This window comes from Agrobacterium sp. CCNWLW155 (assembly GCF_036888815.1).
Taxonomy (GTDB): domain Bacteria; phylum Pseudomonadota; class Alphaproteobacteria; order Rhizobiales; family Rhizobiaceae; genus Agrobacterium; species Agrobacterium radiobacter.
Window position 1 is genome coordinate 171,212 of sequence record NZ_JBAKFW010000006.1, and the last position, 115,343, is coordinate 286,554.

The window sequence follows — 115,343 nt, forward strand, 5'->3', positions numbered from 1 at the left end:
GAAAATGCGCATCCATCCGAGATCGAGCGGCCGGTCAGACATTAAATTTCCTTATATCAGTCATCGAAAAATACCTGCTTCACAGGCAAAAACAATGTGGTGTTCAATAAACTGGACTAATAAAAGGGGAGCCGCAATGAAAACCGTTTCTCATCTGCACCGCATCGCCGCCGGTCTCATTCTGTCGGTGGCGGCATTCTCCACCCCGCTACAGGCGGCCGATGACGCCACCTGCAAGACCATTCGCCTCAGCGATCCCGGCTGGACCGACATTACCGCCACCAACGGCGTCGCTTCCGTCCTGCTCGATGCGCTGGGTTATGAAGGCGACGTCAAGACACTGTCGGTGCCGATCGGCTATCAGGCCATGAAAAATGGCGAAATCGATGTCTTTCTCGGCAACTGGATGCCGGCCCAGAAGTCCTTCGTCGACGATCTGAACGCGTCGAAAGCGGCCGAGGTAATGACGAAGAACCTTGAGGGCGCCAAGTTCACGCTGGCGGTGCCTTCCTATATGGCGGAAAAGGGCGTGAAGGATTTTGCCGATCTCGCCAACCATGCCGATGAGTTCGAAAGCAAGATTTATGGCATCGAGCCGGGCGCGCCGGCCAACCAGAATATTCAGAAGATCATCGACGCCAATGATTTCGGCCTGAAAGGCTGGCAGCTCGTCGAATCCGGCGAACAGGCAATGCTGGCGCAGGTGGAACGGGCGGGCAGGGACAAGAAGGCCGTGGTCTTCCTCGCTTGGGCGCCGCATCCGATGAATGAGAAGATCGATATCGCTTACCTCTCCGGCGGCGATGCCTATTTCGGCCCGAATTTCGGCGGCGCGGAAGTCTATACACTGGCCCGCACCGGCTGGTCGCAGCAATGCCCGAATGCGGCGACGCTGTTCAAGAACCTGAAGTTCGATATCGGCATGGAAAACAGCCTGATGGGCTCCATTCTCGGTGGCGAGGATTCAAAGGCGGCGGCGACGGCCTGGCTGAAGGCCAATCCCAAGGCGCTGGATGGCTGGCTGCAGGGTGTCACTACGCTCGATGGCAAGCCGGGTGCGGACGCCGTCAAGGGCAAGCTTGGTCTCTAAGCCGGAAAGTCGAAATGCCGCGTCCCAATATCCTGATCCTGATGGCCGACCAGTTCAACGGGACGTTTTTTCCCGATGGCCCGGCAGATTTTCTGCACGCACCACATCTGAAAGCACTGGCGGAGCGGTCTGTCCGCTTCGCCAACACTTATACGGCAAGCCCGCTCTGCGCGCCGGCCCGCGCTTCTTTCATGTCCGGGCAGTTGCCCAGCCGGACGCGGGTCTATGACAATGCTGCCGAATTCGCCTCCGATATTCCGACCTATGCACACCATCTGCGGGCGGCCGGTTATTACACCGGCCTTTCAGGAAAGATGCATTTCGTCGGACCCGACCAGCTGCATGGCTTCGAAGAGCGCCTGACGACGGATATCTATCCGGCGGATTTCGGCTGGACGCCTGATTATACCAAGCCCGGCGAACGCATCGACTGGTGGTATCACAATCTCGGTTCGGTCACCGGCGCAGGCGTCGCCGAAATCACCAACCAGATGGAATATGATGATGAGGTGGCCTACCACGCCACCCGCAAGCTCTACGACTTGTCACGCCGCCTCGATGATCGGCCGTGGTGCCTGACAGTCAGCTTCACCCATCCGCACGACCCCTATGTGGCGCGGCGCAAATTCTGGGACCTCTACGAAGACTGCCCAGAGCTTGATCCGCAGACACCGGCGATTGCCTTCGACGAGCAGGACCCACATTCGAAACGGTTGCTGGAAGCCTGCGATCACGAAGTTTTCGATATTTCACCGGAGCAGATACGCCGGGCACGGCGCGGTTATTTCGCCAATATCTCCTATATTGACGAGAAGATCGGCGAAATTCTCGAGGTGCTGAAGGCGACGCGGATGGAGGAGGACACGATCATTCTCTTCCTGTCCGACCATGGCGATATGCTGGGCGAGCGCGGGCTGTGGTTCAAGATGTGTTTCTTCGAAGGTTCCGCCCGCGTGCCCTTGATGGTGGCCGCACCCGGCTGGCAGCCGGCTTTGATCGACACGCCAGTCTCCACACTCGATGTCACGCCGACGCTCTGCGGTCTGGCGGGGCTCGATATCACCTCGCTCAAACGCTGGACGGATGGCGAGGATCTGGCGGCGCTGGCAGCGGGGACTGGCGAGCGCGGCCCGGTGCCGATGGAATATGCCGCCGAAGGCTCGATAGCACCGCTCGTTGCCCTTCGCGACGGCCGCTACAAGCTGTCGGTCTGCGAGGCCGATCCGCCGTTGCTCTATGATATCGAGGCGGACCCCGAGGAACGCACGAACCTTGCCGGCGATCCTGCTTTCAGCGCTGTCCTCTCATCGCTTTCCGCTGAAATCGACAGCCGCTGGCAGCTCCCGGTTTTCGATGCTGCGGTGCGGGAAAGCCAGGCGCGTCGCTGGGTGGTGTACAAGGCGCTGCGCAACGGCGCTTATTACCCGTGGGATTACCAGCCTTTGCAGAAGGCCTCCGAGCGCTATATGCGCAACCACATGGACCTCAACGTGCTGGAGGAAAACCAGCGGTATCCGCGCGGGGAATGAAGCGGGCGGGGCGGATCGCGCCGCATTTTTAGGTTTGTCGCCAATGGAAAGGACCTGCTTTTCATCGCTGCGACACGAGAAGCCGGAGCTTGATCCAGTTCAGTGCCGCAAGTTTGAAGCGATCGTAGAATGAACGCGCGAAACGTACATAGCGCATGATCCATGCGAGCCAGGGATAGGTGAGGAGCTTTTCCCGGCCGGCGTGATAAATGCGCTCGACGATCAGGAATGTCGCGAGATGGGCAAGGACCGTCAGAACCAGCCCCGCCTTGACGGCGCCATGGGCAATGAGGACGAGACCGATGATCTTCATGGGTTCGGCGATGGCGAAGGGCACCGCAAGGCAAAGGAGAATGGCAAGACGCGGCAATCGCGCGATCCGGCTTTCCAGTCGCTTGATGAATGTCAGCCCGGATATGGCCCTGATGACGGGCCGGTAAAGCGGACGGAAAATGCCGTCGAGGATCAGGGTGAAAACGATGATCGCCCGAAGCGGAAAGACGAGGATCGTCCGGATTATGCTCTTCACCTCGGCGGGTCTCCAAATAGGGCGTAAGACGCATCCTTAATCGCCTGAAAAATGTCAAAACCAAGTCGCATTTTCTGTCAGTTCTGCCGAACGCTCGCATACATGCCGGTGGTGCGGAATTCGCTCGGGTTGGTGCCGTAGAGCCTGCGGAAGACCTTGGAAAAATAATTCGGATCCTCGAAGCCGCAAAGCACGGATACCTCCTTGATGGGAAGGTTGGCCGCCGAGGTGAGAAGCTTGGCCGCCCGGCGCAGGCGTCGTTGCAGCACAAATTCCGCAGGCGGCATGCCCTCGCTTGCCGTGAAGATGCGGGAGAAATGCGCGCGGCTCAAGCCCGCCACATCAGCAAGGTCGCTGACGGACAGCCGTTCGCCAAGGTGACTGTCTATGTAGCTCAGCACCTGCTGCATCGTGCGATATTCGCCGCCGAAGGAAGGGTGCGAACCGAAGACATCATCATAAAGCGTCATCGCCGCCTCGTAAGCGACGGCCGAGGCAGCGCCTGGTGTCTCCGCGCCATTGACGAGTCTTGAGCAGCATTCGGCGAGCTGGTCCACCGTCTCGGACTTGAGTTTGAAGACGGGGCCGGTGACAGAGAGGATATTGCGGTGAATGCGCAAAGCTTCCTCGCCATTCATGGAAATCCAGAAGAATTCCCATTCCTTGCCCTCTTCCAGCCAGTAGCGGTGATTGTGGGGAATGAGCAGCAGCAGGGTTTCGCCCGGCCTCACCACATAGTGGCGGTTTTCGTAACGGAGGTTGCCCTGTCCGGCGATGCAATATTGCAGCACGGTAAAAGGCGTCTGGCCGCGTTTGCGCCCGTCCCAGTCGTAATTGCCGCTGCGGCGGATTTCATAACCGCTGCTGGTCGGCATGGTGTGCAGCGTCTGGCGGCCGCGCGGCAGCGAGACGGTTCGCATGCAGGGCCCCTGATCGATCAAATCCTGCAGCACAAAATTACCCATGAAAGCATAATCCTTCTCTGGTTCTATCGAACTTTATACGCATAATCCCGATCCGAGGAGACAGCCAGCGGGATATTGTTGCTGAAAAATTTGGGAGGAAGGCCGGTTTTCCGGGATTCTCACGGGTATTTTCCTGCAGCGCCATTTCATGATCCTTCGGCCCGTTTCACCCGTTCGATTTGCAACAGAGGTGGCGTTATGAGTTTCAAAATCGCTATTATTGGCGCAGGCAGCGTCGGTTTCACGAAAAAACTGTTCACCGATCTCCTGTGCGTACCGGAGTTTCGCGACATCGAAGTCGCGCTGACGGATATCAGCCAGCACAATCTGGATATGATCAGGGCGATCCTCGACAAGGTCGTTGAGGCCAATGGTTTTCCCGTAAAGGTGACAGCGCATACGGACCGCCGCCGGGCGCTGGAGGGCGCGAAATATATCATCAGCTGCGTGCGGGTCGGTGGGCTCGAAGCCTATGCCGACGACATCCGCATTCCGCTGAAATACGGCATCGACCAGTGTGTGGGCGATACCATCTGCGCCGGCGGCATTCTCTATGGTCAGCGCAACATTCCGGTCATTCTCGATTTCTGCAAGGATATACGCGAAGTCGCAGCACCGGGTGCGAAATTCCTGAACTACGCCAACCCCATGGCCATGAATACCTGGGCGGCCATCGAATACGGCAAGGTGGATACGGTCGGCCTCTGCCACGGCGTGCAGCATGGCGCGGAACAGATCGCCGAAATCCTCGGTGCGAAATCCCCCTCCGAACTCGATTACATCTGCTCGGGCATCAACCACCAGACATGGTTCATCGATCTGAGGCTTAACGGCCGCAAGATCGGCAAGGATGAGCTGGTCGCGGCCTTCGAAGCGCATCCGGTCTTTTCGCAGCAGGAGAAGCTGCGCATCGACGTGCTGAAGCGTTTCGGCGTCTATTCGACCGAAAGCAACGGCCATCTCTCCGAATATCTGCCGTGGTATCGCAAGCGCCCGGATGAAATCTCCCGCTGGATAGACATGTCCGACTGGATTCACGGCGAAACCGGCGGTTATCTGCGTCACTCCACCGAGACGCGCAACTGGTTCGAAACGGAGTTTCCGCAGTTCCTCGCCTCAGCCGCCAAGCCGATCGATCCGGCCAAGCGCTCCAATGAACACGCAAGCCATATTCTGGAAGCGCTGGAGACGGGACGGGTCTATCGCGGCCATTTCAACGTCAAGAACAATGGCGTCATCAGCAATCTGCCGGCGGATGCCATCATCGAATCGCCCGGCTTTGTCGACCGTTTCGGCATCAACATGGTCTCGGGCGTAACATTGCCGGAAGCCTGTGCAGCCACCTGCATGGCCTCCATCAATGTGCAGCGCATGTCTGTCCATGCGGCGGTGAGCGGCGATATCGATCTTTTGAAGCTCGCCGTGCTGCATGACCCGCTGGTGGGCGCCGTCGCCACGCCGGAGGAGGTCTGGCAGATGGTGGACGAGATGGTTGTCGCGCAAGCGCGCTGGCTGCCGCAATATGCCGATGCCGTACCGGCGGCGAAGGAGCGGCTTGCGACATCGAGCGTCAAGACCCGCGACTGGGCCGGCGCCGCACGCCGCAACGTGCGTTCCATCGAGGAATTGCGCGCCGAGAAATCGGCGCTGAAAAAGGCTGTTTGAGGAAAAGACATGGGAACAGGTCTGGCGGCGGAAGGGAGTCCGCCGCCACGACCGGAACGATCACAGAGGGTGGGCGGTCGAAGAGCTGCCATTTGGGAGGAATGACGATGTTACTTCAACGCAAGATCGGTATCATCTCGGCACTGGGGCTCAGTGTTTCGATGATCGCACTCAATGCGAATGCCTTCGAGACCACCACGCCGCCCGAGCCGCCGCAATTTCCGGCCGAAGGCAAGATCAATTACGTGGCGCGCGACTCGATCCTCGAATTCAAGGCGCTGCCTGACTACAGCGAGCCGGACTGGGTCAGCGAGAAATTCGAAAAGACCGGCAAGCTGCCGCCGCTGAAGGAACGCCTGCCGGAAGAACCACTCGTCTACAAGACCGGCAACATGCCTGACGGTATGGGCGTTTATGGCGATACCATGCGCCATGTGGTCGGCGGCCGGCCGGAGGGCTGGAACTATATTGCCGGCCAGAGCCAGGGCTGGGGCGGCATCGATATCGCCCTTTCCGAATGCCTGACGCGTACCGCGCCGCTTTTCCAGGTGGATGCCAAGGATACCGAGCCGCTGCCCAATCTGGCGAAAAGCTGGGAATGGTCTGAAGACGGCCACAAGCTGACGATGCATCTCGTCAAGGGGGCCAAATGGTCGGACGGTGAACCCTTCAACGCCGATGATGTGATATTCTATTGGGAAGATGCCGTCATCGACCCCAATGTTTCACCGCTTGGCGGCGGCGCCTCGCCGGAGGCTTTCGGTGAGGGAACGACGCTGAAGAAGGTCGATGATTACACCGTCCAATGGACCTTCAAGGCTGCCTTTCCCAAGCAATATCTCTACACCATGGCCTATCCGAGCTTCTGCCCCGGGCCGTCGCATATTCTGAAGCCCCAGCATCCGAAATATTCAAAGAACACCTATAACCAGTTCAAGAACGCTTTCCCGCCTGAGTATATGAACATGCCGGTCATGGGCGCATGGGTGCCTGTGTCATATCGGCCGGACGATCTCATCGTGCTGCGGCGCAACCCCTATTACTGGAAGGTCGATGAAAAGGGCCAGCAGCTGCCCTATCTCAACGAGGTCCACTACAAGCTTTCCACCTGGGCGGACCGCGATGTGCAGGCCGTTGCGGGCTCGGGCGATTTCTCCAATCTTGAACAGCCGGAGAATTTCGTCGCATCACTGAAACGCGCCGCAGATCCCAATGCGCCGGCCCGCCTTGCCTTTGGGCCGCGCCTCATCGGCTATAATCTGCAGATGAACTTTTCCGCCAATGGCTGGGGCAATCCGGATGAGCGCGGACAGGCCATTCGTGAGCTGAACCGCAATGAGGTATTTCGCCAGGCGGTCACTTCCGCTCTCGATCGAAAGGCGATCGGCGACTCGCTTGTGAAGGGGCCTTTCACGGCGATCTATCCGGGCGGCATTTCGTCTGGCACCAGCTTCTATGATCGCGCCTCCACGGTCTATTACCCCTTCAACCTCGAAGCCGCCAAGGCCTCGCTCGCCTCAATCGGCCTGAAGGACACCGATGGCGATGGGTTCCTGAATTTCCCCAAGGAAACGCTCGGCGGCCGCAATGTCGAGATTACCCTTCTCGTCAATAACGGCTACGCGACGGACAAGAGCCTTGCGGAAGGTCTCGTTGGCCAGATGGCGAAACTCGGCCTGCGCGTCGTCATCAACAGCCTCGATTCCAACCAGCGCGATGCCGCCCATTATGGCGGGCAGTTCGACTGGCTGGTGCGCCGCAACTCCACCGAGCTTTCCTCCGTGGTGCAGAATACCGAGCAGCTGGCACCCGTCGGCCCCCGCACAAGCTGGAACCACCGCTCGCCCGAGGGCAAGGAACTCGATCTGATGCCGTTCGAGAAAGAGATGGCCGATCTGGTACGCAAGTTCATCTCCTCGCAGGACAATGCCGAGCGGGCGGAACTGATGAAGCAATATCAGAAGGTCTACACGCAGAACCTCTATACGATTGGCCTCACCGAATATCCCGGCGCGCTCATCGTCAACAAGCGGTTCTCCAACGTGCCGCAGGGTACGCCGATCTTCATGTTCAACTGGGCCGAAGATTCCATCATCCGTGAACGGCTGTGGGTCGCGGCCGACAAGCAGGGCAAATACGAACTCTTCCCGCAGCAGCTTCCCGGCAAGCCGGGTGAGGGCGGCCCGATCAACTAAAGCATTTCCAGAAAAACCGGACCCCGGTTTCCGTCCGGAAATGCGAATACCTTGAAGTACTCCTCCCGGAGCACACCCGGTACCGGTCGCGCGTGAAGCGCGGCCGGAGACACACGGCCCATCCAAACGGAGGAAGACCGTTCGATGCTGAGATTCCTGATGATACGCATAGGCTCCGCCGTTCCGGTGCTGCTGATCCTGAGTGTGGTGACATTCGCCATCATTCAGGCGCCGCCCGGCGATTATGCAGACTACATCCGCTCGCAGCTGATGAACCAGGGCGGGGCTTCCTTCGAACAGGCGGAAGCGCAGGCGCAGGCCTATCGTATCGAACACGGCCTCGATAAGCCGCTCGTGATGCAATATTTCAACTGGATCGGCGGTATCATCACCCGTGGCGATTTCGGCTACAGTTTCTACTACAACAAGCCGGTCGCCGATGTGGTTGGCGAACGCCTGCCGCGCACCATTGCGCTGGCGCTGGTCTGCCACATCTTCGCATCTGTTCTCGGCATCGCCTTCGGAATCTGGGCCGCTACGCGGCAATATTCCTGGGTCGACAACCTGCTCTCCACCATCGCCTTTCTCGGCATGACCATCCCGCGCTTCCTGATGGCGCTGATCCTTGTCTATCTGATGGTGTTTCATTTCGATGTGTCTGAGATCGGCAGCTTCTTCTCGCCGCAATATGGCGGTGCGCCGTGGTCGTGGGGCAAATTTGTCGATCTGGTCAGCCATGTCTGGCCGGTGGTCGCCATCGCCGTCTTCGGCGGCCTCGCCTACAACATGCGGGTGATGCGCGGCAATCTGCTCGATACGCTGAATGCGCAATATGTGGAAACGGCGCGCGCAAAGGGTCTTTCGGAAGGCGCGGTCATCATGCGCCATGCCGTGCCGAATGCGGTGCACCCGCTCGTCATGTATCAGGGCGTTGTGCTGCCCTATATGCTGAGCGGCGAAATCGAGACCGCCATCATCTTCGCATTGCCGACCGTCGGTCCGGCCATTGTCGGCTCCATGGCGGTGGGGGATGTCTACGTCACCGCGACCTTCATGATGGTGCTCGCCGCCACGCTGATCGTCGGCAACATCATCGCCGACATGCTGCTCGCCATGCTCGACCCGCGCGTTCGCGAATTCGGGAGGGCTTGAGATGGTGGCCGTTGACAACATGAAGACCGAAACCACCGCCACCCCCAAGCCCGAACGCGGCACGCAGGGCAACGAGTCCTATCTCGCCCTGGTATGGCGGCGTCTAAGGCGGTCCTTCACCGGCATGCTGGGGCTGGTGCTGGTCGTGCTCTTGATCCTGATCGCAATTTTCGCCGATTTCTTCGCGCCGATGAACCCGCTGGAAACCAATGCCAGCTTCTCGCCGCCGCAGGTGGTGCGTTTTTCTGACAAGGACGGCAATATCAGTCCTTTCCCCCGGGTTTATGCGACTGCCGAGACCGAAGAACTCGATCCGGTGACGTTCCAGCCTATCGTCGGGCCGGACTACGACAATCCCGTCTATCTCGGCTTCTTCGTCGAAGGCGCGGAATACAGGCTTTTGGGCCTCATCCCGATGAGCCGTCACTTCTTCGGCTCGACCGACGGCCAGCCGGTGCATTTTCTCGGAACCGACAAGTTCGGGCGCGATGTGCTGTCGCGCGCCATATATGGTTCGCGCATCTCGCTCGCGATTGCGCTTAGCGTCGTTGCCATCGTCACCGTCATCGGCACCAGTGTCGGCTTGATATCAGGGTATTTCGGCGGGCCGCTGGATGCCTGGGTGCAGCGCTTCGTGGAGGTGGTGCTCGCCTTTCCGCAATTGCCGCTTTATCTCGCGCTGACATCGCTCATTCCCGTCACCGCACCGACCACCGTTTTCCTCGTCTTCGTGGTTGGCGTCATGTCGGCGCTCGGCTGGGCGCAGATGTCACGCGAGGTGCGCGGCAAGACGCTGGCGCTGGCGCGTATCGATTATGTCCGGGCGGCGATTGCCGTCGGGGCCACCGACCGGCGCATCATTTTCCAGCACATTCTGCCGAATGTGATGAGCCACGTGATCGTCGCCGTCACCCTGCATATTCCGAGCGTCGTGCTGCTCGAATCCTTCCTCGGTTTCCTCGGTTTTGCGGTGAAACCGCCGCTCATCTCCTGGGGGCTGATGCTGCAGGATACCGCGACCTATTCCGTCATCGGTTCCTATCCATGGATCCTCGCGCCGGTCGGGTTCGTGCTGGTCACCGTCTTTGCCTTCAACGCGCTGGGCGACGGCCTGCGTGACGCCGTCGATCCCTATTGAGAGGAGCGTGACATGGTAGCTGCCCAGAACAACGCCTACGCCCCCGCCATCCGCCTCGATGCCGATGACCGCAAGGACAATGCCATTATCGATGCCCGCAACATTGCCGTGACCTTCAAGGTGGAGCACGGAACGGTGGAGGCGGTGAAAGATATTTCCTTCCAGCTCTATCGCGGCGAGACGATCGCAATCGTCGGCGAGTCCGGTTCGGGGAAATCCGTCACGGCTCGCACCGTTATGGGCCTTCTGACGAAGCGGGCAACGATTTCGAAATCGGCGGTGGTGCGCTTCAACGGCGAGGACATCCTGAAATTCTCATCACGCCAGCGCCGGGCGCTGCGTGGCAATCGCATTTCGATGATCTTTCAGGAGCCGATGAGTTCATTGAACCCGATCTATACGATCGGCAGCCAGATCGTCGAGGCGATCCGGGTGCACTCAAAACTCAGCCGCAAGGAAGCGGAGGCAAGGGCGCTCGATCTTCTGCGGCAGGTGCAGATACCGGAACCGGAAGCGCGGCTGAAACAATATCCGCACCAGCTTTCCGGCGGCCAGCGGCAGCGTGTGATGATCGCCATGGCGCTCTCCAACGATCCTGATGTGCTGATTGCTGATGAACCCACCACCGCGCTCGATGTGACGGTGCAGGCGCAGATTCTCAACCTTATCCGCGATCTGCAGAAAAAACGCGGCATGGCCGTGGTGCTCATTACCCATGACCTGACGATCGTGAAGCAGTTTTCCGACTACGTTTACGTCATGCAGCATGGCGAGATGCGCGAACATAACACCACCGAACAGCTGTTTGCAGCACCGCAGCACCCCTACACGAAAAGGCTGCTCGCTTCCGAACCGCAGGGAACGGCAAAGCCGCTGCCGGAGAATTCCGGCGTGCTGCTCACGGCAAGCGGCGTGCGTGTCTCCTTCATGATGCGTTATGGCGGACTGTTCAAACCGGAACTGAAGGAACTGATCGCCGTCGACAGCCTGGGGCTCACCCTCAATCGGCACGAGACTCTGGGCCTCGTCGGCGAATCCGGTTCCGGCAAGACGACCTTCGGCCAATCCCTGCTGCGGCTGAACGAACCGGTGGGCGGCGAGGTGATCTTTGATGGGGAGAGGGTCGATGGCCGCTCCCGCGCTGAGATGCGGCCCCTGCGTTCGCGCATGCAGATCGTGTTTCAGGACCCCTTCGCGTCGCTCAATCCGCGCATGACCATCGGCCAGATCATCGAGGAAGGGCTGATCATCAACGGCCTTGGCCGGACCAAGACAGAAAGGCTGGACCGGGTGCGTGATGCGCTGGAGGTGGCCGGCATGCCCGGTAACATCCTCTCACGTTTCCCACATGAGTTCTCAGGCGGCCAGCGCCAGCGCATCGCCATTGCGCGCGCCGTGGCGCTGGAGCCGGAATTCATCCTGCTCGATGAGCCGACCTCGGCGCTCGATCTTTCCGTGCAGGCGCAGATCATCGATCTGCTGCGCAAGCTGCAGGACGAGCGGGGTCTGAGCTACCTGTTCATCTCCCACGACCTGAAAGTGGTTCGCGCGCTCTGCCACCGCGTCATCGTCATGCAGCGCGGGCAGATCGTTGAGCAAGGTCCTGTCGAGGATGTGCTGACAAACCCAAACACAGAATATACTCAGCGGCTTGTACGGGCCGCCTTCGAAATCGCTTGAATTCCAATGCCGGAGGTAGACATGGCAAGAGATCCCAAGATCACATTTATCGGCGCAGGCTCCACGGTGTTCATGAAGAACATCGTCGGCGACGTGCTGCAGCGTCCGGCCCTTTCGGGCGCCACCATCGCACTCATGGATATCAACCGTGAAAGGCTGGAAGAAAGCGCCATCGTCGTCAACAAGCTGATTTCGACGCTGGGGGCAAAGGCGAAGGCCGAGACCTATACCGACCAGAAAAAGGCGCTTGCCGGCGCGGATTTCGTCGTCGTCGCTTTTCAGATAGGCGGGTACGAGCCCTGCACGGTCACCGATTTCGAGGTGCCGCGCAAATATGGCCTGCGCCAGACCATTGCCGATACGCTCGGCGTCGGCGGCATCATGCGCGGTCTTCGCACCGTGCCGCATCTGTGGAAGATCTGCGAGGACATGCTGGCCGTCTGCCCGAACGCGATCATGCTGCAATATGTGAACCCCATGGCGATCAATACCTGGGCGATTGCCGAGAAGTACCCGACGATCCGGCAGGTGGGTCTTTGCCATTCGGTTCAGGGCACGGCCATGGAACTCGCCCATGATCTCGATATCCCATACGAGGAAATCCGTTACCGTTCGGCCGGCATCAATCACATGGCGTTTTTCCTCGAATTCGAACATCGCCAGCCGGATGGCAGCTACAGGAGCCTTTATCCCGATCTCGTGCGCGCCTATCGCGAAGGCCGTGCGCCAAAGCCCGGCTGGAACCCGCGCTGCCCAAACAAGGTGCGTTACGAGATGCTGACGCGGCTCGGTTATTTCGTTACCGAAAGTTCCGAGCATTTTGCCGAATATACGCCCTATTTCATCAAGGAAGGACGCGAAGACCTGATCGAGAAATTCGGCATCCCGCTTGATGAATATCCGAAGCGCTGCATCGAGCAGATCGAGCGCTGGAAAGGGCAGGCGGCGGCCTATCGTTCGGCCGAGAAGATCGAGGTCAAACAATCGAAGGAATATGCTTCCTCCATCATCAACTCGGTCTGGACCGGCGAGCCTTCTGTCATCTACGGCAACCAGCGCAACAATGGCTGCATCACCTCGCTGCCATCTGATTGCGCGGCGGAAGTGCCCTGTCTGGTCGATCATAACGGCATACAGCCGACCTTCATCGGCGAATTGCCGCCGCAACTGACAGCGCTGATGCGCACCAACATCAATGTGCAGGAACTGACGGTTCGGGCGCTGATGAGCGAAAATCGCGAGCATATCTTCCATGCCGCGATGATGGACCCGCATACCGCAGCCGAACTCGACCTCGACCAGATATGGTCGCTGGTGGACGATCTGCTGCTGGCCCATCGCGACTGGCTGCCGGAATGGACGCAGGTGGAAGTGAAGCGGGCGCGGGCGGTTTAAGGTTGGCCCTGTCTTTGCCCGGAAGTCCGAAGGCGGCTGTGAGAAACGCACTTGCCTTCGGGACTTCCGGCAGTGGCCCTAAAACCTCTCCGTCGTCATCCTCGGGTCAAACCCGTTGATGACGACGAGTGTGGTGTCAGCAACCTCTGGACAGTCGCGACGACAGCAGCAGAACGTTTGACGAGCGCAATTTGCACCCTCCCAGCTTCCTGCCCGAAACATCCTTGGGCCCATTTGACTTGTGTCAAGGCCACGAAACACCACGACACCTAAACAGCCCTTGACCCGATCTGTTCTCGCTTGGCTAGGAGAAATGTCGGGTGCGAATTCTAAACGCGATGGTGGCTGGCTTCTTCGGTTTTTACGTATTACGGTTGAAACCTGAAGGGTTCATGGGGAAGACGGATGTCTAAAAAAGGCTTGCTCATTGGTCTGGTGGTTCTGGCTGTTGCCGTTGCCGCTTACTTTGCCTGGTCGAAGCTGAAGGGGGAGGGGCTGCCTTCCGGTTTCGCGTCCAGCAACGGTCGGATCGAGGCGGTCGAGATCGACATTTCCACCAAGACCGCCGGTCGCCTTCAGGACATCATGGTGCGCGAAGGCGATTTCGTGAAGGCCGGACAGGTGCTGGCGCAGATGGACACCGCCCAGCTGGAAGCGCGGAAGCGTCAGGCGGAAGCACAGTTTCGCCGTGCGAAAATAGCAATCGATACGGCCAACAGCCTTGTCGCACAGCGGGAGGCGGAGAAGACCTCGGCGCTGGCGATCGTGGAACAGCGCAAGGCCCAGCTTGATTCCGCCTCCAAGACCTATGCGCGCTCGAAGCAGCTGCTGACGGGCAATGCCGTTTCGCAGCAGATCGTCGACGACGGTGAAGCCGCCGAGCTGTCCGCCCGCGCCACACTCGCCTCCGCGCAGGCCTCGCTTGCCGCCTCCGATGCGGCAATCAACGCGGCCAAAGCGCAGATCGTTGATGCCGAGGCGGCTGTCGATGCGGCGCAGGCCGATATTGAAAGCATTGAGACTGACATAGCCGATGCGACGCTGAAATCGCCCCGCGACGGCCGCGTGCAATATAGGATCGCCCAGCCCGGAGAAGTGCTGTCCGCCGGTGGACGGGTTCTCAACCTCGTCGATCTCGGAGACGTCTACATGACCTTCTTCCTGCCGACGGCAGAGGCTGGCCGCACGTCCATGGGCTCCGATGTGCGCCTGATACTGGATGCGGCACCGCAATACACCATCCCGGCGAAAGTTTCCTTTGTGGCCGATGTCGCGCAGTTCACGCCGAAGACGGTTGAAACCGAAGAGGAACGCCAGAAGCTCACCTTCCGGGTGCGGGCGCAAATTCCGCAGGAACTGCTGCAGAAATATATCCAGTATGTCAAAACCGGACTGCCCGGCATGGCCTATGTACGGCTTGATCCGCAGGCCGCCTGGCCGGAAAACCTCGAACGCAATCTCGTCAAGTGACGGTGGCCACCATGGTCGCGCCTCCCGCAACGAATGACAGGAACGCACCGGTCGCGCGATTGACCGATGTGCGGCTGACCTTCGGAAGCACCATTGCGCTGGCCGATATATCGGTCGAGATTCCCGCAGGGAGGATGGTAGGGCTCATCGGGCCTGACGGCGTCGGCAAGTCGAGCCTGTTGTCGCTCGTCTCCGGCGCGCGGGCCATCCAGAAGGGCAAGGTGGAGGTTCTGGGTGGCGACATGTCCGATCCGCGCCACCGTGAGGATACCTGCCCGCGTATCGCCTATATGCCGCAGGGTCTTGGTAAGAACCTTTACCCCACCCTGTCCGTCTTCGAGAATATCGACTTTTTCGGCAGGCTGTTCGGACAGGGCAGCAGGGAGCGGCAGGCGCGCATTGCCGAATTGCTGAAGAGCACCGGCCTCGAACCATTCGCCGATCGCCCCGCGATGAAGCTTTCCGGCGGCATGAAGCAGAAACTCGGGCTCTGCTGCGCGCTGATCCACGATCCGGACCTGCTTATCCTCGATGAGCCGACCACAGGCGTTGACCCGCTGTCGCGCCGGCAGTTCTGGGAATTGATCGATTCCATCCGGGCCGGGCGTCCGGGCATGAGCGTCATCGTCGCCACGGCCTATATGGAAGAGGCCGCCGGTTTCGACTGGCTGGTCGCCATGGATGGCGGCAAAATACTGGCTACCGGTTCGCCCGCCGAACTTCTCGAGCGCACGTCGGCACCCAATCTCGATGCAGCCTTCATCGCGCTTCTTCCCGAAGAAAAGCGCAAGGGTTACCACGAGGTCCATATCGCGCCGCGCAAGGTGACGGGTGAGGGCGATTACGCCATCGAGGCGTCGCATCTCAGCATGCGCTTCGGTGATTTCACCGCCGTCGACAATGTCAGCTTCAAGATTCCGCGCGGCGAGATTTTCGGCTTTCTCGGTTCGAACGGCTGCGGAAAATCCACCACCATGAAGATGCTGACCGGGCTTCTGGCGGCCAGCGAAGGCGAGGCCAAGCTCTTCGGGCACAAGGTGGATGCGAGCGACATGGCGATCCGCCACCGCGTCGGTTACATGAGCCAGGCCTTCTCGCTTTATTCAGAACTGACGGTGCGGCAGAACCTCGATCTTCACGCCCGCCTGTTCAAGCTGCCGGAAGACACCATTCAGCCGCGTATCGCCGAAATGGCGGAGCGATTCGATCTCGGCGCGGTCATGGAAACCCTGCCGGACGACCTGCCGCTCGGCATCCGGCAGAGGCTGTCGCTGGCGGTGGCGATGATCCATTCGCCTGACATTCTCATCCTCGATGAGCCGACCTCCGGTGTCGACCCGGTGGCGCGCGACGGGTTCTGGCAAATCCTTGCCGATCTCTCGCGCGACGACAATGTCACCATCTTCATCTCCACCCATTTCATGAACGAGGCGGAGCGCTGCGACCGTATTTCGCTGATGCATGCCGGCAAGGTGCTGATCAGCGATACGCCTGATGCGATTACCAAAAGCCGCAATGCCGCAACGCTTGAAGAGGCTTTCGTCGCCTATCTCGAGGATGCCTCGGGTGTGAAAAAAGTGAAACCCGTTGCACCGTCCGCTCCGGCAGCTGAGGTGCCCACGACACAACATGCCGCCCCCGTCCGCAAGAGGTTTTTCGATTTCAGGCGCATGTTCAGCTATACCCGCCGTGAGGCGCTGGAATTGCAGCGTGATCCCATTCGCGGAACGCTGGCGGTGCTCGGCAGCGTTATCCTGATGTTTGTCATCGGATACGGCATCAATCTCGATGTCGAGGACCTGACCTTTGCGGTGCTGGACCGCGACGATTCCACCATCAGCCGTGACTACGTGCTCGATATTGCCGGCTCCCGTTATTTCATCGAAAAGGAACCGATCCGCGACTATGCCGATATGGATCGGCGCATGCGTGATGGGGAACTCAGCCTTGCCATTGAAATTCCCCCCGGCTTTGGCCGGGATGTCTTGCGCGGCAAGACGGTGGAGGTGGGCGCCTGGATCGACGGCGCCATGCCGCAGCGCGCCGAGACGGTGCGCGGTTACGTGCAGGGTATGCACCAGACATGGCTTGCGCGGAAGGCCGCCGAGATTTACGGCAGCGCCGCCACGCAGAACAGCTTCAGCATCGAGACGCGCTATCGTTACAATCCTGATGTCAAAAGCCTCGTCGCCATGGTGCCGGCGGTCATTCCGCTGCTGCTCATGCTTATTCCCGCCATGCTGGCGGCGCTCAGCGTCGTCAGGGAAAAGGAGCTTGGCTCCGTCGTCAATCTCTATGTGACGCCGACCACGCGGCTGGAATTCCTGATCGGCAAGCAGCTTCCCTATGTCGCCCTCGGCATGCTCAATTTCCTGCTTCTGACGGCATTTGCGGTCTTCGTCTTCCAGGTGCCTTTCACCGGAAGTTATCTCGCCTATGCGGCGGGAGCGCTGCTCTACGTCATCATCGCCACCTCCATTGGCCTTCTCATGTCATCCTTCATGAAGAGCCAGATCGCAGCGATTTTCGGCACGGCCCTGCTGACGCTCATTCCGGCCACGCAATATTCGGGCATGATCGATCCCGTCTCCTCGCTGCAGGGCGCCGGCGCCTTTATCGGTAACATCTATCCGGCCACCTATTTCATGACCATTTCGCGCGGGACCTTTTCGAAGGGGCTTGATTTCGCCGGGCTTTCCGGCTCGTTCCTGCCGCTCATCATAGCCATTCCGCTGCTGCTTAGTGCCGGTGCCGCACTTTTGAGGAAACAGGCGTCATGAGGCTGTTTTCGTCCAACATCTTCCAGCTCGGCATCAAGGAACTGCGTGGCCTTGCGCGTGACGGCATGCTGCTGCTCCTGATTGTCTATGCCTTCACGCTGCAGATCTACACCGGCTCCAGCGCGCTGCCGGAAACGCTGAACAATGCCGCCATCGCCATTGTCGATGAGGATCAGTCACCGCTTTCCGGCCGCATCAGTACGGCGTTTTATCCACCCTATTTCGCACCGCCGAAGCAGATTTCCATCGCGGAAATGGACAAGCGCATGGATGCCGGGCTCGATACTTTCGCGCTCAACATCCCTCCGGATTTCCAGCGCCGGCTGATGGCGGGTCAGCAGCCGGCCATCCAGCTCAATATCGACGCCACCCGCATGAGCCAGGCCTTCAGCGGCGGCGGTTATGTGCAGAGCATCGTGACCAGCGAAGTTCAGGAATATGTCAACCGTTATCGCGGTGCGACTGCGGTGCCGGTGGACCTCACCCTGCGCTCCCGTTTCAACCCGGAGCTGGACAAGTCCTGGTTCGGCTCGATCAACAATATCATCACCGCCATCACCATGCTGTCGATCGTGCTGACGGGGGCGGCGCTCATTCGCGAGCGGGAGCACGGCACGGTCGAGCATCTGCTGGTCATGCCGGTCACGCCGCTGGAAATCATGCTCAGCAAGGTCTGGTCCATGGGCCTCGTCGTGCTGGTGGCCTCGGCATTTTCCCTGTTCGTGGTCGTCAGGGGGCTGCTCGCCATTCCGATCGAAGGCTCGCTTTCGCTTTTCCTGCTCGGAACGGCATTGCAACTCTTCGCCATGACCTCAATGGGCATATTCCTCGCGACCGTCGCCGGTTCCATGCCGCAATTCGGCATGTTGCTGATCCTGTTCCTGCTGCCGCTGCAGGTGCTCTCGGGCGCCATGACGCCGCGTGAAAGCATGCCTGATATCATCCAGTACATCATGCTTCTTGCGCCAAACACCCATTTTGTCATTCTGGCGCAATCGGTGCTTTTCAGAGGGGCGGGGCTGGATGTGGTCTGGCCGCAATTGCTGGCGCTGCTGGCCATCGGCTCCGCGCTCTTCGTTTTTGCGCTTCGCCGTTTCAGGCGGTTCCTGCGCTGACGACAGCCGGATTTTCCGCTTGTTCTGCCCATTTCCACGCAAGTTGAATTAATTGTGTTCGGTAACGGTATGTTCGCCTTCCGTGAATATGCCTATGAGGACGGCTGGGTAAGCGGGCTTTGTTCAGGAGTAGCAAAATGAATATTGCAGCACGTCTTTCACTGGCAGCCATGATCGCTCTGGCGGCAACACCATCCCTCGCGTCGGAAGATATGACGTCGGAGACGAGCGAAGCGATATTCGGTTTTGGCGGCGCCATGACGAAAGAAGACATGCTGAAAAGTGCAGCCCTCTTTCCGGTGGAATATGAGCGCAACGCCATTCTGGGCGGCGGCTACCAGTTTTATCCCTACCATATCGGCAACGTGAAACTCGGCGGCGAAATCGGCGCCGCTGCCAGATTTGGCAAGGGCTTTACGGGTGAAGTCTGGGTGGGTTCGGTTGCGCGTTACGAGCAGATCAGGCTCGGAGAGCGGCTGTTCATCACGCCAAGCTTTACCGCCGGCCTCAGCCTTGTCACGGATGCGCAGCGGGGCCGCGAGCGCGAACAGGAAATCAAGGACGACGGCAATGCCAATGTCCTGTTTTATCTGGGGCCGGAAATCAACGTGTCCTTCAGCGAGGATTCCTCGACGGAATTCTTCTGGCGTCTTCACCACCGTTCCGGCGGTGGCAAAACATTGGGCAATATGAAAGGCGCCACAAACGCCAACGTCTTCGGCGTCCGCTACAAGTTCTGAGCGGCAGGGATGGTCCCACGCCCGGTGAACTGTCTGAATTTCAGTCACGTTTCTTTTTCGCCGCAAACCGTCATGGGGAACCCGTGCATGCAGTGCATGGGTGGATTGCCTTATTCTGCCTGTTAATGCGTCACCGAAAAGCGCATATAGAGGACATCAAAGGACGCCGGGACGAAAACGTTACTGACGTCACCTAAACCTCAGAAAGGGTAATGTCATGAACGTAGCACGCAGCTTCAACAATTGGCGCAAATATCGTCAGACCATCAACGAACTCGGCCGTATGAGCAGCCGTGAACTGCACGATCTCGGTATCGATCGCAGCCAGATCACCAGCGTCGCCCGCGCCGCCGTCGGTAAGTAATCATAACGATATTGCCGCTATTGAATGCCCAAACGCCCGCTTTGCGGGCGTTTTTGTTTTGGGGGCCTCTCCTCCGTCATCCTCGGGCTTGACCCGAGGATCCATTGCTTTCCACGGGTCAGGATCCTCGGGTCAAGCCCGAGGATGACGTTGAGTATGTGCAAAGCGATGTCATTCCACGCCTGAGGACGACTGAAGCGAACCAATCGCCAGGAATTTTCGACGATGAATATTGCCATGCACAAAACGCATGTCTGCGCTGCAACCTTGTGCCTGTCAAACGCGCAGAAAAATGGTATCTTCAAATCATCGAAACGGATGTACCTCCTCCCACATCCTTTCGGTAATGCGGGCGATCCTACTCCTCCTCCCAAAGGATTGCCTCGGGGACAGCGGTTTTCCTCCTCCCATATCGCTGTTCATCTTTTCAAAAAGCCTGCCGCACCTCCTCCCGCGGCAGGCTTTTTTGTTTTCGGAAACTTCCCTTTATTTTCAGGATTATCTCAGTCGAAAGCCATCATGCCGATGGGCGTTACGGCATGGGTGCCTGCGCGTCTGGCAAGGGCATAAGCAAGGCACTGCTCCACGGCATCCTGCGGCACGGGCTTGGCGATCACGCCGGCGCCTATGCCGAGATTGACGACGACTTCGGGGTTCGCCGTCATGAAGATCACCACCACGCCATGGTCTTCGGAAAGCCGCCGCCCGATCTCCGGGCCGGTCTGTCCGTCGGCAAGATTGACGTCGACGAAGGCGATATCGGCGCGGCTGCCAAGCGCCACGGCCTCTTCCAGCCGGTTGGCGATGCCGATGACATCAGCATCTTCTTCCGCCTGCAAAATGGAATCCTCTATATCCATGGCGATGAGGAATTCGTCTTCCACGATCAACACACGCGGCTGTTCCGTGCGGAAACCCGGTTCGTTCTGCAAGACGTCTGCCAACATATGCCTGTCTCCATTCTGTGTGCTTCAGAGCACCGGACCGAAAAGTGCAGCGCGGTTTTCGGGCCTTCGATGCGTCAACTATGCCTGGAGCGGGAAGGGCCGGTTCCGTTTTATCTCCCGCCGCTCCAGCGCGGTCGGCAAGCAAACACTTGTCGGCGTAACTCGTTCCAAAGTGAGATAAACATAGTGAATGGAGTGTAAACGGCGCGCCTTTTCGGCTATCACCTCTAGGAAGCGAAGCAGTTGATTCGGTTCGGTTTTCATCCGGGGAAGGGGTCGGAGAACGTCGCCGTGGAGCATCTTTCGCCCCCTGGAACGCCGGTCTTTCGCCATTATGGGGCGATAGGCCTGCATGAAAATTCAAAGCGTTACAGCCTCTTTCCCGCTCGGGGAGGAAGCGCTGGGACCTTGCCGATCATTCGCGTGCCGCGGTCAAAAAACGGCGCGGGACCCTATGAGTTTAGAAAGAGAATAAGACGATGACCCAGTCTCCGCGCGCCACCATTGCCCGCAACACGCCCAATATCGCCGTCGTCGGCGTCGGTGGCGGTGGCGGCAACGCGATCAACAACATGATTGCCGAGGGCATCGGCGGCGTTGATTTCATCGCCGCCAATACGGATGCTCAGGCGCTGAAGAAAACCGATGCGCCGCGTCTCGTGCAGCTCAGCTCCGAACTGACCGGCGGGCTTGGAGCGGGCGCTGATCCGGAGGTCGGCCGGCAGGCGGCGATCGATTCCCTCGACGAGATCATGGATCACCTGAGCGGTTACGACATGTGTTTCATCACCGCGGGCATGGGCGGCGGCACCGGCACGGGTGCTGCCCCCGTCATCGCCGAAGCCTGCCGGGCGAAAAATATCCTGACCGTCGGTGTCGTCACGCTTCCCTTCAGCTTCGAGGGCGCGCGCCGCATGCGGGCTGCGGAATATGGCTTTGCCAACCTGCTCAACACGGCCGATACCGTCATCGTCATTCCCAACCAGAACCTGCTGCGCATCGCCGATGCCGGCACCACCTTCGAGAATGCGCTGAAGACGGCCGACAAGGTCCTGTCGCTTGGCGTGCGCTGCATCACCGATCTCATCCTGCGCGAAGGCCTCGTCAATCTCGATTTCGCCGACGTGCGCTATGTCATGAAGAATGGCGGCCGGGCGCTGATGGGCACGGCGCAGGCCAAGGGTCCGAAACGCGCCTCGGAAGCGGCGGCCGCAGCCATCGCGAATCCGCTGCTCGGCGAACCCTCGCTGAAGGAGGCGCGTGGCGCGCTGGTATCCATCTCGGGCGGCAACGATCTGACGCTTTATGAAATCGACGAGGCGATGACGCTGGTGCGCGAAGCTGTGAGCGAAGAGACCGACGTGGTTATGGGCGCTTCCTTCGACCCCACGCTTGATGGTGCCTTCAAGATTTCCGTCGTGGCCACCGGCCTGCGCAACTAACGTCTTGTTAGAGGGGCGGCATTGCTGGGCGTTTCTTCTCCCCGCCGGGGAGAAGGGACAAGCCGCGTATTCTTGGCTCCCTAGAGAAATCGTCTTTCCTTAAGCGGGGTAATAACGCCCACGCCACAAACCGAACGATTAAAAGCCGTCGCGGGCAATTTTCGCGACGGCTTTTTGTTGTTTTTGAACAATTATTCCGCCATTCGAAGAGGCGACGGCGCTGCGCGGCGTTGATTGCGAAAAAATATAATAGTACTCTTTATGTCGACAAGAGGGATTTGATGATGACGGATATAATTGCTTCTGCCGAGCGCAAGCGCGGCTCCGGCGTGAAGATGGTCTATGATCTGCTGCGCGACGAGATTCTCGATCTGGTTCTGCCGCCGGGCAGTCCCATCGACGAGGTGCAGCTTGCCGAGCGGTTCAAGATGTCACGCACGCCCATCCGCGAGGCACTGGTGCGGCTTTCGGGCGAGGGGCTGATCGATACGCTGCCGAACCGCTCCACCATGGTGTCGAATATCGATTTCCTCAACATGCATACCTATTTCGATGCGCTTGTGTTGATGTACCGGGTAACGACCCAGCTTGCCGCGCAATATCACCGTCCGGAAGATCTGGCCGGAATCCGCGCCCACAACGCGGAATTCGCCATTGCGGTCGAGGAGCAGGATGCGCTGGCGATGATTTCCACCAATGCCGCCCTTCACCTTTCCATCGCCGAAGCCGGGCGCAACCCCTATTTCACCAGCCTGTTCAAGCGGCTTTTGGATGAGGGACGGCGCATCCTCAGGCTTTATTACCAGTCCTATGATGATCGTCTGCCCAAGCGTTTCGTCGATGATCATGAAGAGATGATCGCGGCGATTGCCGCTCGCGATATCGCTCTTTCCGAAAGGCTGGCGCGGGAGCACGCCGAACAGATCGTGCGGCAGGTGCAGAAACTGCTGGTGCGAAACGAGCGGCTGGAAATAAATCTGTAGCTTGTCGATTTCTTGTCGACAAATAAAATACAAGATAGTAATGTCCCTGTCGAAAGGGTGGCGCGGACGTGCGTCCATTCCCGAAAAACATGTCCCTTAGGAGCTAGTAATGACGGCCAGCATTTTTTCCGGCGTGATTCCCGCCTTGATGACCCCCTGCAAGGATGATCGCACCCCTGATTTCGATGCGCTTGTTCGCAAGGGCAAGGAACTGATCGCCGATGGCATGTCGGCCGTGGTTTATTGCGGTTCCATGGGCGACTGGCCGCTCCTGACGGATGAGCAGCGCATGGAAGGCGTGGAGCGCCTGGTGAAGGCTGGCATTCCGGTCATCGTCGGCACCGGCGCGGTCAACACGGCGTCTGCCGTTGCCCATGCTGCCCACGCCCAGAAGGTTGGCGCCAAGGGTCTGATGGTTATTCCGCGCGTCCTGTCGCGCGGTTCGGTCATCTCTGCCCAGAAGGCGCATTTCAAGGCCATCCTCGCGGCGGCTCCTGAAATCCCGGCCGTCATCTACAACAGCCCCTATTATGGCTTCGCCACCCGTGCCGATCTCTTCTTCGCGCTACGCGCCGAGCACAAGAACCTCGTCGGCTTCAAGGAATTCGGGGGCCCGGCGGATATGCGTTACGCTGCTGAAAACATCACCAGCCGTGATGACGACGTCACTCTTATGATCGGCGTCGATACCGCCGTTTTCCACGGCTTCGTCAATTGCGGTGCAACCGGCGCCATCACCGGCATCGGCAACGTGCTGCCGAAGGAAGTCATTCACCTCTGCAAGCTGTCGCAGGCCGCCGCCAAGGGTGATGCGGATGCCCGCGCCCGTGCGCTGGAACTGGAACAGGCGCTCGCCGTTCTCTCGTCCTTCGATGAAGGCCCGGATCTGGTTCTCTATTTCAAGCACATGATGGTGCTGAAGGGCGACAAGGAATACACGCTGCACTTCAACGAAACCGATGCCCTGACGGACAGCCAGCGCGGTTATGTCGAAGCGCAGTTCAAGCTGTTCAACAGCTGGTATGCCGACTGGAGCAAGCTTCCGGGTGCCGTGCAGGCCTGCAAGGCTGCCTAAGCAGCCGCTGATGTGAAAACAAAAGGCCCGCAAATGCGGGCCTTTTTTGCATGTCAGGAGGTTTGATGTCTCCCCTCCGTCATGCTGGACTTGACCCGGCATCCAGCCACGGCGCGTCTGCGCCGTGAGGAATGAGTCTTTCGTGATCAAAGACTTGATCGCATTGGACCCCGGATCAGGTCCGGGGTGACGGGGCGGGGGATGCTGTGCAGTTGCAAAAAAACGCTGAGTGACTTTGTCATTGCGAGAAGGCCCGCGTTCGCGAGCCTTCTTGTTTCCGCTTTGCGGTCAGGAGACCGCGTCCAGTCCCTTCTCCAGCAGTTGGTCGAGCCCGGCCACTTCTGCAGCGGTCAGCGTAATACCTTCATTTTCCGATTTGGCACGGGCGGCAAAACGGCGGCCGGAGGGCAGGCGGGCGCCCTGGCCGATGATGGCGTCAAACAGCACTTCCGCGCGCTGGAAGGGGTCTCCCGGCCGCCCCTTGGCAAAGGCCTCCGGGGAAAAGGCGACGATCAGTTCCCCATGGAAGGGCGCAAGCGTGGTGGTGCCGAGATAGTCCAGCACTTCGGGACTGGTGAGGTCGCCGATCATGATGCCGGCGAGAAGCTCGATCATGGTGCCGATGGCAGAACCCTTGTGGCCGCCAAAGGGCAGCATGGCGCCGGCAAGGGCCGCCTCCGGGTCCGTCGTCGGATTGCCGTCTGCATCGACCGCCCAGCCTTCGGGTAAAGGTTTTCCCGCGCGCCGGTGCAGTTCTATCTCGCCGCGGGCGGCAACGGATGTCGCGAAATCAAAGACGTAAGGCGAGGTGTCCTTGCGCGGCCAGCCGAAAGCGAAGGGGTTGGTGCCGAGCAGCGGTTTGGTTCCTCCCGTCGGCGCGACGGTGGAATAGCTCGGGCACATCACCAGTCCGGCCAGCCCGTTCGAGGTCAGTCCCTCCACCTCGGGCCAGAGCGCCGAAAAATGGGTGCAGTCATTGATGACGAGTGCGGCGACGCCCAAACGTTCCGCGCGTTCCACCAGAACCGGCAGGCCAAGCTCGAAGGCAGGATTGGCGAAGCCGCCATTGGCATTGACCTTCACGATCGCCGTACCGTCCTCCTCGGCCACATCAGGTGTGGCATCGGGCTTCACCTTGCCGGCCTTGACGGTGCGCAATGCGCCTTCAATGCGGTAAATGCCATGGGACTTGCAGGCGTCGCGCTCACCGGCGGTGATGACGCGCGCCAGCGCTCCCGACTGCACGGCATTTAAGCCAGCCCTGCGGAAAATCGCCTCCACCCGTTGAAATAGTTCGTCGATGGTCAAGGTGGTGGTGTCGCTCATCATAATCCTCCGATATCGGCTCGCACATTTTGAATACATAAAGTATACAATGGCTGGGGTAATGCAACGTGTCTTTTCGGTGCGGCTGTGTCAGAGCGGGAATCCACTTTATCGGACACAAAGATTCCTTAGGCCCTCATTCCTGTGCTTGTCACAGGAATCCAGCAGACGCGCGTCTGCGCGTCGGAAAGACTCTATTTAGCCCAAAGACTTGGGCTGGCTGGATCCCTGTGCCAAGCACAGGGATGAGGGGCCTTTGATGTTTCCGCTCACCTTGTCGGCTCCTCGCGCCAGCTTTCGAAACTAATCCATTGAACCTCATCAGTTCGCACGTGCACAAAATTCTTTTTGTATACTCATTGTATTTTTATGTTGATTTATCGCTTTCTTGGGGAAATAGTGACCTCGCCTTCAAGGGCAGACCAATTCTGGGAGCAAATCAAGAATGAAAAAATCGGTCATTTTCGCCGGCCTGCTGGCCGCCACTTCCGCTATCACCCCGGCCAAGGCCGACAAGCTTGACGACATTATTTCGTCCGGCACGCTGCGTTGCGCCGTTGTGCTCGACTTCCCGCCGATGGGCGCGCGTGATGACGCCAACAATCCGATCGGCTTTGACGTCGATTATTGCAACGATCTCGCCAAGGCGCTTGGCGTCACGGCTGAAATCGTCGAAACGCCGTTTCCCGAGCGTATTCCGGCGCTGATGTCCGGCCGCGTCGACGTTGGCGTTGCGTCCACCTCCGATACGCTGGAGCGTGCCAAGACAGTCGGCATGACCGTGCCTTACTTCGCCTTCGAAATGGCCGTTACCGCCAACGACAAGTCGGGCATCAAGTCGTTCGAAGACATGAAGGGCAAGACCGTTGGCGCAACCGCCGGCACGTTCGAAGCCATCGCGCTCGAAAAGTCGGTCAAGGAATGGGGCACCGGTGAATTCCGCCCGTACCAGACGCAGGCAGACGTGTTCCTCGCACTCAGCCAGGGCCAGATCGACGCCACCGTTTCCACCTCGACGGTTGCCCAGTCCAACGTGAAGGGCGGCAAGTTCGCCGGCATCTCCGTGGTCGGCAAGGCGCCTTACGACATCGACTATGTCGCGCTCTTCACCAACCGCGATGAATACGGCCTCATCAACTACCTGAACCTCTTCATCAACCAGCAGGTTCGCACCGGCCGTTACGCCGAACTCTATGAAAAATGGGTTGGCGGCGAAGTTCCTTCGCTCACCGTCAACGGCGTTTATCGCTGATCAGGACTTTTCGTAAACGGCGCGGTCGAAATGATCGCGCCGTTGATCGTTTCTGAAAAGGCGGGACACTTAATGTTCAACTATACATTCCACTGGAATCAGGCGCTGAAGGCTCTGCCGCAGCTTCTGGACGGTGCGGTGGTGACGCTGCAGATCGCCATTCTGTCGATGGTGATCGGTCTGACCTTCGCCATCGCGCTGACGCTGTTCCGGCTCTCCGGCAACCGTATCCTTGGCGCTTTCGCCTCCGTCTGGGTGGAAGTCGCCCGCAACACGCCGGCGCTGTTCCAGATTTACATGGCCCATTTCGGCCTTGGCAATTTCGGCATTCATCTGAGCCCCTATACGGCGCTTCTGGTCGGTATCGCCTTCAACAATGCCGGTTATCTCGCGGAGAATTTCCGTGGCGCGCTGAAAGCCATTCCCGATACGCAGACCCGTTCCGGCCGTTCGCTCGGCATGACGTCGATGCAGACCTTCCGTCTGATCATCATGCCGCAGATGCTGCGCGTCGCGTTTCTGCCTGCCACCAACCAGATGGTCTGGGCAATCCTCATGACCTCGCTCGGTGTCACCGTCGGCATGAATACGGATCTCGCCGGCGTCACACAGGCCTTGAACGCCCGTTCGTTCCGCACCTTTGAATTCTTCGCGCTCGCCGCGGTCATCTATTACGTGATCGCCAAGATCGTCACGCTTGCCGCCCGATTACTGGCCGCGCGTCTGTTCCGTTATTGAGAGAGGTGAGCCATGTTTGAAACCGCTCTCACCTGGAGTGATCTCGCCTTCCTGGCCAAGGGTGCCGGCATGACGCTTGCCGTCACCGCCGTCGCCGTCACGGCAGGCACCATCATGGGGATCATCTTCGGCATCATCCGCTTCCAGTTCGGCCCCTATTGGTCGCTGCCGCTGACCTTCATTCTGGATATTTTCCGTTCCGTGCCGCTGCTTATCCAGCTGGTGCTCGGCAATGCCTTCCAGTCGATCGCCAAGCTCGGCTGGCCGCCATTCACCACCTCCTGCGTGGTGCTGTCGCTTTATACGGCGGCCTATTGCACAGAGATCGTGCGCGGCGGCATCGGTGCGGTGCCGTCGAATACGCGGCGTGCCTGCCGGTCGCTCGGCATGACGTGGTCGCAGGACATGCGCTACATCGTGCTGCCGCTTGCCACCCGCGTGTCGCTGCCCTCCTGGATCGGCTTGACGCTCGGCGTCATGAAGGATTCGGCGCTGGTGCTGTGGCTCGGCCTCATCGAGCTTCTGCGCGCCTCGCAGATCCTCGTCACCCGCCTGCAGGAACCGCTGACCATCCTGATGATCTGCGGCGCCATCTACTTCCTTATCAGCTTCCCCATCGCCCGTTTCGGCGGGTATCTCGAAAGACGGTGGTCCCCCAATGATTGAGATCGAAAACGTCCGCAAATCCTTCGGCCCGCTGGAGGTTCTGAAAGGGATCAACCTTACCGTCAACAAGGGCGAGGTCGTCACCATCATCGGCGGCTCCGGTTCCGGCAAGTCGACGCTGCTCACCTGCATCAACGGCCTCGAGCCGATCGACAGCGGCAAGATCGTCATCGACGGCACCGAGGTGCACGCCAAGTCGACCGACCTCAACAAGCTGCGCCGCAAGGTTGGCATCGTCTTCCAGCAATGGAACGCCTTTCCGCATCTGACCGTGCTTGAAAACGTCATGCTGGCGCCGCGCAAGGTGCTCGGTATTTCCAAGGCGAAGGCTGAGGAAATCGCGGTCAAGCAATTGACCCATGTCGGCCTTGCCGAAAAGCTGAAGGTCTATCCGAACCGCATGTCCGGCGGCCAGCAGCAGCGTATGGCGATTGCCCGCGCGCTTGCCATGTCGCCGGAATATATGCTGTTCGACGAGGTCACCTCTGCGCTTGACCCGATGCTGGTGGGCGAGGTGCTCGATACGCTGAAGATGCTGGCGGATGAAGGCATGACGATGATCTGCGTCACCCACGAAATGGCCTTCGCCCGCGATGTCTCGAACCGCGTCGCCTTCTTCCATCAGGGCGTGATGGCGGAAATCGGCACACCGGACCAGCTGTTCGGCGCGCCGCAGCATGCTGAAACCCAGAAGTTCCTGGCGAGCGTGCGGTAATGCCTGCACATGATGTCATCGTCATTGGGGCCGGCGTCGTCGGCCTCTCGGCGGCAATCGCGGCGCAGGGCCGCGGTCTTTCGGTCACGGTCATCGACCGTGAGGGACCAGCAGCGGGCGCTTCAGCCGGCAATGCCGGCGCCTTTGCCTTCACCGATATCCTGCCACTTGCATCGCCCGGCATTCTCTGGAAAGCGCCGAAATGGCTGCTCGATCCGCTCGGTCCACTCAGCGTGCCGCCCTCCTATGCGCTGAAGATCGCGCCGTGGATGTTCCGGTTCTGGCGGGCCTGTGCGGCATCGAAGGTGGAACATTCCACCGCCGCCCAGACGGCGCTGATGGATCTGTCGAAGGTCGAGCTGGAGCCATTCCTGAAAAAGACCGAGACAACAGCCATGCTGCGCAAAGAGGGCAACCTCCAGGTCTATGAAAGCGATGCGGAGTTCGAAAGTTCGCTTCCCGGCTGGAAGGCGCGTGAGCGCCACGGTATCGAGTTCCGGCATCTCAATGCCGAACAGATGGCCGAGATACAGCCCGGCATCGCGTCGCGTTTCACCTGCGGCACGTTCACGCCGGGATGGTATTCCATCGCCGACCCGAAGCTCTACACGCTGGCGCTGGCCGAACATTTCCGCGCCATAGGCGGGCGCATCGAACGCCTCGATATCGCGTCGCTCAGGCCGCTTGAAGATGGTGTCGAGGTGGTGAGCCATGACGGTCGTACCCGCAAGGCCGCCAAGGTGGTGCTGGCTGCGGGCGCCTTTTCGCATCGCATCGCCCGTTCACTCGGGGAAAAAATTCCGCTGGAAACGGAACGGGGGTATAATACCACATTGCCGTCCGGGGCTTTCGATCTGCGCACGCAGGTGACCTTCGGCGGTCATGGTTTCGTCGTCACGCGGCTTTCTTCCGGCATCCGCGTCGGCGGTGCGGTCGAGCTGGGCGGGCTTGAGCTTCCGGCCAATTTCGCCCGTTCCGAGGCGCTTCTGGCCAAGGCGAAAACTTTCTTGCCGGGCCTGAAAACCGAGGGCGGCAAGCAATGGATGGGTTTTCGCCCGTCGCTGCCGGACAGCCTGCCGGCCATCGGCGAAGCGCGGCACACGGCACGGGTGGTTTATGCTTTCGGCCACGGGCATCTGGGGCTGACGCAATCGGCGGGCACGGCCCGCATCGTCGCCGATCTTCTGACGGGGCAAAAACCCGCCATCGATACAAGGGCATTTTCGCCGCAACGTTTCTGACGGAGATTTCCAATGTCTTCTGCCGTTTCGACAACAGCCGTTCCTGAAGCCCGCAGCATCCTGGCCGGTGCGGCCGAAGGCCCCGTGATCGCCACGACAGAAGCGTTGAGTTTCTGGGGTGGTGTCGATCCCGCCACCGGCAGGGTGATCGATGTGCATCACCCGCTGCACGGCATCTGTCTCACCGGCGGCGTGCTGTTCATGCCGACCAGCCGCGGCTCGTGCACGGGGTCGGGCGTGTTGCTCGATCTCATCCTCACCGGCCGCGCGCCGTCCGCACTGGTTTTCTGCGAGGCGGAAGATGTGCTGACGCTGGGCGCACTTGTGGCGGCGGAAATGTTCGACAGGGCGCTGCCGGTCATCCGCCTCGACGCCGAAAATTTCGCCCGCTTTTCCCGGGCCGCCCATGTCCGCATTGATGGAAACAGCATCGAGGCCGATGGCCTGTCGCTTGCCATCGCGACTCCGGCGATTGCCCATCTCGACCTTGAGGATGAGGACCGGGCGATGCTCGAGGGTCGGGATGGCATCGCCGTGCGCCAGGCCATGCGCATCATCGTCGCCATGGCGGCCCAGCAGGGGGCGTCTGCGCTCATCGATATCACGCAGGGTCACATTGACGGCTGTATCTATGCCAGCCCCGCCAACCTCACCTTCGCGGAAAAGATGGCTGATATGGGCGGCAGGGTGCGGGTGCCGACGACCATGAACGCCATTTCGGTGGACAAGGCGCACTGGCGGGCGCAGGGCGTGCCTGATGATTTCGGCGATCCGGCCGCGAGACTGGCGGATGCCTATGTGCGCATGGGCTGTCGACCCACTTTCACCTGTTCGCCTTACCTGCTCGACAGCGCGCCGAGTGCCGGCGAATCGATCGCCTGGGCCGAATCGAACGCGGTGATCTTCGCCAATACGGTGCTCGGCGCACGCACTGCCAAACATCCTGACTTTCTCGATCTCTGCATTGCACTGACGGGCAGGGCGCCATTGTCAGGCGTTTATCTCGAAGAAAACCGTCGTCCGCAGCGTATTGTCGACGTGGCTTTGCCTGAGGGCATCAACGACGCCTTCTGGCCGCTCGTCGGTTATCTCGCCGGTAAGGCAGCGCCGGATTGTATTCCGCTGCTGCGCGGCCTCGGCTCTGCAAAGCCGTCTCGGGATGATTTGAAGGCGCTCTGCGCTGCTTTTGGCACCACCTCCGCAGCACCCATGCTGCATATCGAGGGTGTAACGCCGGAAGCCGGGTTGACCCCGATTGACACGGCTGACACCGTCACCATCTCGCTTGCCGATATGGCCGCCGGCTGGTCGCTTCTCAACGAAGGACCGGAAGAGGTGCAGCTTGTCGCCATCGGCAGTCCGCATGCCTCGCTGGAGGAGTGCCACGCTCTTGCGGCTGAATTTGCCGGCCGCAGGCGCCATGCGGATGTCGCCGTCATCGTCACTGCCGGTCAGCAGGTCATCGATGCGGCCGGGCAGGACGGCACGCTGCAAAGCCTGCATGGCAGCGGCGTGCAGGTGCTGCCTGATCTCTGCTGGTGCTCCATTTCCGAGCCGGTCTTCCCAACGAAGACCCGCGCCCTGATGACCAATTCCGGCAAATACGCCCATTACGGGCCCGGCCTCAGCGGCCGCGCGGTGCGCTTCGGCAGCCTTGCCGATTGCGTTGAAAGCGCGCTGACCGGCCGAGCTGATTCCCGTCTTCCCGCCTGGCTTTCCTAGAGCGCGTTCAGACGCGCTCTCGATCTTTCGTTTTCCGCATTTTCCGGACGTAAAACCGCTACGCACTTTTACTGGAAATGCTCTTGAGGAGAATTCAATGCGCAGTATCAAGACCGTTCACGTCATCTCCGCCCATGCGGAAGGCGAGGTGGGGGATGTGATCGTCGGCGGCGTAAAGCCGCCACCGGGTGAGACGATCTGGGAACAGAGCCGTTTCATCGCCCGCGATGAGACCCTGCGCAATTTTGTGCTCAACGAGCCGCGCGGCGGCGTGTTCCGCCACGTCAACCTGCTGGTGCCGCCGAAACATCCTGACGCGGACGCCGCCTTCATCATCATGGAGCCGGAAGACACGCCGCCCATGTCCGGCTCCAACTCCATCTGCGTCTCCACCGTGCTTCTGGATGGCGGCATCGTGCCGATGCAGGAACCGGAAACCCATATGCTTCTGGAAGCCCCCGGCGGGCTGGTAAAAGTGCGTGCCGAATGCCGCAACGGCAAGGCCGAACGCATTTTCGTGCAGAACCTCCCGAGCTTTGCCGCGAAACTCGATGCCGAACTCGAGGTTGAGGGCCTCGGTATGCTGAAGGTGGATACCGCTTATGGCGGCGACAGCTTCGTTATCGTCGATGCCGAGGCTATGGGTTTCAGACTGAAGCCGGAAGAGGCGCATGACATTGCCCGCCTCGGCGTGCGCATCACCAATGCCGCCAACAAGGCTTTGGGCTTCGACCATCCCGAAAACCCGGACTGGCGGCATTTTTCATTCTGCCTGTTCGCGGGCAAGGTGGAGCGCACGGCGGAGGGTCTGCGGGCAGGGGCGGCAGTCGCCATCCAGCCGGGCAAGGTCGATCGTTCGCCGACCGGCACGGCGCTTTCGGCCCGCATGGCGGTGCTGCATGCGCGCGGCGAAATGAAGGAAGGCGAAACGCTGACGGCGGTGTCGCTGATCGGTTCCACCTTCACCGGCCGTATTCTTGGGACCACCAAGGTCGGCGACCGTCCGGCCATCCTGCCGGAAATCTCCGGCCGCGGCTGGATTACCGGCATCCACCAGCACATGCTTGATCCCTCTGATCCATGGCCGGAGGGGTATCGGCTGACGGATACCTGGGGCGCGCGGTAAGGGCGATACACCGCGCTTCCCTCATCCCTGTGCTTGTCACAGGGATCCAGTCAGCCCAAGTCCTTGGGCTGAAAAATCCCTTTCGCCGCGCAGACGCACGTCGGCTGGGTTCCTGTGACAAGCACAGGAGTGAGGGAAGAGAGTGGATTAGCCGCCCGCCCGCTTCGTCGTCTCCCGCACGATCAGCTCGAACCCGACATCCACCCGTGCACCCTCGGGAATGGCAGCGTCCTTTTCTGCCTCCAATATCGAAAGCAGCAATTCGCCCGCCTTGCGGCCGATCATCTGGGCGTCGACCCTGATCGTAGAAATCGCCGGATAACATTGCCTGCCGATATCGAAATCGCCAAAACCGAGGATGGAAATGCGTTCGGGCACATGAATGCCGCGGCGATGACATTCCATCAGTGCGCCGACGGCGGAAATATCCGAGACGGCGAAGATGGCCTCGACATCCGGGGCCTTGGCCAGCAGCGAGCCGAGCGTCTTTGCCCCGTGGTCATAGGAGACCGGCGCACTGCCTTCGCGGATGATAAGGTCGTCGGCAATGCCGGCTTCGCGCAGCGCCGCGCCAAAACCGAGAAGGCGGGTTTCGCCGCGCCAGTCCTTCACGTCGCCATCGGCTCTTGAGCCGAGCGCGCCGATTCTTTTAAATCCAAGTGATATCAGATGTTTGGCGGCGGTTCTTCCCACTTCGTAATTGGAAAAACCGACAGCATGATCGATCGGATGTTCGGGAACGTCCCAGATTTCCACGATGGGGATACCGGCGCGCATCAAGACTTCGCTTGCCATCTTGGTATGCACCGTGCCGGCGACGACAATGGCGTCGGGGCGGCGCTCCATCATGGTGCGGATGACGCGCTCTTCCTCCTGCAGATCGTACATGGTGTAACCGATCAGCAACTGGTAGTCGGCCGCGCGCAGCGCATTGGCGAGCCCTTGAGCGCTATCGGCGAAGTTGGAGTTGGTGAGCGTCGGCAGGATGGCGGTGATGAAATTGGTACGGCGGGAGGAAAGCGATCCGGCGATTCGATCCGGCACATAACCGAGCTTCTCGATGGCCTTCATCACCTTCTGGCGTGTCTCTTCAGACACCAGCGCAGGATCGGCCAGCACCCGCGAAACGGTCATCTTGGAGACGCCCGCAAGTTTCGAGACGTCGCTCATGGTAGCTTTTTTTGACGTGACTAACGCTGCGGCCAAGGGCGTGCGCTCCACCAAAGCATGTCTCCCTAAATTCGAACCGGTTCAGGACAAGACATACACGAAGATATCAAGGGAAAGCACGCCGCATGATTGCATATCGGTGCGGCGTGCACCGGATTTATGCGACGCGGCTATAGACCAGATGGTAAAAGCGGCCGTCGCACATGCTCATCATCTCATCCGTCAGCACACGGCCTTCCAGCCGCACGGGAGAAACCAGTGCTTCTTCCACCGCCTCCATCGACGGATAGTCGATTTCCTGCACCATGATGATCGAGGCCGCATCCGGGTCGGTGCGCTCGGTGCGCATCACCCGCACGGCCTGCGCGTTCGGCATGCGCTTCCAGACCGGCAGCAATTTCTCCTCCACGATACGGAAAAACTCCTCCTCCCGACCGGGGTGAATCCTGCCTTCGAAAATTGCCGAGCGTGTGTACATGTTTCCTCCCGAATGAATGCCGACCGAAACAGTTCTGTAGATCGGACTTGCAATGATACCGATAACATGCATTATTAGTCCTGCCAAGAACGTGAAGCGGTGTCGAGCAGAGGAAAATCGATAACCAGCCGAACTTGTTGAATTTCATAGGGAATTCATCTGGTTTTGTGCTTTCGCGGTTTCTTGGGAGGAGTTTTTAGTCAATCGCGTTAAAATGTTATCGAGAACATTTTCCGGTTTGCGCAAGGCCGCTGTTCCACTTTGGGCAGCCACTATAGGGTTGGAGGAGAAACCATGAGCATATCCAGATTTCTGAAGAACATGACCGTTGCAGTCGGTGTTGTCGCAGCTTCGCTTGCTGCCACCACGTCCGCCCATGCCGTCTCGCTCAGCGAGATCACGGCGCGTGGCAAGGTCAAGATCGGCGTTCTCACCGGTGCACCGCCGATGGGCATGGTGGACGAGAAGGGCAATCCTTCCGGTTATGACGTTGATGTCGCCAATCTGATCGGCTCTTACCTGTCGCTGCCGGTGGAACTGGTGCCGCTGACACCGCCGGCGCGTATCCCGGCACTTCAGACCGGCAAGGTCGATTTCCTTGTCGCGACGCTTGCGCCGACCGGCGAACGCGCCAAGACCGTCATGTTCACGCAGCCCTACAGCGCGTTCAACATGGACATCATCTCCGGCAAGGACCAGAAGTTCGAAAATCTCGACAGCCTCAAGGGCAAGCGCGTTTCGGTCAATCGCGGTTCCTCGCAGGAAACCGCGCTGCGCAAGGCTAATGTCGAAGGTCTTGAAATCGTTGTCTATGAGGACGATTCCACCAGCGCCCAGGCTCTGCTTGCTGGTCAGGTAGATGCCGTGGCCCTGCCGTCCACGGTTGGCGAAGCGATCATCAAGCAGCGTCCGGAAGCCGGTCTGCAGGTTGGTTTCACCTTCTTCCAGCAGGGCAATTCCATGGCGACGAAGATCGAGGATTTCGAGCTGCGTCAGTGGCTGAACACTTCCATCTATCTCATGAAGATGTCGGGCGATCTCGACCGTATCTCGGTGAAGTGGACCGGCCGTCCGCTGCCGCAATTGCCAAGCTTCTGATTGAGCCTTTCAACGCGCCCGCCGGGGAACATTCCGGCGGGCCGGGAAATGTCAACGGAGTGACGCATGTCCTATACTTTTCAATTCGGCGCGCTCGCCCAATATCAGAATGAGATTCTGAACGGCATATGGCTGACGATCAAGCTGTCGGTCCTCTCCATCGTGCTGGGCTGCGCTTTCGGAATTCTTCTAGCCTCGCTGCGCTCCATCAATGGCGGCATCGTCCGTATCATCGTGGACGGTTATGTGGAGGTGATCCGCAACACGCCGTTTCTGGTGCAGCTTTTCATCGTCTATTTCGGTTTGCCCGGTCTCGGCTTTCGCGTCGGGGCGGATACGGCAGCGCTGATCGGCATGACGATCAATCTTGCTGCCTATTCGACGGAAATCATCCGCGCCGGCATCGAGGCGGTGCACAAGTCGCAGATCGAGGCGGGCGAGGCTCTGGGCTTCACAAAATACCAGATCTACCGTCACGTCATCCTCGTGCCTGCCATCGCCAAGGTCTATCCCTCGCTTTGCAGCCAGTTTGTGCTGATGATGCTGGCATCGAGCATATGCTCGGCCATTTCCACCCATGAGCTTGCGGCCGCCGCAGCCTTCGTGGAATCGCAGACCTATCGCTCCTTCGAGGTCTATATCGTCGTCACGCTCATCTATCTTGCGCTGGCGCTCAGCCTGCGGCTCATCCTTGCCCTTGTCGGCATGTGGCTGTTCGGCCGCCGCGTGGCCCGCAAGACGATGACCGCCATGCCGGAGGTGCAGTCATGACTCTTCGAACTTTCGGCTGGAACGAGTTCGGCTTCCTGCTGACCGCCCTGCAATGGACCGTGCTTCTGACGATCATTGCGCTCATCGGCGGTGGCCTCGTCGGTTTCTTCGTGGCGCTGGCCCGCAGCTCGAATTTCAAGGCGCTGCGCATTGCCGCCGGCACCTATATCCAGGTTATTCAGGGTATTCCGGTGCTGATGATCCTGTTCCTGTCCTATTACGGCCTCAGCCTTGCCGGACTGGAACTGCCGCCACTGATTGCCGCCGGCGCATCGATGACGATCTATACGTCGGGTTATCTCGCCGAAATCTGGCGCGGCTGCATCCAGGCGGTGCCGAAGCAGCAGTGGGAAGCATCGGAATCGCTGGCGCTTACCCGCGCCCAGCAATATCGCTACGTCATCCTGCCGCAGGCGATCCGCATTTCCCTGCCGCCGACCGTCGGTTTTGCCGTTCAGGTCGTCAAGAATACGTCCATCGCATCGATCATCGGTTTCGTCGAACTGGCGAGAGCGGGGCAGCTCATCAACAATGCCACGTTCCAGCCGTTCCGCGTCTTCGTCGCGGTGGCCGTGCTTTATTTCATCGTCTGCTACCCGTTGTCCCAGCTGTCTCGTTGGCTGGAAAGGAGGCTTCATGCCGGAAGTAATCGTTGAAAACGTTCACAAGAGCTTTGGCGCTCTGGAAGTCCTCAAAGGCGTGTCGCTGACGGTCGGCCGTGGTGAAGTTTTCGCCCTCATCGGCCGCTCCGGCTCGGGCAAGAGCACGCTGCTGCGCTGCATGAACGGGTTGGAGAAGATCAATTCGGGCCGCATCGAAATCGCCGGCCATGCGCTGGGCGGAGATGCCACAGCGCTGCGCAAGCTGCGCACCGATGTTGGCATCGTGTTCCAGAGCTACAATCTTTTCCCGCATCTGACGGTCGGCGAAAACATCATGCTCGCTCCGCGCATCGTCAAGGATGTGGCAAAATCGGAAACGAAGGACATTGCCCGCGAGGTTCTGCAACTCGTCGGCCTGTCGGAGAAATTCGATTCCTATCCCGACCAGCTTTCCGGCGGCCAGCAGCAGCGCGTGGCGATTGCCCGCTCGCTTGCCATGCGGCCGAAGGTGATGCTGTTCGACGAGGTGACCTCAGCACTCGATCCCGAGCTGACCGAGGAAGTGCTGACCGTGATGGAAAACCTCGCGAAAGACGGCATGACCATGATCCTCGTCACCCATGAAATGGCTTTTGCGCGCCGCGTGGCGACCGAGACCATCTTCATGCACAAGGGCAAGATCTGGGAGCAGGGCCGTTCTTCTGAATTGTTCGCCAATCCGCAAACGCCGGAACTCCGGCAATTCGTCAAGGCCGATGTGAAGTAGTTCACCGGCGCAAAGGAAACTCCATGACCACTGAAATCGTGCAACTGTGCCCGCTTATCCCGGCACTGGAACAGGAACTTGCCGAGCGCTTCACCGTGCATCGCCTGTTCGAAGCCGCGGACAAGGCGGCGTTCCTTGCTGAAAAGGGCGCGGCGATCCGCGGCGTCGTCACCGGCGGCCATATCGGCCTGCCGGCGGATATCGGCGCGGCGCTTTCCAATCTTGAAATCGTCGCCATCAACGGCGTTGGTTTCGACAAGGTCGATCTGACTGACGCGAAACGGCGCGGCTTCCGAGTCTCCAATACGCCAGACGTGCTGACGGCCGATGTCGCCGACCTCGCGCTTGGCCTCGTTTTGGCGCAGGCGCGCAAGCTGCCGCAGGCGGATCAGCATGTGCGCACCGGCCAATGGCTGAAGGGCGATATGGGGCTTTCCACCCGTGTGGCCGGCCGCCGTTACGGCATTTTCGGCCTTGGCCGCATCGGTCAGGCGATCGCAAAGCGGCTTGAGGGTTTTGATGCGCGCATTTCCTACACGGCGAGAAGCCGTCGCGATGTCGCCTATGATTATCATGACAGCATCGAAGCGCTGGCTGCCAATTGCGACGTGCTGATCATCGCCGCCGCCGCCACTGCAGAAACGCGCCATATCGTCAATGCGGATGTGCTGAAGGCGCTTGGACCGCAGGGTGTGCTCGTCAATGTGGCGCGCGGTTCGCTGGTGGATGAGAAGGCGTTGGTCGAAGCGCTTTCGAACGGCGTAGTCGGTGGCGCGGCGCTGGATGTCTTCGAGGATGAGCCGCGGGTGCCGGAAGCGCTTTTCGCCTTCGATAACGTCACACTCGCCCCGCATGTCGGCAGCGGCACGCACCAGACGCGGCGCGCCATGGCCGATCTTGTTCTCGCCAATCTCGATGCGCATTTTGCCGGCAAAGAGCTGCCGACGCCGGTTGTGTGACGGACAACGAATTGCCTCCTATAGGCTGACGGCGCAGCTTCTGCTGCGCCGTTCCTATTCAGGCAGGCGGGACGTCATGGAGCCAGTTGCAAAAGGCAGGTTTCCCGGCAATCTCTTTTCGCCGTTCATATTTATATAATACGTATAAACCTACTATTCTGCTTCCTTGCAAAGTAATGAGGCGGAGAGGTGCGTTCCAAAGGCCCGAAGACAGCCGAGCAGAACCTGATGCCGCGAAAAAAGCGCGGCGTCACGCCATCTGCCACTCCTGCCATGAGCGAGAATGCCAATCCTTCCGACCGGCACGCGCTTCTGGAAGCGATGATCGACCACGTACCGGATTTTATCTATGCCAAGGATCTGGAAGGACGCTTCCTTTTCGCCAATCGCGCCATCGTCACCGAAAACGGCTTTGATACGGTCGAGCAACTGATCGGGCTCACCGATTACGATATTAACGGTGAGGCAGCGCGGCGTGCCGGCATTCCCGATACCGAGGCGCGGGTCATGCGCACCGGCGAACCGGATCTCGGTTACGAGGAACGCGCCATGCGCGGTGATATCGACCGCTGGCTCATGATGTCGCGCGTGCCGCTGAAGGACAAGGCTGGCAACATCATCGGCGTGGTCGGCGCCTCGCGGGATATAACCCAGAAAAAGGCTTCGGAGAGACTGCTTCAGGCGCAGGCGCATATTCTGGAAATGATCGTCGCCGCCGCGCGTATTGAGGATTTTCTCGAGGAGTTCGTCAAGGCCATCGAAAATCTCGCAACCGGACTGGCCTGCGCCGTGCGGGTGTTTGATGCGGCAGATGGGGAGCCCTCCGTTTATGCCTCGCCCGCACTTGCGCAGGAGGAGGGGCTGGCCGCACTTGTTTCCAGCGTCAGTGATCCTGAGTGCCTCACCCATCCGGCAGAACACATCGCCTTCAGTTTCGATATCCCCGCCAGCGAAGGCAAGGCGCATGGTTTCGTCTGGTGCATGCTGGCCAGCCGCAAGCCGGAGGCGGCGCTGCTGGAGTTTATCGGTGCTGCGGCGCGTATGGCGGGCCTGGCGATTGACCGCAAAAGGGCGTCGGAACATATCGCCTTTCTGGCTGATCACGACATGCTGACCCGGCTGCCAAACCGTCGTTTCCTCGATACGAGATTGCCTGAAATTTTGGCGGCGGCGGCAAAGACGCACCGACGGGTCGGCATCGGCTTCCTCGATCTCGACAATTTCAAGCAGATCAACGATACGCTCGGCCACAGCATCGGCGATACGCTTTTGTCGAAAACCGCCGAGCGCATTGCGAAAAGCCTCCGGAAAAACGATCTCGTTCTCCGGGTAGGCGGGGATGAATTCGTCATCATTCTTGAAGAAGGCAGGAACGATGTAGAAGCCCGGCTGCAGCGCATCCGTGCCGCGGTCTCGCAGCCATTGCGCATTGGTAATTACGATATCAAGGTCACATGCAGCATCGGCATGGCCTTTTTCCCGGAGCATGGGGAAACCACGGCGGAAATCGTCGCGGCCGCCGATCTTGCCATGTATGAAGCCAAACATAACGGGCGCGACAGCATTGCCACCTTCACCCCTAATATGGCGGATGATCTGAGGAAGAAGTTCACCCGCATCGAGGAATTGCGCAAGGCCGTGAAGAGAGACGAGTTCGTGCTGCACTTCCAGCCGCAGGTCGATCTTGTCAGTGGCGCAATCAGCGGCGTGGAGGCGCTGGTGCGCTGGCAGCACCCCACGGAAGGTTTGCTTGGCCCTGCGGAATTCATCGGGCTTGCGGAAGAAACCGGGCTGATCGTGGAACTCGGAGAAAGCATTCTCAGGAAGGCCTGTCGTCAGGCGCAGGCATGGGCGGCCGCCGGCCTCTTGCCCGTCAAGATGGCGGTCAATATCTCGCCGCGGCAGTTTCAGGGCGGGCTGGTGCAGCAGATCAGGTCGGTGCTGAAGGAAACCGGCCTTGCTCCATCGCTCCTGGAAATCGAAATCACCGAGACGCTCATCATTCAGGATGTCGAAACATCGGTCCGGATCATGCGGGCCATCAAACAGATGGGTGTCAGCCTGGCGTTGGATGATTTCGGGATCGGTTATTCCTGTCTTGGCATGCTGAAGACCTTTCCGCTGTCCTGCATGAAGATAGACCGCTCGTTTCTCACCCACCTGCCCAAAAAAACCAAGGACAGCGCCATCGTCTCGATCATGATCCAGCTTGCCGGGTCTCTGGGTATCGATGTCATTGCCGAAGGTGTGGAAGCCGGCGAACAGGCGGCATTTCTGCGCGATGCCGGTTGCCCCTATGGCCAGGGTTATTATTTCAGCCGGCCGGTGCCCGCAGAGGTGATTGAAGACATGCTGGCGAAGAAGACGATATTCCCCACCGGCTTAACCGAAGACAGCAAATAGGCTGCCCCGGCGGCCGATTGTTTCAAATCGGCCAGACGTGGCTGTCCCCGTTTGAGGGAATTTGGTCTTGTCGTCAGCGCACGGTTTGCAGGAAAATACCCGCATCCATTTGCGGGCTTCCCCGCCTCGCTTTAGTGTTCTTCTGCTCGCACCATCCGCATGGTCGCGAGTCACGCGGGAGGATGCATGATCGACAAGCTGGAATTTTTCATTGCATTGGCGCGAGCAGAGCATTTCGGCCGTGCCGCGGAGGAGTGCGGCGTTTCCCAACCCAGTCTCTCGGCTGCGATCCGGCAGCTGGAGGACCAACTGGGTGTCGTTCTGGTGGTGCGTGCGGCGCGTTTTCAGGGGCTGACACCGGAGGGCCAGCGTGTCCTCGAATGGGCGCGCCGCATCGTTGGCGATACGCGCACCATGCGTGAGGAAATGCGCGCAGCCCGCAAGGGTCTGGCGGGCCACATCCGGCTTGCCGTCATTCCGACGGCGCTTGCGATGGTCCCGCGATTGACGGAGTCCTTCCAGGCGCGTCATCCTGATGTGACCTTTTCAGTCACGTCGCGCACCTCGCTTCAGGTGTTGAGCCAGATCGAAAACCTCGAGATCGATGCGGGAATCAGCTATCTCGACAACGAACCACTTGGTCGAGTGACCACGGTACCGCTTTATTCGGAGCGATATCACCTCATCACGGCAGGCGGAACGCCGCTCGCCGATCAGGAAAGCGTTACCTGGAAGCAGGTTTCCGGTCTTAGGCTATGCCTATTGACTTCGGATATGCAGAATCGCCGCATCATCAACAAGCATATGGCCGAGGCAGGCGTGGAGGCAAAGCCGACGCTCGAATCCAACTCCATGATCGTGCTGTTTTCCCATATACGAACCGGACAATGGGCTTCAATAATGCCGCGTAACCTTGCGGAATCATTTGGTTTCCCGAAACAGATAAAAATCATTCCGATCACCGAACCGGACGCGGAGCATCTCGTGGGCTTGATTGCCACACACCGCGAACCACACACGCCGCTTGTTTCCGCGCTGCTTCACGAGGCCCGTCAACGGGCCGCGGAAAAGGCGTTTGATAGGAATTTCCTATCAACTGACGGAAACTGATTATTGACCTGATCCCGCCCATCTCGACATTCTTCCAAACGATGCAGGGGCTGCGAAGGGATTTCACTATATCCCGCTCATCATTCCTTGCCCCGTCGGTTTGGGAGGACTGGCTTATGAATATCAGAGCGGTTGCCGCAGATGAGGCGGCCCGTGTTTCCGCCGTCATTGACGAACATCTCCACCTGGAGGGGCCGCTGTTGCCCATTCTGCACGCGGTGCAGGAAGAATTCGGCTACATCCCGGAAAGCGCCAAACAGATCATCGCATCCGCGTTGAACATCTCACGCGCGGAAGTCCATGGCGTCATAACCTTCTATCCCGATTTTCGCGATCATTCTTCCGGCCGACATGTCTTAAAGCTCTGTCGCGCCGAGGCCTGCCAGTCGATGGGTGGCGAGCCTCTTGCGGACACCATCAAGACCCGGCTCGGCCTCGACTGGCACGAAACCGCCGCTGACGGCTCTGTCACGCTGGAACCCGTCTTCTGCCTCGGGCTTTGCGCTCAGGCGCCGGCCCTGATGCTGGACGGCGAAGTCCATGCCCGTCTTGACGAGGATTGTCTTGGCGACATTCTGGCGGAGGCGCGCCGATGAGTGTCACCATTTTTATTCCCGGCGATTCCGCCGCGCTGGCTGTTGGCGCAAACCGCGTGGCCGAAGCGATCACCCGCGAGGCGACCAGCCGCAATCTTGATGTGCATATTGTCCGCAACGGTTCGCGCGGCATGCTCTGGCTTGAAGTGCTTGTGGAAGTGCGCACCGAACATGGCCGTATTGCCTACGGACCGGTCAAGGCAAGCGACGTTGCTTCGCTCTTCGATGCAGGGTTTCTCACCGGCGGCGAGCATCGTCTCTGTCTCGGGCCAACCAAGGATATCCCATTCCTGAAAAGCCAGACGCGTCTCACATTTGCGCGTTGTGGCGTCACCGATCCGCTGTCGCTTGAGGACTATCGCGCTTATCAGGGCATGAAAGGTCTCGAAAAAGCCGTCGCCATGGCGCCGCTGGACATTGTCGCCCAGGTGACCGAGAGCGGCCTGCGCGGACGTGGCGGCGCGGGTTTCCCGACGGGTATCAAATGGAAGACCGTTGCGGATGCGGTCGCCGACCAGAAATACATCGTCTGCAATGCGGACGAGGGCGATAGCGGCACCTTTGCCGACCGCATGATCATGGAAGGTGATCCCTTCGTGCTGATCGAAGGCATGGCGATTGCCGGCCTTGCCGTCGGCGCGACGAGGGGCTTCATCTATACGCGTTCGGAATATCCTTACGCTATCAAGGTCATGGAACAGGCGATCGAGATCGCCCGGCGCGAAGGCATTCTTGGCCCGTCCGTGCTCGGCTCCGGCCGCGCCTTTGATATGGAAGTACGCATGGGCGCGGGCGCTTATGTCTGCGGCGAGGAAACCTCGCTTCTGAACAGTCTTGAAGGCAAACGCGGCACGGTGCGCGCCAAGCCGCCGCTGCCTGCCCTGCAGGGTCTGTTCGGCAAGCCCACCGTCGTCAACAATGTCATTTCGCTCGCCTCCATTCCGGTCATCATGGATCGCGGCGCGGCGTTTTATCGCGATTTCGGCGTTGGCCGTTCGCATGGCACGATCCCGATCCAGCTTGCCGGAAACATCAAACATGGCGGGCTTTACGAGACCGCCTTCGGCCTGCCGCTCGGACAGCTCGTCAATGATATCGGCGGCGGCACGATCACCGGCCGCCCCGTCAAGGCGGTGCAGGTGGGTGGTCCGCTCGGGGCCTATTTCCCGGTTTCCTTATTCGACACGACCTTCGACTACGAGGCCTTTACCGCTGCCGGTGGCCTGATCGGCCATGCGGGTATCGTGGTTTTCGATGACACGGCCGACATGCTCCATCAGGCGCGGTTTGCGCTTGAGTTCTGTGCCGTCGAAAGCTGCGGCAAGTGCACGCCCTGTCGCATCGGCTCGACGCGTGGCGTCGAGACGGTGGACAAGATCGCGCTCGGCATCGAGCGGGAGAAAAACACCGCACTCCTCGAAGACCTCTGCGAAACCATGAAATTCGGTTCGCTCTGCGCGCTCGGCGGCTTCACGCCCTATCCAGTGATGAGCGCGCTCCGGCATTTCCCTGCTGATTTTGCCCCCATCCCACGTGTTGAAGCGGCGGAGTAAGACCATGGCCCTTGTGACAGAATTCGACTATGGAACCCCCAAATCCCTCGCGACTGACATGGTGACGCTCACCATCGACGGACGTCAGGTAACCGTCCCGGCCGGAACGTCGATCATGCGCGCCTCGCGCGAAGCTGGCATCGATGTTCCCAAGCTCTGCGCCACCGATATGGTGGATGCCTTCGGCTCCTGCCGCCTCTGTCTTATCGAGGTGGAGGGCCGCAATGGCACCCCCGCCTCCTGCACCACGCCGGTCGCTGCCGGTCTCGTCGTGCACACGCAGACGGAGCGGCTGAAGCAGATCCGCAAGGGCGTGATGGAGCTTTATATCTCTGATCACCCGCTTGACTGTCTGACCTGCGCCGCCAATGGCGATTGCGAACTGCAGGATATGGCGGGTGCCGTTGGCCTGCGCGATGTGCGTTACGGTTATGAAGGCGACAACCACGTCAAGGCCCGCGACGGTGATGGCGATCTCAATGCCCGCTGGATGCCGAAGGACGAAAGCAATCCCTATTTCACCTACGATCCTTCCAAATGCATCGTCTGTTCCCGCTGCGTGCGCGCCTGCGAGGAAGTGCAGGGCACCTTCGCACTGACGATCGAAGGGCGCGGTTTTGAGAGCCGGGTCTCGCCCGGCGCACATGAGGCTTTCCTCGATTCCGACTGCGTTTCCTGCGGCGCCTGCGTGCAGGCCTGTCCGACGGCGACGCTTACCGAAAAATCGGTGATCGAGATTGGCCAGCCGGAACATTCGATGGTCACGACCTGCGCCTATTGCGGTGTGGGGTGCTCCTTCAAGGCGGAAATGCGCGGTGAAGAGCTGGTGCGCATGGTACCGTGGAAGGACGGGCAGGCCAATCGCGGCCATTCCTGCGTCAAGGGCCGTTTTGCCTATGGTTACGCCACCCACAGGGACCGCATTCTCAACCCGATGATCCGCGAAAAGATCAGCGATCCATGGCGGGAAGTCACGTGGGAGGAGGCCTTCTCTCACGTTGCCTCGGAGTTCCGGCGTATCCAGGGGCAATATGGCCGGGAATCCATCGGCGGTATCACCTCGTCCCGCTGCACGAATGAAGAAACCTTCCTCGTCCAGAAACTCATCCGCGCCGGCTTCGGTAATAACAACGTCGATACCTGCGCCCGCGTCTGCCATTCGCCGACGGGTTATGGTCTCGGGCAGGCTTTCGGCACCTCCGCCGGCACGCAGAATTTCGACAGCGTCGAGCAGTCCGATGTCGTGCTTGTGATCGGCGCCAATCCGACGGATGGCCACCCTGTTTTCGGCTCGCGGCTGAAGAAGCGGCTGCGTCAGGGCGCAAAACTCATCGTCATCGATCCGCGCCGCATCGATCTCGTGCGTACGCCGCATGTAGAGGCCGCTTTCCATCTGCCGTTGCTTCCGGGAACCAATGTTGCCGTGCTGACGGCACTGGCGCATGTGATCGTCACGGAAGGGCTGTTCAACGAGGCCTTCATCCGCGAGCGCTGCGACTGGTCGGAATTCGAGGACTGGGCGGCTTTCGTGGCCGAGCCGCGGCACAGCCCGGAAGAGACGGAACGTTTTACGGGCGTTCCGGCGGAAGATCTGCGTGGTGCTGCCCGGCTTTATGCCAAGGGCGGCAATGGCGCGATTTATTATGGTCTCGGTGTCACCGAACACAGCCAGGGTTCGACCACCGTCATGGCGATCGCCAATCTGGCCATGGCGACCGGCAACATTGGTCGTCCGGGCGTGGGCGTCAATCCGCTGCGCGGCCAGAACAATGTGCAGGGCTCCTGCGACATGGGGGCTTTCCCGCACGAGCTTCCGGGCTACCGGCATATTTCAGACGATGCGACGCGTGACGTCTTCGAGAAACTCTGGGGTGTGAAGCTCAACAACGAGCCGGGGTTGCGTATCCCCAATATGCTCGATGCGGCCGTGGATGGCAGCTTCAAGGGCATCTACATTCAGGGCGAGGACATTCTGCAATCCGACCCGGATACGAAACATGTGTCCGCCGGTCTCGCCGCCATGGAATGTGTCGTGGTGCACGATCTCTTCCTGAACGAGACGGCGAATTATGCCCATGTCTTCCTGCCGGGTTCCACCTTCCTTGAAAAGGACGGCACCTTCACCAATGCCGAGCGCCGTATCAACCGCGTGCGCAAGGTCATGTCGCCGAAGAACGGTTATGCCGACTGGGAAGTGACGCAGAAGCTGGCGCAAGCCATGGGTCTTGCGTGGAATTACGCCCATCCGTCCGAGATCATGGATGAGATCGCCGCAACGACGCCGAGCTTTGCCAGTGTTTCCTACGCCTATCTGGAAGAAAAGGGCTCGGTGCAGTGGCCCTGCAACGAGAAGTTCCCTGACGGTTCGCCGATCATGCATGTGGACGGTTTCGTGCGTGGCAAGGGCAAGTTCATCCGCACGGAATATGTGGCGACGGACGAACGCACCGGGCCGCGTTTCCCGCTGCTGCTCACCACCGGCCGCATCCTGTCGCAATACAATGTCGGGGCGCAGACACGGCGCACCGAAAACGTCGTCTGGCACGAGGAGGATCGTCTCGAAATCCATCCGCATGATGCTGAACAGCGCGGCGTGAAGGATGGCGACTGGATCAAGCTCGGCAGCCGGTCTGGAGACACGACGCTGAGAGCGCTGATCACCGACCGTGTGGCGCCGGGTGTGGTCTATACGACCTTCCACCACCCCGGCACGCAGGCAAATGTCATCACCACCGACTTCTCCGACTGGGCCACCAACTGTCCCGAATACAAGGTGACCGCCGTGCAGGTCTCGCCCTCCAACGGGCCGACCGAGTGGCAGGAGGAATATGATGCGCTTGGCCGCCGTGCACGGCGCATCGCCGGCAAGCTCGAAGCGGCGGAATAAGGAGGGCCGGGTGCGCCCGGCCTTGTCACACACAGAGGCGTCGGCTGACGGTCGGCGCGGGGGAATAGGTCATGTTGCTCAACCACACCGATGAAAAACTGGTGAGAATGGCGAACCAGATCGCGACATTTTTTCTGTCGCAGCCGGAAGATATTCGCATCAACGGTGTCGCCACGCACATCAACAAGTTCTGGGAGCCGCGCATGCGTCGCCGGTTCTTCGAGATGGTGGATGCCGGGGCCGGTCATTTTCTGCCGCTTGTGCTTGCTGCGTCGAAGGAGATCAAGCGGCCCGGTGATCCGGCAGCCGATGCGGTTGGTCTCGGCGGTGATGCGAAGGGCGCGCCGGGCGGGAAGGGCGCAATTGCGGGTGAGTCCCTTTCCGAGCCGAGCATACCCGAAAACGCGGGGGCGTGAGCGGCAAGACCACAATTCAGACTTTCCGCCGGACAGGAGGACGTCCGGCAATATCGATGTTCGCCTGGCGGGGCGAATTTGAGATGTCCAGACATTCACGAGGGAGGTAATGTCAATGGCAGTAGCAGACGCAACGGCGGGAGAGGCGGCGCAAGCCGGGTTTTTGGACCGCGAACGAATAATCGCAAGACCGGGTTTCAATCGCTGGCTGGTGCCCCCGGCGGCCCTTGCCATTCATCTATGCATCGGCATGGCCTATGGCTTCAGCGTGTTCTGGCTACCGCTGTCGAAGGCGTTGCCGGCGACGGACCCCAGCTGCTCCAGCCTTACCCTTCTGGGCGCGCTGTTCACCACCGAGTGCAACTGGCGCGTGGCCGATCTCGGCTGGATCTATACGCTCTTCTTCGTTCTTCTTGGCTGCTCGGCCGCCATTTGGGGCGGCTGGCTGGAAAGAGTGGGGCCGCGCAAGGCCGGTTTCGTTTCCGCCTGCTGCTGGTGCGGCGGCATTCTGGTGGCGGCGGTCGGCGTCATCACCCATCAGCTATGGCTGATGTGGCTGGGCGCTGGCGTCATCGGCGGCGTCGGGCTCGGCCTTGGCTATATTTCGCCCGTATCGACGCTGATCAAATGGTTTCCGGACCGTCGCGGCATGGCGACCGGCATGGCCATCATGGGCTTCGGCGGCGGGGCGATGATCGGCGCGCCGCTCGCCAATCTTCTGATGAACAGCTTCAAGACGGATGTTTCGGTCGGCGTCTGGCAGACTTTGGTTGTCATGGCCCTGATCTATTTCGTCTTCATGATGGCGGGCGCCTTCGGTTACCGCATTCCGCCATCGGGCTGGCGTCCGGAAGGCTGGACGGCGCCTTCAGCAAAAAGCGCCATGATAACCCATCGCCATGTGCATCTGCGCGACGCGCACAAGACGCCGCAGTTCTGGCTCATCTGGGCGGTGCTGTGCCTCAACGTATCGGCCGGTATCGGCGTCATCGGCATGGCCTCGCCCATGTTGCAGGAAATCTTCGCCGGCTCGCTGATCGGCCTGCCTGGCGTGGGTTTTGCGGATCTTGACGCCGGGCAGAAGGCGCAGATTGCGGCGATTGCTGCCGGTTTCACCGGCCTGCTTTCGCTGTTCAACATCGGCGGACGTTTCTTCTGGGCGTCGATGTCCGACAAGATCGGCCGCAAGAACACTTATTTCTGCTTCTTCATTCTCGGCATCATTCTTTATGCGCTGGCGCCGACGCTGGCGACGATGGGTAACAAGGCGCTGTTCGTTCTGGCCTTCGGCATCATCCTGTCCATGTATGGCGGTGGTTTCGCAACCATTCCCGCTTATCTCGCCGATATCTTCGGTACGCAGTTCGTCGGCGCAATCCACGGTCGCCTGCTGACAGCCTGGGCGACTGCCGGCATTGCCGGTCCCGTCGTCGTCAACTACATCCGCGAAGCGCAGATCGCGGCGGGTGTCGCGCCCGGGCCGGCGCTCTACACCAGCACCATGTATATTCTGGCGGGCATGCTGGCGATCGGCCTCGTGGCCAACGCCTTCGTGCGGCCGCTTTCGGACAAGTGGTTCATGTTGGACGCGGAGGTCGCGGCACTGCAGGCCAAGACGGCGGCAGCCAATGCCGGCCCCACGGGCTCCTTCGGCATCGGACGCGGCGGGCTGGACGCCAAGGCGGCGCTGGCCTGGATTGCGGTCGGCATTCCGCTTCTCTGGGGCGTGTGGGTGACCGTGAAGAGCAGTCTGGCTCTGTTCGGCTGAACCTCCATCACCCCTTCGGTGGTGCAGGATCGCTGCTCCGCCCGCAACGAATATGCCGGCCCATGGCCGGCATATTACATAGACAAAATGCAGCTTGCCGGTAACTCGTCTGTCAACGCCAGCTGGCGAGCAGCCCTTCAAGCGTCTTGCGATCCTGTTCGTCCAGACGGGCAAGTCCCGGCGCTCGAACCGGGCCAACCTTTAGGCCAAGGATTTCCATGGCTTCCTTCACCACTGTCACGTTTGCGCCGTTGCGATAGCGCGTCCGCAGCCGCTCGAAGAGTTCGATCTTTTCAACGACCTTCCTTGCCGCTGAAAAATCGCCTGACGTCAGGGCCTCATGAACCTCAAGCGAGAATTGCGGAGCCACGTTGACGAGGCCGGATGTGAAGCCGCGGGCGCCCACTGCCGAAAAGGCGGGCGCCCAGCTTTCCGCAAGGCCGCAGACATAGAGCGCGCCCTTCTGATCGGAAGCGGCTATCGCACGCGACAGAAGCATGATGTCGGTCGTTGCGAACTTGATGCCAGCAACATTCGGATGGCTGGCAAGCCTCACCATGTCATCGACCGAAAAACCGTCGGCGCGGACATAGGCAACCAGCGGCAGCTCGCTGCCGTCAGCCAGACCGATGAAATAGTCGATCTGCGACTGAGGCGCTGCAAAGGGGTCGACCGGCTGATGGGACATGACGGCGGATGCGCCCATCTCCCTTGCCTGACGCGCCATGGCGAGAGCCTCGCGCTGCGAGCGTCCAATCGCCGCCGTGACCGGGGCTTGGCCATCAACACCTTTTATCGCGGCTTCGTAGACCCTGAGAATCTCGGCCGGTGTGAGAGCGTAGAATTCGCCGGTATTGCCGGCTGCAACGATGTTGTGGATGCCCGCCCTTGCAACGCGGGCATAGACCTCGGTCGTGACACCAATGTCGACTTCCCCGCCGGCCTCATAGGCTGTTACGGGAACGCCGGAGATGCCGTGCAGAGCCTGGCGAAAATCAAATGTCGTCATCAACTGGTTTCCTCAAGATGAAAGCGTCTTCAGATGGAAAACTTGTGTACGGCTGCCCCCGCAACGGGCGCATCAAAGGCAACAAGCGTGCCCGGCGTGGCAATTCCGTTCGTCTCGGTGACGAGACTTGTGAGATAGATCGTTTTGAGATCAGGACCGCCGAAACACGGCATGGTCGGCCCCCTGAACGGCAGCCTGTAGATCTCGAACAGTTCACCATCCGGTGAAAAGCGGTTGAGACGGCCAGCCTGAACGCCGGCGCTCCAGTAACAGCCTTCGCAATCGGTCGCCGCGCCATCCGGCCTGCCTTCGTCCGGTGCGAAATCGTGAAGACGTTCGGCCGGCCCGAGCCGGCCCGTCGCGACATCGAAATCGAACGCCTGATACATGAGACCGCTGCTGTCGGAATGATACATGCGCCTGCCATCCGGGCTCCAGGCGAGCCCGTTAGAGGTGAACATGTCGCCATCGATGATGCGTTCGACGCCGCCATCCGGCGCGACGCGATAGAGGCGTGCATTGCCCGTCTGTATCCCGGCCTCGTCGCGGGTCCCCACCCAGAAATGGCCGTCCGGGCCAACCTTCCCGTCGTTGAGGCGGCTGTCAGGCCGCCCTTCGTCAGGGTCGCACAGAAGTTCGAGTTTTCCGGTCGCGGGATCAAGAAGATGCACGCCGGTCTTGAGACCCGCCACGATCAGGCCATTGTCGCAAAGACCGAGACATCCCACCTGGGCGGGCATATCATATCTGTCGAGTTTTCCGCCCGGATGCAGGCAGAAAATGGCGGGGGCGAGAATATCGACGAACCACAGATTGCCCGTCCGCTCATCCCATGCCGGTGATTCTCCAACCTTCAACGGCGTATCGATAAGGGAGCGGAGTTTCGGCTCTATGATGCGCGGCTGGCTCACTGATTATTCTCCATTGCCCCATAGGGCTTCGTCCTTCGAATTGCGGAAACGCTTCTAGCCGCCGACGCCCTGAAACATGCGGGCGCGCGCCTTCAGGATGTGGTCTTTCATCGCGTCATGCGCAGCCTGCTCCTGGCGCGCAAAGATCGCTTCCACGATTGCCGTATGCTCGTTCTGCACCTCGCGCACATGTTGCGGCGTCCGCTTGAGGCTGAGGCTGCGTGTCACCGACTGGCCGATCGCGAAATGCGGCTTGAACCAGATCCGCACCGTGATGTGGAACTGGTTATGGCTCGCCTTCGCAATGGCTTCGTGCAGGGCAAAGTCTTCCTCCGCACCAAGATCGTTGCGCTCCAGACATTGTTCCAGCGCCGCAATGGCCTGCTCGATGCGGGCTTTATCGGCGGCCTGCCAGTTGCGCGCCGCAAGTTCGGCCGCTGAAGATTCAAGGCCGGACCGGAATTCGAAAAACCGCTGCACATCTGCAAGCGAGCCGACAGGAACCTGTTGCAACACGGACGAATCCGGCTGCTGGCGCACATAGGAACCTGACCCTTTCTGGGAGACGATGAGGCCATCGTTTCGAAGCCGCTCCAGGGCTTCGCGCACCACCGGCCGGGATGCGCCGAACAACGACGCCAGATTCTGTTCCGATGGCAGCCGTTCGTTCACGGGAAACCGCCCGTCCGAAATCATGCCGATGATTTTTTCGTAGATGATGTCGCTCAGCCGAGTCTCGCCTCGAGCGGCGGCAGATGCGGTTTGATTGTCCATCAGCAGCCCTTCCGTTGCAAATCGCTGAAGTTAATGGGTTTCCTGCATTTCAATCGCAACAGAAATCCCGGGGTTTTTGTGAGCGAGGGGGCTGTCGTGCCGATTTTTTCTTCAAGCCTGATCCTGAAAACCTATCTACGAATAAAAAATATGTAAAAAGCTGTCAATACTTGTAATCATCTGAAAACGCCCATATGGTCTGCCCCTGCCGATGGAGGATCGGTATGCTGGCTGGCCGGGAGGGCTGTTGCGGCACGGTGAAAACCGTTTCGCTGCCGGTGATTTTTTGGAGGATTGTCGATGCGCGATGGCGAAGCATTTTCACTGGGCGTAACGCGCCGAACCTTTATGGCGGGGCTTGGCGGCGTGGCCGCCCTTTCCGTCATCGGGACCTCGGCGCGGGCTGCTGCCGGCAAGCAGGCGCCGCAACTGGAGGCGCTGGTAAAGGACGGTAAATTGCCGCCCCTGGCCGAACGTCTGCCGAAAAATCCGATGGTGGTGACACCGCACGAGAAAATCGGCTCCTATGGCGGCACGTTGCGCCGTGGCCTGCGCGGTTCGTCGGACCATAACGGCATCCTGCGCATGGTCGGCAATCAGGGGCTGGTTCGCTGGAATATGGACTTCACCGAGGTTCTGCCGAACCTTGCGGTGAAATGGGAAGTCAACGACGATGCTTCGCAATTCACCTTCCATTTGCTGGAGGGCGCAAAATGGTCGGATGGTCATCCCTTCACCGCAGATGATGTGGTGTTCGCCATCGAGGACTGCATCAAGAACAAGGAGCTTTACAGCGCCACGCCAGCGCAGCTCTCCGTTGCGGGCAAGGCGGTCGATGTCGAAAAAGTCGACGATTTCACGGTAAAGTTCAAATTCGCAGCGCCGAATGCGCTTTATCTCGAAAACCTCGCCACGCCGCTCGGCCAGCATCCGACGCTGTTTCCCAAGCATTATTGCAGCAAGTTCCTGCCTAAATACAACACGGCGCTTGATGCCGATGTGAAGGCTGCGGGTGTCTCCAGCTGGACGGAACTGTTCCGGGCGAAGTGCGGCGATATCGAAATTCCGTCCCGCTGGTCGAATGTCGACAAGCCGACCCTTGATCCGTGGGTGGTGAAGGAACCCTATTCCGGCGGTGCGACGCGGGTGGTCATGACCCGCAACCCTTACTTCTGGCAGGTCGATACCGAAGGCAACCAGCTGCCCTATATCGACGAAATCAATTTCGGCATTTCGCAGGATGTCGAATCGCTGATGCTGAACGTCATTTCCGGCAAGATCGACATTCAGGAGCGCCATATCAGCGTTCTCGCCAACAAGCCGACCCTGTCTCAGAACATGAAAAAAGGCGATTATCGCCTGCTCACTCTGGTGCCGTCTGCCGCGCAGCAATGCCAGATCTACCTGAACATCACCCATAAAGACCCGGCAATGCGCAAGATGTTCGCGGACAAGTCCTTCCGTCAGGCGCTGTCCATCGCGCTCAACCGGCAGGAAATCATCGACATCGTCTATTTCAGCCAGAGCGAGGGGTATCAGGCCGGACCACGCCCGACACACCCCTGGTATAATGAAAAGCTGGCGCGCCAGTTTACCGAATATGATGCCGACAAGGCGAATGATCTTCTCGACAAGGCCGGTTACGACAAGAAGAACGGCAACGGTATGCGGTTGCGGCCTGATGGCCAGCCCGTCTTCTTCTCGATCGATGTCATCCCGACGCTCTATCCCGATCTGGTCGATGCGCTGGAACTGGTGAAGGCGCAATGGGCGCAGATCGGTGTCGACATCAAGGTCAACACCATCGAACGCGCGCTCTATTATACACGCGGCGATGACAACGCCCATGATGCTGCCGTCTGGCCCGGCCCCGGCGGTCTCGACCCGATGCTTGATCCGCGCGATTTCTTCGCATTCCACCCGCAGGGTTCGCGTTACGCCATTCCGTGGGCGCTCTGGTACACCTCGAATGGCCAGAAGGGCGAAGAGCCGCCGGAAAGCCAGAAGAGGCGCTTCAAGCTGTTTGACGAGGCGCGCTCGACGGCCGACCTTGCCAAACGCGGCGAGAAGATGAAGGAAATCTTCGATATCGCGGCGGAAGAGTTCGAGACGATCGGTCTCTGCCTTGCCGTTGGTGGTTTCGGCATCATCCGCAATAATCTGCGCAATGTGCCGGAAACGGAACCCGACAGCTGGACATGGCCCAACCCCGGCCCGGCGCTGCCGCAACAGTTCACCTTCACAAGCTGATACCACCACATGGGCGTCGCTGCCGTAACGCGGCGACGCCTCTCAGGTTGTTTCGACCATCCGCATACCGTTTCCTCAGTGGAAGGCAGTGCGTATGGCACAATGTGATTGCGAGAGCGACATGCTGCTTTTTATCGTAAAACGCCTGCTGTGGATGATACCGTCCCTGTTTGCCGTCAGTTTCCTTGCCTTTGTCCTGATCCAGCTGCCGCCCGGTGACTATGTGACGACCTATATCGCCACACTGGCTGCCTCCAACGAGGTCATCGACCACAATACCGCGGCGCAGCTGCGTGAACGTTTCGGCCTCGATGATCCCATGATCGTGCAATATCTGAAATGGATATGGGGCATCATCAGCCGTGGCGATTTCGGCATCTCGTTCGAATGGCAGCAGCCGGTTTCGGGCCTCATCTGGGAGCGTATGGCGCTGACGCTGGTTCTGGCCATCGCAAGCCTTCTCGCCACCTGGGCCATCGCACTTCCGATCGGCGTCTTCTCCGCCGTGCGCAAATATTCGATCGGCGATTATCTCTTCACCGCCTTTTCCTTCTTCGGCCTTTCCATACCCTCGTTCCTGCTGGCGCTGGTGCTGATGTATGTGGCTGCGGTGGAGTTCGGGGCCGATGTCGGCGGGCTGTTTTCAGCTGAATATGAAACGGCCTCCTGGAGCATCGCCAAGATGGTTGACCTTATGGCTCATATCTGGCTGCCGGTCGCCATTCTTGCCGTGTCTTCCACCGCAAGCCTCATCCGCGTCATGCGCGCCAACATGCTGGACGAATTGCCCAAGCCCTATGTGACCACGGCGCGGGCGAAAGGCTTGTCCGAGTTCAAGCTGCTGACGAAATACCCGCTCAGAATTGCGCTCAACCCGTTCATTTCCACCATCGCATGGCTTTTGCCCAACCTCATTTCGGGCTCCGTGGTGGTCGCCATCGTGCTCAATCTGCCGACGGCCGCACCCCTGCTTCTGCAGTCGCTGATGGCGCAGGACATGTATCTCGCCGGCGCTTTCGTGCTTCTGATCTGCGCGCTGACGCTGATCGGATCGCTTATCAGCGACATCCTGCTTGCGCTGGTCGATCCGCGCATCCGTCTCGAATAGGAGGGCGCCATGAGCGATATCACCATTACCACCAATGCCCGGCAGGACCGCGCCGCCGTCGCCTCGCAGTGGCAGCTCATCTGGTGGGCATTCAAGCGCCACAAGCTGGCCATGGCCGCCCTGTTCATCACCGTTGCCATGTATATCGTTGCGCTGGTGCCCGGCTTCTTCGCCATCAACGATCCGGTGCTGCAGAACGCCCGCGCCACCTTCCATCCGCCGCAGCGCGTCCATTTCGTCGATACGACCGAGGGTTTCTCGCTCGGGATGCATTATTATCCGCTGAAGCTGACCCGTAACCCCGAAACGCTGGCTGCCGTGTTCGTGGAAGATACGGCCAAGAAAATACCGATTCAGCTTTTTGGCAGGGGTTACGAATATTCCGTATTCGGCCTGTTCAACACGAATATCCACCTGCTGGCTTCCACCGACAAGACGCGCCCGCTTTTCCTGTTCGGCGCGGACCGCCTCGGACGCGATGTCTTTAGCCGCGTGGTGCAGGGTGCGCAGGTTTCCCTGTCGATCGGTCTCGTCGGCGTGTTTTTCTCGCTGCTGCTCGGCGTCGTCCTGGGCGGTATCTCCGGTTATTATGGCGGCCGCATCGATTTCGTCATGCAGCGCGTGATCGATTTCGTGCTGTCGCTGCCCACCATTCCCATCTGGCTGGCGCTGGCCGCCGCCCTGCCGCAGGGCTGGCCTGCCACGCTTCAATACATGATGATCACCATCATCCTGTCCCTGACCGGCTGGGCGCAGCTTGCCCGCGTCGTGCGCGGCCGGTTCCTGTCGCTCCGAACCGAAGAATTCGTGGCCGCGGCGCGGCTGGATGGCGTGCCGGAAGGGCGCATCATCTTTCGCCATATGCTGCCGAGTTTTTCGAGCCATATCATCGCCTCCGTCACGCTTGCGGTTCCGGCGATGATCCTTGCGGAAACCTCGCTCTCATTCCTCGGTCTCGGTCTCCAGCCGCCGACGATTTCCTGGGGCGTGCTGCTTCGCGAGGCGCAGAACATCCGCTCGATCGCAACCGCGCCATGGCTGTTCCTGCCGGGCGTCGCTGTTGTCATTGCCGTCATGGCGCTCAATCTGCTCGGTGACGGCCTGCGCGATGCAGCCGATCCCTATAATAAGTGAGGTCCTGATGAGCGACATTCTCTCCATGAAGCCCGCCAGGCCACTGCTCGAAGTCCGCAATCTCGTGACCGAATTTCCGGTCCGAAACGGCGTCTTCCGGGCGGTCAACGATCTGTCTTTTTCCATCGATCCCGGCAAGACCCTCTGCGTCGTCGGCGAAAGCGGCTCCGGCAAATCCGTCACCGCCCGCTCGATCCTGCAGATCATCGACACCCCCGGCCGCATTGCGACCGGGTCGATCATCCTCAACCGCGCCGATGGCACGTCACTCGATCTGGCAAAGCTCGATCCGCGCAGCCGGGCCATCCGCTCGGTGCGCGGCGCTGATATCGCGATGATTTTTCAGGAGCCGATGTCGTCGCTTTCACCCGTGCATACGGTGGGTGATCAGATCACCGAGGTCCTGCGTCTGCATCTGAAAATGAGCAAGGCACAGGCGCGGGCCGAGGCCATCGAGCTGCTGCGGCAGGTGGAAATTCCCAATCCCGAAAAGGCGCTGGATCGTTACGCTTTCCAATATTCGGGCGGCATGCGCCAGCGTGCGATGATCGCCATGGCGCTGGCCTGCAAACCGCAACTGTTGATCGCCGACGAACCGACGACGGCGCTTGACGTCACCACACAGGCCGAAATACTCGACCTGATATCGCGGCTGCAAAAGGCGCATGGCATGGCGGTGCTGTTCATCACCCATGATATGGGCGTGGTGGCGCAGATCGCCGATGACGTGCTGGTCATGCATCATGGCGTCGCCAAGGAATATGGCACCGTTGAGCAGATATTCCACAGCCCGCAGGATCCCTATACCCGCATGCTGATCGGCTCCGTGCTGAAGCTGGAGCAGAAGGCGGAAATCCGGCTTGCGCGGCCTCCACTCGATCTAACGGCTGCGCCGGTGCTCGAAGTGAACGACCTTTCCATGCACTTCGGTGAAATGAAGGCGCTGGATGGCGTGTCGATCAAGCTTCTCCCGGGCGAGACGCTTGGCATCGTCGGCGAAAGCGGCTCCGGCAAGACAACGATGGGCCGCTCCATCATGCGTCTTTACGATCCGACCGGCGGCGAGATGCGTTATCGCCGGGCGGATGGCACGGTGGTCGACTTGGCCAAAATCGAAGGTGCCGAACTGAAAGCCGCGCGGCGTGAGTTGCGTATGGTTTTCCAGGACCCTTTCGGCTCGCTCAATCCGCGCATGACGGTGGCGCAGGTCATCGGCGAGCCGTTGCTGGTCAACGGCATTGCCAGGGGCAAGGAACTGGATGAACGCGTCTGCGCCCTGATGGAGCAGGTGGGTCTCGACCCGGCCGGGCGTGAACGTTACCCGCACGCCTTTTCCGGCGGACAGCGCCAGCGCATCGGGATTGCCCGCGCCATCACGCTGAAACCCCGCATCATCGTTGCGGATGAGGCGACGTCAGCGCTTGATGTTTCGGTGCGGTTCCAGGTGCTGGATCTGCTGATGCGCCTGCAGGACGAGCTTGGTCTCGCCTATATCTTCATCAGCCATGACATCGGCGTTATCAGATACATGTGCGACCGTGTCGGGGTGATGTATCGCGGCAAGCTTGTCGAAGTGGGAGACGCCGAAAAGGTCTGCAACGCGCCCGACCATCCCTATACGCAGGCGCTTCTTTCCGCCATTCCGCGCCCGGACCCGCGGGACCGGGACCGCACCCGCAGGTTCCGCTACGTCGAACCGCCAGAGATCAAAAACGGGATCGCCGCCCGATAGTGTTGCGCCCGTTGCGCGCTGCAATTCATGAGGAAGACTAAGCATGAAAATCGATCGCATGCGGGTATTCGTCACCCGCGACAAGGACCGCCCCCGCGTCATCGTCGCTCTCGATACGGATGACGGTTTGACCGGCTGGGGCGAATGTTACAATCACGGCCCCGATCTCGCCTTGCCGCCGGTGCTGGATTACCTCTATGGCTTCCTCGCCGGACAGGACCCGACGCGGGTCGAATATCTCTACAATCTCCTTCTCCAGCAGAACCGTTTTCCGCCCGGCGCGCTCGGTCTGTCAGCAATATCTGCGCTTGATCATTGCCTGTGGGACCTTGCCGCCAAGGCAGCGGGCGTGCCTGTTTACAAGCTGCTGGGCGGCGAAGTGCGCGACCGCATCAAGGTCTATGCCGGCGTCTACACGGCACCGGATGCGCCGGCGGCAAAGGAAGAGTTCGACCGCCTCAACGAGGGCTGGGGCTTCACGGCCTTCAAGCTTAGCCCGTGGCGCGTGGATATCCATGCCCACCGCTGGGGTGAGGTGGTGCGCAGTTCCGCCGACTATTTCCGCTCGCTTCGCGAGACCGTGCGGTCTGACTACGACATCGCCTTTGACGCCCATGCCAAGATTTTTGAACCCGCCGCCGCCCGCCAGCTTGGCAATGCGCTTGCGCCTTACGATCCGCTGTTTTTCGAAGAGCCTTTGCGTCCCGAAAACATCGAGATGTGGGGAGACCTGAAGCAGGGGCTGAACTGCACGCTGGCAACAGGCGAAAGTCTCTATAATCGCAATGAGTTCCTGCGTCTTCTTCAAGTAAAGGGTGCAGACATCATTCAGCCTGACATCTGCGTCGTCGGCGGCATTTCCGAAATGCGCCGCATCGCCACGCTTGCGGAAGCCCATTTCGTCAGCATTGCGCCGCATAACCCGATGGGGCCGCTCGCTACCGCCGTCAACGTGCATTTCTCCGCCGCCCAGCAGAATTTCCGTATTCTCGAATACCGGCTGCCGAAAGGGCAATGTTATGTCTATGGCGGCACCGATCTTGAAAAACGCGAGGATGAAACCCGCTATGTCGTCGACCCCTATCTGCCGAAGGACGGATATCTGGAACTGAGGCCGGATCGTCCCGGCTGGGGGGTGGAGATGGATGAAAAAGCCATGCAGGAAGACGGTTACATTCACTGGCAGAGACGGGTGCCGAAACGGCCTGACGGCTCCTATGCCTTTGCCTGAAACGATCGCGATTGCCTGCGGGCGGCTCTCTGCCCGCCTGCGTCCCGCATGGGGCGGCAGGATGACCTATCTGCACCACGCGGACTACGGTGATATTCTGGCGCCAGCAACCGGGGAGGATTTCCAGCCGTTCAACTGGCCGCGCGCCGGCGCCTATCCGCTGTTTCCTTACCACAATAGGCTCTATGGGAGCTCGTTCGTTCATGCGGGCATCCGCCATGAGCTTTCTCCCCATCCGGCCCTTGCGCCTGATGCCATGCATGGACCTGCGCACCGGCGAGCCTGGGAGATTTCCGGTCTGGCTTCGGATCGGGCGGGGCTGGTACTCCACTATGAGGCTGACGGGGAATGGCCTTTTTCCTTCCGCGCTGAACAGTCTTTTCTGCTCGAAGACGCCGGCCTCACCGTGGACCTGTCGATCACCAATCTGGCGGACGTACCCGCGCCGATGGCGCTGGGCTGGCATCCCTATCTGGCTGCCGGATTTGGCTGCGAAGCGCGCACGGATGCAAGGCTGGAATATCCGCTGGACCCGCAGAACGTGCCGACCGGCCAAGCAGCCGTACTTCGCCAGACGACCGTCATTCCCGCAGCGACGGGATACACGGAGCATTATACAGGTTGGTCTAATGCGCATGTCCAGTTTGACGGGTTTTCACTGCTGATCGAGGCCGATCCCGTTTTCGGTCATCTGGCTGTCCACCGCATGGACAGCTATCTTTGCCTCGAGCCCGTTTCCATGGCCGCCGGAGCGCTCGGCTTGCCGGAGGCGCAGCGGGAAGCGCTTGGCGTCAGGATCGTTGCGTCCGGCGAACATCTATCGGGGCGAATCCGGCTTTCCGTCGGGCCTTGAGGGAGGCAGGGCGCGCGCGAACGCCATGCCCCTGCGTCCTATCTCCACAGTCAAAAAAACGCCACATGCCCATATTTTGAGCGTCAGAAATTGTCGCTCAAAAATGCGCTTGACGTCGGCGAAAATTTCTCACCAAATGAACCAATACAAGATTGGTTCAAGCAAATGGTGCGGTGTGGCAGCAGGCCCTAACGACAATTCCAACTACGCGCTGGCGCGGTTGCGTGAATATATTCAGGCGAATCATCTCGTCAGGGATGGCCGTCTGCCGACGGAACGGGCCTTTGCGGAGACTTTTAACGTCGGCCGTCGGTCGATCCGCCGCGCGCTGGAGGTTCTGGAAGCCGAAGGCCTCATCTGGCGGCGGCAGGGGGCCGGAACCTTTGTGGGTGAAAAACCTGATGATTGGTCCGCCCAGGTCACGGAATTGGTCGCCGGTACGGATTTCATGGAAATCATGGAGGTGCGCCTGCGCATCGAACCGCAGCTGGCGCAGCTAGCGGCGATGCGCGCCAAGCCGGCCGAGGTGGAGCGCATGCGGGCGCTGGTGGAAAAGACCGGCCAGAGCACGGATGCAGATGCCAAGGAATTGTGGGATGGCTCGCTCCATCGCCAGATCGCCCAGAGTGCCGGCAACAAGCTGTTTCTCTCGATTTTCGATGTCATCAATCGTGTCCGCCAGGATGATGCCTGGCAGTCGATACGGGAACTCGCCCGGCGCAGCGGAACAAATGTGAGGGCGTCTTTCGAACAGCACATGGCCATTGTCGACGCCATCGCCGATCGCGATCCAGCGCGTGCCGGTGAAGCCATGCGCCAGCATCTTCTCATGCATCAGGAAAGGCTGATCCGCGCCACCTCGCTCGGCTTTCTGGAAGAGGGATCCGGGGAGGGCAATACGGCCGGCGCCGATAATTCGCTGACCGAGGCTTCTTAAGGCCACGGATGAAAACTGTCGCCCCGTCAGGGGCGGCCAATGACAAAAAGTCAAAATAACCAGACCAGAGGAACGAACATGAAGAAAATCCAGACATTGACTGCTGCGCTGTTGGCGAGCGCATTCCTGACCACGCCGGCGCTATCCTCCGAATTGCGCATCGGCCTGAACGACGATGCTGATGTGCTCGATCCAGCACAGTCGCGCACCTTCGTCGGCCGCATCGTCTACACCGCCATGTGCGACAAGCTGGTGGATATCTCGCAGGACATGAAGATCGTGCCCCAGCTTGCCACCGAATGGGCCTGGTCCGAAGGCGGCAAGGTTCTGACGATGAAGATCCGTGATGGCGTGAAATTCCACGATGGTGAGAAGCTCGATGCAGCTGCTGTCGTCGCCACTATCGAGCGCAACATGACGCTGCCGGAATCCCGCCGCAAGAGCGAGCTATCGTCCGTCGAGAAGGTCGAGGCGACAGGGCCGCTGGAAGTCAAATTTACGCTGAAGACGCCTGACGTCACCCTGCTGGCGCAGCTTTCCGACCGCGCCGGCATGATCGTCGCGCCGAAAGCGGCCAAGGAACTGGGTGCGAATTTCGGCTCCAAGCCGGTCTGCGCCGGGCCGTTCAAATTCGTCGAGCGCATCCAGCAGGATCGCATCGTGCTCGAGAAGTTCGCGGATTATTGGGACAAGGACAAGGTCCTCGTTGATAAGATCGTCTATCTGCCGATCCCCGACACCACCGTGAAGCTTGCGAACCTTCGCGCAGGCGACCTCGATATCGCCGAGCGCATCTCGGCTTCCGATGCGGAATCCGTCAGGAACGACCCCAAACTGACCTATGCCGATGTCATCGGACCGGGTTACATGGCCATGTATGTCAACATGAACAATGGCGCGCGTGCGGACAATCCGCTCGGCAAGGACAAGCGCCTGCGCCAGGCATTCTCCTATGCGATCGACCGAGAGGCGATCGGCCAGATCGTCTTCGAAGGGACGTCAAAGGGCGGCAATCAGGCTTTCCCACCCTCAAGCCCCTGGTTCAACCAGAACCTGCCGGTGCCGCCGCGCGATATCGACAAGGCCAAGCAGTTGATGAAGGAGGCGGGTTACGAGACGCTCGATGTCGAGCTTCAGCACGCCAACAACACCACGCAGACGCAGATGATGCAGGTCATCCAGTCCATGGCGGCCGAGGCTGGCTTCAACGTCACCCTGAAGGCCACCGAATTTGCCACACTCCTGTCCGAGCAGACCGCCGGCAATTACCAGCTCAGCCGTTCAGACTGGTCGGGACGTATCGATCCCGATGGCAACCTGCATCAGTTCGTCACCTGCAAGGGCGGCATCAACGATGTGAAATATTGCAATCCCGAGGTCGACAAGCTGCTGAACGAGGCCCGCGCCTCGACCGAAGATGCAGTCCGCAAGGAAAAATATGATGCCGCAAGCGTCATCCTCAACGACGACATGCCGATCATCTATCTCGGCCACCAGCCCTATGCCTATGCCATTTCCAGCAAGGTCAAGGGCTGGGCGCCGTCGCCTGACGGTATGATCCGCCTTCTCGGCGTTTCCAAGGATTGACCGTTTCGCATAGGCCGCACGGCTTGCCGTGCGGCCCCCAGACCGGACACAAACGGGGGCAATGCCATGCCTGTTTATATCGGCAAGCGACTGCTGGTCGCGATCCCGACGCTTCTCATCATTTCCATCTTCGTTTTCTCGCTGCAGAAACTCCTGCCGGGGGATCCGGTTCTCGCCATGGCGGGTGAGGAGCGCGATCCCGCGACGATCGAATTCCTGCGGGAGAAATATCGCCTCAACGACCCCGTGCCGCTGCAATATATCAACTGGCTGGGCGGCGTGATGACCGGCGATTTCGGTATTTCGCTGCGGTCCAACCAGCCGGTGCTGGAACTGATCGGCCAGAAGCTGCCGGTCACCATTCAGCTGGCTGTCATGGCGATGTTCTTCGCCATGGTGATCGGCATCCCCATCGGCATTCTGGCCGCCGTCAAGAAGAATACCTGGATCGATTACACCGCCAATATCGTTGCGCTTTCCGGCCTGTCGATCCCGAATTTCTGGCTCGGCATCATGCTGATCCTGCTGGTCTCGGTAAAACTCGGCTGGTTGCCGGCATCCGGTTATGAATCGATCTTCGTGGACCCTGTCCGTTCCATCGAAACGATGATCATGCCCGCCTTCGTGCTGGGCAATGCGCTTGCGGCAACGCTGATGCGGCACACGAGGTCTGCGATGGTTGCGGTCTTGAGTTCGGACTATATCCGAACCGCCCGCGCCAAGGGACTTTCGCCGCGCGAGATCATCCTGTCGCACAGTTTCCGCAATGCGCTTCTTCCCGTCATCACGCTGCTGGCGCTGCTCTTCGGGGAGCTGCTGGCCGGTGCGGTTCTGACGGAGCAGATATTCACCATTCCCGGTTTCGGCAAGATGACGGTCGATGCGGTTTTCACCCGTGACTATGCCGTCGTGCAGGGCATCGTTTTATGCACCGCCGTCGGTTTCATCCTCATGAACCTGCTGGCCGACATTGCCTATGTCCTGCTTAACCCCCGCCTCAGGGCGACGATCTGAGGCCTGATATCATGACCGTTCTCGATCAAAATCTATCCGTACCGGCGACACGGCAGGAAAGCCGCGCCTGGAAAAAAATGAAGCGCAACAAATCGGCGCTTGTCGGCATGATCATCGTGCTGTTTTTCGCCGTACTTGCCATCGCCGCGCCGATCCTGCCGATTGCCGATCCGGTTGCGACCAGCTGGTCAGCCATCCGCAAGGCGCCGTCGGCGGCGCACTGGCTCGGCACCGACGATCTCGGCCGAGACATCCTTTCCCGCATGATCTATGGCGCCCGCGCCTCGCTGATGGCCGGCGTCGTCTCGGTGATGATCGCGGTGGTGATCGGCGTGCCCTTTGGCCTGATTTCAGGTTATTTCGGCGGCTGGGTGGATATGGTCATCTCCCGCATCACCGAAGCGCTGCTCGCCATGCCCTTCCTGATCATGGCAATCGCGCTCGCCGCCTTTCTCGGCCCGAGCCTTACCAATGCGATGATCGCCATCGGCCTTTCCGCCATGCCGATCTTCGTGCGGCTGACGCGCGGACAGGTGCTTGCCGTCAAGATGGAGGACTATGTCGAGGGGGCGAGGTCCATCGGCCTCAACCATATCGACATCATGACGCGTTACATCCTGCCGAATGTCTTTGCCCCCATCATCGTGCAGGCGACGCTGACGGTGGCGACCGCCATCATTGCGGAGGCGAGCCTTTCCTTCCTCGGTCTCGGCCAGCAGGCGCCGGCCCCATCCTGGGGTTCGATGCTGAATACCGCGAAGAATTTCCTGAGCCAGGCGCCGTGGATGACGATGTGGCCCGGCATCGCCATCTTCCTCGTCGTCATCGGTTTCAATCTTCTCGGCGACGGCCTGCGCGACGCGCTCGATCCGCGCGAAGCATGATTTTTTACAAGGAATATCGGAATGAATGAATTCACCACACGCCCTGAAATCCTTGGCACCTTCGGCGTCGTCACCTCGACGCACTGGATCGCATCGGCCGTTGGCATGGCGATCCTCGAAAAGGGCGGCAATGCTTTTGATGCCGCCGTGGCCACCGGTTTCGTCCTGCAGATTGTCGAGCCGCATTTGTGTGGCCCGGGCGGAGATATGCCCGCGGTGTTTTATTCCAAGCAGAAGGACAAGGTGGAAGTCATCTGCGCACAGGGCCCGGCCCCGAGTGGTGCCACGATTGAACATTACACTTCGGAAGGCCTGAAGCTGATCCCCGGCGACGGGCTGCTCGCAACCGTCATACCCGGCGCCTTCGACGGCTGGATGCTGATGCTGCGCGACTATGGCACGATGAGCGTGCGCGAAGTGCTGGAACCCGCAATCTATTATGCCGAGCACGGGCATCCGACGTTGCCGCGTGTCTCCGCCACCATCAAGGGGCTGGCCGATTTCTTCGAGAAGGAATGGCCGACATCCCATGAGACATGGCTGCCAGGCGGCGCGGCACCCGAACCTCACGCCAGTTTCCGCAACCCGGTTCTCGCCGCCACCTATCAGCGGATCGTCACTGAAGCCGAAGCGCGCTCCGGCCGCGAAAACCAGATCGAGGCGGCGCGCGATGCCTTCTATCGGGGTTTCGTAGCGGAAGCCATCGACAGTTACGTAAAGACCGCAGAGGTGATGGATGCCAGCGGCGCAAGGCACAAGGGCGTGCTGACGGCGCAGGATATGGCGGACTGGAGCGCGACCGTCGAAGCGCCGCAGACGTTCGACTATCAAGACTGGACGATTGCCAAGACGCCCGCCTGGGGGCAGGGTCCGGTTCTCTTGCAATCGCTTGCGCTGCTGAAGGGCTTCGATATTGCGGCCATGGAGCCGTCCGGTCCCGATTTTATCCACACCATCGTCGAAGCCATGAAGCTCGCTTATGCCGATCGCGAGGTCTATTATGGCGACCCTGAATTCGGCCAGATACCGACTGAATATCTTCTCTCCGAAGGTTACAATGCCGGACGCCGCACGCTGATCGGCAGCGAGGCGTCGCTGGAACTGCGTCCGGGCACCGTGCCGGGTTACGAAAAGCAGGTGGATGCCACCATAGCCATGCTGGCCGAAATGAGCGGCACCGGCACCGTCTACGAGCCGACCATGTCGCATCTGACGGAAAAGCGCGGAGACACGGTCCATATCGACGTCATCGACCGCTGGGGCAACATGGTCTCCACTACGCCTTCGGGCGGCTGGCTGCAATCCTCGCCCATCGTGCCGGGTCTCGGTTTCGCGCTCAATTCCCGCGCCCAGATGTTCTGGCTGAAGGAGGGGCTGCCGACCTCGCTTGCGCCGGGCAAGCGCCCGCGCACGACGCTGACGCCCTCGCTTGCGCTGCATCAGGGCCGTCCCGCCATGGTCTTCGGTACGCCGGGCGGCGACCAGCAGGACCAGTGGCAACTACCCTTCTTCCTGCGTTATGCCCATCACGGCAAGAACCTGCAGGCCGCGATAGATATGCCGTTGTTCCACACCGCGCATTTTCCGGGCTCGTTTTATCCGCGCACCAGCTCGCCGGGGGAAATCACCGTGGAAAGCACCGTGGGTGAAGCGACCTTACAGGAGCTTCGCCGTCGCGGACACCGTGTCACGGTTGCCGATGCATGGTCCGTCGGGAGGCTCACCGCCGCGCGGCGGGATGCGGACGGCCTCTTGCGCGCCGCCGCAACCCCGCGGCTGATGCAGGCCTATGCGGTAGGGCGGTAAGACCATGGAGATAAAACCTGTCCTCTCCGTCCGCAACCTGACCACCTCCTTCCTCGTCGATGGCGCCTGGAAAAGCGTGGTGCGCAATGTGTCCTTCGATGTCGCGCCCGGTGAAACCGTTGCGATTGTCGGCGAGTCCGGCTCCGGTAAATCCGTGACGTCGCTATCACTGATGCGCCTGCTTGCCCCGGCCTCCAGCCGGATAGAAGGGGAAGTCCTGCTCAACGGGCGCAATCTGCTGGCGCTTTCCGAAAAAGAGATGCGTGGCGTGCGCGGCAACGATATCTCGATGATCTTTCAGGAGCCGATGACCTCGCTCAATCCGATCTTCACCATCGGCCGTCAGATTTCCGAAGTCCTCATCCGCCACAAGGGGCTTTCGAAGCAGGAGGCGCGGGCGGAGACGGTGCGGCTTCTGGAGAAGGTCCGCATTCCCAATGCGGCCAGCCGTTTTGACGAATATCCGCATCAGTTTTCGGGCGGCATGCGCCAGCGTGTGATGATTGCCATGGCGCTCGCCTCACGGCCGAAACTGCTGATCGCCGACGAGCCGACGACGGCGCTCGACGTTACCATTCAGGGCCAGATCCTCGATCTCATCAAGCTGCTGCAGGAAGAGGAGGGCATGTCGGTGCTCTTCATCACCCATGACATGGGTGTGGTGGCCGAAATCGCTGACCGCACGATCGTGATGTATCGCGGCGATGAGGTCGAGACCGGGCCGACGGAGGACATATTCCGGCGCGGCAAACATCCCTATACGCGGGCGCTGCTTTCGGCGGTGCCGAAGCTCGGTTCTATGCGTAACCGGCAATGGCCGACGCGTTTTCCGGTTCTCGACATGAAAACCGGCCTTTCGACCGAGCCGGAGGAGGTGGCCGAGACGGTTGCAGGCGGCCAGACGCCGGTTCTGTCGGTCAAGAACCTTGTGACGCGTTTTCCCATCCGCTCCGGCCTGCTGGCGCGCCAGACGGGTGCGGTTCACGCCGTCGAGAACGTTTCCTTCGATCTGTTTCAAGGAGAAACGCTGTCGCTGGTGGGTGAATCCGGTTGCGGAAAATCCACCACCGGCCGCTCGATCATGCGCCTCGTGGAGCCGTCGTCCGGCGATGTGTCCCTCGACGGTTACGATGTGATGCGCCTCGATAACGTCGGCCTGCGCAACATGCGCAAATCGGTGCAGATGATCTTTCAGGACCCGTTCTCGTCGCTCAATCCGCGCATGACGGTGGGCACGGCAATTTCCGAGCCCTTCATCAAGCACAGGCTGGGCAGCGCCAAGCAGGCCAAGGAAAAGACTGCCGATCTTCTCGAAAAGGTCGGCCTGTCCGCCGATATGGCCAGCCGCTACCCGCACGAATTTTCGGGTGGTCAGCGACAGCGCATCGCGATTGCCCGGGCACTGGCCCTCGATCCGAAGGTCATCGTTGCCGATGAAAGCGTCTCGGCGCTCGATGTTTCGATCAAGGCGCAGGTCTGCAACCTGCTGCTCGACCTGCAGCAGAGCCTCAACCTCGCCTTCCTGTTCATCAGCCATGACATGGCTGTCGTGGAGCGCGTCAGCCATCGTGTCGCGGTGATGTATCTCGGCGAGATCGTGGAGATCGGGCCGCGCGCCGCCGTTTTCGACAATCCGCAACATGCCTATACGAAAAAGCTGATGGCGGCCGTTCCGGTGCCGGACCCGGCAAGACGCGGGATAAGGCGTGGCATATCCAATGACGAGCTGAAGAGCCCGATACGGGCAATGGGATATGAAACACCGACGCGAAACTACAGGACCGTATCGCCCGGCCACATGGTGCAGATAGCCTGAGACGATTACGGCAGCGCGGAATGTTTCGACGAAGAAACCGTTATAAGGGGTTCTTGGGCGAAACGCCGCGCAGATGCTCCATCAGATAGGCATGGGTCGCGGCATTGGCGACGATCAGCGTTCCGGTCTTCTCATAGAATTCCGGTCCGCGACCCCACCAGTCGGTCACAATGCCGCCGGCCTCCTGAACAAGGAGAATGCCGGCTGCCGTGTCGACGAATCCCGTCTCCTCGTAATAACCGGTAAGCCGTCCGCAGGCGACGTAAGCGCAGGAATTGGCGGCGCTGCCGACAACACGAACCGCGCCGATCGGCGCGCGAATGGCGTCAAGGCGCTGATAGGCGCCGGGATAAAGCTGGAGATTGGGCGTGGGCAGGCCGGTGCCGACACACATGAGCGCGACGTCCGTGCTGGCATTGACCCGCAGGCGCTCGCCATTGAGATAGGCGCCGTCTCCCTTGATCGTGGTGAACATCTCGTCGGAAACGGGATTATAGACCAGCCCGCAGATCGTTTCATTGCCGCGGCGAAGCGCGATGGTGATGGTATAGTGCTGGCCGAAGAGGAAATTGGTGGTGCCATCGATGGGATCGACCAGCCAGCGATGATCCTGATCCGCCCCTTCGACAGGTGCGAATTCCTCGCCGGTCAGTCCCCAGGGATATTGTCCGAGCAGGCGCTCACGGATCAGTGTCTCGGAATCCCGGTCCGCATCGGAAACGAAATCCCCCGGTCCCTTGACGCCGATCTCGATGTCGCGGAAGCGGCTGAAATGGTCGAGCGTCAATGCGCCGGCCTCGCGGGCGGTGGCGACCATATGGTCGAGGATGGCGCTGTAATTGACTGTCATCGGCTGAAAACCTCGGCGAGCCCTTCCGGATCATCGGTGGTGATCTGGTCCACCTTAAGCCGCAAGAGACGCTCGACCTGTTCTATGGATTGCGGCGTGACGCTGTTGATTGTCCAGGCGTCGACCCGGCGGCCGGCGGCATGGATCGGGGCGATGATATCGACACCGGCATCCTCGGCAGCAAGTACGATCGCGTAGTCGAGATAGATCATCCCGGCATCGGGCGCGGTGGCGAGAGCGTCTTCAATGAAACCCAGATAGTTTCCGCTTGCCTTCAGTTGAGCAAGCGTGCCGCGATGGCAGGGGTCATATCCGGTGCGAAGTCCCGGCGCTGAGCCGGCCAGCATGGCGATGGCGTCGAAATCGCCGCCGGACAGGATCACCGAGCTTGCTATGGGCGAAACGCTTGCTCCGAAACCGGCGACCACCTGCGGGGTAAGCGCCTGTAGGTCCTCCTTGAAATCGAGCTGCAACAGGGCGTCGCGATGCACGGTCTCGTGCGCGAGCAGGGCGCAGAGGTCTTCGAGCAGCATCACCTTCGAAGCGATCGGCTGGCCGCCATTGTCGCGCAGGTGAAGCTGACGCAGCGCAGCGGCGGATGTGTCGTGCACTCGGCCGGTGCCGGTGGTTTCCCGTTCCAGCGTCCGGTCATGCAAAACGGCGCAGCCGTGATCGGCATGAATGACGAGATCGACTTCGATGCTCGCACCAAGGCGCATCGCCTCGATGATGCGCTCGCCGGTGAAGACCGGATCGCTAGCGCGGCGGCGGGCGCGATGCCATTTGAGCCAGGTCCTGTGGCCGTCGCGTTCGATAAGGATCGGCTGGTTCATGTCAGCTCCGATAGATTGGGCGGTTGTCGCGATAGGCCGTGACGGCACGGGGCGAAATCTGTACGCCCTGTCCCGCCCGGAACATATCCGGATGGGCGACCATGGATTTGATCCTTGTACCATCGGCGAGATCAAGGTCGACAAGGCCGTGGGTGCCGTAATCCGTCACCCGGTGGACGTGCGCTTCCGGCGTTTCGGAAATCGTCAGATCGATGGCTTCCGGGCGGACGGCGAGAATGGCCGGGCCATCGGAGACGGGAAGCGGAAGGGTAAAATCGGCGCGCGTGAAATTTCCGTCTGAAACCGCACCCTCTATCAGGTTCATGGTGCCGATGAAGCCGGCGACGAAAGGGGTCTGCGGTTCGCGGTAGATGACGTTAGGCCGGTCGATCTGTTCGGTCTTGCCATTTGCCATCACGACGATGCGGTCGGCCATGGAAAGGGCCTCGTCCTGCCCGTGGGTGACGAACAGCGTGGTGATGCCGAGACGCTGCTGGATATCACGCACCTCTTCCCGCAACCGCTCGCGCAGATGCTGGTCGAGGCTGGCGAAGGGTTCGTCGAGCAGGAGGATTTTCGGTTCGAGAACCAGCGAGCGGGCAAGCGCCACGCGCTGCTGCTGGCCACCGGAGAGCTGGCTGGTGGCGCGCTCTCCATAACCGGAAAGCCCGACGAGCTCGAGCACGGCCTCCACTTTCTCTTTGATCACGGCAGCCGGCATATGGCGCAGCTTGAGGCCGAAAGCGAGGTTTTTGAAGACGTTCATGTGGCTCCAGAGCGCGTGGCTCTGGAACACCATGCCGGTCGGCCGCCGCTCCGGTGGCAGGTGGGTCACATCTTCGCCATCGATGGTAATCTGCCCGCCCGTCGGCTGCTCGAAACCGCCGACCATACGCAGCAGCGTCGATTTGCCCGAACCGGAAGGCCCGAGAAGGCAAACGAGCTCGCCATCGGCGACATCGAGCGAGAAACTGTCGACTGCCTTGGTGCCGCCGGTATAGGTTTTCGATATCTCGCGGATGTGAAGTACGGACATGATGATTTCCTAACCGCCGAAACCGCGGGCGAATGCACCGCCACCGATGACGCGGCGGGCGAACATGAGGGCAATGAAGGACGGCGCCCAGAGCAGCACGGACAGAACCGCGCCGTACTGGATGACCATCTGGTTGTTGATATAGCTGATCATCAGCACCGGCATCGTGCGGATGCCCGGCGCACCGATGAGCCATGCGCCTTCGGTCTCATAAAAAGTGCCAACGAAGCTGAGCAAAACGGCGGCGGCGATGGTCGGTCCCGCCTGCGGCAGGGTAATCGACCAGAAGACCCGGAGCGGACTGGCGCCGACATCACGGGCCGCCTCTTCCATGCGTCGGTCGACGGCCTGGAATGCCGCCACGGGAATCCAGATCATGAACATCAGCGTACCGACGAGCTGGATGAGAACAACGCCCCAGAAGGTGCCGATGAGGTTGAGCTGCAGGAAAATGGCGGCAATCGCCACCAGAAGCCCGAATTTCGGGAAGGCGTGGCCGGCCAGGAAGGAGAAGAACAGCAGGTTGCGACCGGGAAAGCTCATGCGCGCAAAGGCATAGGCGGCGGGAAGGCAGATCAGCGCCGAAAGCAGCGTCACCACCGTTGTCAGCCGAAGGCTCAGCATCAGGGCGTTCCAGACGTCGGCGCGCCCCAGCGTCTGGCCCCAGAAACGGAAACCGAACTGCTGGGGAATGACATTGGGAAAACGCCAGACCTCGGTGAATGCCCAGGTGCCCACCACAAGCAGAGGCCCGACGATGGCGATGGTGAGGAGGGTGGCGAAAAAGATGCCGGGCCAGTCGATGCGGGCTCGCGCCCGCGTCAGCGTCGTCATGTCATTTCCCCTGGTTGCGCGCGACCGAACGCACGTAGAACAGGCCGAAAGCGATGCAGAAACCGAAAGCGATGACGGCCTGGGTCATGGCGCCGATGGGGTCTTGCACTTCGCGCAGCGTGCGCTGCATGAAGGGGCCGAGCATTTCGGGAGAGGCCGGGCCCAAGAGATAGGGCAGGGTGAAGGAAGAAAAAATGCCCAGCACCGAAAAGGAAAGCGCCACGAGAATGGAATTGGAAATGCGCGGCAGGATGATGTGCCAGAAGACCTGCAGCGCGTTTGCGCCCACATCCCGCGCCGCCTCCACCGACTGGTTGGCGACGCTGCCGAGGCCCGCGAGCAGGATGAGAACCGTCAGCGGAATATTGTCCCAGACAAGACCGATGACCGGCCCCCAGGGCGTGAGATAGGGCGTGCGGATTTTCGGCAGGTCGACCGCATTGAGCAAGATGTCCACCATGCCGTTGGGGCCCAGAACGCGGATGAAGGCGAAGGCGAGGATGATGGAGGGCACGAACATCGGGAAGATGGCAAGCGCCTGCACATAGGCCGAAAGACGACCACGCGAAAAGCGAAGGTAAAGCGCGATCGGCAGGCAGATGACCAGCAGGAGGATGGCGCAGACCATCGTCGTCCACAATGTCACGGCAAGATTGTCGAGACTGTAGCGATCTGAGAAGAAGAAGGCGTAGCTCGAAAGGTCGAAACTCGTTTCACCATCGGTTCCGGTGCGCCACACGGTGCGGCCGATGGCGTTGATGGCAGGCCAGATGACGAGCCAGATCATCAGGAACACGGGAATGGCGACGAGCAGGAGGCCGATGGGCCTCCTGCCTGCTGTATTGTCAATGAGCGGGCGAACCGCTCCCTCTGCGACCTCGGTCACGATTTGCGGTTAACGTTGGGAGCGACGTTGCGGTACCAGCCATCATTGATGGCGGTTTCCCATTTGCCGGCCGGGAAGGTCGGAATGGTCTGCGGAATGATGTCGGCAAAACGCTTGCGCAGGTCGGCCGACACATGGTCCCAGGAAACGCCGGGGAAGCCGCCCAGCTCGTTGAGGATCGCGCCCTGAATTTCTTCGGACAGCACGAAATTGGCAAGCTTCAGGGCCGCATCACGATTGGCGCCGTTAGCAAGCACCACGGCGCGCGAGAAATCACCGCAGAGCGCCAGATCCTGAAGCTGGACGAGGCCGGTTTCCTTCGGCAGAACGCCCTGATCGATAGCCTTCAGCACCTGATCGGACCAGACGGGGGTCATGGTGACGACGCCTTGGGAAAGAAGCTGCAGCGACTGCGTGTTGCCGGAGGAGTATGCGCCCTTATCATAGAGCGACGGGGCGATATCTGTCAGCAGCGCCCATGCCTTGCCCAGAGCCTTGTCGCCGGCTTCCTGGGTGTAATTATCAACCGTAAAGGCCTTGGGATCGAGACCGTTGGCCTGATGGATGGCGCGGCGGACGAAGTTGCCGCCGGAGCCGCCCTTGTCGGGACGGTTATAAACGAACTGGCCGGGATTTGCCTTGATCCACTTGACGAGTTCATCCCAGGTCTTCGGTGCGTCCGCCGGCTTGAGCTTGCTGGTGTCATAGGCGAGCAGAACCTGGCTGCCGCGATAGGGCAGGCTGTATTCGCTGCGGATGGCAAGCGGGTTGACGCGCGAATAATTGGAAAGGCCGGCCTTTGCCATGTTCACGTAGATGCCGGCATCGATGGCGCCGGTGGGAAGCAGCGGATCGGCCGTTTCGAAATAATCTGCCTGCGGATCGGTGCCCGTCTGCTTTGCGGCGATGGCGCGCTCGCCGATGGCCATGATGCCGGCGCTGTCGCCGGCATCGACGAGGTTGAGCTTCAGGCCGGGATTGGCGGCTTCAAAAGCGGGCTTGATCGTATTGGACCAGAAATCGAGGATATTCGTATCCGAACTGGTGTACCAGTCGATCGTGCCCGGAGCAGCAAAACTCATGCGCGGTGCAAGGGCGAGACCGGCGGCGGCGCCTGCGGCGGACATCATAAAGGTGCGGCGTTTCATCTATGTCTCCGATGTTTTCGGCGCGAGTGGAACTCTGAGCGCTGAGGCTTGAGAGATGGACGGGAAAGGCTCTGGCCATCAGTTGCACAGCCGTGCATTTTTTGAACGGGCCGGCGGCGGTTCTAATGTCTTTCCATAACGCTTTCGTGACGGTTGATGCCGGCCGGTCTCGCCGCCCTCTGTGCCCACGGGTGATCCGAAGGCGCAGGGGGCTCTACCAAAGCGGTTTCCGGGCAGATAGGATGACCGCGATAATTAGGAGGGAGGGGAGCGATGATCGCAGCCTATATTGACGAATTCATCATGTTTTGCGCCGGCCTGTGGATGACATGTGTCGGCTTTGGTTATCTGCCGCTGTCAAAAAACACGGCTAGTCAGCCGCCGGTTGTTCGTCATTTCAGATGGATGGGGCCGCTGCTGATCGTCATCGCTGCTGTTCTGGCCGTGGCCAGCTGACCGGGAAATCCCGCGCAAAGAAAAACCCCGCCGAAGCGGGGTCTCGTCTTACCAGGTCTGGCGTCCATACCAGTCGTCGATATCTTTCCTGGTGCGGTCCTTTTCGTAACCGTAGCGCTCCTGGATCTTGCCTTCGAGCTGCTCGCGTTTGCCGTTGATGACGTCAAGATCGTCGTCGGTGAGTTTACCCCACTGCTCCTTGATCTTACCCTTCATCTGCTTCCAGTTGCCTTCAACGCGATTCCAATCCATCGGTGCTCTCCCATTTTGTTTGGCTTGCACTGGTAAATGTCCGAGCCTCCGCAGGGTTCCGCCCGGAGGCCGTAATGTTCGGCGCAACTGTGGCTGCTGCCACGAAAAGATCACGATTCATTCAGCCACAGTTCACCCGGCAGAGCGCTAAATCCCCCCATCCCACAAGGAGGGAAATAAGATGCGCAAGATGATTTTAACCGCCGGACTGATTTTCGGCGCCCTGTTCGGCACCGGTGCGAATGCCATGCCTGTGGGCCAACCGTCTGCACCCTCGGCATCCCACATTCAAACGGTGGATTATGCCTGCGGACGCGGCTTTCACCTGTCACCCCGCGGCTATTGCCGTCCGAATGGTCCGCCCCGGTATGAGCGTGGCTGGGACCGTCGCGACCGCTGGGAAGGCCGCCGTGAATGGCGTGAGCGTCAGGCCAGACGGGAATGGCGTGAGTGGCGCGACCGCAGAGACTATCGCGACTACCGCGACCGCCGCGACTATTATCGATATTGATCGGGTAAGGCCCTCTCCAGCCGGGAGGGCCTTTCTCATATGGGGCGGTCAATCCATCCCGCATCCCGCCCCGGCAGGGCGTGAATACAGCGCCCGCCGCCTCTCATCTCCATGACCTGCGACAGAATTGCATTCAGCGTGAGGAAACCCGGGCCGTAGTTTGGGGTTAGTCCCATATCACCGTTCATAAGGAGGATATGATGGACATCACCAGACGCACCGTTCTCACCGCCGGCGCAGCAACTGCTGCCGCTGCAATCTTTCCCCGCCCGCATGTCGCGCGCGCCGCACTGCCCCTGACGCAGCCCGGGCTTCCCTTTGCCGAAGCCGATCTCGCGCCGGTCATCTCGGCGAAGACCGTGGGTCTGCATTATGGAAAACACCACAAGGCCTATTACGACAAGCTGAATACGCTCGCTGCCGGCACGCCTTATGCCGACATGGAACTGGTTGATATCGTCACGCAGTCCGCCAAATCAAAAGAGGCGGCTGATGTCAAAATCTTCAACAATGCCGCGCAGGCCTGGAACCATGTCGCCTATTGGGACCAATTCGTTCCGGGCGGACCGAACCGGCCGACGGGTGATCTTGCCGCTTCGGTAAACGAGACCTTCGGTGACTATGACGGTTTCATCAAACGTGCGGTCGATGTCTCCGATACGGTCTTCGGCACCGGCTGGGTGTGGCTGACGCGTGACGACGGCAACAAGCTCGCGCTGATCGGATATGAGGACGGCAAGAACCCCGTCGCTGTCGGCCGCCCGGCCTATCTCGGCATCGATATATGGGAGCATGCCTATTACGTGGATTATGAAAACCGCAAGGCCGAACATATCCGCGCCGTGCTCGACAAGCTGGTGAACTGGCGGGTCATCGACGAGCGCCTCAAAGCGTAACGAATCCTCTTTCTCCTGAAACCCGCCGGAAGCGTCCGGTCCCCGGCGGGTTGCCCTGAGGTGCATTTGAGCTACTATGCGCCCATGGCGAGGAGGCCATGTTACAGGAGGGTTCATGATTTACCGGTCTTCAAAACGGCGCACGGTGCTGAAACTTGCCGCCGCGGCGGTTTCTTTGGGAATGCTGGGAACGGCTGCGAGCGCGCAGGGCTTCCCCGAGCGAACGATTACTCTGGTCGTTCCTTTCGCGGCGGGCGGTTCCACCGATGTGGTCGCGCGTGTTATCGCGCAGAAGATGGGTGATGAACTCGGCCAGCAGATCGTCGTTGAAAATGTCGCCGGCGCAGGCGGCAATCTTGGTGCAGACCGCGTGGCCCGCGCCGAACCCGACGGATACACGATCCTGATGGGCACGGTTGCCACCCACGCTCTCAACCCGCTTATTCTCAAGACCAAGCCTTATGATCCGGAGAAGGATTTCACGCCGGTCTCGCTGCTGGTGGTGGTGCCGAATGTGCTGGTCGTCAATCCGAAGCTCAACGTCAACAGCGTCGCAGAGCTTATTGCCCTGCTGAAGGCCGAGCCGGACAAACATGCCTATGCCTCTTCCGGCAACGGCACCCCGCTGCATCTTTCCGGCGAGCTGTTCAAGAGCATGGCCGGCGTCAGCATGCAGCATGTCCCTTATAAGGGTGCCGGCCCGGCGCTCAACGATCTGCTCGGCAACCAGATTTCGATCATGTTCGACAATCTGCCCTCTTCATCGGGACATATAAAATCCGGCACGTTGCGGGCGCTCGGCGTCACCACCAAGGAGCGTGCATCATCTTTCCCGGATCTGCCGACCATCGCCGAGACGGTGCCTGGTTATGAGACCTATACCTGGAACGCGCTCTTTGCGCCCGCCGGCACGTCGGCCGAGGTGGTCGACAAGCTGAACGCCGCCGCCAAGAAGGCGCTTGCCGATCCGGCGGTGGCCGCACGCATGGCGGATTTCAGCGCCAAGATCGTCGCCTCTTCGCCGGATGAACTGAAAACCCACGTTGCGGCTGAGATCGCCAAGTGGGGACCTGTGGTCAAGGACGCGAATGTGCAGATGGACTGAGCGGCAACGGCAGGCACCATTCCGATTTTCCGCCGTGCATCCAACCTGATAAAATCGTGGCCGGCGCGTCCGTCGCATCGGCCACGGTTTATACCGTCGCATTCAGCCGGTGTGGCGTTTCCGCATCACTCACCAGCCGGTTGTAAAAACCCGCTTGGCAAGCTCCAACTACTGAGTTACAAATCTCAATACCGCGTCAGATCGAACAAAGGGAGGCGTTGCATGACACCAGTATTCATCAAAACCCTCCCGCAGGGAATGGCCCGCCACTAGGTCGTATCCATTCGCGGCCCGCCCTGAGCGCGCCCGACATGCGGTTCTGTTTTCCTTCATAGCCCGATTGATCTGATGGGATAATTTTGTCTCCTGCCCGGGCTGTGCCATCCAACTACCGTTTTGAGGACCGGTTGCCGAATCCATCGCGCCGGGCTGGCTAAAATGTCACGCAAGAAGCTCGATTTTCGCGCTGATGCATATCGCAATGTGCTCGGCTTTGTTTTCAACCATTGGCGCAACCGGCCGGCGCTGGTGGGTTTCATCATCGTGCTGGTAATTGCCAGCACGCTGGCCGAAGTGATGGTGCCGGTCTTTTCCGGCCAGATCGTCGATGCCATTGCCGGCGGTAACGGCGCTGGCAATAGGGGCGATGGGGCGTTGCGCGCCTTCGTCATCGTTGTGTCGCTTGGGCTGGTGAGCGTGGTGCTGCGCTGGTTCATCTTCAATGGCATCATCAGGCTCACCCTGAAGACCATGGCGGATGTCACTCATAACGGCTTCCACAAGGTCCAGCGTTTCTCCACCGACTGGCATGCCAACAGCTTTGCCGGTTCCACGGTGCGCAAGATCACACGCGGCATGTGGGCGCTGGATTCGCTTAATGACCTGCTGCTCGTCGCGCTTTTGCCTTCCATCGTCATGCTGGTGGGCGCGACCATCGTGCTCGGCAGCTACTGGCCGGTCATGGGCCTGATCGTCGGTCTCGGCTCGCTGATCTATGTCGGCGTCACGGTGGGGCTTTCGATGGGTTATGTCTCGCCGGCGGCAAGGTTGGCCAATGCCTGGGATACCCGGCTTGGCGGCGCGCTGGCGGATGCCATCAGCTGCAATTCGGTGGTCAAGGCCTTCGGCGCCGAGACCCGCGAAGAAACGCGCCTGGGCCATGTGCTGGTGAAGTGGGACAACCGCACACGCAGGACATGGAAGCGTGGCACGCTGAACGGCACGATCCAGAGCTTCATGATGGTCTCCATGCAGGCCGGCATTCTCGGCACCGGCCTCATCATGTGGCGACAGGGGCTGGCGACACCGGGCGACATCGCCTTCGTGCTGGCGATGTTCTTCGTGCTGCAGGGTTACCTGCGCGATGTGGGGCAGGATATCCGCAACCTGCAACGTGCCGTCAACGACATGGAAGAGCTGGTGCTGCTGGACAAGATGCCGCTTGGCATCGAAGACAGGCCGGATGCCGGACCGATCAAGATCGGAAAGGGCGAGATCGTCTTCGATCACGTCACCTTCCAGTATGGCGCGCATACCACACCGCTTTATGATGACTTTTCGGTCACCATCAAGGCGGGTGAACGTGTGGGCCTGGTCGGCCATTCCGGTTCGGGCAAGACAACCTTCGTCAAGCTCATCCAGCGGCTCTACGACGTCAAGTCGGGTGCGATCCGCATCGACGGCCAGAATATCGCCGGGGTCACGCAGTCGAGCCTGCGCGGCCAGATCGCCATCGTGCAGCAGGAGCCCATCCTGTTCCACCGCACGCTGGCGGAAAACATCGCCTATGGCCGGCCGGACGCCACGCGGCGTCAGATCGAGCAGGCGGCGAAACAGGCGAGCGCCCATGATTTCATCATGTCCCTTCCCAAGGGTTATGAGACGATGGTGGGCGAGCGTGGTGTCAAGCTGTCCGGCGGCGAGCGTCAGCGTGTGGCCATTGCCCGTGCTTTCCTCGCGGATGCGCCGGTGCTGATACTGGACGAGGCGACTTCCAGTCTCGACAGTGAAAGCGAAGTGCAGATCCAGCAGGCAATGGAACGGCTGATGGTCGGCCGCACCACACTGGTCATCGCGCACCGGCTTTCCACGGTCAGGGCGCTGGACCGGCTGCTGGTCTTCGACAAGGGCAAGATTGTCGAAGAGGGTGACCACCAGGCGCTTATCCGCCTCCATGACGGCATCTATCGCCGGCTGTTTGAACGGCAGGCGCTGGAGCTGACCAAGGGGCTGGTGGCCTGAAAAAACGAAACGCCGGGGTTTCCCCCGGCGTTCCCTTCCCGAACACTGAACCCACGCCACGAACACGCCGCTTTTTTCGCGTAAGGGCGTGTTCTGCGCAACACCAACAGGACGGTGAACCATGGATTTCCACCCGATCACAAAGCCGCAATGCCTTGTCATCAGGGGAACCCATATCCATGCCGCATTCCATCACTCTCTCGGACCTTTCGTGGTCAACACCTGACGGTCATCCGCTCTTTTCCAACATCAATCTTCGCTTCGGAGCGGAACGCACCGGCCTTGTCGGGCGCAACGGCGTCGGCAAGACGACGCTTCTGAAACTGATTGCGGGGGAACTGTCGCCATCCGCGGGCACGGTTTCCGCCTCGGGCAGCGTCAATCTTCTGCGCCAGAGCGTGCAGGTGGCGCCGGAAGAGACCGTCGCCGACCTTTTTGACGCGCGCGATGCACTTGAGGTCCTTGCCCGTGCGCAGGCGGGAACGGCCACTCTCGCAGCGCTTGAAGATATCGACTGGATGCTGGAGGACAAAATTGCCGGGGCCCTGGCGCAGGTCGGGCTGAATGCCTTGCCCTCCACACCGCTTTCGGCGCTGTCCGGCGGGCAGCGCACGCGGGCCGCACTTGCGGCTCAAATCCACGCCGCTCCCGACTTCCTGATCCTCGACGAACCGACGAATAATCTCGATCGGGACGGGCGCATTTTCGTCGCCGATTTTCTGGCGGTCTGGCATGGCGGAGCGATCGTCGTCAGTCATGATCGGGAACTTCTCGAAACCCTCGATGCAATCGTCGAAATGACCACGCTCGGAGCAACCCGTTACGGCGGCAACTGGAGCCACTACCGCGCACAGAAAGCGCTGGAGCTGGCCGCCGCCGAACAGGACTTTGCGCATGCGGAAAAACGTCTGTCCAAGGTCAGACGCCGGTCGCAGGAGGCGCTGGAGCGCAAGGCTCGCCGTGACAGCAGGGGTGCTGCAAAAGCGGCGAGGGGAGACATGCCCCGTATCCTTGTCGGCGCGATGAAAAGGCGCGCCGACAAGACGAGCGGTGACAATACCAATCTGGCCAGCCGCCTGACAGCCGAGGCGACGGAAGATTTGAAGACGGCGCGGGAGCGGATCGAAATCCTGCAGGGCGTCAGCGTCACATTGCCGCCCAGCGGGCTGCACGCGACAAAAACCGTGCTCAACCTGCAGAACCTGACGGCGGGGTATCGGGCCGACCAACCCGTGCTTCGCGATCTTTCTTTCGAAATCACCGGGCCGCAACGTGTTGCCGCGACCGGTCCGAACGGATCGGGAAAAACGACGCTGCTTTCAGTGATCACGGGGGACCTGCCGCCATTTGAAGGGGTGGTACATGTCGGGGTGAAGTCCGTGTTTCTCGACCAGCAGGTCAGCCTGCTCGATGCGAACCTGTCCATCCGCGACAACTTCCTTAGACTCAACCCGCAGGCCGGGGAAAATGCCTGCCGCTCCGCGCTTGCGCGCTTCATGTTTCGTGCCGATGCCGCCTTGCAGATCGTTGCAACACTCTCGGGCGGGCAGATGCTCAGGGCAGGTCTCGCCTGTGTTCTGGGAGGCCCGCAGCCTCCGCAATTGCTGATCCTTGATGAGCCGACGAACCATCTCGATATCGATTCCATCGCCGCCGTGGAGGCTGGCCTTCGGGCCTATGACGGCGCCTTGCTGGTCGTCAGCCATGATGAGGCGTTTCTCGCCGGCATCGGCATCGATCGGCGGCTGGAACTTGGAAAGTCAGAGGTTCGTTCGGCCCCTCAGTAGTTCACCGTTACGACCACCGTGTCGGAGTAGTTTCCCGGTGCCGGCGTGTTCTGCGCCGGTACGCGTCCGTAGACGGTCAATGTCTGCAGGCTGCCTGTGCCGGTGCCAGTGACTATCTCCCCCGCTGCACTTCCCCAGACATTCGTGCGGTTCGCGTCGCGGTAGAGACCATAGGTTATCGATGCGCCCGACTGCACCATCTGGCGCGCGGCTGGCGGGCTGTTGCTCAGGCCGCCATTGAGCGTCACACTGTAGTTCAGATTGGTGGTGCAGGTCAGATTGATCGCTCCGGTCGCATTGACTGCCGTGTTCAACACGCCGTGACTGCCGAAATCGATATTCTGGGCCGAGATGATGCAGGTGGGCGCCACTGCGGCCGACACGTTGAACGGCACCTGCGTGGGGTTCTGGGTCACGGAAGAGCAGCTCGGTGCGAGCAGGGTAAATGTCGTATAGGTGAAGCTCGTTTCCGCGCCGGCGAAGCTGGAAAGATAAAGGCCGCGCGCTGCCGAGGCCTGACCGGCGTTGATCCGGCCATAGACCGTGCGGCTCGTGGTGTTGATCAGGAGCGGCAGCGCCATATCGATTGGCGGAGGCGAGCCGAGTGCGGGCTGTGTGACCGATCCCCAGGAGGTCGTCCGCGCCGCGTTTTGGTAAAGCTGGTAATTGAGAATGTTGCTGCCCTGAAGCATCCGGCGGATGCCGCCCGACTGCCCGCCGCTTCCGGCATTGATGTTGGGGCAGATGCGGATGGAAAGCGCCAGCGACAAGGGGTTGGAGCAGGTGACTGACAATGTCGCCGTCGTGTCCACGGCGCTGCCGCCTGCGAGATTGACGAAGCCGAAATTCATATCCGACATGTTGAAGGTGCAGCTTTGGGCCAGAACCGGTGAAGCGGAGAGGAAAGCGGCGATGGCAAGGGCGGCACGGGTCAGGACCTTCATTGGATGCTCCTGCATAGGGTTTCGAGAGTTGCGCGCGTCTCGCCGGCAGAGGGGACGGTGATCTGCGCCTCGCACTCGCCTTTCGTCGGCTGCATGATGCGGAGGCGATGCGTGTCGCTGATATTGTCGAGATAGGCCTGCCCGTCATAACCGACGACGAAATCGCGCTTGTCGTCGATTTTGCCTGTTGATCCGGTTTCGATGAATTGGCCGCTTTCGTCTTTCAGCGTCACCAGCGCCACCTGACCCTCGGTTTGCACCTTGAAATTGACCACCGCTCCAGCCCGCTCCGCTGGCGTCACGGTCTGTTTCGTGCGGTCGATGCGGGCGTCGACCGGGAGATTGCTGGGGTCGAGCGTGATGTTGTTGACGTCATAGGAGCGCAGGTTCGGAAGCAATATCTTGCCGCGGCGGTTGGTCTGGCCGATAGGGCGGTTTTCCAGCAGGATATCGACGCCGGGCGCGCCCGCATCCACCACCGCGAAAGCGTCATCGATCCGGTTGCCGACAAAGACATCGCCGCCGGCGAGCGCTATCGATCCTTCGATCTGCGCATAGGCCTGTGTCGTGCGGTTGAATTGATCGACGCCCGCCGAAACGCGGGCCGCGCTGCCGCGGTAACTGCCGGAAACGGATGCGATGTCATTGCCGCCGGTCGAGCCGCGCAGACGCCAGCCATAACTTCCCTCGGCCTGCTCTTCGGATTTTCCGATCTCTGCCGTCAGCGAATATCCATCCGCATCTGACGACATGCCGGCCGAGCCGGAGACGCCGCCGCCGAACGACCAGGACAGGCCCGCGAAGACGCCGTAGGATTTGCTGTCCTCAAGGTCCCTATAGGCGGTGATGAAGATATTGCCGTTCTCGCCGAACGGCCGCGTGGCGGAAAGGCCGAGCAACCGGGATTTCCTCTCATCGAAGGTTTCCACCTGCGTATAGGAAAAGTTCAGGCTCGTTTCATCGAAAGCAAGCTGTGTGGAAACGGAAATCTGATCCACGGCTCGCGGCGGCCGCGCGCTCAGCAGGCCGGATATCGTCCTGAGTGTCGAGCTGTCGGCGGAGACCGACGCCATGTCGTGATAATCGCCGAATGCCCGTTGCGACCGGGCGTGAAATTTGAGCCCGAGCAATTCGGCTTCGACGCTTGCGGAGAGCTGGTAGCCGCTTTCCTCGCCAAAGCGGCTGGATGCGCCGGAAACCGCCGCCAGCCCATAGGCTCCAAGCGTGAAGACGCCGCCAAGGCCGATATTATAGAAATCCTCGCCGCCTTCCGCATGGCCCTCCAGCGTCAGGCCATCAGACAGGCCGTAACGAACCGTCGCTGATCCGAGCAATTTTTCGTCGTAATCGAAAGAAGAGGTTCCGTAATTGCGCCGGGCAAAACCGAGTTCCGCCGAGAAATCGACGAGACCCTTCGCCAGCAGGTCCGGTGACGTATAAAAGGGCGTTTCGGATACGGTTTCGCGGCCCAGCGCATCCCGCACCACCAGCCGCGCATTGCCCGCGCCGCTTATGACGGGAAGATTTGTGATGGAGAAGGGGCCTTCGGGAACATCCTGCGACAGGCGGCGGATATTGTTGACATAGACATCGACGGTGGAGGGCACGGCCGCTGAACCGGCAAATTCCGGCATCGGCATGGTAACGATATCCGGCCGCAGGTCGAAATTACGGCGGATCTGCAGGCCGCCGAGCCGCGTCGGGCGTGTCCAGCTCAGCCCTCCGGTGATGAGATCGCCGGCCCGGTAGCTCGTCAGCGTTTCCTCGTCTGAATAGCTCCAGGTGGTATCGAGGCGCTGGGTGTCGAACTCCGACAGGCGGGATGTACTCAGAACCTGAGACGAGGACAGCACGCCGAGCGGACCGAAGACCCTGCTTTCCAGGAGGGCCGATACGCCGTTGAAATCGGCGATGTCAGACCATTTGTTGCCGCCGGAGGAGCCATAGATCGTGTAATTCACCACACCTCCAAAATCGCTCGCGGCCTTTTCCTGCGTTTCGTCATCCTCCTCCGTCGCATTCTTGCCAGAGGCGTCGATCACCCTGTTTGCCCGCGCAGCCATTGGCAGGGTGAAATGCATGGACTGGGTGCCTTCATCGTAACGCGCCACCACGTCTGGAAGCCGGGAAATGTCGATCCAGCCATCATCGCCGACTGCGCTTTCAACCGGAGAGATCCCGATATTGTTCAGCTGCTCCGGCTCGATGAGAAACGATCCGGCGTCGTTTTGACGAAATGTGGCGATCAGTTCTGTCGAAACATCGTTGATGTAGACTTCGAGCTGAAACTGTCCCGCTTCTTTTGCGGCAAAAGAGGCTGGTTGCGCCGCAGGGGGTATGTCCTGCGCCATGGAGAAACTGCCCGATGAAATGACCGTCAGAGCGGCAATCGTCAAAACGGCAAGGTCAGCCGCCCGAGACGCGCGCCGTCGCATTGACGGGGCCGCCTTCGCTGTCTGCCGAAATCTTCAGCGTGCCGCCGCCCTTTTTGCCGCCCGTTGCCGGAACCACAAAGCTTGCGGCGGATTTGCCAAGCACATATCCCACCAGCCCCTGCTGCCGGGCAATCGCCTGCCCGTTGCCGCCGGAAAGCATCAGGTTGGCGATCCTTATCCGCCTCTCGCCCGTATTGGACACCGAGACCCTGTAGTCATTGCCCTGTGGCGTTATCTTCCAGGCCGGTTCCGCATCGCCTGTGGAGGCGGGTGAGAAGAAAACGGGGATGGAGTGGCGCACCACAAGGTTGACCGTGCCGGATTGTGGTCTTCCCGCCGGCGGCAACTCATCGACGATGACGCGGTAACTCTCTTCGGCCCGCAGGGGCGCCTTGGAAAGCCGGACGATGCGGATAAGGTTTTCCGCGCCTCCCTTCAACTGCGTCATCGGCGGACTGGCGACGACGTCCTGCGCCGCCGTATAGACGTCCTGCCCGTTCTGCTGGGTCCAGCGGAATATACGCACCTGAACGTTGATCGGAGTTTTTGCATCGTTCCAGATGCGAAGGCTGGAGGCCGCCGTGGGCGCTTTAAGATCCAGAAGAACGGGCGCGACCCGTAGCGAGGCAGCCTGTGAAGGTGAAACACTCAAACCGGCAAAAAACGCAGCCGCTAAGGTAAAAAGACGCATGCGCGATCCTCCCTATGGCGATCAGTAATTGAGCGTGGCCGTCACCGTATCGGTATAGACGCCGACCGCGGGTGTCGTCTGGGCAGGTACGCGCCCATAGACAGTGAAGGTCTGCGGTGCCCCGGTTCCCGTTCCCGTTTGCCGGTCCGTCCCCACGGTGTTCCCCCACACCGTGCTATGTGCCGCAGTCGTATAAAGCGAGTAGGAAATGGTCGCGCCGGCGGGCGACGTCATCAGCCGGTTGGCGACCGTCGCCCCCGAGCCGGCGCCGGCGCTGAGGCCCAGGCTGAAGGGTGTGCTGGCCGTGCATTGCACGATAACATCACTGGTCGCATCGATATCGCTGCCGATTACGCCATTGGTGCCGAAATTGAGATTGCCGGCCGAGTTGATCTGGCATGCCGCCTGAATGGTGATCTGCACCGTGAAATTCGTCGAGGCGACCTGCGCAAGGCTTGATGCCGGTGTGAAAACCAGTGCCGCCAGCGATAACAAATAGCTTGATATAGAAAACCGCATGCTGCCTCCCCAAGCTTCGCGCTGCCGATTTCGCCATACGCGATCTCGAATTACTCCGATAACGAGTAATTAGAATAAGCTAATATTCGCGCCCATTTGGTTAATAAATCCTTAACGGACGAGGCTGGAAAACTTCCGGGTGAAATGAGCTATTGGCTGCAACTTTATGAGGATGACACCAGGCCAGCGCTGAGTGCCTCGAAAGCGGCATTTTATCCGTCCACTCGTTCTTTACCGGAGTGCGGCATCTTGTCAGCGGCCCCCGGTTGGCGTAGTCGAAAACGACAGAAACCCGGGGCTTTCAACGCTACCTGCCGGTGGCGTTGTGTTTGGCTCCACAGACACCATGACGTTGGGATCGCGATGACACTTTATTTGGATTACCTGGCTGAAATCAAAAGCAGAGAACCACAGGGTCTCGCGCCCAAGCCGATTGATGACGGTGGACTGACGGCCGAGATTATCGAGCTGATCAAGGATGCCGGCAGCGAGCATCGCGCCGATGCCCTGAAGTTCTTCATCTACAACACCCTGCCGGGCACGACGAGTGCTGCGGGTGTCAAGGCTGCCTTCCTGAAGCAGATCATTCTCGGCGAAGCGATCGTGCCGGAAATCACGCCTTCCTTCGCGCTGGAACTGCTGTCGCACATGAAGGGCGGCCCGTCGATCCGCGTGTTGCTCGACATCGCGCTCGGCAACGACACTGCGATTGCTGCCGCCGCCGGCGAAGTGCTGAAGACCCAGGTCTTCCTTTACGATGCCGACATGTTCCGCCTGCGCGATGCCTACAAGGCGGGCAACGCCATCGCCAGGGAAGTGCTGGAAAGCTACGCCAAGGCCGAATTCTTCACCAAGCTTCCCGACGTTGAAGACGAGATCAAGGTCGTCACCTTCATCGCCGCCGAAGGCGATATTTCGACCGACCTTCTTTCCCCCGGCAACCAGGCGCATTCGCGCTCGGACCGCCAGCTGCACGGCCAGTGTATGATCTCGCCGGAAGCGCAGGCTGAAATCGTCGCGCTGCAGAGGCAGCACCCCGACAAGCGCGTCATGATGATTGCCGAAAAGGGCACGATGGGCGTCGGCTCGTCGCGCATGTCCGGCGTCAACAACGTGGCGCTGTGGACCGGCAAGCAGGCCAGCCCCTATGTGCCCTTCGTCAACTACGCCCCCATCGTCGCCGGCACCAACGGCATTTCGCCGATTTTCGCCACCACTGTCGACGTGACTGGCGGTATCGGCATCAACCTCAAGAACTGGGTGAAGAAGCTCGGCGAAGACGGCAAGCCGATCCTCAACAATGACGGTAATCCGATCCTCGAGCAGAAATACTCGGTCGAAACCGGCACAGTTCTCAAGATCGACGCCAAGAACCGCAAGCTGCGGGATGAAAACGGCACCGAGCTTGTCGATCTCGCATCTTCCTTCACCCCCCAGAAGATGGAGTTCATGAAGGCCGGCAGCTCCTACGCCATCGTCTTCGGCAAGAAGCTCCAGACATTCGCCGCTGAAACGCTCGGCGTCGATGCGACACCTGTGTTCGCGCCCAACAAGGAAATCTCCATCGAAGGACAGGGCCTGACCGCCGTCGAGAAGATTTTCAACCGCAATGCCGTCGGCGTCACGCCCGGGAAGGTGCTGCATGCCGGCTCCGACGTTCGCGTCAAGGTCAATATCGTCGGCTCGCAGGATACCACTGGTCTGATGACCGCCCAGGAACTGGAAGCGATGGCGGCCACCGTCATTTCGCCGCTGGTGGATGGCGCCTATCAGTCGGGTTGCCACACGGCCTCCGTCTGGGACAAGAAGGCGCAGGCGAACACCCCGAAGCTCATGTCCTTCATGCACAATTTCGGCGTCATCACAGGGCGTGACCCGAAAGGCGTCTATCACTCCATGACGGACGTGATCCACAAGGTGCTGAACGACATCACCATTGATGACCGGGCAATCATCATCGGCGGCGACAGCCACACCCGCATGTCCAAGGGCGTTGCCTTTGGTGCGGACTCTGGCACCGTTGCACTGGCGCTGGCGACTGGCGAGGCGACCATGCCGATCCCGCAGTCGGTCAAGGTTACCTTCAAGGGGACGATGCAGCCTTATATGGACTTCCGTGATGTGGTGCACGCTACGCAGGCACAGATGCTTCAGCAGCACGGCGACAACGTCTTCCAAGGCCGTATTATCGAAGTCCACATCGGCACGCTGCTCGCCGACCAGGCCTTCACCTTCACTGACTGGACAGCCGAAATGAAGGCCAAGGCGTCGATCTGCATTTCCGAAGATGAGACGCTGATCGAATCTCTGGAGATCGCCAAGTCGCGCATCCAGATCATGATCGACAAGGGCATGGACAATGCCGCCCAGACGCTGAAAGGCCTGATTGACAAGGCAGATCAACGCATTGCGGAAATCCGTTCAGGTGAAACGCCAGCCCTGAAGCCGGACGCCAATGCGAAATATTTCGCTGAAGTTGTTGTCGACCTCGATGTCATCAACGAACCGATGATCGCCGACCCTGACGTTAACAACAACGACGTTTCGAGACGCTACACACACGACACGATCCGCCCGGTATCCTATTACGGCGCGACCAAGAAGGTCGATCTCGGCTTCGTCGGCTCCTGCATGGTGCATAAGGGCGACGTGAAGATCGTCGCGCAGATGCTGCGGAACATCGAAAAGGCTGAAGGCAAGGTCGAGTTCAAGGCGCCGCTCGTCGTCGCCGCGCCGACCTACAACATCATCGATGAGCTGAAGGCGGAAGGGGATTGGGAAATCCTCCAGAAATATTCCGGCTTCGAGTTCGATGACGCCAATCCGAAGACGTCCAACCGCACCGAATACGAAAACATCCTGTATCTCGAGCGTCCGGGCTGCAACCTTTGCATGGGCAACCAGGAAAAGGCGGCAAAGGGCGACACGGTTCTGGCAACGTCCACTCGTCTCTTCCAGGGACGTGTCGTTGAAGACAGCGCCGAAAAGAAGGGTGAATCGCTTCTTGCCTCCACACCGGTCGTGGTGCTCTCGGCCATCCTCGGCCGCACACCGAGCATCGAGGAATATCGCTCCGCTGTAGACGGGATCGACCTGACAAAGTTCGCCCCGCCGAAGGTAACGCCGATCGATTCCCAGTCGGTCCATTACTAAGACCGAAGTCGTCGCGGGCGCGGGCCAAGGACGCCCGCGCCGGCGATGCGTTGAATATGCCGAATTAACGAGGACAGCGGGGAGAAGTCCCCGCTGTTGCGTTATGTGCCGGCGGAATTCCGATGTCAGCCATTGCAGGCTTCATACATGTCTTGGCTTGGCCTTCGCCGGTTTTTGCGGTAACCAGACTGCATGATAAAAGCCTCGAGTATCACCTGCATCTAGCTCCCGCCGTTGCGTGAGGAGCATCGAGCGAAAAGCCGACAGGCTTGGCGCTCGGCGTCGGCTTGCCTTGAGGCAAGCGAGTGCGAACATATGCAGTGAGATTACTCCAATGGAAAACTACTTCGAAAGCCCGTTCCGGGGCATCACGCTTGACAAGCAGGTCAAGAACCCGAACCTCGTGGTCGGGAAATACAGCTATTATTCCGGTTATTATCACGGCCACAGCTTTGAGGACTGCGCCCGTTATCTGTTGTCGGATGAAGGCGCGGACAGGCTGGTGATCGGAAGCTTCTGTTCGATCGGTTCGGGCGCCGCCTTCATCATGGCGGGCAATCAGGGCCATCGCAACGAGTGGGTCAGCACCTTCCCGTTTTTCTTCATGCCCGAGGTGCCGGAGTTCGAAAATGCAGGGAATGGTTATCTGCCGGCGGGCGACACCGTCATCGGCAACGATGTCTGGATAGGCTCGGAAGCCATCATCATGCCCGGCATCACGGTTGGTGATGGCGCCGTGATCGGAACGCGGGCGCTGGTGACGAAGAATGTCGAGCCCTATGCCATTGTCGGCGGCAATCCCGCAAAGACGATCCGCAAGCGGTTTGATGATGGCAGCATCGCCCTCTTGCTCGAGATGAAATGGTGGGAGTGGCCGGCGGAGCAACTGAAGGCGGCAATGCCGCTCATGACCAGCGGCAATGTCGCGGAGCTTTACCGGTTCTGGCAATCCGATAGGTCCCAGTCGTAAAAACGCCCGGCCCGCCTCATCGAGACGGGCCGGAACTCCCTTAGGGTCAGGACAGATGATGTGGCTTCTGAAGGCCGTAAACGGGTGTTTTCAGGCCCACCTGTCTCGCCTTTAGCTGGAGCGAGAGATATTGCGAATAGTGCCGCGATTGATGCAGGTTGCCGCCGTGGAACCACAGCGCCTGCTGTTGTGTCGGCTTCCACATGTTGCGCTGCTCGCCTTCCCATGGGCCGGGATCCTTGGTGGTGTCGGAACCGAGGCCCCAGCATTTGCCCACCTTGTCCGCCACCTCACGCGAAATGAGATCGGCCGCCCAGCCATTCATCGAACCATAGCCGGTCGCATAGACCACCAGATCGGCAGGCAGTTCCGTGCCGTCCTTCAGCACCACGGCATTCTCCGTCAGGTGCGAGACATCCACCCCGGATTTCAGCTTGATCGAGCCGTCGATCACGAGGTCGCAGGCCCCGACATCGATGTAATAACCCGATCCGCGCCGCAGATATTTCATGAAGAGGCCGGACTCGTCGTCACCGAAATCGAGCATGAAACCGGCTTTCTCAAGCGCGGCATAAAAGTCGGCATCCTGTTCGCGAATGCGATCGTAAACGGGAACCTGGAATTCATGCATGATCCTGTAGGGCAGGGAGGCGAAGATAAGGTCGGCCTTGCGCGTGGTCATGCCGTTTGCCACCGCCCGCTCGGAATAGAGGTCGCCAAGACCGATATCCATCAGCGAGCCGGATTTGACGATATGGGTGGAGGACCGTTGCAGCATGGTGACGTCAGCGCCCGCTTCCCAGAGCGCTGCGCAGATATCATGCGCCGAGTTGTTGGAACCGATCACCACGACCTTCCTGCCGGCGTAGGCGTCCGGACCCGGATGCTGCGAGGAGTGCTGCTGCTCGCCCTTGAAGACATCCTGTCCGGGGAATTTCGGGATATTCGCCTTGCCTGACATGCCTGTCGCCAGCACCAGCTGTTTCGGCCGCAGCACGACCTCGTTGCCCGCTTGGTCGACAACCACGGTCCATTCGCCCGTCGCCTCGTCATATCGGGCGGACTTGCAGGTGGTGGAGCCCCAATAATTCAGCTCCATGACTTTTGTGTACATTTCCAGCCAGTCTCCCACCTTGTCCTTCGGCGTGAAGACGGGCCAGTTTTCCGGGAACGGAATGTAGGGCAGGTGGTCGTACCAGACGGGGTCATGCAGGCAGAGCGATTTGTAGCGCTTGCGCCAGCTGTCGCCGGGCCGTTCATTCTTCTCGATGATGATCGCCGGCACACCGAGTTGGCGAAGCCGCGCGCCGAGCGCAATACCGCCCTGTCCGCCGCCGATAATGACGACATAGGGCTGCTCCGAATAGCCGAGTTCGGCGGCCTCAGCCTCGCGTTTTTCCTTCCAGGTCCGGCGGTTGCGGTCGTGGCCATGCTCCGCGCCCATCGGGCGGCGGATGCCCTTCGGCTCTTCGTGGCCCTTCAGTTCGCTCATGGTGGTGAGCAATGTCCAGATCAGCCCGTCCTTCAGGCGGATATGGCCGTAACCACGGGCGACACCGGTCTCGAACTCGAACCAGCCTTCGGTGACGCCATCGCCTTCCGAGGCCTGCTCCTTCACATCCTGCACCAAGCCCGAGGGTTTGATGGCGGAAAGCTGGCTCGTCAGCATGTCGCGGATCTGCTCACGGCCTTCCAGCGTTTTCAGGTTCCAGGTGAAGGTTACGAGGTCGCGCCAGTAACAATCGGCCTGAAACAGGTTGACGGCGTCGTCTATGTCTCCATTTTCCAGCGCATTACCGAGCTTGGAAAGAACCGTGTCGATTTTAGTGGCGGGACTGACATCAAGCATATTCATCTCCTCCATGGTGCTTGGTCTGATGGGTGGAGCGGCGAAATCACCGCCCCGAAAGCCTGTGCCCTCGGCATAGCGGGCTCCTCTCCCGGCATGCCTTGGGAGGCAGGCCTATTTCGAAAGATCGATCAGGATCTTCAGATGGGTGCCGGCGGGGTCGAGCAGGGCATCGAAGCCCTCAGACACGGCCGTATCTAGCGTGATGCGCTTGGTAACGATCTTCGTCGCCGGCAGCAGGCCGGAGGCGATGAGCCGGATGACCCGCGGCCAGTAATGGGTCGGATAGGCCCATGAGCCCTTGATCTCCAGATCGCGGAATGTCACCTGGAACCAGTCGATCGGGTTTTCATGCGGATGCAGCCCGGTCTGTACGACGACGCCCTGTTTGCGCACCGCATCGACGCAGGCCTTGAGCGCATGTTCATTGCCTACGCATTCAATGGCGACATCGCAGCCGACCTTGCCTTCCGTTGCTGCGCGCAAGACATCGCCGACATTGTCGCGCTTCGGGTTAATGGTGATGACGTCGGGGACGATGCTGCGGGCAAGCTCAAGGCGGGCGTCATTGAGATCGGACACGAAGAGCTGGGCAGCGCCGGCCGCACGCGCTGCCAGAAGCGTGAGCATGCCGATCGGGCCAGCGCCCGTGACCAGAACGCTGTTGCCGGCGGTGACGCCGCCGCGGTCGCAGGCATAGACAGCAACCGCTGATGGTTCAACGAGTGCGGCCTCTTCATCTGTCATCTCGTCGGGAATCTTCTGGACGTTATATTCGTTGACGAGTGCCGCCTGCGCCATGCCGCCGCCTTCCCAGCTGAGACCGACCAGCGCCAGCTGCGTGCTCAGATGAAAGAGGCCACGGTCGGCGAAATAGTCACCGGATCGCGGCATGATGAGCGGCTGGATCGAGACGCGATCACCGACGCCGACCGAGGTGACGCCTTCGCCGATGGCCTCCACGACGCCGCCGAATTCGTGACCGAGAATTTGCGGGCCATGTGCGCCGGTAAAGGGGTGCGGTTCGGTGGGGATGAAGATCGGACCGTAACTATATTCATGCAGATCGGTGCCGCAGATGCCGACGAATCGGTTGCGGACAAGAACCTGTCCCGGCCCCGGCCGTTTCGGCTCGGGAATGTCTTCAACCCGCAGGTCCCTGGCTGCATGAAATCTGAGCGCGCGCATGTTCTCTCCTCGATGGCTCCTGATGCCAGAGAAGGTGCAATGCCCGTGCCAGCGCGGTTTGCCGTGCCGGAAGCCCGAAATCGCGGGGTTTTACCAGAGTGACGGTTTTATACGGCGCCACAGCTGTGGCGCGACAGCCGTGGCGCATGCCTCACTTTTTCTGGTGAGGCTTTCCGAGGCCGAGGCGTCGCATTCGCCGGTGCATGGTCGTGCGGTCAATGCCGAGCCGGCGCGCGGCCTCCGACACATTGCCGTTGCAGGCGGCCAGAAGCGCGCCGAGATCGGCACCGCGACTGTCGATCATGAGGGCTGACGTTGCGGAGACAAGTTGATCGGGAAGGTCTTCCGCCGTAATCACCCCGTCATCGCAAAGGGCGGCGGCAAAGGCTATCGCATTGTCCAGCTCGCGGATATTACCGGGCCAGCGATGGCTAAGGATCGACATCCGGGCGGCGTTGGAGAGCGTCAGGGGACGACCCGGCAGCCCATGTTTTTCCAGAAGCCTATCGAGGAGCCAGGGGAAGTCGTCGCGCTCGCAAAGCGCCGGCAAGGTTAGCACGGCCGCATTCAGGCGGTAGTAGAGATCTTCGCGGAAATCACCTGTCCGTACCATGTCGCTCAAGGGGCGGTGGGATGCGGAAATCACCCTGAAATCCACCTTCTGTGGGGTGGAGCCACCGACGGGCAGAATCTCGCCTTCGGCCAGCACCCGCAAAAGGCGGCTTTGTGCCGCAAACGGCATGTCGCCGATTTCGTCGAGGAAAAGCGTTCCGCCTTGTGCCTCTTCCACCAGTCCCTTGCGTCCTTTCGCCAGCGCACCCGTGAAGGCTCCCGGCAGATAACCGAACAATTCGCTCTCGATCAGCTGTTCGGGAATGGCGGCGCAATTGACGGCGACGAAGCGGCCGGAAACGCCGCTGGCGTCATGAATGATGCGGGCGAGATGTTCCTTGCCAGTTCCGGTCTGGCCCTGCAGCAGGATCGGCAGTTTTGCAGGCGCCAGTTTTTCCACCTTGCGCCTGAGGTTTCGAACCGCCGGTCCATCGCCGCCGATCTCTTCCATGACAGGCTGGGATTTCGGATGGGCAAGCGGCACGGTCGACCGGCGCTGCTGCGGTTCGATCGCGTGCGCATAAAGCACCGTGCCGTCCTTCACGACGATGCGCCTCTCCTGCGGCAGGCTTGACCGGGTGAGGGAGGCGAGTTCATCGAAGCCGGCCTCGAAAAACTCCTCCACGCGCTCTCCGAGGAGGCGTTCCGGCATGCGCCAGTCAAGCCCGCGCGATGCGGCGAGAAGGCGGGCGGCGGCGTGCGTCATGCCCGTTATCCGGCCAGAGCCATCGACGGACAGGGCCGCTTCGGGGTCGACATCCAGAAATTCGGGCGCGCCAGCAAAGCGCAGCACGAGATCATGACGGCTGCTGGCCATCAGATTTGCCAGTTCGATCCTTCGCACGGTCGACGAAACCAGATGTCGCGCCATGTTCTGGCTGGTCTTGAGGATGGGGGAACTCAGCAGCGAAATATCGAGTACGGCGGTGAGTGCGCCCTGGGTATCGTAGATCGGGGCGGCGGTACAGGAAAGCGGCGTATGTGTCACATCAAAATGATCGGTCTGGTGGATCGTCAGCGCTTCGCCGGTGGCAATGCAGGCGCCGACGGCGCAAGTGCCGGCGCGCGGTTCCGACCATTCAGAGCCCAGGTAAAGCCCGGCCTTGCGCAGATTGTTGTTGAATGACGGGTCGCCCAGAAACTCGACCGTCACTCCCTGCTGATCCGACAGAAGCAGAACGTAATTCTGCTCCGCCACCTGCCGGTACAGCCGCTCCAGGCCGGAACGGGCGATGTGGACGAGGTCTTCCGCCCGCTGGCGATGCTCGCGCAGGCATGTTTCGGAAACGATGACGGCTTCGCGGGCCTTGGCCGGATCAAGCTGATAGGTATCGAGACAACGCCGCCAGGATTCAAGCACCACCGCATCGCGGCCGGTATTCCTGCCCTGTCCGACGTGCTCGATTTCCTTGATGTGATCCGAAAAACCCATAAATCACCGGCCCTCGACAGCCGCCTCCCGTGATTTTTCCGGCGATCATAGCCAGTTTTATGAAATCTGGCTAACCTTCCGGCGATTTTTTGCGCATGGGCTCGATTGTGCTGGCAACGACGCGACCGAGTTGCGCCCGTGATTCCCGTCTTATCAACTGACGCCCTTTAAACTGCGTGACCGTAAACGTCGCAGCCGGACCTCCATCTGCCTTTTGGCCTGAATGTCGCCACGCCTGATGGCCACCGACATGCCTTTCACCCACGCCGCAATGGCGCCGTCCTCATCTCCCAACCGTGCGCAGCATTCGCCGAGTTCGGCCCAGACCGCCGAATAGTCTGGGTCCTGCCGGATAGCCTCCTGCAGATGATGCGCGGCATCTTCGAATTGCCCTGCGCCCGCCAGAGTCCTCGCGATTGAAAAGCGCAGGAGCGGACTGTCCCGTCCGTCTTCCAGCATCTTCATGAGTTTTTCTATCATCGTTATCCCGTTGCAATGGTGAAGCACCATGCAATCGGTACGACCTCAAGCACAGTTGAGGTCAAGCGGTATTCCGCGCGTTCATCTGCCCATGCGGCGTAATGCAACCGGGTCCCAGATATCGTCGAGCGGGCCTTCCAGCGCGGTTCGCGGGGGAATGAGCTGCGGTTCGATAATGATGACCTCGGGTTCGCTCCGGTTCTCTTCCAGCAGTTCGAAACCCTTTTCGAGCATCTGCGCGATATCGGGCTTGATCATATAGACAGGGAAGGGAAGGAACGATGCGAACGGGTCGTAGTCGAAGCAGCCGACCACGATGTCGCCGAAGGTCTCACCGTCATGACGCCCCATGAAACGAAGCAGCCCTTCGAAATTTATCGATGAGTTGACGAAGAAACAGCGGGGCAGGCGGCCCCTGCGCTCGAAGAAACCTTCGAAAGCCAGTTCCGTCATGCGAGGGGAATAGCCGGTAATCTCGATATCGTCTCCACTCTCAGCCCCGAAATAGGCGGCCTTGGCAGCGTGGAAGCCGTCGATGCGGGCGCGGCTGGCGTGGTCGTCGTGACCACCGAACAGGATGACGTCATCAGGACCGAGAGGCCCGCCTTTTGCCGCATGGGCAAGGATTGCCGATGTCAGTATTTCCGCGCCGCGCCTGTTGTCGGAAATGACCGAGGACGCAAACTTGCCGGGAAGATCGATATTGACGTGCGGCAGCGCCGCGCGGGCGCAGACCTGGTGCACGCCGTCGGGATCGGTCACACCGGCAATGAAGAGCGCATCGATCGAATAGGCGATCAGGGTCTCCACGGTGCGACGTTCTTCCTCGGGATCGCGCCGACCGGAGACGACCATGGGCGACAGGCCGCGTTTGCGCGCCTGCCCCTCGAAGGTCTGCGCCATAGAGGAAAAGAACCGGTTGTCATAAACGGGCACCAGAAGCCCGACGAGACCGGATTTCGAGCTCCTCAAACCGCGGGCCTGCAGGTTGGTGGTGTAGCGATGCGCCTTGGCAAGCGAGAGAATCTTATCGGCAGTCTCCTCGGAAATCCGCCGCTTGCGCCATGATCCGTTCAACACGGCGCTTACCGTCGAGGCTGATGCGCCCGACAATATCGACAAGTCATAAATGGTGGCTTTCTTGGAACTTATGCCCGTCACTGTGATCTCCCCAACTGATTCCAATTATTAGAGCAGGCGTCCCCTTGACGGAAGGGAGCTTCATGATATGGTTATTGCACCATCGATTGTGCAACTTGGCAATATCGATTGTGCAAGATGGTTGCTGTGGGAGTGGCAAGGGAGAGTCTCGAATAAGCGAGATGAGAAATTTTGAACGCGCCAGATGAGAAATGGCTGCGGCGGGTTTCGGTTGCCGATTTTTTGAGGAGGAACATCATGAAGAAAATTATTGCTGCAGCGGTCGGCCTGTCGCTCGCGCTGCTTTCATCCGCCGCCTTTGCCGAAGGGCCGAAGGTTGGCGTCGTCGTCAAGATCGGCGGCATTCCGTGGTTCAACGCCATGGAGGCCGGTATCAAGGAGCAGAGCAAGAAGCTCGGCGTTGACGGTTTCATGGTCGGCCCGACCAGCGCCGACCCGGCGCTGCAGGTTCGCGCCATCGAGGACCTGATCGCCCAGAAGGTCGATTTTATCGGCGTCGTGCCGAATGATGCAAAGGTGCTGGAGCCGGTGCTGAAAAAGGCCCAGGCAGCCGGTATCAAGGTCATCACCCATGAATCGCCCAAGCAGCTTGGCGCTGACTGGGATTTCGAGCTCGCCTCCGCCAAGGGTTTCGGTGAAGCGCATGGCAAGCTCCTGGCGGAAAAGATGGGCGGCAAGGGCTCCTATGCTGTCTTCGTCGGCTCGCTTACGGTTCCGCTTCATAACGCCTGGGCGGATGCCGCCATCGCCTATATCAAGGCCAATTATCCCGACATGAAGCTGGTCGGCGATCGCTACGGTGTCGCTGAAGACCTCGACAAGAGCCGTTCGACGGCGCTTGACCTGATGTCCGCCAATGCTGACCTGAGTGGTTTCCTCGCCTTTGGTTCGCAGGGGCCGATCGGTGCCGGCCGCGCCGTCGAAGAGCGGCGCAAGGATGGCAAGGTCTTCGTCATCGGCCCGTTCTCGCCGGGGCAGGGCGCGAAGCTCATCAAATCAGGCGCGCTGACGGGGGGCTTCATGTGGAACCCGAAGCAGGCCGGTGAAGTCTTCATCACCCTCGCCGATCGTATCGCCAAGGGCGAGACGCCCAAGGCCGGCGACAATATCGAAGGTCTAGGCACCATCAATCCCGAGGGTAACACCATCGTCGTCGACCAGCTTTTGAAGATCGACAAGGAAAGCATCGACAAGCTCGTTTCCATGGGCCTCTGATCCTCCCCAAGGCCAAGGGCGTCGCGCGGGTGCGATACGCGCGCGACGCCTCATCAGGAAAACATGCCGAGCGCCACGTCTGCAAAGCTGCCGTGGCGGAAGGAGATTTACGTTATCATGAGCGCAGAACCGCTCCTGTCCCTCAAAAATGTCAAAGTCACCTTCGGCGGTGTGCGCGCCCTGAAGGATGTTTCCTTCGAGGTCAATCCGGGGGAAGTGCATTGCCTTGCCGGCGAAAACGGCTGTGGCAAAAGCACGTTGATCAAGGTCATAACAGGCGTTTATACGCCCGAAAGCGACGCCGAACTCTATTTCGACGGCAAGCCGATAGCGGCGATGACCCCGACGCTTGCGCAATCGCTTGGCATCCAGGTTATCTGGCAGGATCTGGCGCTGTTCGATGAAATGACGGTGGCTGAGAATATCGGCTTCCAGTACGCGGTGAATGGAAAATACGGGCTGGTCGACAAACGCGCCATCGAACAGGCGGCCGAAAAGGCGCTGGCCCGGCTCGGCGTCGAGATCGATCTTGATAAGCCGCTCAAGGAACTGCCCATCGCCCAGCGTCAGATCGTGGCGATTGCCCGCGCGCTGGTCGGGGAAGCGCGGCTCGTTTTCATGGATGAACCGACCGCGTCGCTCACGCAGTCCGAAACCGATTATCTGATCGACATCGTCCGCAACCTGTCGGCCTCGGGTGTGGCGGTCGTCTTCGTCTCGCATCGCCTTGCGGAAGTGCTGGAGATTTCAGACCGCATCACGGTGCTGCGGGATGGATCGCTTGTTGGCGTCTTTCCCGTTGAAGGCATGACCCAGTCACGGGTGACCGAACTGATGACCGGTCGCAATTTCGACAGCGCCGTCATCGCCGCCGATCACGACGACAAACCCGTTGTTCTCTCGGTGCGCGGGCTGAGCCGGGCCGGCGAATTTGAAGATGTTTCGTTCGATCTGCGGCGGGGAGAAACGCTCGGCATAACCGGTCTCTTGGGAGCCGGCCGCACGGAACTGGCCTTGACCCTGTTCGGCATGCATCGGGCGCAATCGGGTGAAATCCTCATCGATGGAAAGAGGGTGGATTTCCATTCCAACCGCGATGCGATCCGGGCGGGTGTCGCCTATCTTTCCGAGGACCGGCTCTCGCTTGGTCTGAACCAGCCGCAGTCCATTGCCGATAATCTCGTCATGGCCTCTCTCGACCGCTTGCTGAGCGGTGGCCTGATCTCTCCGTCGAAAAAGGCGGATGTCGTTTCCCGCTGGATTTCGGCGCTCGGCGTCAAGATCGGATTGCCGGAAGATCCGATCCGCACGCTTTCAGGCGGCAATCAGCAGCGTGTGGCGATTGCCAAGTGGCTGGCGATCGGGCCGAAAATCCTCATCCTCGACGCGCCGACCGTGGGTGTCGATGTCGGTGCCCGCGCCGGCATCTTCGAAATCGTCCGCAAGCTCGCCGCAGAAGGTCTCTCGATCATCGTGATCTCCGACGAAGCGCCGGAAGTTTATTTCAATACAGACAGGGTCATCCACATGGTCGAAGGCCGGTTCCACGCCACCTATGATCCGCGACGCCTGTCGCTTACCGAACTGGAGTCCGCCATCTATGCGTAGGCTCATCCTCGGACATACGACCGAATTTACCCTGCTTGTGGTCATGGTGCTGCTCTGCACGGGACTGTCCTTTGCGACCGACCGCTTTCTCACCATTTCCAATGCATTCGACGTGCTGAATGTCTCGGCGGTCAATATCATCTTCGCGGTTGGCCTGCTCGTGGTGCTGATTTCAGGCGGTATTGACATCTCCTTCGCGGTCGCGGCCTCCGTCGTCCAGTATGTGACGGTGCTGGCGCTCAATGCGCTCGGCGGCGGCAACTGGGCGGAAGGTTTCATCATCGCCGGCGCCGTTGGCCTCGGTCTCGGTTTCGTCAATGCCTTCCTCGTCTGGCGGCTCAACATCATTTCCATCGTCGCGACCATCTCCACCTTCAACATCTTCTTCGGGCTGTTGATGTTCTTCACCAAGGGCGTGTCGATCTACGACCTGCCGGAGTGGCTGTCGACGCGCGTGGTGCTTTACGAGCGTGAGATGCCTGATGGTTCCTGGGTCGAGCTGACATTGCCCGTTGTCGTCATGATCCTCTGCTGTGTCGCCACCTGGTTCATGATTTCGCGCACCACCGTCGGGCGCAAACTTTATGCCTTCGGCGACAACCCTGAAGGCGCTCGCCGCTTCGGCATCAATATCGGTGCCATGCATTACATCTCCTTCGGCTGGCTCGGCCTGATGGCGGGCATTGCCGGGCTCATGCAGGCGCATTATGCGCAGGAGGTGGTGCCGAACGCGCTTTATGGCCGCGAGCTGGATGTTCTTGCAGCAACCGTGCTTGGCGGCGCGCGGCTTGGCGGCGGCAAGGGGTCTGTCATCGGCTGCGTGCTAGGGGTGCTGATGGTATCGATCACCCAGAACGGCCTCAACCTGATGGGGGTCTCTCCCTTTGCGTTCAAGATGATCGTCGGGGCCATCATCCTCATCGCCATCACGCTCTCTTCCACCCGGTTCGACAAGCTTCTGCCGAGCGCCTTACGGACATCCGCAGAGAAGGGGAGCGCCCGGCGATGAGCAGCCTTGTCAGGAAATTCAACGCGATCTTCGGTGCCGATATGGCCGGGCCGGTTATTGCCTTCATCGCGGTCATGCTCATCTTTGGAACGCTGGCGAACAATTTTCTTTCGCTCGGGACATTCGGTTCGGTCGCATTCCAGCTGCCGGAGCTCGGCCTGCTGACACTGGCGATGCTGCTGCCGCTTCTGACGGGCGGTATCAATCTTTCCGTCACCTTCGCCGCCAATCTGTCAGGTCTTGCTGCGGCTTGGGTGCTGCAGGTCCATGGCGGGGTGGATGCGCCGCCGAGCGCATTTCTGCTGGCCTGCCTTGCCGCACTTGTCACCGGCGGGGCTGCCGGTGCCATGACGGGAGCGGCGATCGCTTACACCCGCGCGCACCCCATTCTGGTGACGCTGTCGATGATGATTTTTTTGCGTGGCCTTGGCGAGTTTCTGACACGCGGCGGTGACGTTTCGGGTTTTCCCGCCTATATGGCGCCGCTTGGCCACGGCACGCTTCTCGGTCTGCCGATCCCGCTTCTGATCTTCATCGTCTGCGTCGGGCTCTGGCATGTGCTGCTGACGCGCACCAAGCTCGGCTTCGGCCTGTTGATGATCGGCTCGAACATCGAGGCCGCGCGTTATTCCGGCCTCAATACGCGCAAGATCCAGGTTCTCGTCTACACGCTCTCGGGTCTGATGTGCGCTGTTGCCGGCATCATCATGCTTGCCCGTTTCAACTCCGTCCGTGTCGGCCACGGGGAATCCTATCTGCTAATCACGGTGCTGGCGGCCTTTCTTGGCGGCATCAATCCGTTCGGTGGTTTCGGTCGGGTGCTGCCCGTTTTCGTGGCGCTCATCGTTCTGCAGCTCCTATCGTCCGGCCTCAATCTTCTCGGGGCCAACCAGCATCTGGCAACGGCGCTCTGGGGCGTGCTGATGATTGTCGTCATGGCGGCGCGCGGCCTGTTTTCAAGCTACTTCGCATCTCTCAGAAAGAAGGTATGACGTGAAAGGCTTCGGTGTTCACGCAATGATGTGGTCTCTGAAATGGGACCACGAAAACGCCAGACGGTCCATCGCCGCTGCCGCGGATTACGGTCAGGATTTCATCGAGATTCCGCTCATCGATATCCCCTCCGTCGATGCAAAATACACGCGCGCCCTGCTGGAGAAGTACCGTCTGCGCGCCGTCTGTTCGCTGGTGCTGCCGGAGCCCGCCTGGGCGTCGGTGCGTCCCGACGCGGCTATCGACCATCTGAACGCCGCGCTCGACAAAGCCGCAGAAATGGGGGCGGAGGCGCTGACGGGGGTCACCTATGGTGGCACCAATGAGCGAACCGGATTTCCCCCGACAGCGGGTGAATATGACAACCTGACAAGGGCGCTTTCGCGGGCTGCGGGCCACGCAAAAACGCTCGGCCTGCAATTCGGCATCGAGACCGTGAACCGCTACGAAAATCATCTGCTCAATTCCGCCGAGCAGGCGGTGGCGCTGGTGGAGCGCATCGGTGCGGACAACGTCTTTATCCATCTCGATACCTTCCACATGAACATGGAGGAAAAGGGTATCGCAAACGGCATCATCACCGCCCGCAACCACCTGAAATACATGCATATGTCGGAAAGCGACCGCGGCACGCCGGGGTTTGGCAACGTTGCCTGGGACGAAGTGTTTTCCGCACTCGCCGCCATCGGTTTCAAGGGCGTGCTGACGCTCGAAAGTTTTGTCGCGATGCCGAAGGACATGGTGGGCGCGATTTCGACGTGGCGGCCGGTTGCGCCCAGCGCTGACGAGGTTCTCGACAAGGGCCTGGCATTCCTGCGCGACAAGGCGAACCAGTACCGGATTTTCTGACAGTACCCATTATCGAGGCGAGCACCTTGAACACTATTGACGATAACGCGCGTAAAATTGCGGGCCTGACCCTCAAGCGTCTTGCCGGCGCCAATGGGCGGCGTGCGATGATTGCGATTGCCGGTGCGCCCGGATCGGGAAAGTCCACCATTGCCGAACATGTGGTTGACGTCTTGAACGCAGGCGAAAGCGTGTCTGCGGCGCTCTTTCCGATGGATGGCTTTCATTATGACGATGCCGTGCTGGAAGAGATGAAGCGCCGTCCCTTCAAGGGCGCAATCGATACCTTCGATGCTCACGGCTTGCGCCACATGCTTGAGCGCCTGAAGGCCAATGAGGACGATGTCGTCGCTGTCCCAGTCTTTGATCGCGCGATTGAAATTGCCCGCGCAGGCGGCCGTCTCATCCCGCAATCCGTCGATATCATTGTCTGTGAGGGCAATTATCTCCTTGCCAACCAGTCGCCCTGGGATCGTCTCAAACAGATTTTTGACCTGACTGTCTTTGTCGATGTGGATGAGGACGACCTGCGTGCACGGCTGAGAGAGCGTTGGCGCAGCTTTGGCCTCGGTGAAGACGAGATCAATCGCAAGGTTGAAGAGAACGACCTTCCGAACGGCCGGTTCATCATTTCCGCGAGCACAGAGCCGGATCTTCATATCGGAAATCCGGGAAGCAAGCCGACTTCCTGAAGCCGGCTGAACCGCTGTCCCGCCCAAATTCAAATTCAGCGAAACAGAAAGCGAAAGAGATCCCCATGAAACACGGCATCTATTATTCTTACTGGGAATATGAATGGAGCGCCAAGTTCGGCCCCTATATCGAGAAGGTCGCCAAGCTCGGTTTCGATATCATCGAAGTCGCCGCCCACCACATCAATGAATATAGCGACGCCGAGCTCGCCGTGATCAGGCAGAGCGCGCAGGATAACGGCATCATCCTCACCGCCGGCATCGGCCCGTCGAAAACCAAAAACCTGTCGTCCGAGGATGCTTCCGTGCGCGCAGCCGGCAAGGCGTTTTTTGAGCAGACGCTCGCCAATGTCGCCAAGCTCGATATCCACACGATCGGCGGCGCATTGCATTCCTATTGGCCGATTGACTATTCGCAGCCGGTCGACAAGGCAGGTGATTATGCGCGTGGCGTCGAGGGCATCAATGGCATCGCCGATTTCGCCAATGATCTCGGCATCAACCTTTGCATCGAAGTCCTCAACCGCTTTGAAAATCACGTGCTCAACACGGCGGCCGAAGGCGTCGCCTTCGTCAAGGATGTCGGCAAGAACAATGTGAAGGTCATGCTGGATACCTTCCACATGAATATCGAGGAAGACAGTTTTGGCGAAGCCATCCGCACGGCCGGCCCGCTTCTCGGTCATTTCCACACCGGTGAGAGCAATCGCCGCGTACCGGGCAAGGGCAGGATGCCCTGGCACGAAATTGGTCTGGCCCTTCGCGATATCAATTACACCGGTGCCGTTGTCATGGAGCCCTTCGTCAAGACCGGCGGTACGATCGGCTCTGACATCAAGGTGTGGCGCGATCTCAGCGGCGGCGCCGACCTTGCGAAAATGGACGAGGACGCCCGCAATGCCCTGGCATTCTCCCGTTTCGTCCTTGGCGGCTGATACCCATAAGTGCGTTGACCGGGCGGCCGCCATCCGTCGCCCGGACAACCACCGCTACGTCCGTCCGCCATCACCGAGTTGAAATGACAGCCGCTTGTGGGCTAAAGCACTGATGTCTCTTCAGGATCAAAACGATCCGCCCAGGACCATTGGTTTGCATGATCCCTGTCGCATTGCCCTCCGTCGAAGCGCTGCTTCTCCTTGCCTTCTTTCTCGTCACGACCCTTGTGTGGGTCGTCTGGACGTTGTTGCTGTTCGTCCGATACGTGAGCGGCCGCTGGAAGCGCCCGATGATCCTGCCTTACGGGCTGGTGACCACCGTTGCGCTTTTCACGCTCTTTCGGTTCGGTGATTTTTATCTGCAGATGAGTGCTTACGACAGGGAAAGAGCGGCAAGCTATCGGCCGGAACTCTCGCAGCCGGCTCGCCTTGGCGGGATCGATATGCCCAAGGGTACGAAACTTGAACTGGCCATTGCCGATAACAGGCAGGCCTTCAACCGCGCCGTGTTTCCGCATCCGGTGCGGATCGCTGATATCGATGCCATCGAGATCGCCCGTTATATCACGATAAAGACCAATGAGAATTACGAAACGATCGGCTTTACCCCTGGCAACATGCGCATAACCGGCAATGGAGTGACCACCCAGAGCGGCTGGCGCTGCGACGCGACGCGGCCGGTTGAGTTCGATCTCTTGCCCGATGGCGGCATCTCCGCCTTCAGCAAATGCATTCTCGCCGATGGCAATGTTGTTGACGGCATCGGCCTGCCGAAAGGCACGTCCCTGCGCGCCTCCACCGGTAATGTCTACACCGACGGCTTCGTCGATTCAGACAGATGGGTTCTCGACACGCCGCAGGAGCAGACCGTTCACATCGACAGTTTCGATCTTTCGGAAGTAACGCTTGCCCTTGATGGCAACCAAAAACTCCACGAAATCAGCAGAGGTGTCCTGTCAAAAGATGCAACGCTCGGAACGCTTCACCATGCCGCCGGAACCAATATTCGTTATAACCCCCGGCATCTTCGCAACGGCTATCCCGGCGCGTGGTTGATAGTCCCGCCTCTGCCTGCACCCGATGCTCTACCGGTTCCGTCGCATGATATTGTGCAGGGCAGGGACGGAAAGGTTCTGTCCACCTCTGCGGATTGATTGCATGAGGGAGGGGCAATCAAAATTCACCGCAAGACGGAAGCGAGAAATTCGCGTGTACGGTCTTCTTTCGGCTGGCCAAAAATCTCGTCCGGTTTTCCCTGTTCGCAGATACGGCCTTTGTCAAAGAAACAGACGCGGTCCGATACTTCCCGGGCAAAGCGCATTTCATGGGTGACGAGAAGCATCGTCAGATCATGCTCATGGGCCAGATCGCGGATGACGGACAGGACTTCCCCCACCAGTTGCGGGTCCAGCGCCGAGGTCGGCTCATCGAAAAGCAGGACACGCGGACGCATGGCGAGCGAGCGGGCAATGGCGACACGCTGCTGTTGCCCACCGGAAAGCTGCACCGGATAATGGTCCTTCTTGTCCGCCAGCCCGACCATCTTCAGCAAGTCGATTGCGCGCGCTTCCGCCTCCGCGCGGCCGATGCCCAAAACCCGAACCGGCGCCTCCACGATGTTGCGGAGCACCGTCATATGCGGAAAGAGATTGAAGCTCTGGAAAACCATGCCGACATGGTTGCGGATCTGCCGCAGATGCTTTTCCGAGGCCTTGAAAGGGCCTTTGCCTCCCTGCTCATGGTAGGACATGTCGGCAAGGGTCAGCTTTCCCTCCTGGAACGGTTCCAGCGTCATGAGAATACGAAGAACCGTCGACTTGCCGGAGCCGGACGGACCGATGAGGGTGACTTTTTCGCCTTTTGCCACGTTGAAATTGAACTGGTCGAGTACTGTCAGAATGCCGAAGCGCTTCGTGACATCGGAAAATTCGATCAGTGGCTGATTGGTGTTGTTTGTCATCGCAAGGGTATTCCTGCTTTTGGAAGCGCCCTTTGCAGGCGGCTGAGGCCTGCCGAGCAGATTATTGTCAGAAGGAGAAAGATCAGGCCGACAAGCGTCAGCGGCACCAGATATTCGAAGGTGCGTTCGCCGATCATATTGGCAAGCCCCATCATCTCGAGAACGGTGACGACGGAAAGCACCGGCGTTTCCTTGATCATGGCGACAAGATAGTTGCCCATCGCCGGAACGATGCGCGGGATCGCCTGGGGAATGATGATGTCGCGATAGGTCTGCACAGGCGTCAGGTTCAGCGCCGTTGCCGCTTCCCACTGGCCGTGGTGCACCGCCTCTATGCCGCCGCGATAGACCTCGGAAGTATAGGCGGCATATTGCAGGCCAAGTGCTAACGCGCCGGTCAGAAAAGCGGGCAGAACGATGCCGAAATCCGGAAGCACGTAATAAAGGAAGAAGAGCTGCACCAGAAGCGGCGTATCGCGAAGGAACTCGACAATCAGCGCGGTGGGCCAGGAGATCATCTTGACGCGGCTGCGGCGCAGCAGCGCAAAGACAAGCCCCAGAACCAGCGCGATCGCAAAGCCTGCGGCGGCGGCCTTCAGTGTTACCGTCAGGCCAATCAGGATGATGGGCAGGATCGAGGTCGTGTAGGTGAGCCAGGTGGTCGTATCCCATTCGTAACCATACATCATGACAGGATATCCTTATGAATGGCGGGTGCGCGGGAAGACGTTGCCGCGCCGCACGAAGTGCTCGATGACCCGGATGACGACCATGAGGATCAGGGACATCGCGAAATAGCAAAGCAGCGTAATCGAATAGATGCTGGCGCTATCCAGCGTCAGGTTGCGGATCGACTGCGCCGCGAAGGTGAGGTCGGCAATGGAGATCAGTGACACGAGCGAGGAAAGCTTCAGCGTCTCGATCGCCAGATTGCCGAATGCCGGCATCATCTCAACAACGGCCTGCGGCAGCGAGATGCGAAAGAGCGTCTGCAGGCGTGTAAAATTCAGCGCTCTTGCTGCCTCCAGTTGCTGCACTGAGACTGAAGACAGCGCGCCGCGAACGATTTCCGCGCCATAACCGCCGGCGTGGGCGGCAAGCACCAGCACGCCCGTGGTGATCGGATCAAAACTCAGCCCAACCAGCGGCAGGGCGTAATAGAACCAGAAAAGCTGCACCAGCAGCGAGGTGCCGCGAAACACTTCCGTGTAACAGAGCGCGATGGCCGACAGGATCGGTCCTCCCTCGACGCGCAGAATGCCAAAAAAGAAGGCGAGAGCCGTTCCGACGACAAGGGCTGCCAGCGTGATCGTCATGGTGACGACGGCGCCTTGCCACAACATCGGCAGGTAAGCGGTCATGTCCATCTGGAGTTTTCCCGAGTTCTTGATGAACGGCGCCCGGATATGCCCCGGGCGCCGGCTGGCATTATTTGCCGGCGCAGAGATCGGCGACCTTCTTTTCGGCCGCTGCAGCGATACTCTGTTCGGAGAGGCCGTATTTGGCGAGGATTTTCTTGTAGTCCTCCGTCTTGCGGAATTCGACAAGCGCCGCGTTGAAGGCGTCACGCAACTCCTTGTCTTCCGGCCGGAAGGCAAAGCCGCCGTAATTGCGCACCGGAGCATCCTTCACAACGGGATCGACGAAGGGCTTGACCTGCTCGACATTGGCCTGACCCTTGGCGAGTTCCGCAACCGTGAGCTCCGTGGCGGCATAGGCGTCGGCGCGGCTCTGTACGGTGGGAATGGCGTCGGCATTGGCAGGGATGAACACGATCTGCTCTTCCTTGACGCCGACTGCGCGCAGGAAATCGACGTTGTTTGCGCCGGAAACAACGGCGACCTTCAATGAGGGGTCCTTGGCGATATCGGCGTAGGTGGTAAGCTTTTTCGGATTTCCTTTCTTCACCAGCAGGCCTTCGCCATAGGACGAGTTCGGTTCGGTGAAGGCAACCTGCTTGCAGCGCTCGGGCGAGATGTTCTGTTCGGCGGCGGTAAAATCGAAGCGACGCGCCTTCAGGCCGGGGATCAGCGTGCCGAATGGCGTCACCGTCCAGTTGACCTCTTCGATGCCCATCGATTTCAGGACAGCATTCGCCACATCCGGGCCGATGCCGGCGGAGGTGCCGTCGGGCTGCATGTAGGAATAGGGCACTTCATTGGCCGTTGCGGCGCGGATATAGCCCTGGCTCTTGACGTCTTCGACGGTCAAGGCGCTGGCCGACGTTACGCCAATGGTGAGAGCGAGGGCGGAAAGCCCGGCAATTCTGGTCATACGCATGTTCTTACTCCTCTGGTTGGGTTGCGTGGTCCGTTTTCGGATCTCACGATGGTTCTTCTGGTTAGGTATTCTCCGTGACCGTGGCGATGACGGAAAGGCAGTCTCCGGCCTTGATGAGGCCGGGAACGTGACGGGCGGCAAGCACGCCATTGATGGAAGCGCGGTAATCAACCGGCGCAAGACCGGTTTTTCCAACGGGATAAACCAGGGCCACCGTTTCACCTGCCATGACCGCGTCTCCCAGATCGCGGACAAAGGCGACGAGCCCGTCGTCTTCGGCAAAGGTGAAACAATCGCTGGAGGGCATGTCCAGCCAGCGGCTTGGCGTTGCCACCGGTGCGCCGGCGAGGATGCCGGCATGGCAGAGCAGATTGACAATGCCTTTGCGGGCGATGTCGATCGATTTCGCGCTCGCCGTCCCCGCGCCGCCGAGCTCGGTGGTGACAAAGACCTTGCCCAGTTCCTCAACTGTCGTGTCGAGCATGCCGACGGCGTCAATCTCCAGCATCTTCATCGAATAGGGCGCGGCAAAAGCCGCCACCGCTTCAAAACACCGGGCCTCCTGCGTCTTGTCGGATAATTCGTGAGCTGCGGCATAGGGCAGGAAATCAAGCGTCCTGCCGCCGGAATGAAAATCGAGAACGATATCCGCAAGCGGTATCAGATGGCGGGTGACATAATCGGCAATCTTCTCCGTCACCGTGCCGTCAGGGCGGCCGGGAAAGCTGCGGTTCAGGTTTCCCCGGTCGATCGGCGAGGTGCGCGTTCCCGCGCGAAAGGCGGGATAGTTGAGTGCCGGCACGATGATGATGCGGCCGCTTACCTCTTCCGGATCGAGTTTATGGGCGAGTTCGAACAGGGCGGCCGGCCCCTCATATTCGTCGCCATGATTGGCTCCGGTCAAAAGCGCCGTCGGCCCCTCGCCATTGGCGATGACGCAGATCGGGATCATCACCGAACCCCAGGCGCTGTCATCGCGGCTATATGGCAGTCGCAGATGACCGTGCTGCACGCCCTGCGCGTCAAAATCGACGGTGGGCGTGATCGGCGAGGGGCGAAGCGCGGTCTTCAACATCGTCTCAGCCTTTCACGAAGAGTTGCCGCGGCACATTGGAAAGGCATTCGACACCGGTTTCGGTGATCGCGATGCTTTCGGTGATTTCGAGTCCCATGTCTTCCAGCCAGAGGCCGGTCATGAAATGGAACGTCATGCCGGGCTTCAGCTCGGTCCGGTCGCCCGGACGCAGGCTCATGGTGCGCTCGCCCCAGTCCGGCGGATAGGAAAGGCCGATCGGATAACCGGTGCGGTTGTCCTTGATGATCCCGTATTTTTTCAGCACGGCGAAAAACGCATTGGCGATGTCTTCGCAGGTGTTGCCCGGCTTCGCTGCGGAAAGACCGGCCTCCATGCCCTCAAGCGTTGCCTTCTCCGCATCGAGAAACGCCTGCGTCGGCTTGCCGAGAAAGACGGTGCGCGATAGCGGGCAGTGGTAACGCCGGTAAGCGCCGGCGATTTCGAAGAAGGTGCCTTCTCCCAAGCGCATCGGCTTGTCGTCCCATGTCAGATGCGGTGCGGATGCGTCTGCGCCCGAGGGAAGGAGGGGAACGATGGCGGGATAGTCTCCACCGAACTCGGCGGTGCCACGAATGCCGGCATCGTATATTTCGGCCACGAGGTCGCATTTGCGCATGCCCGGTTCAACCACGTCGACGATACGTTTGTGCATCAGTTCGACGATCTTGCCTGCCTTGCGCATATAATCGAGTTCGGTCGGGCTTTTGACCGCGCGCTGCCAGTTTACGAGACCGGCGGCATCCCTGAAACGGGCGTTCGGCAGATGTTTCTGCAGCGATGCAAAGGCGGCGGCTGAGAAATAATAATTGTCCATCTCGACGCCGACCGTCAGGCCGGACCATCCCCTCTCCTGGATGATCTCGGACAGCAGGTCCATCGGGTGCCGTTCTGTGGATTGAACGTAGTGGTCCGGGTAACCGATGATGTTGTCATGGGCGAGATACGCCGTGCGCCTGGCGCCATTGGCGTCCTGCTTGCGTCCGTACCAGATCGGCTCGCCATCCGGCGGCACCAGCACGCATTGATGCACGTAGAAGGACCATCCGTCATAACCGGTCAGCCAATGCATGTTGGACGGGTCGGTCACAATGAGAAGATCGATCCCGGCCTTGTCCATGGCATTGCGGGTTTTAGACAGGCGCGCGGCATATTCCTCGCGCGTAAAGTTCAGCGTTACGCTCACGCTGCGTCTCCCATTTTTATGGCGTTTTCGATGATTTGGCCGCTCTTGGCCTCCTTTGCGCGTGCAAAGGCGAGATTGGCGATGGCCGTGTCCTGCACCCCGGTGCCCGTGAGATCGGCAAAGGTGATGTCTTTGGTCGAAACACGACCCGGCAGCCTGCCGGCAATGACGTCCCCAAGTTCGGCGAAGTGCTGATCCGACGCGGCGCGCCCGGCGGCGATGGCGTGGTGCAACTCACCGAGAATACGGGTTTGCGAGAGCCGGTCCGCGACGTATCGCGCCCTGCCGAATACGGTCGGATCGATCTCGTTCTTGTGTTCGGCGTCCGACCCCATGGCGGTCAGATGCTGGCCTTCTTCCAGCCAGTCGGCAAGAAGGATCGGCTTTTCGGCCGGTGTGGTGGTCACGATGATATCGGCGCCGCGAATGGCCGTCTGCGGATCGGCCACGGCGGTCACCTCAATGCCGTATTCCCGGGCCAAATCGCCCGAAAGTCTCCCAGCCTTGTCATGGTCGCGCGCCCAGATTCGCGCCGACCGGATCGGGCGCACCAGCATCAGGGCTTCGAGTTGCAGACGGGCCTGCATGCCGGCTCCGAAGAGGGCGGCGACGGAAGCATCTTTGCGGGCGAGATGTCGTGCCGCGACTGCGCCTGCTGCTGCGGTGCGCACATCGGTGAGATAGCCATTGTCGAGGAGAAGGGCCTGCACCAGCCCGGTTTTCGCGCTGAAGAGGATCATCAGGCCATTCAGGCTTGGCAGACCAAGCTTGGGATTATCGAAGAAACCGGGGCTGACCTTGATGGCGAAACCGTCAAAGCCCGGCACATAAGCCGTCTTGACATCCACCTCGCCGCGAAACTCAGGAATATCGAGGCGCAGGATCGGCGGCATGGCGACAGTCCCCGTGGCGAGAGCCGCAAAGGCTCGCTCCACGCAATCGACTGCGGAAAGGTCCAGCTTGACGATGGCGCGCAGGTCTTTTTCCGTCAGGATGGTAACGTGGCTCATGCGGCTCCCCCGTCGATGATCCTCTTGTGAACCGCCGGATCGATGTTCCCGCCCGAAACGATGATGGCGGTCGGGCCGGTGATGTCGATCTTGCCGGAGAGGATCGCCGCGAAACCAACGGCCGCCGCGCCCTCCACCGTCAAACCTTCTTCCTGTGCGGCGTGGCAAATGCCGGCCGCGATTTCGTCCTCCGAGACCAGCACGATGTCATCGAGCAGTTCGCGGCACAGCGCGAAGGTCACGCGGTTCGCCAGACCAATCCCGCCGCCAAGCGAATCCGCCAGGGTTTCTTCTTCCTTGACAGAGATCGGCCGGCCGGCCGTGACCGAGGCGTGCATGGCTGCGCCCCGCTCCATGGAGATGCCGATGACCCGGGCCTGTGGTTTCAGCGCCTTGACAGCAACGGCAATGCCGCCTGCAAGGCCTCCGCCTGAAAGAGGGATGAGTACAGCGGACAGATCGGGCATATCCTCGATAATCTCGATGCCGATCGTCCCTTGGCCTGCCACGACGTCTGGATCATCAAAAGGCGGGATCGCAGTCAGGTCGTTGCTTGCGGTCAGGCGCTCCACTTCCTCCTGCGCGTCATCCTGGGACATGCCGATGATCCGGATATCTGCGCCGAGCGCACGGATGGCTTCGACCTTGTTCGCCGGCACGAGTGCCGACATGCAGATCGTGGCGGGGATTTCGAGCTTGCGCGCCGCATAAGCAACCGCGCGGCCATGATTGCCGGTGGAGGCGGTGACGAGGCCGCGTCTGCGCGCACTGTCATCAAGCGAAAGGACGGCGTTCATTGCGCCGCGCAGTTTGAAGGCGCCGATGGGCTGCAGCGTCTCCAGCTTGAGATGAACGGGGTGACCGCAGCGTTCCGACAGATTGTCCGAGTAAACCAGCGGGGTGCGTTCCACCTGTCCTGCAAGCCGCGCTGCAGCCTGCCTGATCGCGGCCAGCGAGACCGGAAGCGGATTTTTTCCAGCGGATATGGACAGGTTTTCGCTCTTCATGATTGTCATGTTGAGAGCGAACTAAAATCATGTCAATTATTATATTGTAATGATTCAATGATTTTCAACCGGCCGCCTCAGCCGATTGAACCGATATCGTAGACGGGCGGCAATTGCTCGAAGGCCTGGCGCACGGTCGTCAACGCCTTGACAAGGGCGGGATGATTGAGGCGGCCACCGAGGCAAATGCGGATGCCGCCGCCATGGCCCGGGCCGGCAACAAACGGTTCCGAAGGGGTGACTGCGACGTTCTGGTTTGTCAGCGAGCGCACCAGTCCATCCTCTGTCCAGCGTGTGGGAACCTTGAGCCAGGCGCAAAAGGAGAGGGGATGGGTCGAGGCTATGTGGTCGCCCAATATCTCCGTCGCAATCTTTTGCCGTGCGCGTGCTTCGGTGCGCTGCACGTCCAGCAGACGCCGCGCGGTGCCGTTTTCCACCCAGCGGGTGGCGATCTCGGCCGTCAGATAGGTCCCGCTCCAGCTCGACACACGCAGGATCGAGGCGGCGCGGATGGAGTAGGCAGGAGGCACGACGAGATAACCGACGCGCAGCCCGGTCAGCACCGTCTTGGTAAAGCTGGTGACGAAAAAGCCCAGATCAGGCAGCATTTCCGCGATGGATGGCAGATCATCCTCTATCATCGGTCGGTAGACCTCGTCTTCGATGACAAAGACCCCATGCCGCTCCGCAACTGCGGCTATGGCCCGTCTGCGCTCTGCGCCTGAGACATGTCCGGTCGGATTATTGAGCGTTGGAATGAGCACGATAGCCCTGACGCCGCCTGCTTCGCAGGCAGCCTCCAATGCGTCCGGCAGAATGCCCTCCTCGTCGGTGGGCAGGCCCTTGAGGCTGAAGCCCAGAATGTTCGAAAGGCCGATAATGCCGTGATCGGTGAGGTTTTCGCAGAGAACCACGTCGTTCGAGCGGACAATGCAGCTCAAGGCAAGGAAAATGCCGTGTGCTGCGCCGTTGGTGACAAGGATGCGTTCGGCCCTCGCAGTCACGCCCATCATTTCAAGCCATGTCCGCGCGGTTTCACGATGGCTGTCGAGACCCGCGACCGGCCGGCATGGGCGCATGAAGCCTGAATTGTCACCGTCGGCCAACTCACGAAGGATGGCGCGCGAGGCGGCCTCGTGTTCCTCCAGATAGACGCCGCGGATGATGGAGAGATCAAGCACCTCGGTCGGGCTGTGATCAAGCATCATGCGGCCGGCACGATCCGTGACGCGCGCCTTGACGAAAGTGCCGCGGCCGATTTCGCCGCTGAGATAACCGAGCCGCTCAGCCTCCTTGTAGGACAGGCTGACGGTCTGTACCGAAAGGCCAAGCTCGCGCGCCAGATCCCGGTGGGTCGGCATGCGATCCATCGGCTTCAGGACGCCGGCGTCGATATCGGCAATGATGCGTTCCGTCAGCGCGGAATGTTTCGTTTCACCCTTCTGCTTGGCCAGCATCGGCCGCCACGCCACCGGCCTGGTTGATGGCGCCGGATCTGGGCTGAGCGGATTGGCTTGACGACGCATGAAATTGTCTCGTTTTTAGAGGGGTAATTTCATGACATTATGCACGCTTCTGCAAAAAGATGAAGCCTTATGCAGAGGATATGACAATTGCACCGCAAATAGGCGCAACTGTCATCTCTTTGCCGTGCAGATAAGCAGCGTTAGCGCCCGTTGAACGCGACGTCTGAGGGTCAGATTTTCTCGCCGGCCTGAACCAGATCATCCATGACGCTGCGGACGGCTGCTTCGGCTATGGCAATGATCTCGTCCACCTCTTCCCGGGTCGTGACCAGCGGCGGCGCAAAACCCAGAATGTCGCCATGTGGCATGGCCCGTGCGATGAGACCGCCGTTGCGCGCTGCCTTGGAAACGCGAGCGCCAACCGTGAGATGGGGGGCAAAACGGGTCTTCTTTTCCCGATCAGCGACGAATTCGATTGCGCCCATCAGGCCGACGCCACGCACCTCTCCGACGATTGGAAGCTGCGCGAATTTCGCCTTCAGCTGTTCCTGAAAATAGCTGCCGACGGCCCGCGCATTGCCCGGCAGGTTTTCTTTTTCCACGATGTCGAGCACGGCATTCGCCGCAGCCGCACCTATCGGGTGGCCGGAATAGGTGTAGCCGTGGGAAAATGCGCCGACGCGATCCGCCCCTTCCTCCATCACCTTGTAGACCTTCTCGCCGACAATCGCGCCCGAGAGAGGGAAGTAGGCCGAGGTCAACCCTTTGGCGACCGTGATCAGGTCCGGTTCGATCCCGTAATGTTGTGAACCGAACATGGAGCCGGTCCGGCCGAAGCCGGTGATGACCTCATCGGCAATCAGCAGGACATCGTATTTTTTGAGGACGGCCTGTATCGCCGGCCAGTAACCTTCCGGTGGCGGCGTGATGCCGCCGGTGCCAAGGACCGGTTCGGCAATGAAGGCGCCGATCGTGTCCGGGTCTTCGCGTAGAATGAGCTCTTCCAGCTCTTCGGCGCGCCGCCTGGAAAATTCGAGTTCCGTTTCGCCGGCTTCCGCGCCCCAATAGTGATGCGGAACGCCGGTATGGAGGATGCCTGCGCGCGGAAGGTCCATGTGGTCATGATAAA

Annotated in this window: 99 protein-coding genes (2 of these 99 running past the window's edge); 63 read left to right on the forward strand and 36 right to left on the reverse strand. The window is 60.1% G+C overall.

Translation table 11 applies throughout. The features are described 5' to 3' along the window. Positions 1-42, reverse strand: partial view of a choline sulfate utilization transcriptional regulator gene (locus V6S97_RS18950; RefSeq protein ID WP_112356705.1) — the 5' end (the start) only. It extends 855 nt beyond the left edge of the window; only the first 42 of its 897 coding nucleotides appear in the window; its start codon is at positions 40-42; its stop codon lies beyond the left edge, outside the window. Positions 43-136: 94 nt separating this feature from the next. Between V6S97_RS18950 and V6S97_RS18955 the strand changes: the two genes are divergently transcribed. Together V6S97_RS18955 and betC are read left to right on the forward strand one after the other, a co-directional pair. Then, positions 137-1,090: a choline ABC transporter substrate-binding protein gene (locus V6S97_RS18955; protein WP_334427633.1), complete on the forward strand. Its 954-nt coding sequence runs from the start codon at positions 137-139 to the stop codon at positions 1,088-1,090. Positions 1,091-1,104: 14 nt separating this feature from the next. After that, entirely contained in the window at positions 1,105-2,619 is a 1,515-nt protein-coding gene (gene betC, locus V6S97_RS18960) for a choline-sulfatase (RefSeq protein ID WP_112356706.1), read from the forward strand. A 61-nt stretch (positions 2,620-2,680) separates the two neighbouring features. On the opposite strand, the gene V6S97_RS18965 is transcribed toward betC, so the two are convergent. Beyond that, positions 2,681-3,148, reverse strand: coding sequence for a hypothetical protein (locus tag V6S97_RS18965; RefSeq protein WP_111784930.1), 468 nt, complete (start codon positions 3,146-3,148; stop codon positions 2,681-2,683). Between the two features lie 77 nt (positions 3,149-3,225). Beyond that, entirely contained in the window at positions 3,226-4,113 is an 888-nt protein-coding gene (locus tag V6S97_RS18970; protein WP_080864433.1) for an AraC family transcriptional regulator, read from the reverse strand. A gap of 198 nt (positions 4,114-4,311) precedes the next feature. Here V6S97_RS18970 and V6S97_RS18975 point away from each other — a divergent pair, with 198 nt between their 5' ends. The 11 genes from V6S97_RS18975 (at position 4,312) to V6S97_RS19025 (ending at position 19,807) form a co-directional block, all read left to right on the forward strand. Next, positions 4,312-5,778 (forward strand): alpha-glucosidase/alpha-galactosidase, encoded by a 1,467-nt coding sequence (locus V6S97_RS18975; RefSeq protein WP_020009828.1) that lies wholly within the window; start codon positions 4,312-4,314, stop codon positions 5,776-5,778. A gap of 107 nt (positions 5,779-5,885) precedes the next feature. Further along, positions 5,886-7,973, forward strand: coding sequence for an ABC transporter substrate-binding protein (locus tag V6S97_RS18980; RefSeq protein WP_031234010.1), 2,088 nt, complete (start codon positions 5,886-5,888; stop codon positions 7,971-7,973). A gap of 144 nt (positions 7,974-8,117) precedes the next feature. Beyond that, positions 8,118-9,125: an ABC transporter permease gene (locus tag V6S97_RS18985; RefSeq protein ID WP_149622169.1), complete on the forward strand. Its 1,008-nt coding sequence runs from the start codon at positions 8,118-8,120 to the stop codon at positions 9,123-9,125. 1 nt (position 9,126) lies between these two features. Beyond that, complete coding sequence (locus V6S97_RS18990) at positions 9,127-10,263, forward strand: ABC transporter permease (protein WP_020810886.1); 1,137 nt, start codon at positions 9,127-9,129, stop codon at positions 10,261-10,263. A 12-nt stretch (positions 10,264-10,275) separates the two neighbouring features. After that, complete coding sequence (locus V6S97_RS18995) at positions 10,276-11,943, forward strand: ABC transporter ATP-binding protein (RefSeq protein ID WP_334427634.1); 1,668 nt, start codon at positions 10,276-10,278, stop codon at positions 11,941-11,943. 21 nt (positions 11,944-11,964) lie between these two features. Next, positions 11,965-13,338: an alpha-glucosidase/alpha-galactosidase gene (locus V6S97_RS19000; RefSeq protein WP_020810888.1), complete on the forward strand. Its 1,374-nt coding sequence runs from the start codon at positions 11,965-11,967 to the stop codon at positions 13,336-13,338. 405 nt (positions 13,339-13,743) lie between these two features. Beyond that, complete coding sequence (locus tag V6S97_RS19005) at positions 13,744-14,808, forward strand: HlyD family secretion protein (protein ID WP_020810889.1); 1,065 nt, start codon at positions 13,744-13,746, stop codon at positions 14,806-14,808. Between the two features lie 11 nt (positions 14,809-14,819). Continuing rightward, complete coding sequence (gene rbbA / locus V6S97_RS19010) at positions 14,820-17,588, forward strand: ribosome-associated ATPase/putative transporter RbbA (RefSeq protein ID WP_334427635.1); 2,769 nt, start codon at positions 14,820-14,822, stop codon at positions 17,586-17,588. Next, the gene (locus tag V6S97_RS19015; RefSeq protein ID WP_020810891.1) at positions 17,585-18,703 is read left to right on the forward strand and encodes an ABC transporter permease; all 1,119 of its coding nucleotides are present in this window, start codon (positions 17,585-17,587) and stop codon (positions 18,701-18,703) included. Before rbbA ends, V6S97_RS19015 begins: the two co-directional genes overlap by 4 nt. Before the next feature lie 137 nt (positions 18,704-18,840). Then, positions 18,841-19,443: a hypothetical protein gene (locus V6S97_RS19020; protein ID WP_162686251.1), complete on the forward strand. Its 603-nt coding sequence runs from the start codon at positions 18,841-18,843 to the stop codon at positions 19,441-19,443. 217 nt (positions 19,444-19,660) lie between these two features. After that, complete coding sequence (locus V6S97_RS19025) at positions 19,661-19,807, forward strand: DUF1127 domain-containing protein (protein ID WP_003505647.1); 147 nt, start codon at positions 19,661-19,663, stop codon at positions 19,805-19,807. A gap of 503 nt (positions 19,808-20,310) precedes the next feature. Here the strand turns inward: V6S97_RS19025 and V6S97_RS19030 are convergent. Then, positions 20,311-20,754, reverse strand: coding sequence for a response regulator (locus tag V6S97_RS19030; RefSeq protein WP_334427636.1), 444 nt, complete (start codon positions 20,752-20,754; stop codon positions 20,311-20,313). Positions 20,755-21,233: 479 nt separating this feature from the next. On the opposite strand from V6S97_RS19030, the gene ftsZ reads away from it, so the two are divergent. The 3 genes from ftsZ to V6S97_RS19045 all read left to right on the forward strand — a co-directional run bounded on the left by ftsZ (position 21,234) and on the right by V6S97_RS19045 (position 24,254). Beyond that, positions 21,234-22,196 (forward strand): cell division protein FtsZ, encoded by a 963-nt coding sequence (gene ftsZ, locus V6S97_RS19035; RefSeq protein WP_020810894.1) that lies wholly within the window; start codon positions 21,234-21,236, stop codon positions 22,194-22,196. Positions 22,197-22,480: 284 nt separating this feature from the next. Continuing rightward, complete coding sequence (locus tag V6S97_RS19040) at positions 22,481-23,179, forward strand: GntR family transcriptional regulator (protein ID WP_003505651.1); 699 nt, start codon at positions 22,481-22,483, stop codon at positions 23,177-23,179. Positions 23,180-23,288: 109 nt separating this feature from the next. Continuing rightward, on the forward strand, positions 23,289-24,254 hold the full coding sequence (locus tag V6S97_RS19045; RefSeq protein ID WP_003505652.1) for a dihydrodipicolinate synthase family protein: 966 nt from the start codon (positions 23,289-23,291) through the stop codon (positions 24,252-24,254). Between the two features lie 288 nt (positions 24,255-24,542). On the opposite strand, the gene V6S97_RS19050 is transcribed toward V6S97_RS19045, so the two are convergent. Next, on the reverse strand, positions 24,543-25,580 hold the full coding sequence (locus V6S97_RS19050) for an Ldh family oxidoreductase (protein ID WP_020810895.1): 1,038 nt from the start codon (positions 25,578-25,580) through the stop codon (positions 24,543-24,545). Positions 25,581-26,025: 445 nt separating this feature from the next. Between V6S97_RS19050 and V6S97_RS19055 the strand changes: the two genes are divergently transcribed. The 7 genes from V6S97_RS19055 (at position 26,026) to V6S97_RS19085 (ending at position 33,040) form a co-directional block, all read left to right on the forward strand. After that, positions 26,026-26,832 carry an ABC transporter substrate-binding protein gene (locus V6S97_RS19055; protein WP_020810896.1) on the forward strand — a complete coding sequence of 269 codons (807 nt, stop codon included), beginning with the start codon at positions 26,026-26,028 and terminating at the stop codon, positions 26,830-26,832. A 72-nt stretch (positions 26,833-26,904) separates the two neighbouring features. After that, positions 26,905-27,570: an amino acid ABC transporter permease gene (locus tag V6S97_RS19060; RefSeq protein ID WP_080864430.1), complete on the forward strand. Its 666-nt coding sequence runs from the start codon at positions 26,905-26,907 to the stop codon at positions 27,568-27,570. 12 nt (positions 27,571-27,582) lie between these two features. Then, positions 27,583-28,236 (forward strand): amino acid ABC transporter permease, encoded by a 654-nt coding sequence (locus tag V6S97_RS19065; RefSeq protein ID WP_003505657.1) that lies wholly within the window; start codon positions 27,583-27,585, stop codon positions 28,234-28,236. Continuing rightward, positions 28,229-28,951: an amino acid ABC transporter ATP-binding protein gene (locus V6S97_RS19070; RefSeq protein WP_112356913.1), complete on the forward strand. Its 723-nt coding sequence runs from the start codon at positions 28,229-28,231 to the stop codon at positions 28,949-28,951. The genes V6S97_RS19065 and V6S97_RS19070 overlap by 8 nt, the downstream gene beginning before the upstream one ends. After that, positions 28,951-30,192 (forward strand): NAD(P)/FAD-dependent oxidoreductase, encoded by a 1,242-nt coding sequence (locus V6S97_RS19075; RefSeq protein WP_020810898.1) that lies wholly within the window; start codon positions 28,951-28,953, stop codon positions 30,190-30,192. The genes V6S97_RS19070 and V6S97_RS19075 overlap by 1 nt, the downstream gene beginning before the upstream one ends. Before the next feature lie 12 nt (positions 30,193-30,204). Beyond that, positions 30,205-31,914, forward strand: a complete 1,710-nt coding sequence (gene lhpI / locus V6S97_RS19080) for a cis-3-hydroxy-L-proline dehydratase (RefSeq protein WP_334427637.1) — start codon at positions 30,205-30,207, stop codon at positions 31,912-31,914. A 97-nt stretch (positions 31,915-32,011) separates the two neighbouring features. Continuing rightward, entirely contained in the window at positions 32,012-33,040 is a 1,029-nt protein-coding gene (locus V6S97_RS19085; RefSeq protein ID WP_080864429.1) for a trans-3-hydroxy-L-proline dehydratase, read from the forward strand. 147 nt (positions 33,041-33,187) lie between these two features. On the opposite strand, the gene V6S97_RS19090 is transcribed toward V6S97_RS19085, so the two are convergent. Then, positions 33,188-34,210 (reverse strand): LacI family DNA-binding transcriptional regulator, encoded by a 1,023-nt coding sequence (locus tag V6S97_RS19090; RefSeq protein WP_031234012.1) that lies wholly within the window; start codon positions 34,208-34,210, stop codon positions 33,188-33,190. Between the two features lie 157 nt (positions 34,211-34,367). After that, positions 34,368-34,688, reverse strand: a complete 321-nt coding sequence (locus V6S97_RS19095) for a hypothetical protein (protein ID WP_003505663.1) — start codon at positions 34,686-34,688, stop codon at positions 34,368-34,370. 294 nt (positions 34,689-34,982) lie between these two features. Here V6S97_RS19095 and V6S97_RS19100 point away from each other — a divergent pair, with 294 nt between their 5' ends. From V6S97_RS19100 to V6S97_RS19155, 12 genes are all read left to right on the forward strand, one after another. Next, complete coding sequence (locus V6S97_RS19100; RefSeq protein ID WP_020810902.1) at positions 34,983-35,786, forward strand: transporter substrate-binding domain-containing protein; 804 nt, start codon at positions 34,983-34,985, stop codon at positions 35,784-35,786. A 66-nt stretch (positions 35,787-35,852) separates the two neighbouring features. Continuing rightward, the gene (locus V6S97_RS19105; protein WP_060727219.1) at positions 35,853-36,557 is read left to right on the forward strand and encodes an amino acid ABC transporter permease; all 705 of its coding nucleotides are present in this window, start codon (positions 35,853-35,855) and stop codon (positions 36,555-36,557) included. Then, positions 36,554-37,213, forward strand: coding sequence for an amino acid ABC transporter permease (locus tag V6S97_RS19110; protein ID WP_112295748.1), 660 nt, complete (start codon positions 36,554-36,556; stop codon positions 37,211-37,213). The genes V6S97_RS19105 and V6S97_RS19110 overlap by 4 nt, the downstream gene beginning before the upstream one ends. Next, positions 37,194-37,925: an amino acid ABC transporter ATP-binding protein gene (locus V6S97_RS19115; protein WP_020810951.1), complete on the forward strand. Its 732-nt coding sequence runs from the start codon at positions 37,194-37,196 to the stop codon at positions 37,923-37,925. The genes V6S97_RS19110 and V6S97_RS19115 overlap by 20 nt, the downstream gene beginning before the upstream one ends. A gap of 23 nt (positions 37,926-37,948) precedes the next feature. Beyond that, on the forward strand, positions 37,949-38,884 hold the full coding sequence (locus tag V6S97_RS19120; protein ID WP_020810952.1) for a 2-hydroxyacid dehydrogenase: 936 nt from the start codon (positions 37,949-37,951) through the stop codon (positions 38,882-38,884). A gap of 228 nt (positions 38,885-39,112) precedes the next feature. Further along, positions 39,113-41,287: a putative bifunctional diguanylate cyclase/phosphodiesterase gene (locus V6S97_RS19125; RefSeq protein ID WP_031234028.1), complete on the forward strand. Its 2,175-nt coding sequence runs from the start codon at positions 39,113-39,115 to the stop codon at positions 41,285-41,287. A gap of 186 nt (positions 41,288-41,473) precedes the next feature. Beyond that, on the forward strand, positions 41,474-42,397 hold the full coding sequence (locus tag V6S97_RS19130; RefSeq protein WP_003505672.1) for a LysR family transcriptional regulator: 924 nt from the start codon (positions 41,474-41,476) through the stop codon (positions 42,395-42,397). 116 nt (positions 42,398-42,513) lie between these two features. Next, positions 42,514-42,993 (forward strand): formate dehydrogenase subunit gamma, encoded by a 480-nt coding sequence (locus V6S97_RS19135; protein WP_031234029.1) that lies wholly within the window; start codon positions 42,514-42,516, stop codon positions 42,991-42,993. Next, the gene (locus V6S97_RS19140) at positions 42,990-44,546 is read left to right on the forward strand and encodes a formate dehydrogenase beta subunit (RefSeq protein ID WP_020810955.1); all 1,557 of its coding nucleotides are present in this window, start codon (positions 42,990-42,992) and stop codon (positions 44,544-44,546) included. Before V6S97_RS19135 ends, V6S97_RS19140 begins: the two co-directional genes overlap by 4 nt. Before the next feature lie 4 nt (positions 44,547-44,550). Then, positions 44,551-47,433 carry a formate dehydrogenase subunit alpha gene (fdhF, locus tag V6S97_RS19145; RefSeq protein WP_334427638.1) on the forward strand — a complete coding sequence of 961 codons (2,883 nt, stop codon included), beginning with the start codon at positions 44,551-44,553 and terminating at the stop codon, positions 47,431-47,433. Between the two features lie 71 nt (positions 47,434-47,504). Continuing rightward, on the forward strand, positions 47,505-47,849 hold the full coding sequence (locus V6S97_RS19150; protein WP_020810957.1) for a formate dehydrogenase subunit delta: 345 nt from the start codon (positions 47,505-47,507) through the stop codon (positions 47,847-47,849). A gap of 115 nt (positions 47,850-47,964) precedes the next feature. Continuing rightward, on the forward strand, positions 47,965-49,617 hold the full coding sequence (locus V6S97_RS19155; RefSeq protein WP_334427639.1) for an OFA family MFS transporter: 1,653 nt from the start codon (positions 47,965-47,967) through the stop codon (positions 49,615-49,617). 112 nt (positions 49,618-49,729) lie between these two features. Here the strand turns inward: V6S97_RS19155 and V6S97_RS19160 are convergent, their stop codons facing one another. The 3 genes from V6S97_RS19160 to V6S97_RS19170 are packed head-to-tail and all read right to left on the reverse strand — an operon-like array spanning position 49,730 to position 52,311. Further along, positions 49,730-50,626, reverse strand: a complete 897-nt coding sequence (locus V6S97_RS19160; RefSeq protein ID WP_334427640.1) for a dihydrodipicolinate synthase family protein — start codon at positions 50,624-50,626, stop codon at positions 49,730-49,732. A 29-nt stretch (positions 50,627-50,655) separates the two neighbouring features. Beyond that, positions 50,656-51,537: an SMP-30/gluconolactonase/LRE family protein gene (locus V6S97_RS19165; protein ID WP_020810960.1), complete on the reverse strand. Its 882-nt coding sequence runs from the start codon at positions 51,535-51,537 to the stop codon at positions 50,656-50,658. A 54-nt stretch (positions 51,538-51,591) separates the two neighbouring features. Further along, on the reverse strand, positions 51,592-52,311 hold the full coding sequence (locus V6S97_RS19170) for a FadR/GntR family transcriptional regulator (RefSeq protein ID WP_080864427.1): 720 nt from the start codon (positions 52,309-52,311) through the stop codon (positions 51,592-51,594). Positions 52,312-52,611: 300 nt separating this feature from the next. Here V6S97_RS19170 and V6S97_RS19175 point away from each other — a divergent pair, with 300 nt between their 5' ends. The 12 genes from V6S97_RS19175 to V6S97_RS19230 all read left to right on the forward strand — a co-directional run bounded on the left by V6S97_RS19175 (position 52,612) and on the right by V6S97_RS19230 (position 68,663). Then, entirely contained in the window at positions 52,612-54,561 is a 1,950-nt protein-coding gene (locus V6S97_RS19175) for an ABC transporter substrate-binding protein (RefSeq protein WP_020810963.1), read from the forward strand. Between the two features lie 121 nt (positions 54,562-54,682). After that, positions 54,683-55,669, forward strand: coding sequence for an ABC transporter permease (locus V6S97_RS19180; protein ID WP_003505682.1), 987 nt, complete (start codon positions 54,683-54,685; stop codon positions 55,667-55,669). Between the two features lie 9 nt (positions 55,670-55,678). Beyond that, on the forward strand, positions 55,679-56,803 hold the full coding sequence (locus V6S97_RS19185) for an ABC transporter permease (protein ID WP_020810964.1): 1,125 nt from the start codon (positions 55,679-55,681) through the stop codon (positions 56,801-56,803). Positions 56,804-56,810: 7 nt separating this feature from the next. Continuing rightward, positions 56,811-58,535, forward strand: a complete 1,725-nt coding sequence (locus V6S97_RS19190; protein WP_162690408.1) for an ABC transporter ATP-binding protein — start codon at positions 56,811-56,813, stop codon at positions 58,533-58,535. 43 nt (positions 58,536-58,578) lie between these two features. Next, complete coding sequence (locus V6S97_RS19195) at positions 58,579-59,766, forward strand: galactarate dehydratase (protein ID WP_003505685.1); 1,188 nt, start codon at positions 58,579-58,581, stop codon at positions 59,764-59,766. Next, positions 59,753-60,619, forward strand: a complete 867-nt coding sequence (locus V6S97_RS19200; protein ID WP_107676768.1) for an aldose epimerase family protein — start codon at positions 59,753-59,755, stop codon at positions 60,617-60,619. The genes V6S97_RS19195 and V6S97_RS19200 overlap by 14 nt, the downstream gene beginning before the upstream one ends. A gap of 136 nt (positions 60,620-60,755) precedes the next feature. Continuing rightward, positions 60,756-61,556, forward strand: coding sequence for a FadR/GntR family transcriptional regulator (locus V6S97_RS19205; protein ID WP_080867391.1), 801 nt, complete (start codon positions 60,756-60,758; stop codon positions 61,554-61,556). A gap of 78 nt (positions 61,557-61,634) precedes the next feature. Further along, positions 61,635-63,143: an ABC transporter substrate-binding protein gene (locus tag V6S97_RS19210; protein ID WP_031234031.1), complete on the forward strand. Its 1,509-nt coding sequence runs from the start codon at positions 61,635-61,637 to the stop codon at positions 63,141-63,143. A gap of 66 nt (positions 63,144-63,209) precedes the next feature. After that, positions 63,210-64,157: an ABC transporter permease gene (locus V6S97_RS19215; protein ID WP_080864422.1), complete on the forward strand. Its 948-nt coding sequence runs from the start codon at positions 63,210-63,212 to the stop codon at positions 64,155-64,157. A gap of 11 nt (positions 64,158-64,168) precedes the next feature. After that, on the forward strand, positions 64,169-65,041 hold the full coding sequence (locus V6S97_RS19220; RefSeq protein ID WP_003505690.1) for an ABC transporter permease: 873 nt from the start codon (positions 64,169-64,171) through the stop codon (positions 65,039-65,041). 21 nt (positions 65,042-65,062) lie between these two features. After that, positions 65,063-66,847: a gamma-glutamyltransferase family protein gene (locus tag V6S97_RS19225; protein WP_020810970.1), complete on the forward strand. Its 1,785-nt coding sequence runs from the start codon at positions 65,063-65,065 to the stop codon at positions 66,845-66,847. 4 nt (positions 66,848-66,851) lie between these two features. Next, a complete protein-coding gene (locus V6S97_RS19230) occupies positions 66,852-68,663 on the forward strand; it encodes an ABC transporter ATP-binding protein (protein ID WP_020810971.1) in 1,812 nt (603 codons plus the stop codon). Positions 68,664-68,703: 40 nt separating this feature from the next. Here the strand turns inward: V6S97_RS19230 and V6S97_RS19235 are convergent, their stop codons facing one another. The 6 genes from V6S97_RS19235 to V6S97_RS19260 are packed head-to-tail and all read right to left on the reverse strand — an operon-like array spanning position 68,704 to position 74,250. After that, positions 68,704-69,513, reverse strand: a complete 810-nt coding sequence (locus V6S97_RS19235; RefSeq protein ID WP_334427641.1) for an inositol monophosphatase family protein — start codon at positions 69,511-69,513, stop codon at positions 68,704-68,706. Beyond that, positions 69,510-70,346 carry a glycerophosphodiester phosphodiesterase gene (locus tag V6S97_RS19240; RefSeq protein WP_111784935.1) on the reverse strand — a complete coding sequence of 279 codons (837 nt, stop codon included), beginning with the start codon at positions 70,344-70,346 and terminating at the stop codon, positions 69,510-69,512. The genes V6S97_RS19235 and V6S97_RS19240 overlap by 4 nt, the downstream gene beginning before the upstream one ends. Position 70,347: 1 nt before the next feature. Further along, on the reverse strand, positions 70,348-71,382 hold the full coding sequence (locus V6S97_RS19245; protein ID WP_111784936.1) for an ABC transporter ATP-binding protein: 1,035 nt from the start codon (positions 71,380-71,382) through the stop codon (positions 70,348-70,350). Positions 71,383-71,391: 9 nt separating this feature from the next. Next, positions 71,392-72,216 carry an ABC transporter permease gene (locus V6S97_RS19250; RefSeq protein ID WP_334427642.1) on the reverse strand — a complete coding sequence of 275 codons (825 nt, stop codon included), beginning with the start codon at positions 72,214-72,216 and terminating at the stop codon, positions 71,392-71,394. A gap of 1 nt (position 72,217) precedes the next feature. Further along, positions 72,218-73,102, reverse strand: coding sequence for an ABC transporter permease (locus V6S97_RS19255; protein WP_111784937.1), 885 nt, complete (start codon positions 73,100-73,102; stop codon positions 72,218-72,220). After that, on the reverse strand, positions 73,099-74,250 hold the full coding sequence (locus tag V6S97_RS19260; RefSeq protein ID WP_003505702.1) for an extracellular solute-binding protein: 1,152 nt from the start codon (positions 74,248-74,250) through the stop codon (positions 73,099-73,101). Before V6S97_RS19260 ends, V6S97_RS19255 begins: the two co-directional genes overlap by 4 nt. A gap of 273 nt (positions 74,251-74,523) precedes the next feature. Here V6S97_RS19260 and V6S97_RS19265 point away from each other — a divergent pair, with 273 nt between their 5' ends. After that, a complete protein-coding gene (locus V6S97_RS19265; RefSeq protein WP_003505704.1) occupies positions 74,524-74,706 on the forward strand; it encodes a hypothetical protein in 183 nt (60 codons plus the stop codon). Positions 74,707-74,754: 48 nt separating this feature from the next. Here V6S97_RS19265 and V6S97_RS19270 read toward each other — a convergent pair whose 3' ends face one another. Further along, positions 74,755-74,958 (reverse strand): CsbD family protein, encoded by a 204-nt coding sequence (locus V6S97_RS19270; protein ID WP_003521659.1) that lies wholly within the window; start codon positions 74,956-74,958, stop codon positions 74,755-74,757. Positions 74,959-75,139: 181 nt separating this feature from the next. Here V6S97_RS19270 and V6S97_RS19275 point away from each other — a divergent pair, with 181 nt between their 5' ends. From V6S97_RS19275 to V6S97_RS19295, 5 genes are all read left to right on the forward strand, one after another. Further along, entirely contained in the window at positions 75,140-75,469 is a 330-nt protein-coding gene (locus V6S97_RS19275) for a GCG_CRPN prefix-to-repeats domain-containing protein (RefSeq protein ID WP_080829994.1), read from the forward strand. A 200-nt stretch (positions 75,470-75,669) separates the two neighbouring features. Continuing rightward, on the forward strand, positions 75,670-76,365 hold the full coding sequence (locus V6S97_RS19280; protein ID WP_087747063.1) for a superoxide dismutase: 696 nt from the start codon (positions 75,670-75,672) through the stop codon (positions 76,363-76,365). Positions 76,366-76,480: 115 nt separating this feature from the next. Next, positions 76,481-77,470, forward strand: coding sequence for a Bug family tripartite tricarboxylate transporter substrate binding protein (locus V6S97_RS19285; RefSeq protein WP_111784938.1), 990 nt, complete (start codon positions 76,481-76,483; stop codon positions 77,468-77,470). A 438-nt stretch (positions 77,471-77,908) separates the two neighbouring features. After that, positions 77,909-79,711: an ABC transporter ATP-binding protein gene (locus V6S97_RS19290; protein WP_334427643.1), complete on the forward strand. Its 1,803-nt coding sequence runs from the start codon at positions 77,909-77,911 to the stop codon at positions 79,709-79,711. 179 nt (positions 79,712-79,890) lie between these two features. Continuing rightward, on the forward strand, positions 79,891-81,498 hold the full coding sequence (locus tag V6S97_RS19295) for an ABC-F family ATP-binding cassette domain-containing protein (RefSeq protein ID WP_334427644.1): 1,608 nt from the start codon (positions 79,891-79,893) through the stop codon (positions 81,496-81,498). On the opposite strand, the gene V6S97_RS19300 is transcribed toward V6S97_RS19295, so the two are convergent. From V6S97_RS19300 to V6S97_RS19315, 4 genes are read right to left on the reverse strand one after another with little or no spacing between them, the layout of a single operon-like run. Continuing rightward, positions 81,492-82,442, reverse strand: coding sequence for a Csu type fimbrial protein (locus V6S97_RS19300; RefSeq protein WP_113007617.1), 951 nt, complete (start codon positions 82,440-82,442; stop codon positions 81,492-81,494). The two genes, V6S97_RS19295 and V6S97_RS19300, sit on opposite strands and share 7 nt — an antisense overlap. After that, a complete protein-coding gene (locus tag V6S97_RS19305; RefSeq protein ID WP_111791427.1) occupies positions 82,439-84,877 on the reverse strand; it encodes a fimbria/pilus outer membrane usher protein in 2,439 nt (812 codons plus the stop codon). Before V6S97_RS19305 ends, V6S97_RS19300 begins: the two co-directional genes overlap by 4 nt. Further along, positions 84,849-85,568: a fimbrial biogenesis chaperone gene (locus V6S97_RS19310; RefSeq protein WP_060727215.1), complete on the reverse strand. Its 720-nt coding sequence runs from the start codon at positions 85,566-85,568 to the stop codon at positions 84,849-84,851. Before V6S97_RS19310 ends, V6S97_RS19305 begins: the two co-directional genes overlap by 29 nt. 21 nt (positions 85,569-85,589) lie before the next feature. Next, positions 85,590-86,087 carry a Csu type fimbrial protein gene (locus V6S97_RS19315; protein ID WP_060727214.1) on the reverse strand — a complete coding sequence of 166 codons (498 nt, stop codon included), beginning with the start codon at positions 86,085-86,087 and terminating at the stop codon, positions 85,590-85,592. Positions 86,088-86,450: 363 nt separating this feature from the next. Between V6S97_RS19315 and V6S97_RS19320 the strand changes: the two genes are divergently transcribed. After that, entirely contained in the window at positions 86,451-89,240 is a 2,790-nt protein-coding gene (locus tag V6S97_RS19320; RefSeq protein WP_060727213.1) for a bifunctional aconitate hydratase 2/2-methylisocitrate dehydratase, read from the forward strand. Between the two features lie 334 nt (positions 89,241-89,574). Next, entirely contained in the window at positions 89,575-90,210 is a 636-nt protein-coding gene (gene catB, locus V6S97_RS19325) for a type B chloramphenicol O-acetyltransferase (RefSeq protein ID WP_060727212.1), read from the forward strand. Between the two features lie 46 nt (positions 90,211-90,256). On the opposite strand, the gene V6S97_RS19330 is transcribed toward catB, so the two are convergent. The 5 genes from V6S97_RS19330 to V6S97_RS19350 form a co-directional block, all read right to left on the reverse strand. Next, entirely contained in the window at positions 90,257-92,059 is a 1,803-nt protein-coding gene (locus V6S97_RS19330; protein ID WP_080865040.1) for an NAD(P)/FAD-dependent oxidoreductase, read from the reverse strand. Between the two features lie 114 nt (positions 92,060-92,173). Further along, positions 92,174-93,247 carry a 2,3-butanediol dehydrogenase gene (locus V6S97_RS19335; protein ID WP_060727211.1) on the reverse strand — a complete coding sequence of 358 codons (1,074 nt, stop codon included), beginning with the start codon at positions 93,245-93,247 and terminating at the stop codon, positions 92,174-92,176. Between the two features lie 151 nt (positions 93,248-93,398). Further along, entirely contained in the window at positions 93,399-95,291 is a 1,893-nt protein-coding gene (locus V6S97_RS19340) for a sigma-54-dependent Fis family transcriptional regulator (protein WP_060727210.1), read from the reverse strand. 153 nt (positions 95,292-95,444) lie between these two features. Further along, positions 95,445-95,756, reverse strand: coding sequence for a tetratricopeptide repeat protein (locus tag V6S97_RS19345; protein ID WP_334427645.1), 312 nt, complete (start codon positions 95,754-95,756; stop codon positions 95,445-95,447). Positions 95,757-95,852: 96 nt separating this feature from the next. Further along, entirely contained in the window at positions 95,853-96,932 is a 1,080-nt protein-coding gene (locus V6S97_RS19350; RefSeq protein WP_060727208.1) for a LacI family DNA-binding transcriptional regulator, read from the reverse strand. Between the two features lie 237 nt (positions 96,933-97,169). Between V6S97_RS19350 and V6S97_RS19355 the strand changes: the two genes are divergently transcribed. The 8 genes from V6S97_RS19355 (at position 97,170) to V6S97_RS19390 (ending at position 105,387) form a co-directional block, all read left to right on the forward strand. After that, positions 97,170-98,147: a substrate-binding domain-containing protein gene (locus V6S97_RS19355; protein ID WP_003521644.1), complete on the forward strand. Its 978-nt coding sequence runs from the start codon at positions 97,170-97,172 to the stop codon at positions 98,145-98,147. Between the two features lie 117 nt (positions 98,148-98,264). Then, the gene (locus V6S97_RS19360; protein WP_060727324.1) at positions 98,265-99,755 is read left to right on the forward strand and encodes a sugar ABC transporter ATP-binding protein; all 1,491 of its coding nucleotides are present in this window, start codon (positions 98,265-98,267) and stop codon (positions 99,753-99,755) included. Beyond that, a complete protein-coding gene (locus V6S97_RS19365) occupies positions 99,748-100,764 on the forward strand; it encodes an ABC transporter permease (protein WP_129566093.1) in 1,017 nt (338 codons plus the stop codon). Before V6S97_RS19360 ends, V6S97_RS19365 begins: the two co-directional genes overlap by 8 nt. Continuing rightward, positions 100,761-101,756, forward strand: a complete 996-nt coding sequence (locus V6S97_RS19370) for an ABC transporter permease (protein WP_111796926.1) — start codon at positions 100,761-100,763, stop codon at positions 101,754-101,756. Before V6S97_RS19365 ends, V6S97_RS19370 begins: the two co-directional genes overlap by 4 nt. A 1-nt stretch (position 101,757) precedes the next feature. Next, a complete protein-coding gene (locus V6S97_RS19375; RefSeq protein ID WP_111796925.1) occupies positions 101,758-102,606 on the forward strand; it encodes a sugar phosphate isomerase/epimerase family protein in 849 nt (282 codons plus the stop codon). A gap of 26 nt (positions 102,607-102,632) precedes the next feature. After that, positions 102,633-103,298, forward strand: a complete 666-nt coding sequence (locus V6S97_RS19380; RefSeq protein ID WP_112589794.1) for a nucleoside triphosphate hydrolase — start codon at positions 102,633-102,635, stop codon at positions 103,296-103,298. Between the two features lie 65 nt (positions 103,299-103,363). After that, a complete protein-coding gene (locus V6S97_RS19385) occupies positions 103,364-104,233 on the forward strand; it encodes a D-psicose 3-epimerase (RefSeq protein WP_112589798.1) in 870 nt (289 codons plus the stop codon). A gap of 158 nt (positions 104,234-104,391) precedes the next feature. Then, positions 104,392-105,387 (forward strand): hypothetical protein, encoded by a 996-nt coding sequence (locus V6S97_RS19390; RefSeq protein ID WP_112589801.1) that lies wholly within the window; start codon positions 104,392-104,394, stop codon positions 105,385-105,387. Between the two features lie 26 nt (positions 105,388-105,413). Here the strand turns inward: V6S97_RS19390 and ehuA are convergent, their stop codons facing one another. From ehuA to V6S97_RS19440, 10 genes are all read right to left on the reverse strand, one after another. Next, positions 105,414-106,193, reverse strand: a complete 780-nt coding sequence (ehuA, locus tag V6S97_RS19395) for an ectoine/hydroxyectoine ABC transporter ATP-binding protein EhuA (protein ID WP_020009904.1) — start codon at positions 106,191-106,193, stop codon at positions 105,414-105,416. After that, positions 106,190-106,882: an ectoine/hydroxyectoine ABC transporter permease subunit EhuD gene (gene ehuD / locus V6S97_RS19400; RefSeq protein ID WP_111784952.1), complete on the reverse strand. Its 693-nt coding sequence runs from the start codon at positions 106,880-106,882 to the stop codon at positions 106,190-106,192. Before ehuD ends, ehuA begins: the two co-directional genes overlap by 4 nt. Before the next feature lie 12 nt (positions 106,883-106,894). Beyond that, positions 106,895-107,560, reverse strand: coding sequence for an ectoine/hydroxyectoine ABC transporter permease subunit EhuC (gene ehuC / locus V6S97_RS19405; protein ID WP_065695384.1), 666 nt, complete (start codon positions 107,558-107,560; stop codon positions 106,895-106,897). Between the two features lie 61 nt (positions 107,561-107,621). Beyond that, positions 107,622-108,473: an ectoine/hydroxyectoine ABC transporter substrate-binding protein EhuB gene (ehuB, locus tag V6S97_RS19410; protein WP_111796923.1), complete on the reverse strand. Its 852-nt coding sequence runs from the start codon at positions 108,471-108,473 to the stop codon at positions 107,622-107,624. A 61-nt stretch (positions 108,474-108,534) separates the two neighbouring features. Further along, a complete protein-coding gene (gene doeB, locus V6S97_RS19415) occupies positions 108,535-109,548 on the reverse strand; it encodes a N(2)-acetyl-L-2,4-diaminobutanoate deacetylase DoeB (RefSeq protein WP_020009908.1) in 1,014 nt (337 codons plus the stop codon). 4 nt (positions 109,549-109,552) lie between these two features. Beyond that, entirely contained in the window at positions 109,553-110,731 is a 1,179-nt protein-coding gene (doeA, locus tag V6S97_RS19420; protein ID WP_020009909.1) for an ectoine hydrolase DoeA, read from the reverse strand. Beyond that, positions 110,728-111,741: an ectoine utilization protein EutC gene (gene eutC / locus V6S97_RS19425; RefSeq protein WP_111784954.1), complete on the reverse strand. Its 1,014-nt coding sequence runs from the start codon at positions 111,739-111,741 to the stop codon at positions 110,728-110,730. Before eutC ends, doeA begins: the two co-directional genes overlap by 4 nt. After that, the gene (gene eutB / locus V6S97_RS19430) at positions 111,738-112,757 is read right to left on the reverse strand and encodes a hydroxyectoine utilization dehydratase EutB (RefSeq protein WP_334427646.1); all 1,020 of its coding nucleotides are present in this window, start codon (positions 112,755-112,757) and stop codon (positions 111,738-111,740) included. Before eutB ends, eutC begins: the two co-directional genes overlap by 4 nt. 68 nt (positions 112,758-112,825) lie before the next feature. Beyond that, positions 112,826-114,274 carry a MocR-like ectoine utilization transcription factor EhuR gene (ehuR, locus tag V6S97_RS19435; protein WP_111791417.1) on the reverse strand — a complete coding sequence of 483 codons (1,449 nt, stop codon included), beginning with the start codon at positions 114,272-114,274 and terminating at the stop codon, positions 112,826-112,828. Positions 114,275-114,444: 170 nt separating this feature from the next. Beyond that, positions 114,445-115,343: the 3' portion of an aspartate aminotransferase family protein gene (locus V6S97_RS19440; protein ID WP_111796921.1), read on the reverse strand. Its footprint extends 505 nt past the window's final position; the window shows 899 of its 1,404 coding nt (coding positions 506-1,404); its start codon lies beyond the right edge, outside the window — the gene reads right to left on this strand; it ends in the stop codon at positions 114,445-114,447.

Bases quoted from the DNA above. Each gene is read 5' to 3' on its own strand.
- V6S97_RS19125 (WP_031234028.1), top strand. From the start codon at position 39,113: ATGCCGCGAAAAAAGCGCGGCGTCACGCCATCTGCCACTCCTGCCATG.
- V6S97_RS19100 (WP_020810902.1), top strand. From the start codon at position 34,983: ATGAGCATATCCAGATTTCTGAAGAACATGACCGTTGCAGTCGGTGTT.
- V6S97_RS19290 (WP_334427643.1), top strand. From the start codon at position 77,909: ATGTCACGCAAGAAGCTCGATTTTCGCGCTGATGCATATCGCAATGTG.
- V6S97_RS19295 (WP_334427644.1), top strand. From the start codon at position 79,891: ATGCCGCATTCCATCACTCTCTCGGACCTTTCGTGGTCAACACCTGAC.
- V6S97_RS19150 (WP_020810957.1), top strand. From the start codon at position 47,505: ATGTTGCTCAACCACACCGATGAAAAACTGGTGAGAATGGCGAACCAG.
- V6S97_RS19030 (WP_334427636.1), bottom strand. From the start codon at position 20,754: ATGTTGGCAGACGTCTTGCAGAACGAACCGGGTTTCCGCACGGAACAG.
- V6S97_RS19090 (WP_031234012.1), bottom strand. From the start codon at position 34,210: ATGAGCGACGTCTCGAAACTTGCGGGCGTCTCCAAGATGACCGTTTCG.
- catB (WP_060727212.1), top strand. From the start codon at position 89,575: ATGGAAAACTACTTCGAAAGCCCGTTCCGGGGCATCACGCTTGACAAG.
- V6S97_RS19135 (WP_031234029.1), top strand. From the start codon at position 42,514: ATGAATATCAGAGCGGTTGCCGCAGATGAGGCGGCCCGTGTTTCCGCC.
- V6S97_RS19270 (WP_003521659.1), bottom strand. From the start codon at position 74,958: ATGGATTGGAATCGCGTTGAAGGCAACTGGAAGCAGATGAAGGGTAAG.
- V6S97_RS19075 (WP_020810898.1), top strand. From the start codon at position 28,951: ATGCCTGCACATGATGTCATCGTCATTGGGGCCGGCGTCGTCGGCCTC.
- ftsZ (WP_020810894.1), top strand. From the start codon at position 21,234: ATGACCCAGTCTCCGCGCGCCACCATTGCCCGCAACACGCCCAATATC.
- V6S97_RS19300 (WP_113007617.1), bottom strand. From the start codon at position 82,442: ATGAAGGTCCTGACCCGTGCCGCCCTTGCCATCGCCGCTTTCCTCTCC.
- V6S97_RS19170 (WP_080864427.1), bottom strand. From the start codon at position 52,311: ATGGACAATCAAACCGCATCTGCCGCCGCTCGAGGCGAGACTCGGCTG.
- ehuC (WP_065695384.1), bottom strand. From the start codon at position 107,560: ATGGACATGACCGCTTACCTGCCGATGTTGTGGCAAGGCGCCGTCGTC.
- V6S97_RS19110 (WP_112295748.1), top strand. From the start codon at position 36,554: ATGACTCTTCGAACTTTCGGCTGGAACGAGTTCGGCTTCCTGCTGACC.
- ehuR (WP_111791417.1), bottom strand. From the start codon at position 114,274: ATGCGTCGTCAAGCCAATCCGCTCAGCCCAGATCCGGCGCCATCAACC.
- V6S97_RS19140 (WP_020810955.1), top strand. From the start codon at position 42,990: ATGAGTGTCACCATTTTTATTCCCGGCGATTCCGCCGCGCTGGCTGTT.
- V6S97_RS19180 (WP_003505682.1), top strand. From the start codon at position 54,683: ATGCTGCTTTTTATCGTAAAACGCCTGCTGTGGATGATACCGTCCCTG.
- V6S97_RS19305 (WP_111791427.1), bottom strand. From the start codon at position 84,877: ATGCGACGGCGCGCGTCTCGGGCGGCTGACCTTGCCGTTTTGACGATT.
- rbbA (WP_334427635.1), top strand. From the start codon at position 14,820: ATGGTCGCGCCTCCCGCAACGAATGACAGGAACGCACCGGTCGCGCGA.
- V6S97_RS18955 (WP_334427633.1), top strand. From the start codon at position 137: ATGAAAACCGTTTCTCATCTGCACCGCATCGCCGCCGGTCTCATTCTG.
- V6S97_RS19260 (WP_003505702.1), bottom strand. From the start codon at position 74,250: ATGAAACGCCGCACCTTTATGATGTCCGCCGCAGGCGCCGCCGCCGGT.
- V6S97_RS19000 (WP_020810888.1), top strand. From the start codon at position 11,965: ATGGCAAGAGATCCCAAGATCACATTTATCGGCGCAGGCTCCACGGTG.
- V6S97_RS19205 (WP_080867391.1), top strand. From the start codon at position 60,756: ATGAACCAATACAAGATTGGTTCAAGCAAATGGTGCGGTGTGGCAGCA.
- V6S97_RS19190 (WP_162690408.1), top strand. From the start codon at position 56,811: ATGAGCGACATTCTCTCCATGAAGCCCGCCAGGCCACTGCTCGAAGTC.
- V6S97_RS19155 (WP_334427639.1), top strand. From the start codon at position 47,965: ATGGCAGTAGCAGACGCAACGGCGGGAGAGGCGGCGCAAGCCGGGTTT.
- V6S97_RS19285 (WP_111784938.1), top strand. From the start codon at position 76,481: ATGATTTACCGGTCTTCAAAACGGCGCACGGTGCTGAAACTTGCCGCC.
- V6S97_RS19195 (WP_003505685.1), top strand. From the start codon at position 58,579: ATGAAAATCGATCGCATGCGGGTATTCGTCACCCGCGACAAGGACCGC.
- V6S97_RS18985 (WP_149622169.1), top strand. From the start codon at position 8,118: ATGCTGAGATTCCTGATGATACGCATAGGCTCCGCCGTTCCGGTGCTG.
- V6S97_RS19130 (WP_003505672.1), top strand. From the start codon at position 41,474: ATGATCGACAAGCTGGAATTTTTCATTGCATTGGCGCGAGCAGAGCAT.
- V6S97_RS19085 (WP_080864429.1), top strand. From the start codon at position 32,012: ATGCGCAGTATCAAGACCGTTCACGTCATCTCCGCCCATGCGGAAGGC.
- ehuD (WP_111784952.1), bottom strand. From the start codon at position 106,882: ATGATGTATGGTTACGAATGGGATACGACCACCTGGCTCACCTACACG.
- V6S97_RS19310 (WP_060727215.1), bottom strand. From the start codon at position 85,568: ATGCGTCTTTTTACCTTAGCGGCTGCGTTTTTTGCCGGTTTGAGTGTT.
- V6S97_RS19385 (WP_112589798.1), top strand. From the start codon at position 103,364: ATGAAACACGGCATCTATTATTCTTACTGGGAATATGAATGGAGCGCC.
- V6S97_RS19050 (WP_020810895.1), bottom strand. From the start codon at position 25,580: ATGAGCGACACCACCACCTTGACCATCGACGAACTATTTCAACGGGTG.
- V6S97_RS19275 (WP_080829994.1), top strand. From the start codon at position 75,140: ATGCGCAAGATGATTTTAACCGCCGGACTGATTTTCGGCGCCCTGTTC.
- V6S97_RS19020 (WP_162686251.1), top strand. From the start codon at position 18,841: ATGAATATTGCAGCACGTCTTTCACTGGCAGCCATGATCGCTCTGGCG.
- V6S97_RS19240 (WP_111784935.1), bottom strand. From the start codon at position 70,346: ATGAACCAGCCGATCCTTATCGAACGCGACGGCCACAGGACCTGGCTC.
- V6S97_RS19340 (WP_060727210.1), bottom strand. From the start codon at position 95,291: ATGGGTTTTTCGGATCACATCAAGGAAATCGAGCACGTCGGACAGGGC.
- lhpI (WP_334427637.1), top strand. From the start codon at position 30,205: ATGTCTTCTGCCGTTTCGACAACAGCCGTTCCTGAAGCCCGCAGCATC.
- V6S97_RS19320 (WP_060727213.1), top strand. From the start codon at position 86,451: ATGACACTTTATTTGGATTACCTGGCTGAAATCAAAAGCAGAGAACCA.
- V6S97_RS19015 (WP_020810891.1), top strand. From the start codon at position 17,585: ATGAGGCTGTTTTCGTCCAACATCTTCCAGCTCGGCATCAAGGAACTG.
- V6S97_RS19235 (WP_334427641.1), bottom strand. From the start codon at position 69,513: ATGACAGTCAATTACAGCGCCATCCTCGACCATATGGTCGCCACCGCC.
- V6S97_RS19315 (WP_060727214.1), bottom strand. From the start codon at position 86,087: ATGCGGTTTTCTATATCAAGCTATTTGTTATCGCTGGCGGCACTGGTT.
- eutB (WP_334427646.1), bottom strand. From the start codon at position 112,757: ATGACAATCATGAAGAGCGAAAACCTGTCCATATCCGCTGGAAAAAAT.
- V6S97_RS18975 (WP_020009828.1), top strand. From the start codon at position 4,312: ATGAGTTTCAAAATCGCTATTATTGGCGCAGGCAGCGTCGGTTTCACG.
- V6S97_RS19330 (WP_080865040.1), bottom strand. From the start codon at position 92,059: ATGCTTGATGTCAGTCCCGCCACTAAAATCGACACGGTTCTTTCCAAG.
- V6S97_RS19370 (WP_111796926.1), top strand. From the start codon at position 100,761: ATGAGCAGCCTTGTCAGGAAATTCAACGCGATCTTCGGTGCCGATATG.
- V6S97_RS19335 (WP_060727211.1), bottom strand. From the start codon at position 93,247: ATGCGCGCGCTCAGATTTCATGCAGCCAGGGACCTGCGGGTTGAAGAC.
- V6S97_RS19070 (WP_112356913.1), top strand. From the start codon at position 28,229: ATGATTGAGATCGAAAACGTCCGCAAATCCTTCGGCCCGCTGGAGGTT.
- V6S97_RS19040 (WP_003505651.1), top strand. From the start codon at position 22,481: ATGACGGATATAATTGCTTCTGCCGAGCGCAAGCGCGGCTCCGGCGTG.
- eutC (WP_111784954.1), bottom strand. From the start codon at position 111,741: ATGAGCCACGTTACCATCCTGACGGAAAAAGACCTGCGCGCCATCGTC.
- V6S97_RS19265 (WP_003505704.1), top strand. From the start codon at position 74,524: ATGATCGCAGCCTATATTGACGAATTCATCATGTTTTGCGCCGGCCTG.
- V6S97_RS19105 (WP_060727219.1), top strand. From the start codon at position 35,853: ATGTCCTATACTTTTCAATTCGGCGCGCTCGCCCAATATCAGAATGAG.
- V6S97_RS19005 (WP_020810889.1), top strand. From the start codon at position 13,744: ATGTCTAAAAAAGGCTTGCTCATTGGTCTGGTGGTTCTGGCTGTTGCC.
- V6S97_RS19365 (WP_129566093.1), top strand. From the start codon at position 99,748: ATGCGTAGGCTCATCCTCGGACATACGACCGAATTTACCCTGCTTGTG.
- V6S97_RS19390 (WP_112589801.1), top strand. From the start codon at position 104,392: ATGATCCCTGTCGCATTGCCCTCCGTCGAAGCGCTGCTTCTCCTTGCC.
- V6S97_RS19345 (WP_334427645.1), bottom strand. From the start codon at position 95,756: ATGAAGATGCTGGAAGACGGACGGGACAGTCCGCTCCTGCGCTTTTCA.
- V6S97_RS19250 (WP_334427642.1), bottom strand. From the start codon at position 72,216: ATGACGACGCTGACGCGGGCGCGAGCCCGCATCGACTGGCCCGGCATC.
- V6S97_RS19095 (WP_003505663.1), bottom strand. From the start codon at position 34,688: ATGTACACACGCTCGGCAATTTTCGAAGGCAGGATTCACCCCGGTCGG.
- V6S97_RS19245 (WP_111784936.1), bottom strand. From the start codon at position 71,382: ATGTCCGTACTTCACATCCGCGAGATATCGAAAACCTATACCGGCGGC.
- V6S97_RS19055 (WP_020810896.1), top strand. From the start codon at position 26,026: ATGAAAAAATCGGTCATTTTCGCCGGCCTGCTGGCCGCCACTTCCGCT.
- betC (WP_112356706.1), top strand. From the start codon at position 1,105: ATGCCGCGTCCCAATATCCTGATCCTGATGGCCGACCAGTTCAACGGG.
- ehuB (WP_111796923.1), bottom strand. From the start codon at position 108,473: ATGCGTATGACCAGAATTGCCGGGCTTTCCGCCCTCGCTCTCACCATT.
- V6S97_RS19160 (WP_334427640.1), bottom strand. From the start codon at position 50,626: ATGACGACATTTGATTTTCGCCAGGCTCTGCACGGCATCTCCGGCGTT.
- V6S97_RS18990 (WP_020810886.1), top strand. From the start codon at position 9,127: ATGGTGGCCGTTGACAACATGAAGACCGAAACCACCGCCACCCCCAAG.
- fdhF (WP_334427638.1), top strand. From the start codon at position 44,551: ATGGCCCTTGTGACAGAATTCGACTATGGAACCCCCAAATCCCTCGCG.
- V6S97_RS19215 (WP_080864422.1), top strand. From the start codon at position 63,210: ATGCCTGTTTATATCGGCAAGCGACTGCTGGTCGCGATCCCGACGCTT.
- V6S97_RS19120 (WP_020810952.1), top strand. From the start codon at position 37,949: ATGACCACTGAAATCGTGCAACTGTGCCCGCTTATCCCGGCACTGGAA.
- V6S97_RS19025 (WP_003505647.1), top strand. From the start codon at position 19,661: ATGAACGTAGCACGCAGCTTCAACAATTGGCGCAAATATCGTCAGACC.
- V6S97_RS19230 (WP_020810971.1), top strand. From the start codon at position 66,852: ATGGAGATAAAACCTGTCCTCTCCGTCCGCAACCTGACCACCTCCTTC.
- V6S97_RS18980 (WP_031234010.1), top strand. From the start codon at position 5,886: ATGTTACTTCAACGCAAGATCGGTATCATCTCGGCACTGGGGCTCAGT.
- V6S97_RS19220 (WP_003505690.1), top strand. From the start codon at position 64,169: ATGACCGTTCTCGATCAAAATCTATCCGTACCGGCGACACGGCAGGAA.
- ehuA (WP_020009904.1), bottom strand. From the start codon at position 106,193: ATGACAAACAACACCAATCAGCCACTGATCGAATTTTCCGATGTCACG.
- V6S97_RS19360 (WP_060727324.1), top strand. From the start codon at position 98,265: ATGAGCGCAGAACCGCTCCTGTCCCTCAAAAATGTCAAAGTCACCTTC.
- V6S97_RS19200 (WP_107676768.1), top strand. From the start codon at position 59,753: ATGCCTTTGCCTGAAACGATCGCGATTGCCTGCGGGCGGCTCTCTGCC.
- doeB (WP_020009908.1), bottom strand. From the start codon at position 109,548: ATGTTGAAGACCGCGCTTCGCCCCTCGCCGATCACGCCCACCGTCGAT.
- V6S97_RS19115 (WP_020810951.1), top strand. From the start codon at position 37,194: ATGCCGGAAGTAATCGTTGAAAACGTTCACAAGAGCTTTGGCGCTCTG.
- V6S97_RS19045 (WP_003505652.1), top strand. From the start codon at position 23,289: ATGACGGCCAGCATTTTTTCCGGCGTGATTCCCGCCTTGATGACCCCC.
- V6S97_RS18970 (WP_080864433.1), bottom strand. From the start codon at position 4,113: ATGGGTAATTTTGTGCTGCAGGATTTGATCGATCAGGGGCCCTGCATG.
- V6S97_RS19355 (WP_003521644.1), top strand. From the start codon at position 97,170: ATGAAGAAAATTATTGCTGCAGCGGTCGGCCTGTCGCTCGCGCTGCTT.
- V6S97_RS19280 (WP_087747063.1), top strand. From the start codon at position 75,670: ATGGACATCACCAGACGCACCGTTCTCACCGCCGGCGCAGCAACTGCT.
- V6S97_RS19225 (WP_020810970.1), top strand. From the start codon at position 65,063: ATGAATGAATTCACCACACGCCCTGAAATCCTTGGCACCTTCGGCGTC.
- V6S97_RS19210 (WP_031234031.1), top strand. From the start codon at position 61,635: ATGAAGAAAATCCAGACATTGACTGCTGCGCTGTTGGCGAGCGCATTC.
- V6S97_RS19060 (WP_080864430.1), top strand. From the start codon at position 26,905: ATGTTCAACTATACATTCCACTGGAATCAGGCGCTGAAGGCTCTGCCG.
- V6S97_RS19065 (WP_003505657.1), top strand. From the start codon at position 27,583: ATGTTTGAAACCGCTCTCACCTGGAGTGATCTCGCCTTCCTGGCCAAG.
- V6S97_RS19185 (WP_020810964.1), top strand. From the start codon at position 55,679: ATGAGCGATATCACCATTACCACCAATGCCCGGCAGGACCGCGCCGCC.
- V6S97_RS18995 (WP_334427634.1), top strand. From the start codon at position 10,276: ATGGTAGCTGCCCAGAACAACGCCTACGCCCCCGCCATCCGCCTCGAT.
- V6S97_RS19175 (WP_020810963.1), top strand. From the start codon at position 52,612: ATGCGCGATGGCGAAGCATTTTCACTGGGCGTAACGCGCCGAACCTTT.